This is a genomic window from Paenibacillus sp. SAF-068, from assembly GCF_051967555.1.
Lineage (GTDB): Bacteria > Bacillota > Bacilli > Paenibacillales > Paenibacillaceae > Paenibacillus.
This window is the reverse complement of sequence record NZ_JBQCJX010000003.1, coordinates 57,672-173,014: the sequence shown is the minus strand read 5'-3', so window position 1 is coordinate 173,014 and position 115,343 is coordinate 57,672. Positions and strand designations below refer to the sequence as shown.

The following is a 115,343-nucleotide window of genomic DNA, read 5'->3' as shown; positions in this document are numbered from 1 at the left end:
GGGCCGTAACCGTTAATGGAGAGCATTTTCTCCCAATCCTGTGCATTGATTTCCTCAAATGGCTTCTCTGATGAAATACCTGCATTATTGACCAGAATATCAATTTTCCCAAATCGTTCATTCACCACTTTTGCCATTGCCTGCCAATCTTCATCCGAAGATACATTCAACTTCATTCCGTACACATTCTCTTTTTGGCTTACTCTCTCCAGTGATTCCTCATTAATGTCTGCAGCAATGACGATGGCACCTTCCTGTGCAAAAAGATCTACCATGCCCTCTCCAATTCCCGAGCCACCGCCAGTAATAATAGCTACTTTATTATCTAATTTTCCCATGTGAATAGCTCCTAACGTATTGTCATTCATGCTTAACATGATGCTTAAGCCCCTTTCCTGAAGAAACCAAACTATTTAGACTCATAATATTTAGATCTCTAACTATTACATGTCTAAATATTATCAGAGTAACTTCCTTTATGCAACGCGCATACACGTATATCCTTATTTTGGATTCCCAACCTGAGCTAACACAGTAATAAAAAGCCCGGTGTTGTGCGACATTTCCGGCTTACTCTGCATAACCAGGCAGCAAAAAAACTGCATCCGTCATGACGGATGCAGCCTTTTCAACGTTGTATATAAAGAGAAGCTCCAACTCTTATTACAGTGAACCTTGAAGGTTTGCAGGTTGATGTTCCTCATTCAGCAGACCTTGGATAAAGGTTTCGAAATTGGGCGCAAGCCAAGTGATCTTATAGTTTTCATTTTTATCCACATGAACAACCTCGGGCTCACCTGCATTGCCGGATTCACGATAATCCAGCATTACCACCTCCGATTCGGAAGGGCACTCACATACAACAACACCGATTTCGGGGTACCCTCCCTGCTCGATAATGAACCGACTGCCCGCTTCACCACCTAACGAATGTGCCTTCTCCCGTCCAATACCCAGTATTCCCGCAACCTCAACGCGGACCTTCTTGGCAGTCTCTGCTTGGCTGACAGGAAAATACCGATAGTGGGGAACACCACCATTATGTAATTTCATCATGTTAATGTAGGAAGTTGGCAGCTTGAACACCAACTGCTCCTCCACTGACTCGATCTGTCCATCGGTAGGCGGGGTCAACACATATTGATCCACGGCTTCAGCACTGTCATTCCAAAAACCCATTGGTTCCAAATGGCTATCCCTAAAAGGTGCGGTTGAGATCTCAGGGACAGCTGGATCTGTACTTACCGATTCATCTACGGATTCATCTACGGATTCCTCTAAGCGTTCCTCTGAGGATTCCTCATCCATTTTACTGCGGATCCATTCCAGGAACTCCAGCGTATCTTCATCCTCAGGGTCCAACTGATCTGCTCTTTCGAACGCTTGCAGCGCATGCGCATATTGCTCCAGATAGTAATAAGCCAGTCCAATCCGATAATGCCAAAGTGGGTCGCCTGTGCCCTCTTTGGCAACTGTCAGGAATTGTTCAACCGCTTCTTCATACCGTTCCAGGTTATTCAGCGCTCGGCCCAGATGGTTAACCAGCTCATAATCCCTTTCTTCCACAGGAATCGCTTGAATTGCATCTACAATTTCCTGAAATTCATCTTCTTCATGCCACTCCTGCAATTGAACCAACAGATCGTCTCTCATTTCTTTTTCCTCCCCGTTCATTCACTCATGATTACGTATTGAAAATTATACCACTATCTAGATCACCTTCTCCAGCCAAGCCAGATCCTTGAGCCTGTCACGAATCAATATCTACTCATTCGCAATGCAAAATATAAAAGGTAACCTGGACCCAGTTAAGAAAACCAGGCAGGCTACCTCCTTTATTTCTTCCACGATATCGAATTCTTAACTCAATTCAGCAACTCAACACAATCGTAAACCCAACCTGCACTTAACCAGTTACCCAAATCACTGGAACCGCTGATTGGCGTAATTGTGATCGTATTGGAACCATTGACGAAGTAGGATGCTGGAACATTCCAGCTAAAGGTTGTGTTGTTACCACGATAGGTACCAATGGTGAAGCTACGAGAATTGGGCTGTGAAGACGCGGCTGGATTAGTTAATGCATGTCCATTAACCGTTACACTCGGTCTACCATTATTGTAGGCTGCGGTAATTCCGATGTTGAGCGTATGAGCAGATGCCGCTTGAGATGCGTTTAGGTTAAACGTTATTGTGGTTGGTGAATTCTGACCACGGAACTGGATGGCCGGGAATCGATTGGTCGCGCTACCGGTAGCGTAGGTGACAGGCCCCCAGCTTGGGTTACGACTATCGGACGGGTGACGGATCGGAATGGTCTGTCCATTCAGGAATTCCCGTGGTGTACCATCCCAGTTACCGATTCGCCAGATGCTGGAGGCTTTACTCGGATCATTGTTGATTGTACGTGTATTCAGTGTCGTTGTTTGGCCAGCCGTGACATTAACCGTTTCTGTATATACCGCCAGTTCTCCCTTATAGGCTGTCATGGTGTATGTTCCAGGGATCATGCTGTATTTGGCGGCTGCCCCGCTTGAAGAGGTACCTACCCAATACTGGGCATTGCTATTGGCGAACCCAATTGTGTACGTATAACCCGTATCCATCCCGGAGAGACCATTAAGCACCACATTCCCTCGACTGGATACCCAACCTTGCAGATTCAGACCAGACATCCAGCTGAAGTCGGGTACACTTGGCGTACCACCTGTGGTGAAGATCAAAGCGTACGGCCCATGCAGACCCAGGCGCCAATTTTCCGTCTGTGCATGTCCCGAGTTCATATAGTTATATACTTCCGTCTCTGTTCCACTTTGGAACTGGATGTCGCGGAAGAAGGGTCCACCCGAGCTCTTTTCCCGATTGCCGTAGGCCATAAATACACCGACGCCATTACCCGTAACTCCACGAACGGATAGGTCTTTGGCCTGATCATTACCATAATATTTGGAGGCACTCTGACCATTTGCGAAACCAAATACATCCTGACTCTCAATGGCTCCTGTGTTGCCACGATTATTGGAATTCGCCGGAACACCTGTCAACACACTACCATTACCGCGGAAAATGTACCGCAGCTCCCCAATCGAAGGTTGAGCCGTGATATGCGTTGCCATGTAAATGATGTTCTCACCACCACGCGAAGCATAATAGTGAGTTAGTGTGCTTGTCGATACCGTGATTAACACGGTTGATCCTGAAGGAGAGGTATTCCAAGTTACATTGGCGGAGGAACCCAAACCTGAACCGATATGCGATCCCCTGTTGCTGTTTAGCTCCGTGCCGTTCATTTTGGCCGAGATAATATCCCCATTGGTTTTGTTCACCACATAGACTAATCCTGAACCCGTGTTTACTTCAATTCTGGAGCCGTTATCGGTAACATATATGGTTGCTGCGTGTCCAGTAGATGCAGGGTATACAGCAGCTGTTGCGATCATTACGACAATTAAAAACAAACCAAGCGCCTTTCTCACTATACTTTTGGTCATGAGTAAATCCCTCCTTGGATTTTATTTAATAAAGCGCTTACACTATAATGTATAATAACTGACACTTTCGTCTCATATCGATATGTCTGCTATGCGGGCATGTCCATAATCAACTGAAATGTTATGTCTGCGTGCGTATAGAATAAAATCATCACTTCATGTAAACCTGATCTCTACACCCCCTTTTTAAACCTCTCTTCTAAATACAAGTATTCTTACAATTCCAATAAAATAATACCATTATATTACATATATTTGCAATGAAAACGGCTCGTATATCTGATAGCAATTTCTGAAAACTAAAAACGCAGCTTCAAAAAGCTGCGCCCGCAGATATCAAACTAGAGACAGTATCATCTCTTCCGAATAGGTATCCATATCTCACTTCTATATTGCTCTACAGTAACATCCTTGTGCTCATTCCATAACATTTCCGGACCCTCACTCAGCTCATAGTCCGATGAAGGAAACCACTCCGCGTAGATCCGGCCCCACACCTCCTGAAGCGTATCAGGAAAAGGACCCACGACAGTAAATACGGCCCACGTTGAAGCAGGAACCTCAATCTGTGCCAAGCCCTCGGGCGCTTCTTTTGTCGTAGCTGCACCAATGTAATGATCCAGTTCTCCCTGTTCTGCCATCCGCCCCTCACTGAAATGGGCTGAAGCACTGATTAAGCCCAGAGGCTGGACGTTCGATGCCCCCTTAATCGTATCAATCAATTCCGTTGTAAGACTCTGGTACATCGCAGCGATCTCCGGATTTACCCCGTGAAATACAATCGGCACCCTTTTACGAATACCCACGATTCGAAACGCCTCTTTATCTTCAATACGGTAGTTCATTTCGCTTCCTCCTTGAATGGTCAGTTGAAATGACATCCGTGGGAAGGCTTTAAGGGACGGACCATGGTTTCGCGCTTCGGAGGGCGTAGTGCCATGCATGCTTTGAAAAGCACGGGAGAAAGAATCCGGCGATGTATACCCGTACTTCAACGCAATATCTATGATTTTGCTGTCACTGTGGCTTAACTCCATAGCTGCAAGCGATAAGCGGCGACGTCGAATATATTCCGAAAGTGTTACACCACTAAGAAAAGAGAACATGCGTGTAAAATGATACTCCGAGCAGCAGGCAATCCGGGAAATCTCCTTCATATTCACGATATCCATCAGATGCTCCTCAATATAATTCAAGGCTTCATTTAACCGTCTCAGCGTATCCATATCATCCCTCCCACGTTAATTTAAGCTTAGCAAAGTCATTCTCTTTGCATCCGACATTACCTGCACCATTCTGTAGGCTCTTTGCATCTAAACAGAAAAAAGAGCAGCATCAGCTACTCTTTTCTAACCTTGATATTCACATATAGCCAGTAGTCAAGTCAAACAGGTCAAACCAGATATTCCGCCATAATCTGCTCGATATCATATGGCGTCACGCCTTCATCGACCGCATAGATGGTATCGGCCTGATCCTTCGTGTCCACCAGCTCACCTCTCGCTTTGGCGTGCAGCATGAACAAGTCATACAGATGAGGTTTGCGTAATGTGGTCATTGCTTTGCCCATCAGCACAATGCCCTTCTGATTTCCCTCGACATTATTATGGTAGTCTGGGTATCTGGTCAGTGCCAGATCCGTCCAGATGATTGTACGCTCGACCAAATCGAGAATAACCGGAATGGCAATCTGGGTATCGGCAGTGATATCCATCTTGTTCTCCACCGTAGATGGCTCATAGATTTCGCCTGAACCGGGCTTCTTGCGCATCATCCAGCCTGCAAAACATTCCGGCAAGTTACAGTACGGATGGCTGGTGAAGGAATGCAGTGTCGTCACCACATAACGTCCGCCATAATCCACGATGGAGGGGATATGCAGATCAATAAATTCACTTGCACCATAAGGTGCAGTCACAATATCCCCGCTATGGGCCGCTTTGTATTTGACTGATCGCAGATTGGTGTAGGAGATATGTTCAACATAATTCCAATTCTCGTCATACATGACTGCGGACAGATCAATATCCACACGCCCTGTAGGTGTGCCATCCACCTCGCCCTCCTTCCACCAGCTGAAGAAACGTATCGTATTTCCTTCACCCATCGGGATGCGGCTTCCACGCACAATGGTTCGTAGAGCTTTGCTCGCGGAACGTTGTGAAAAAGGAACCAGATAATGCTGGAGACGTTCATCAATATACGTCTTCCCGAGTGCTGGAAAGTCAGCGAACCGTGTTATCAAGGCCTGCTCGCACAATTGCACGACATTCTGACACGTGGCTTCATCGATCTCTGGCAGCTCATTTGGGATGCCAAAAGCCTTCGCTACATTGCCTTTCGGAAAAAAGACCCGCAAATCCGTTCCTTCATTCCGCTTTGCAAAATGCTGTCTCACCTGTAGTAACACGGGCGTGGATACCTGTGCAGCCACTTCACCAAAGGCCAGCAGGACATACGTTTCATCTTCGGTCATACGCAGCATGTGATCCAGTTTTCTCGCGAATTCACCTGGACGCTGCGACAACAGATCGATCAGACTCCAGACATTCCGATATTGGAAGGCAAGTTCCACACTTCCGTTGAAGGTCGAGTAAGGCTTATTATTACGCAAAATATCAAAGGCTTCCTCGCATCGTGGATACCGAAGCTTATATTCCGAAGGATGCAGAATTTCACCAAGGCGAATCCAGCGATCCTTATATCGAAGCATATCCTCCGTGATGGAGCCACATTGCTCTAATAATCCGAGCAAAAGGCGTCTCTCGCGACGTTTGAATTTTCGGAAGGGAGAAGCCGCAGCGAGACTGACATCACCGTTGGACCAGGCAACAGCCAGACGCAGCACATCACTTGCCGTTTTGAAATACGAACCGATCCGGTCGATGTTCGCCTTTTCATGCTTCAACAGCGAGGAGACCACGAAACCTACATTTTCTTTGAACGGAATCTCGGCGGGTAGAATCGCATCCACTTCTTCCGTGTCTGCATGCCCCAACACGGTATCAATATCTTTCTTGTCCGTTTCCGAGATGGAACCTTTCGCTTCAATGATCTGGCGGATGAGTGTCTGGAACGCTTCTTTGTCTCCCAAACCAATGACTTTCAAGTCCGTCTTCTCCAGCAAAGGCATTCTCTCCACAGATGGTTGATCCGTATAGACCACAGTCAGGTTGGTCAGATAATGAATCATTGCATTAAGGTATAACTCCGCTTCATCCGCTTGCATCACCTGCATCGGGAATCCTGCATACATCGGTGTGTACTGCACATGTGCGCCGACCATAACTCTCAGATCACTCACGAGTTGATGATATACTGCTTCAAATTGTTCCTTTGACAGCTGCCGCATCACCTGCATTAACTCATCCGAGAAGGTGTATCCGAGTGCTTCCATATTTTTGAGGGCAGTCGCCAGATAAGTCTTCGGCAACTGTTGCTTCCCTTCATTAGGTTCAATGATAAGTTTGTTCGCTCTGCGCAAATAGATCGTATTGTTCATGATAAAAGAGTCCAGGAAAGCCACATCCCTATATAACATGAAAGGTTAGGGTTAGAAGGAAGGAATGTGATAGCCTGGACGCCTCCTCTCTGATAATGAAATCTTCAGGAGAGCTGCGACCCTATGATATCTCCAATGATGTAGAAGGAAGGACCGCAATAGCCTGAAGGCCAGCGGTTCGAAGTTCGTCATCCGAACCTCTGGTGAACCCATCATCTCAGATTCCACGATCTGCCAACAGGGCGAAAGTATTACGACATGAATTTGATGAAATATGAAAAAGCCTTTGCCGACCCCCAATGTCAGCAAAGGCTTTTCGTTTTAGATTGTGTTTACTTATCAATCAAGTTGGTTACTTTCAACATTCTTGCAATCAATGCAGTGACCTCAGCACGCGTCATCGTGGTCTTCGGACTCAGAACCTCTGGTCCATTACCTTGGATGATCCCCGCTGCAATCAACTGGGCTACATCTTCTTTCGCCCAATTCGATAGATCCGCTGCATCACTGTAGCGTTCCAGCTCAGAGTTCATCTGATCCGGGCTGATTGCCGCATCCGGTTCAATCAGACGATAGGCACGAGCCACCATGGCAAACCCTTGCTCACGCGTGATTTCCTGATTACCGTAGAAGTTCCCGTTATCGTATCCGCGAACGATACCGAATTCATTCGCAAGGGCTACCGCAGAGCGGAACCATGCCGTATCGCTAACGTCAGGGAATAAATTCTGTGGTGCATCCTGACGCATTAATCCCAGTCCAAGTACAACAATCTCGGCAAATTCAGAGCGAGTTACGCTCCGGTTCGGTGAGAAAGTGTTATCTCCATTACCTTGCAAATCTAGTCTTGCAGCGATATTGTTTACATCCGTTTTGCCCCAATGGGATCTGGCGTCTTCAAAATCCTGCGGGTTCCAGATAACGGAGTAACTTCCGCTGCTACGCAAGTCATTAATAAGTGCATAGTAACGACTATCGATCTTGGTAACAACCGTCGGTACATGGAAGATGCTGCCGTCCGGGTTGATGATTACGCCTGTCGTAATCCGGTTCGGATCGATCCCTTCCGGAAGTGCAATATACTTCGGCGCATAGCCGTTCAGTTGCCCGGAACGAACCGTTTGTCCATCTTTTGAGAACGTGAGATCCAGATCAACCGGTGTGACAAGTAGCTCGTATCCTTGGGAAGCGGCTCTTGTTTCGGCGCTGTCAATCAACGTATCCGATGAACGTGCGATATCGATATGGACATCAATATCACTCAATGCTGCATGACCAAGCTGCCTGGAGACACCGTTTAAGTCCATTTTGCCACCAGGTACCGGATAGATCGCCAGCGGATTGCTAATGTTTAGTTTGGAACCTTGATCTACTAATTGTTTCAGCGTTTCAAGGGTTAATCCGTCCACCTTCATATCCCCGTCATTCGGCGAATGAATGGCGAATTGCTGACCTGTGCCTTGTGACATGGCATCTTTCAGCTTGGCTGGATCAACTTCAACCATCGTTTCTTTGTTGTCTGATGGTTTGGATGTAGCAAACGGTTGGTGACTGCCGTCCCGAGTGGTTTCCAGATTATCCTTCACGGGTGCCGGAGTTGGCACTGGCGCAGGTGTAGGTGCTGGCGTACTTCCACTGTTGCCGCCCGTATTACTACCGCCGTTGTTGCCTCCACCATTGTTACCATTGTCACTGGATGCTCTGTTTACGTTGATTTTGTACTCCGTGACATGGCCAAGTGAATCTGTGACTTTAACAACAATGGTATTTCCGCCAACTTGAAGCGGTAAATTCTCACTGGCACTACCACTTGTAACCTCGTTCCATTCTCCATCTCCAACCGCTATTTCAATCTTCGCAAGTGGATCAAGTGCCGTTGGCGATAACTGGAATTGATATACGCTATTCGGCACAGAGATGGTGTACGTGTCTTTAGCCGGATCAAAGGCTGGGGACAAGCTTCCTGTAGACGGGATCAACGTTTGCAGCGTTGAAGTGTCAGTACCCGAACCAGCCTTCTTGGTAAGACCCTCCTGGGCATCTACCAAATCCTGATACGCTTTTTCCACTTGTTCCGATGTTGCATTTTCGTCATCGAACACGGATTGAGCAACTTCTAACGCCGTTTGCAGCGTTTGCCATGATTCTGGCGTGTACTCCTCTGTGTCCAGTTCGCCTGTTTCGATCTTACCGTTAATCTCATCGATTTTGGCTTTCAACTTCGCTTTGTCAATAATAACAACATAACTTTTTGCATCTGATGCTTCTGAATCTGCATATGCTGGATTGTTCGTCTTCGCTGTGACTGTCACCGTGTAGGCGCCAGCATTCAGCGGTGGTTCCAATTGCGACAGGTTCAGTACCGTTCCAGGCACCTCCACTGTACGCTTCGTACCATTTTCCATTTCGATCGTTACTTCATAGTTATCTGCATGCTCAACAGTTTCCCATTTTAATTCATCATCGGTCAGTGTGACGTCTGGTGTTGTCAAAGACGTTACAGCAGTTGCGATGGTAAAGTACGAGTCCGGACCAAAATTCGAGGTATTAAGCGTTACTTGGCCGTTCTGAATTAAATGTAACGAGTTTGGATTAGCAAATTGAGCATCATCACTGATCACAAGATACTGAGGCAACGCCGAGGTACCTCCGGTGTCGTCTAACTGAAGTGTAATCTGTGATTCAGTCCAGTTTGCTTTCTGTACTTTGTAGATGCGCTCCATCCCAAGCAGTTTTTCTTGATCTTTCGTCATAGGTGTTTTGAACTCAGTACTTGCTCCATTATCACCAAACGTAAAGAAAGAAGAGTCGTTTGAAAAAATATTTTGATTCGCAGAATTGGTATCCTCGATACTGTTGCCCAATGCAATCGTTAACATGGACCCCAATTCCTGCGCCTTGGCTTGTTTCTGCAGCAAGTTGCTCTGATCATCCCGACCAATACTTGTAACACGATGAGTATAGACTGCATTCACATTTGAGTCCCAGATCGTAGCCATGTTTGAATCAACATATGAATTGGCTGTCGTCTGATCCAGCGTATAGCCGTATTTGATCGCCAGATATGTGCTCACTTTTTGGCGTTCCTCGTCCGTCAGCGCATGATCGTATACGATAATTTCTTCAATCGTGCCCTGCCAATGTTCAACACTCGCAGTTGCTGGAATAAGTTTACCGATTACTGCTCCGCCAGAGTTACCCGTATCCCATAGCTTAACATTATCTTTTCCCCAGTCATTTAGTTGCTGTACCTGCTTCATTTTACTGTACAATCTGGCTTGGTTTATACCAGTATCCCCGCCTGTCCAAGTAACAAATTGCTCGTTCGGGAACGTCGTTCCCATAAATCCTTCGGCAGTGTATAATGTCTGGTTCTTATCACTGTTAAATGTGGTCATGCCGCCTCTTGTACCATTTTGAAGCATCCCTATACCCGTATAACCACTCGTTTGGGCTCCCCAGGAAATGATATACTTGATGCCTCCAGTTTTACTGGTTTTGCTAACCGTAATAATTGATCTGGCAGTCTTCCCTTGGGGAAGCTTATTTACATCCAGATTCATAAAAGTTTTCGTTCCGTCATATTCCAATACCGGATTAAAATTAATATTATGATTCTTATCATTCCAATAAGTCGGTTGGTTATCGACCTCATCTTGTGTTGCATTATTTATTTTACTACCTTGATCTTCCCAAGTGCTCACCTTCTGGCCGCTGGTAAGTGCCATGCCCAGATCAGATCGAAGCCATAGTGAAGGAGAACCCACTCCACCTGGACCCGCTGTGCTTCCACCATTCACCAGGGTAAGTCCTGTCCGTGCATTTGTTAGTTCCTGAAGCGCATTGTTGACTTGCTCTTGTGTTACGTTTGGTTCACTTAGCACCTGTTCTGCTGTGATCAGCGCATCATGAAGTGCAGTCCAACTGTGTGATGTATATTTTGATTCTTCCAGGTTTTCACCTGTAATTTCGTCATATTTCTCTTGTAGAACTGACTTGTCCACTACGATAATATCCCTGCGTATTGGTTCAGCAGAGATCCCGTCATTCGTTGCTGTAACCCTCAATGTATATTCTCCAGGCGACAATACAGAGGAAGGTGTGAATTCCCATGTTCCATCTGGTTTGACAGTAGCTTCACCGACAACATTTTTAGCCGGATCAGATTTGTTCACCATTGTAATGGTTACCACGGCCCCAGATGTAACGGAACCTTTCAAGGTAGGTTTGGCACTCACCGTAGAAAGATCCAAAGGAGTATCCAGTTCCAGATTGACTGGCAATCGGTACGTCAGAATAACCTTATTCGCTTGATTATCATATGCAACCGCTGCGGTCGTATTGATATCTGATACGAAATAGGATTGATCCGCTGTTTGTGCAAGGTAACCTCCCCCGCCAATCGCAATATCAACGACTGGATTCGTTACATCATCAGGCATGATATTAGCGTATACACCAACCTTCGCGCCGGTCTGCAAAGGGTTAACCAATGTCAGATATGCACTGCCGGTGGCCGACGTGTTTTTCAAGTAAACGTTACGCTGTTCACCCTTGGTATTCAGGTTATCATATACATAGGCTGTTCCTCCGAAATCGAAGCGGGCATCGGCGGCACTTCCCCGCATATACACAGCAACATTCCCAATCGTTTGTCCATCAGCATCTATTCCATTACCGGACAGAATATTACCCGTAATCTGCCCGCCTGTCATAATAAACCTGGGCTTGCCAGATAACCCAATACCAACAATGACACCATTACCATCCGCAGAAATTTCATTTTCAGTAATGATTCCGTCTTGAATCTCTACAACGCCCCCACTACCTGCACCAAGGAGAGAAGGAGGGTTATTTGCCAGCTTTCCCGTGATCCGGTTGTGGTGGATCCGTGTGCCATCCTGAATGACTACCGTTCCTCCAAGTGCTGCAATAACGCTTGCCGTACTTGAGCCCCCAGTTGTGACATAGTGATTCCGCACCTCAACATTTTTAAGCATCACCTTACCGCCCGTTACTTGCATCCCATAGACCGCTTGGTTGGTGGCAACATGATTACCGTCTATATCCACATTCTCAAATGTAATGTTTCCGTTCGGCACCCGAATCAGATCTCTGTTCTTAAATTCCTCACCCCGAAGAATAGAGTATCTGTTACCTTCCTCAGAGGTGACCGTAACTGTTTTTCCTGAAGCAGCAACAGTCCACACATCATTCAGCGAAAGATTGCTTAATAGAACAATCTTCCCTGAGCCTGTAATTTCGGTTAGGGCTCTATTCATTGTTAAAAAGGGGGCTGCCTCTGTTCCCTCGTTCTCGTCATTGCCGTTCGATGATACGTAGAATATACTGTCCGCTGCCATGGCAATAGGCATTGGTGTGAACGCAGATGTGGTCACAATTACAAGTGACAATATCGACATTAGCATTACTTTAATTATTCTCAACGCTGTACATCCTCCTTTTGTTCACTATCATTTTATAATTCGAATCAATTGCACTTCAAAACGGAACTCATCCTGCTGAAATGTCCCCTTTTTTGCTTAATGAATATGCCCCCCTTATTTGAAAATGTTCATCGCTCCTAAATGATCTGTGCTCCGTTGTGAATCTCACCACATCGCACTTATTCTACACAAAGCCTCTTACCAAACTCTTACCAAACCTTTCGCGAGCAAATACAACCAAAAAAAACAGCCTTGCAAATGAAGCTGCAAGGCTGTTTACATTCAATTACATATTGGATTGTTTCCATTGCTGGTACCACAACTCCACTTCCAAACCAGGACGTATGCCCGCTTCTTGCTCTAACGCAGTAACTAACTGATTATATTGAGCAATCACAGGATCTTTGTTGCCTAATCGATCATAGGTCTTCATTAACGCCAGTCCAACTTGCTCCAATGAAGGCTCGAATTGCTGTACCCGATGATATAATGTGAGTGCTTCCGTGTGCTGTCCCAGTTCAATATAGTACTCTGCAAGCTGCATGGCGTGGTTACGCCAAAGGGCATGCAAGCGCTGACGCTCCAGCTCAGCCCATACGTAATCGTCCTCACCATAATATTTACCTTCATATTGATCTGAAGTCTGCCGATGTTCAGCTAGTGTAGACGAAGATAACAGAGACAATTGGTTAAGACGACTTTCCCATTCTTCCACGTCAATCCGGAATTCTCCCGTTTCCAATAAATAACCAAACTGCTGATAGCGAATAAAAATTTTGTCTTCTCCCATGAAGTCGTTCATCATGCTGCGTAAGCGATGGATGCCACTATGCAGATTGGATATGCCTCTCCGCTCATCCAACTCGGGCCACAATAGCTCAAGTAGCGTATCCCGTTTAATCGGTTTGTTCCGATGGTGGAGCAAATAGGCAAATAACTCTCTGATCTTGGTTGTTCTGAACTTCATAAGTTTGGGCGGCTCGTTCGGGTGCAGTTGGACCTGAAGCATTCCCAGACAGCGGATGACCATGGATGGCCCTTCTGCTGTATTCAGAGTTGCGGGCACCATTCGGCGTTGATACATCTTCATCGTTTTTTCCAACCGGTCACGCGTTACAGGCTTCATAATATAATCCAGCACTTCAAGCCCATAGGCCGTCAATGCATGTTCGTTATAGGCTGTTGTAAAAATAACCTCTGTTCCAGGGGAAACCTCATGGATCCGTTCGGTCGCCTCAATCCCGTTCATCCCCGGCATCTGTACGTCCATGAAGACGATTTCCGGCAGATGAAGTTCGATCTGATCGATGGCTTCTTGTGCCGTCAAAAAAGAGCCGATAACTTCGCAATCCTCTCTCTCTTCCAACAGTTTGTTCAACCTGCTCAGAGCGAGATATTCATCATCTACCAAAATCACTCTCATATGCACAACTCCTCTGGCTCACTGATCATCCTTTAATCTATAATTTTACCATAAATCCTGATGTGGTACCGCTATCATTTGAATATAGAATTTATGTTCCTGTATTGAAAAAAATGTTCATCATTGGCAGAAGGCATGCAGGAATTTGGAGTAAACTGTCGAAAACTAAAGTCTGCCATGAAACCAATAACCTATAAAAAGATACCCCGATATGTATTGTTGTCGATTCTATTCCTGACTGTTTTACTTGGTTTTCGTTGGATATGGTCTGAGTCCTTCACTATACCCAATCATCCTGAACCCGCTAAAGGCGTGCTGGACCTTCGAGGTTGGGACCTCGCCAATGCTTCCCCCATATCCCTGGATGGAGAATGGGAATTTTACCCCCATGCGTTAATCTCTAATCGTGACGCGAAGATGACGGAAAAGCGATCCACCACAAGTATTCAAGTTCCCGGTGACTGGCGGAATGCATTACCCGAATCCTCCTCGTCATATGGGTATGGTACGTATCGTCTTCGCATTCTTTTAGATCCATCTGTGAGAGAAGTCTCTCTCTGGGCTCAGAAAATCCAGACATCATCGATCATCGAGATAAACGGGACCATTGTTGCTGAATTCGGTCAACCTGCCACCCATGCCGAAGCCTATCGACCAGAAAGGACTGCATTTACGACTTCCTATGCGCTTGACGGTTCCACCGAACTTAATCTTCTGGTGCAGACAGCCAATTTTGACGATCCATATAGCGGTGGGATCACGCGCTCTCTCTATTTTGGTTCTCCAGAAGCCATTGGAAGTGAACGAGGATTATCGATTGATTTGCAAAAGATCACTTTTGCCATACTGCTCCTGCACAGTTTATACGCTTTTGTCATGTTTCTGTTTATCCGGAAGGAACGAGCTCTGCTGACATTTTCCCTGTTAACGCTCGCAGCTGCCCTCACAGTCGCTTCCGACCATGACAGTCTGTTGTTGAGCTGGATGCCACTGAACTTCACTTGGATGGTTAAGGCCAAAGCGTTGTCCTATCCATTGTTCGCATTCTTCCTGCTGCAGATGGCCAGAAGTTTCTCCCATAGTGTACAATGGTGCAAACTTTTTCATGCCTATGCCACTGTATTTGGTGTCTACTTTATATTTCTATTGATTGCACCGGTGACTCTTGTCTACCATGTGCTGGAGACAGGACTCTCTAATTTCCTATATCTATTTGCCATCGGCTGGTCGGTGTACCTGTTCTTCCGAATGGCTGCCGAGAAGAGAAGTGACGCCAGCTTTTTGTTATTTGCGGCAACCAGCAGCTTATCCAGCGTACTATGGGGAATTGTAAACTCACATAGCGAAATTACCAATGTGTATTATCCAATTGATGTTATTGCGGCCATATTCGGCTTCTCCGCGTATTGGTTCAGAAAATACTTCCGTAACTCAAGCGAAATTGAGAAGTTGTACGAACAGCTCAAAGAGGAGGATCGCCAGAAGGATCAGTTTCTTGTGAATACGGCTCATGAGCTTCGCACACCGCTGCATGGCATCATCAATATAGCCGAGAGCATCGCAGTCCGTAAACGGCGTACATCAGGTGATCAGCAGCAGGCAGAAGACATGAAACTGTTAGTTACCATCGGCCGACGCATGTCCCAACTCGTTGATGATCTCCTTGACGTGATTCGCCTGAAGGAAAAACGCATCAAGCTTCAGAAGAAACCATTATCTCTTGCATCTGTCATTCCAGGTGTAATCGGTATGTTCCGATTCATGGCAGAGGGTAAGCCCATCCATATGCAGGTGAATATCCCGGATTCATTACCGCTTATTCAGGCCGATGAGAGAAGACTTGTTCAGGTTCTCTACAACCTGTTGCATAATGCGCTCAAATTCACCGATGAAGGTTCGATTACCGTCTCTGTTCAGGAACATGGAGAGCGTGTCTTGATTCACGTATCGGATACAGGTGTTGGCATAAGTGAGGAGATACAACAGCGCATATTCGAGGCGTATGAGCAGGGGACTCCAGAAGCTCGCTTAACTGGGGGAATCGGGCTCGGTCTAAATATCAGCAGACAGCTCATCGAACTCCATGGCGGCCAGCTCACCGTACAATCTGAACCTGGGCAGGGGTCGATCTTCCAGATTTCGCTTCCACGGGAAGATACCGCATCGCTATCGGATCAGACTGAACAGAAATGGGACGTTCACAGCTTCGATGAGATTGCGATTGCGGAGTCACAGCAGCAGACCATAACTCAGGATAAGACTGCCGCCCGTATTCTTGCTGTCGATGATGATCCTGTCAATCTGCGAGTACTGATCTCCATGCTTGCGAATGAACCGTATCAGATTCAACCTGCGGCCTCGGCGCTTGAAGCTCTCCAATTGCTGGAGAAGGAGCCGTGGGACTTATTGATTGCCGATGTCATGATGCCTCATATGTCGGGTTATGAATTAACAGAGAACGTACGCAAGCGTTATTCGGTATCAGAGCTTCCCATCCTGTTGTTGACAGCCCGTAACGAACCAGCGGATGTTTACGCCGGTTTCATGGCTGGTGCTACGGACTATGTCACCAAGCCCGTTGATGCCGTTGAGTTAAGGCATCGCATCGGATCACTAATCGTGCTGAAACAATCCATTGATGAACGGCTGCGCATGGAAGCTGCTTACTTACAGGCACAGATTCAGCCCCATTTTCTTTTTAATACGCTCAATTCCATCATGGTGCTTAGTGAGATGGACACGGAGCGAATGCAGAAACTGGGTGATACGTTTATCGAGTATCTTCAGACCAGCTTTCATTTTGTCAATTCGGAGAAAATGGTTGAGGTCACGCATGAGTTGGACCTCTCCCGCGCCTATCTCTACATTGAGAAAGAACGTTTCATGGATCGGCTGAATGTTATCTGGGATATTCCAGATGATCTTGATCTATCGCTGCCGCCACTCACCATTCAACCGCTCATTGAAAATGCAGTTCGACATGGTGTTCTAAGCAAAGTGGAGGGTGGAACCGTGCATATCCGAATCATCAACCAAACAGCGTCCACCCTGATTGAGATTGAGGACGATGGTGTGGGGATGCAGCCCGAGCAGATTGAACGCGCGCTTGCGTGGCCTAAGAAAGGATCTGGGGGAACCGGAGGTATCGGATTAACCAATACGCACCGCCGGTTGACCCAAATGTACGGACAGGGCTTAAGCATCGTCAGCTCACCGGGCCAAGGTACGAAAGTATCCTTTGTCATCCCTTTGGACCGCAGCACCGGAGTCTGAGTGATAAGATAGTTCTCCAACGCTAACGGGCATTCAGTATAGCCCGTATCTGTATGCTTCGTATAAAGTCTAAGGCGAGCCTGATAGTGAAGGACATATTCATGTCCATGTTCGGGTTCGGGTTCGGGTTCGGGTTCGGGTTCGGGTTCGGGTTCAGGTTCAGCTCCAAGCTCAGTCATATCAAATAAAACCCAAAAAGAGCTAAGCACGGGCTTCATCCCGGCTTAGCTCTTTTTGGGCTTAATCATTATCTAACAAGATTAGATTAATCGTTATACGTGAAGGACATGTTTTTCATCCGATAACCCCAGCGCCTTGGCTGTTGAAGAATGAACCTCTTTGAGAAGATCCAGGTTCTCCACAAGTGATATGCCATAGGATGGAATCATTTCCTTGATCTTCGGCTCCCATGCCTCCATATGCTGCGGGAAACAACGCTGAAGAATCTCAAGCATGACCTGAACCGCGGTGGACGCACCCGGTGATGCACCTAGCAAAGCCGCGATTGTTCCATCTGCAGATGTAACCACTTCCGTACCGAATTGGAGCGTACCCTTGCCACCTTGGACGGTATCCTTGATGACCTGCACACGCTGCCCTGCCAGAACCATATCCCAATCCTCGCTCTTCGCACCTGGAACAAAGTCACGCAATTCTGCCATACGTTGTTCTTTGGATAACATCAGTTGCTGGATCAGGTACTTGGTCAAAGAGATTTCTTTGACACCTGCGGCGAGCATCGTGAGCAGATTATGCATCTTAACCGACGTGATTAAGTCGGCATTGGAACCTGTCTTCAGGAACTTCGGCGAGAATCCGGCAAACGGCCCGAATAATAGTGACTTTTTATTGTCGATGAATCGAGTGTCCAGATGCGGAACGGACATGGGCGGAGCCCCTACCGAAGCCTTGCCATAGACTTTGGCGTGATGCTGTTCCACGACTTTTGGATTTTTGCACACCATAAAGATCCCACTGACCGGGAATCCGCCGATATGCTTACCTTCCGGAATGCCCGTCTTCTGGAGCAAATGCAGACTTCCGCCGCCGGCGCCAATGAAAACGAATTTTGCCTTATGGCGTTCGACCGCACCACTCTTCAGATTTTTCACGGATAATTCCCATTGTCCATCGCTGGTTCGTTTCATATTCTTCACGCTATGTTGGTAGTGGATCGCCACGTGTTGCTCCTTCAAATGTCCAATCAACATACGCGTTAAAGCACCAAAGTTAACGTCCGTACCGGAGTCAATTTTGGTCGCCGCAACAGGCTCATTACTTGTACGATCTTTCATCATCAGCGGCATCCATTTCGCCAGCTCTTTCTTGTCATCCGAGAATTCCATGCCTGCGAACAGCGGATGATTCGATAAGGAGTCATAACGTCTTTTCAAAAACTGGACATTGCTCTCTCCGTGTACATAACTCAAATGGGGAATCGGCATAATGAAGTCCCGCGGATTACGAATCAGACGGCTATTGACGAGATAGGACCAAAATTGCTTTGAGATCTGAAATTGTTCATTCACCTTAATCGCTTTGCTAATATCTACGGTTCCGTCTGGTCGTTCAACGGTATAGTTAAGTTCGCACAATGCAGCATGCCCGGTTCCGGCATTATTCCATTCGTTGGAGCTTTCCTCTCCTGCAGTGGCTAGCTTTTCGAAAACCTTAATATTCCAGTCTGGTGCCAATTCTTTTAGCAAAGTTCCCAAAGTTGCACTCATAATTCCGGCACCAATCAAGATAACATCTGTACTCGTTTGTCCCTGGCTCATGTCTACCGTCCTTATATCCTATATTTGCCAAAAGGATGTAAGCGTTATCGATTTGGCATTTGCAGCAAACCCATCCTTGAACGGGATCGCACCTTCTCTGAATGAATATAACCTGGATCTAGTGTATCAATAATATAGAGCAATTTAAATATGCAATTTCAAGATATTTGCTATTCCATCAGTATACGCTAGTTTACATCGGAACGTTAGCCCGGTTATAGGCCTGAAAGATTTATTTGTTCAAAACAAAGAAAGGAGCCCGGTTTTAGGGGGACTTGGCACATGAAATGTTGTATAGCCTTATGAAGTCGTGAAAATGGATGCGCCAAAAGCCGCTTTCGAATGTCTCGATAAGCGGCTCTTTATTGATTTGAAAAGACTATCACAGCCAACGGCGTTTCAGGAAGTACTCAGAAGATCGATATCAGTTCTTTCGTATACGGATGGCGTTCTTCAGCGAACAACGCATCCGCTCCAAAACGGTCAACGATCGAGCCTTCCCGCATGACGATGATGCGCTGGCTCATGCGATGTACCGCGGCCAGATCATGCGAGATGAACAGGTATGACAGACCAAGCGATATCCGCAGATCGGTGAGCAACTGCAGAACGGCACCTTGCGAGATTACGTCCAGGCTGGCCGTCGGTTCATCCAGAACGACAACGTCCGGTTCAATCCCGATGGCACGCGCAATCGTTACACGCTGACGCTGTCCACCACTTAGTTCATGGGGGTAACGTCCCGCTATATCGCTTGGAAGCTCGACCGCTTCAAGCAGCTTTTGGACGTAAGCGTCCTTCGAAGTATAGGTAAAATGGGACAGTTCGGCGTTCCGTCCAAGTTGTTCGTACGGATCGATTAGCGAGTCGGCAATCTTGAGCTTCGGATTCAGTGCAGCCATCGGGTTCTGGAATACAATCTGCATCTTCCGCCGATGAGGTCGCAACCGTCGGCCGCTCAGCCGCACGATATCCTGTCCCCCCAGTATAATTGAGCCTGTATCTGCATCTTCAATCCGCAGCAGACAGCGGGCGAGCGTACTCTTGCCGCAGCCGCTCTCGCCAACCAGACCAAGGCACTCGCCGCGGTTCAGGGTGAATGAAATATCATTCACAGCTGGACGGTCTGCACCTGCATACGTTCGGCTGAGATGTTCCACCTGAAGCACTGGTTGATTTAGGATGCTGGGCGAGGAAGTAGTCTTTGCAACGGCGTTCTCTATACCCGTATCTGTATCTGTATCCGCATGATCCGTATCTGTAGCATTTCTGACTGCCTGACCTGCAACGGCAGTATCTATGACTACATTGTCTATCTCTGTATGGTTTGCGCCTTTAACAAGGTCATGAACTCTCACATTGGTTTCGTCAGACTGGGCGAGTCCATGGCTTTCTTTATTTGCAGTCGTCTTCATTCCGTTCCCACCTCCTTCAATCCAGACTTCAGCGAGCGACTCAGAACGGGAGCTGCCTCGATCAGTTGGCGTGTGTACTCATGCTGGGGATGGTCAAGAATGCGATGCTTGCCACCCGATTCGACGATCTGCCCTTCCTTCATAACAGCCAAACGGCTGGCATAGCGGCGTACATGGCGCCAGTCGTGCGTGATAAACAGAATTGCACAGCCCGTCTCTGCTTGCTTGCGTGCCAGCAACTCCAACACGCGATGCCCGGATACACTATCGAGCGCCGTCGTGGCTTCATCTGCGATTAGCAGACGAGGGGAGAGCATCAGCGATGTGGCAATAGAAGCCCGCTGAAGCTGTCCACCGCTCAACTGGAACGGATATCGGCGCAGCAATTCAGCGCCAAGGCCAACCGATTCCAATGCTTCTTCCGCCCGCTTCTTGCGGGTGGCAGAAGACTTCTCCCCATGAACCTTCTGGTATTCATCAAAGTGTCCGCCAATGCTGCGAAATGGCGTAAACGCTCCTTGGTAGTCTTGAAAAATATACGAGATGCGGCTTCCCCGCAGGGCGCGCATCTCCTTTGGCTTCCGTTCGAGCAGGTCGCTGCCTTCGAACATGACTCGACCCGATGCATGCAGGTTGGGCGGCAGCAGACGACCAATCGCTTGCGAGAGCAAGCTTTTGCCACTACCGCTCTGTCCAACCAAAGCCATGAATTCACCTTCGCGAACAGCCAGAGAGACTTGATCTACAATCGTACGATCCCGACTGGAGATGCTAAGTTCCTCAATGGAGAGAATCATGGCTGCACCTCCTTCTTCACGTCAAACCGGTCTCGCAGATAGTCGCCCAGCATGTTGGCAAGCAGCACTACCGAGACAATGGCGAGACCCGGGTAGATCATCAGCTCTGGCCGAGACTGGAAGTAAGGCCGTGAGTCATTCAGCATCGCACCCCATTCAGGTGTTGGCGGCTGTGCGCCAAGGCCGATGTAGGACAATGATGAGATGAGCAGGATGATTTTGCCCAGATCAAGACTGGCCAGCACGAGCACATGCCCTGCGATATGTGGAAGCAGATGTTTTCTCATGATACGACCGTCCGAAAGTCCGTTGGTCCGGGCGATGCGAATGTAATCCTTTTGGGACTCCGATAAAACCGTACTCCGAACGAGACGCGCATAGCTGACCCACTTAACGATTACAATCGCCAATACCAGATTACCGATTCCCGCACCAAGCAGGCCACTGAGCACAATCGCCACGATGGTATCAGGAAAAGCTAGAAAAGCATCAGCGATCCGCATGAACAGCTTGTCGACCCAGCCGCGTTTGTATCCTGCGATCAAGCCAAACGGAATGCCAATCAGCAATGCAGCACCGAGTGCCAGCAAGCTATACCCCAGTGTTTGGCCGCCGCCAAGCAACAGACGTGTCAGTACATCGCGGCCCAGGTGGTCGGTACCGAACGGATGGAGAGCACTTGCGCCCTGCAATCGTCCGCGCAGATCGGTTAAGGTATGATCATGCTTTAAGTATAAAAAGGCATATAAGGAGGCCGCGATGACCAGCAGTACAAACAGCAGACCAATGATCGCCTGCCAGCTATGTTTTTTAGATTTTGTAGTTGGAATGGGCAGGGGCATGGTTTTCATCGGTGGGCCTCCTTTTCCTTGAGTTTCATTTCAGGATTCAAATAACGATAAGATAGATCAACCGCCGTATTCACGAGGAATACCACGATAGCCATGATCAGGATGTAACCCTGAATCAGAGGATAATCACGCTGGCGGATGGCATCAACGACAAGCTTGCCGATACCCGGATAAGCGAACAACACTTCAATCACGACAACTCCGCCAATCAGGCTGCCGAGACTTACGCCAAATACCGTAATGACAGGCGGAAGACTATGCCGAAACGCGTGTAGCATGAAGATCCGGCCTTCGGATAACCCTCTTGCCCGGGCGGATCGAACGAACTCCTGGCTAAGAGAATCCAACAAGCTGGAACGCAAAAGACGCACATAAACGCTGGAGATGGCAAGTCCCAGCGTCAGAGATGGCAGAATAAGTGAGGTGAATCCATCCCGGCCCATGGTCGGCAGATTGCCAAAGCGTACGCCGAACATGTCGATCAGGATCAGACCCAGCCAGAAGCTTGGCACCGCCGCACCCACAATGGAGAGCATGCGGCTGCCGCGGTCAATCCAACTTCCACGATGAAGCGCTGATAGCGAGCCGAGCGGGATCGCAATGACGAGCATGACCAACAGCGCGCCAATCGTCAGTTCAGCCGTGGCTGGCAGTGCACGCATAAGGGTCTGCATGACGGGCTGGCCAGTCGAATACGATACGCCGAAGTCGAGCCGAACGAAATCGAGCAACCAGTTGCCGAACTGGACAGGAAGCGAATCGTTGAAGCCCATTTCCTCGCGTACAGCTTCGACCTGCTCCTGACTAACGGACAGTTCGTCCACATTCAGGATCGTCAGTACGGGATCACCGGGAGCCAGACGAATGAACAGGAAACTCACAAACATAATGAACAACAGAAAGATAAATACCTCAAGGAACTTTCGAAGCAAAATGCGAAACATTACATCACATCCAGCTTATTGGTAATCATGTAATATTCACTGCGAGTGGTAATCCAGTTCTTGATCTTCTTGCCGTTATAGGCAACGATCGTACCCGGATGCAGCACGAATGAATTCAGCACGTTGTCATGCACGTAGTTGGCTGCCTTCTCGGCAAGCTCTGCGCGCTTCTCCGGTGCAACCGTGAGATTCAGTTCGTCGATAATCTTGGTCAATTCCGGATCTTCCGATCCACTGAAGTTAAGAGCACCCTTCGGATGGTACGTTGCATTCAGGTAGTAACCGGCATCCCCACGAGGAGCGGTCAGATTGCTGTACGTTGCAATATCCCAATCACGATTGGACGCCATATAATCTTCCGGTGTGTCGATCTGGCGAATCTGCACGTCGATCCCGATCTTCTTCGCATCCGATTGGAACACTTGGGCAATCAATGGCAGATCGGCACGAGCCGAATACGTCAGCAGCGTCAACTGCAACGGTTTGCCGTCCTTGGTCATCACGCCGTTTTGCAGGGTGTACCCTGCTTCGCCAAGATATTTTACAGCCACATCAGCTCCGGATTCTGTTGTAGTATCCGTATAGGTTGGTGCGAATGGCAGCGATGGCAGGAACGGGCCGATGGCTCCTTCACCGTAACCAAGCAGGATCGTGTCCACGATACCCTGACGGTCAATCAGCGCATCCAGCGCACGACGAACATTGAGGTCCTTCATACTCTCCCGCTGCATGTTCATCGTTAGTTGATGCACGCGGAACGTCGATGTCGACTCAACCTTCATGCCGTCCAGCGCTTTGAGCGATTCGAGACTCTCGACCTCTGGACGGTATACGATATCTACCTGCCCAGATTTGAGCGCTAGTGTGCGGGCATTGGCATCTTCATTGAATGAGAACGTGATGGAATCCAGAGGCGATGCTCCGTCCCAATATTCATCATAGCGATTCAGTTCCAACTTGCTGCCTGGGGTAAAAGAAGTCAGCTTGAACGGGCCTGTACCAATCGGCTTGTTCACAATGTCCGGCTCACTCACGTCGATAATCGCCGTGTTGGGGTTCACCAGTTCCGAAGCGAACTCCGGGAACGGCTGCGTTGTGGTGATCTCCAGCTTATCGCCCTCGGCTTCAATCGTATCGATCTTCAGTGCGTTCTGAATCGCTACATTCTCTTCCAGTGCCCGCTCGAGAGATGCCTTAACGGATTCACCCGTCATTGGTTTGCCGTTCTGGAAGGTCACGTCATCTCGCAGGTCAATCGTCCAATGCTGCCCGTCTTCGCTCTCCCAGCTCTCGGCGAGCCATGGAGCAACCGTCAGATTCTCCTCATCGAGACGCACCAAAGTCTCTGTAATGCCCGCGCGCAGCGGCACATAGCTGGAATCCACATGTGGATCTAGCGAACTCGTGGAGAAGTTATATAGGAAGTGAACATTTTTATTATCGGTGGATGGTTGCGCAGCGGGACTGGACTCAGATGATCCGCAGGCGCTCAACAGTCCAGCGCTCAAGGCCAAGGAGACCAGCGCTAGCAGTGGCGTCTTTTTATTCAAGGTAATGCCCCTCTCTCTTAATCGTAATCATTATGATTTAAACAATGAGTATTATCATATCGTAATGATTACGTTTTGACAAGAGTTATGTTGGTGGTGAAACGAGAAAAAATCCGACTCTCGGATGAGAGCGGATTCTTCATGTTTTTTGTTACATATGAGGGCTTGATTAGTTGGCATTTCCTTTACGATCCGGGATTGTTTACATGTAGAACCATGCACTCGAAGAGTTACAATCCAGTTTCGTAGTCTTCCAGCAAATGTGACCAGTAAGCTTCGACATTATTCATTGCTATCGGATCAATCTTCTCAAAATAACTACGAAGTGCTCTAGCATACTCATCTGAGGTATATGTACCTTCCAGTCTCATTTTAGTTGCCAGTTCATTTCTAATTAGATGAAACAAAAAGAAGGTTCCCAAATTCTTATTGAGTATATATACGTTGGATTTATCCAATGATGATGTTGTGAAAAACATATCGCTCCCTTGTTTTAGATAGAGACCATACGAGTCACGCATACCATAACTTGCAAAGTGACCAATCTGAATATATTCCTCTCCTTCAATAACTTTCACTTGGAAAGCTTCAGATTCATAAAAGGAAAAATCATCATACTGTTCTGGGACTCCTATGTCGATTAAAAAATGAGCATTCTCTTCAGTTACTCCCCAAGCTTTTAGTTTAGTATAGTCATAATTAAACATTTCCGTGTCATAGTAGTCCTTTATTTCTACGATATCAAAATTCATGCTCTCACTCCTCTAACCTTTTTAATGCTTGAGCTAGAGCTATACGACTTATCTAAGAAATCACTGGTGCGACCAGGCCTCCAGTCCCTCATCACTTATATCAATTGGTGCCTGTTTAGACATGTATTCGGCATTTGCTAGAGGAAAAGCATAACCACCTGTAATAATCTCACCATGCTTTCTTCTAATGGTTCCTCCCCTTTCGATTAAAAGGATCAAAGGTTCATACAAATCGTGAAACTCCAGCGCAATTTCATTCCCGGAATCAAATAATAACAACCATTCCAAATATGCTTCACACATTCCTTTTAGGAAACCGTTTTTCAATTCCTTTAACTGTGGACATTTTTCAGTTATATCCAGATCAACGTCATATCCGAACGCACGAGAAGCGTTGAAGAAGGGATACGATGTTTTCAAATGGTATGTAGTGGTCAAGATTGCTGCTCTTCTAATATACTCCTGTAATAATGCCATGTTTGAGGGCTCATCTGTTCCACCGGAAGTACTCCAATTGATGCTGTTTATCCTTTCTATACCTTTATATAATTGATTCATTAATACCTCCCCCTATAGAGACAACTACTCAATACTAATAAATTCCCACATCAAGCTATCACCCTCAGAACATATACAGAATTGTACTTTCACTAATAAATGCGCTAGGCAATATATCTAGTAAATTTTCAATTCTACCCGTCATATAATCTAACTCACTCCCGTTTAAATGTTCCTTTGCCCACTCACTTAATCGTTTTAACTCAACCACAGCAGCTTCTAATTGGTGAAAATATATTTTAGATCCATCCCGAATCAGGATTATTCCTAATTCATGTATTGCTGCCTCCCAGTACTCATCATAAAATTCCTGAGTAGCGATATTCTCACTGAGTGTCAGCTCACTATTCCGGTCTTCCATATCACCGTTATATCTGTATAGACCTACGGACATTATTCCCCTCCCGATCGATTATGAACCTACTAGAGCTACGTACGAGGTAACGACTAAATAACGCAGTCCTCTAGCAACTGCGTTATCGCATGAAAAATGGCTTCTTAAATCAACCCTGCCATATCCTTCTCAATAAAGTTTCCATCCAGTAAATCATAAGGCCAGTCATAGATATCAGGGTTCTCTCTACAATGCGAGTTAATGACAAGTTGACCATCAAACCGCAGAAAGATCACACCAGTTTCACTATCTGTCAATGCAATATCCTCATCTAATTTGTCCTTTAGAGTATTAATCGCTTGGAATATGATTTGTAATCCCTCTTCGGGTGAGCGTGAGAAAACGGAAATATTGATACAATAATTAATATTTATATTCAACTCTTCTCTCGTAAAACTCACTAACTCATCATCGTCTTGTACGATAACTGAGAAGTTAGGATTGGCAATCTTGTAATAATCGTCCCTCGATTTCATATAAGTCTCCTGAGAAAAATCTTTTAGAGAACTCAATAATAAATCTGCTAATTGCTTCGTGTCTTTTTTATAAAATAGGTGCAATGCTAAATCCATACTATTCCCTCCGGGAACCATATAAAAAATGTAGACGGAATCTAGGTTACAATTTTCAAATCATTTTCGGATCTTTATAGCACCAATCAGAGTCATAAGGCTTTGAATATATCTTTTGTATGTCTTCCCAAGTGTAGACCCAATCGTAATCAGACACCCAGAAATAGTCGGATCTATTAAGATTCAGATATTCATAAACGAAACGAAGAATGACCTCTTCTGCTCCAAACACTTCTTCTATTGTACCTACTCGAATGAGTTCGTGATCCGAATCCAAATCAAGATCTTCATAGTCACTGAATATTACACTCTTATTTTCCTTTGCCTTCACATACATAATGAATTGATGATTATTCTCATCGCTGTTGTAGGAATGAGCCAGTATGTTCAACGTTGTAGAAGAGAATTTTCCATTTTCAAGATTCTTATGATTATCAAAAATAATCCGGTTATCGGAGTTAAATGCTGCGATCATAGTGTCAGACAAAAACTTTTCTGGCGTATACTTCTCACGCGCTATCAGGAAAAACGCATTGGTTCCCATTAGTTATCCTCTTCTTTATTAGTTTAAGGACTGTAGAACCGCTATGAACGGAGGATGACCCGTTTCTTGGTTTTGTAACAAACTTGGTTTACGAAATCTTAAACTCGTCTGCAGTTCAATTACAGGTGCTTCAGCCCTGACTTCTTTAAGCAAAACTTTTATCCAAAGGGGCACAAGGGTACTCTACAACCCAACATCTTTATAACAGAATCAATATCGAACTCGCGTCCATCTAAATTATTCGAATTCAACATCCCCCGGTAAAGATATTCGTCTGTAGAATTTAAAGATTTACCCAACTCCTCCATCGGAGTGATTATGAATTTACTGTTCTCACCCAGTACTTCGTTATAATAGAAAGATAATTCATCTACAGTTCTTAATAAGTACTCCTTAAAAGAATCTAGATCCATATATTTAATCAACATGCCTACTCCGTTAATTTAAAATTCATTCTCCCACGGCAGCTTCTAACCATTTTGCTGCATCTTGACCCAGAAGGACCGTTGGGTTGTCAGGAGTACCGACATTAATGCTATGGAAATTCGCAAAGTTGCATTAGAAAATTCAGTATAAGATAGGTCCGACTTATAAAAATCACAATTTACTAATTCTGCATCGTTATAAGTTGACGAACTTAAACCTGAGGCATGGAAATCCATGTTGTTCAGACTAAGATTATCAAAATTACAGCTAGTCACATACGATTGTTCCAAACACACACACCAGTTAACTCATAATGTTGAAAATCAACTTCCTGTAATCTTAGCTTCTCACCTTCTTGACCACTAGTCTCAACCCATTTTTTGTGAAGCTCAAATTTAAGGTCTAAATTTATTTCATTATTTTAAAGGCCAACCTTTTTCAAAAAAAGTTCTAATAATTCAGCGTACTCTTCCTGATCTTCTTCATCAGCCCATTCGAATTGAGAAAGATCTCTCTTGATAGTCTGGAGTAATCTTTTTAGTTGTGATAAGTCTCTGAAATTATTCGTTTCAATAGAATAAAGAAGCTTCAACAGATGTCCATCATACATCTCCCCAGCAAGAGGATCTTCTGATAAAATTTCTATAGCCTTTTCTATACCAAGATCTATAAGCACATGTTGGCCCAACATTCTACTAACATCTTCTAAGTCAAGCTCACTCACTTTCTTATTAATAAGTCTATCGTACCAATGATCCAAAGGTGAATCAGAGTTATCAGTCTGAATATTTTGATCTATTGAATATATTTCTTTAATTAATTTACTCATTTATTTTATTCCTCCAAATGGTTCAAATAAATCCTCGATTTTTTTTAAATTAGTATTGGCCTTGTCCAATGCCCCCTCCAATGTACTTTTCAGTGAAGGCGATAGATTAGGGTTCTTTAGAGAACCTTCCAATCCGCGTTTTATTTTACTTAATCCTTTGTATGAGTCCTGCATCTCTTGTAAATGATTCCAATACCCACCTGTTTTTTTGTTCGGCACTGGGTTTCCTTGTAAATCACGTAAAGTACCCGAAAAATCCATCTCAGTAAGATGCTTATCAACTATATTATCTAATGTTGTAAGGTTCCTTTGTTGCGCTCTAGAAAGGCCCCCGACGATAGGCGAGTTTGGTGTTCCCTCTGTTGCTCTCTCCGCTGGCTTATTAACTAATTTCGCTTCCGATTCAGCTTTCTCAATATGCTTCTTAATTTTCGCCACAGCTGGATTAGAAGCAGGCAACCGAAACGGCCCTTTACCACCCGGCATACTCCCACGAACCATTTGAATCCCCATGAAAATCTGACTGAACTTCAGAGACGCCACCATCATCTGAGCATATTTATCCGATACAGGCTCTCCCGTCGTAGGATGAATCCCCATCTCAAACGCTTTGATCTGTAATGCAAAAATATCTTCCCCAGGCGGTTCAACGTTCACAGCTTGCATGCGATTAAAGTCCAGATGTCCCTGGTCCCTCTCATAAGCCTGAAGGGCAGCCTGATCCGTAACACCTTTCTCGTTCACAGGCATCATTTTACCAAGCATCGCATTATAGGCCATCCGATAGCCCTTGTCACCCGAACCTGAATCACCTGATGATTTGGTCATCATAGCTGCGGCGCCGACTGCTCCAATCGCACCACCCAGACTTCCCTTCTGAGCATCTGCATCTTGGAAACGCGTGGCGATATCCTTCAATTCCTTGGATGTATTCACCATACTCTCCAGCGCTTTATCCAGTATAGGTCGTGACTGCTCGAACTCATAGTAAAATCGCTCCTGCGTCGCGCCCATCCACATCGCCTGAACGAACATGATCTGTCTCATCAGATCACTTCGTATACTCTCCAACTGCTGTCTGGCCTGATCCACCTGATTCGATACGTGATGTAGTTGTTCAGGGGTAACTTTGATTGTACTCATAACGTTTCTCCGCTCATTCAAAATAGGATTATCCTATGTTAGCAGAAGTGTGATATGTAAACTATCCGGCTAACATCCTGATTTCACCATGGTAAAAACACAAGCTTTGCTCCTCATCGGTGCTATGGTCCTATATGCATATACCCACTTCAAGGCATATCCTACCAGTTTCAGTAAACACCTCTTCTACTTCATTTCCTCAAGCATCATTCGATACCGCCCAATTTGCTCCTCTGTCGCCTCTTCCCGCAATGATTCCAACAATGCCGTGCACTTTATAAAATACCGATCCATCCCTAGCTTATCCGCTAACCAGATTGCCTGCAAAATGAACTCCACTGCCTCCTCTGGTCTTCCCATCCACTGTTCATACAAAGCCCGCTGATAACAGCAATGGTACACATCATCGTTGTTTGAAGAACCATTCTCTCTAACTACACCCTGTATCTGACCCTCGAATACCTGTAAAACCCGATCAATCTGCCATCTATGCCGCACTGCTGCTTCCGTAATCACTTTCAGACCCACCAACCTTTTCTCCGGATGCTCAAGCAAAAAGTTCACAAACTCCTCCAGCAGTTCCACCTGCCCGGCTTCAATCTCAAGCGCATACCGATTCACCTGTGCCTTATGCCTGAACTCCTGCACCACCTGCATGCCTACCTCATCCAGATCCTCCATCCATCCCAGTTCTGCATATTGATCGATACATGCCCTAGCCTGATCTACCTGTCCCATCTTCTGGTGAGCCATCCCCCGCATGAGGTGACTGAACCCGTAATAGTAGACCAAGGGCCGCTCGATATGTATATGGGGTGCAGGCACTCCCTTTGACTGATACTTCCGCCGCTCTTCATAGATGGACTGCACACATTGATATAACATGTCTGCCCTCTCCATCACCTTGTTCCAATTTTCAAAAGCCACAGCCATGTCCAGCATTTCAACAATGATGTCCGGTTTGAGTGATTTTAGGATAGATTTTCGCAAAAGGAGATCCTCCTTAATTATCCATTTTCTGATAATTGTATAGATAAACCAAAAGAAGATCAATATAAATTGTACTTATAAGTACTTTTATTTAACGGTACAGTTTGCACATATTAGTCTGTATGGATTCCATAACCTCTTCTAACCTTAAGTGGAGGTGATCAAATGAGTTTACCAGAGGACGTAGGAAATCGAATACGTGAATTAAGGAAGGCCAAAGGCTGGACTCAGGAACAACTGGCCGAAGCAGCAGGTCTTCATTACAGCTATATTGGTGGAGTTGAACGGGGAGATCGTAACATTTCTTTGGAGACTCTTGAGAAAATAATAAATGGATTGCAGGTCACTGCTGAAGAAATCTTTAAATTCAAAGAAGACTCTGAGTACAAAAGAGCCTTGGACGAGCATATAACTTTAGTTAGCGGCAAAAGTACAGATACTATCGTATCATTGACCAAAATTAGCAAAGAAGTTTTAAATGCTATCGAAAAATCACATAAAGATTCCGATTAATCATATCTGCGGCATCATCAACCGCTAACACCAAAAAGAGTGGAGTAACGCCTCCACTCTTTTTTAATTTCCTTTTCAAACAACTCCCCGCTCAAACTCCGCAAACTCCACTCTGTTACGCCCATTCTGCTTCGCCTGATACAACGCCTTATCCACCGCAGCGAATAGCTGGGTCAAATACCCCTCCGGATTGTCCGGCACATGCTCCACTTCAAAATCCTCAAAGGAAAGAATTCCAATACTAATCGTAATCGACACCTGCGTAATCTCGTGATCCACCATAATGCGGTTGGACTCCACAGCGGTCCTCACGCGCTCTGCGATTTGGTTGGCCAAGTCATGCTCCGTATGCGGAAGGTAGATCATGAACTCCTCCCCGCCATAGCGCGTTAGAATATCCGTACTGCGAATCGATTGTTTAACAGCCTCTGCCGTGCGGACGAGCACTTCATCGCCGATGACATGTCCGTAGCGATCATTAATCGCTTTGAAGTAGTCGATATCGAGCAACAGGAGTGAGAATGGTGTTTTGTATTGAATATTGGTTATGACCTCGTGATTCAGATGCTGGGTCAGATAACGTCGGTTGTAACAGTTGGTCAAACTGTCCGTCAGCGCGAGTTCCTCCAGTTTGCGATTGGCCTCGGATAACTCCTGACGGATCAGGTCCAGCGCCTGATTGCGCTCCTGTAGCGTTACGTTCTGCCGATTCATCTCTTTCACATAGAAGCGCTCCTGCGAGACATCCTGGAACGTGAGGATATGACCGATCGGCACAAGAGCCGAATCGACAATCGGAGAAGATTGCAGGATATAGTGCCGGATGTTGTTATCCCGCTCCACGATCACTTCAATCTGAGAGAGGGTATTTTCCTTTTTCTTATAATGATTCACGAACTCCCGACAGCTGCCCACAACATGAACCGACTCCAGAAATAGCTCCATATCAAAAGAATCCCCCACATGCAGATCCATAAAGGATCGCGAGGCTTTGTTCGCTTCAACAATGACTTCATTCTCATCAAGTACCAGGATGCCATATGGAATCGTATTGATTACATCCTCATGTGCAATGGAGACCAGGTCGAACACGTTGTATCTTTTGATCACATAGACGAAGAACAGGTCTGACAGAAAGATCCCCAGCGAAGTCATGCCAGGAATGATGGGCAACCAGCGGGCTAGAACCACATTCAGGATCGCATCAATGGTTGCAAACACAGCCAAGACCAAGATGCCCCATAGGGTGATCCGCACCTGTTTTTTGATCATGGCAGACGTCTGCGATGAATACACCGCCCGGAACAGAACGACGAGAGACGTCAAGAAATAGCTCACCAGAATAACCATCACAACCCAGAACCAAGGACCGTAAGCCCGCTCGATATACCCGCCCTCCAGCGGGATGACGAACTCATTCCATGGATTAGCGACCACACCTATAGCCCCGATCACCGCAGGGACAAATAGCAAAAACGTTCCTTTTGCACTTAAGCGCTCTGAATAGCCGGTAATAAAGATCGTCAGTAGAAGCCACCCGCTCCCAAGCAGGGAGACCGCAACAAAAGATAACGTAACATAGAACAACTGCAGACCAGAATCATCCGTGAGCGTACTGGCAAATTGACAGAAAGGCCAGAGCATCATCAACCCGTGAAACAAAAAGTACACCTTATGTAAATTCGTAATTCTAACCGTAGCAAACACATATACACCTACACCGAACAATAGGACAAATAAAAAGAGATCATACCATACTAATGGGTTCACGAATCTTCTCCTTCTTAGATGCTACAATGACAACGTGGTTGTTCATGATTCTATGGGATACTTCTATTAAACTTCAATAAACATCTATACTATACTGCTACGTCAATTCTATTGGTTAATTTAACCATATCTTATCACACCACCCTAAGGGTGAGTAGCCCATACACTGGAAGTCTGACCAACCTCTGATCGAAATGCTGATCTATTTCTGATGATATATGAATGCTTTTGAAGGATTGGAGTGCAACTAGGAGAGGACATCAACTGCTCAGGAGATATTCAGATATCAGCATTTGACGGATATTGAGCCATCCGGCTACCGGACGGCCCTTGTATCATTCGGTTACTGCATCCAGAGGGAGATTGTCCGTGAACAGATCAGGGTTATCCTTCAACATCTCCGTAATTACTTCCGCCGTCTTAGCCGCATCACACACTCTTACGACTGCATCACCAAGTTTTCCTTTACGCATCGCGCCTTCACGAACCAGTACCTCGTCTACTTTCCAGAAATGCTCCGACCATGGCAACCCACAATGTCTGCGGGATGGTACTGAAATCTGGCTTCCATCCGGTAAAACCGTATACAGCATCTCATGCTCGTCCGTCATTCTGCCAGGGATATCCACCCACTCTTCGACGCCATGGATAAATGTATTCCGCTTCAAATCAACGCCTACCAACACGATCGTCGCTTTCCGATCGAGCAATTTCCCCCATGCTGAACCTCTCGCACATGGTGTATCGAAGAGATGATCATCCTTCGTAAATGCCTCTGCGTCCCTTCCCAGTGCCGCTACCGAGTGCGTAGGGTGCCACGAACGAACCACGCCCGGACGTTTACGGAAAAGCTCAGGCAGAATGCCTACGCAGCATACAGAATTTTCCACGTGGAACATTGGGTTATCCGCATTAATGGTAGACCACGTATGGGTGGGAAGCACCAACAATCCGTCTTTCATATAATCGCTAAAGGCATCCAACACGGTGTCTGCCCCACCTTCAACCTCACCTATACTTTTCATTGAAGAGTGAATAAGCACCGTACTTTGCCCATCCAATCCGAGCTGCTCCAGTTGCTGCATCAAGCTTTCTTTTGTGTACATATCCTTCCCTTACCTCCTTCATTTCTTATCTCTTTTCAATGGAAAAGCAATTCCTTGCTCAGCTTCACATCATGCTTCTCAGCATAACAAACAAAGGGCCGAGGGTTAACCCCCGGCCACAGAGAAAGATTTGTATAAGTTCATGCAGTAGCTGCCACTCCACTTTTTACTTAATAATAACGTACTCCAGATTCACCAGCTTCGCATATGTCACGATCTGATCTGTTGTCAGGTTCAAGGATACCACCGTATGGTGACCGCCACCATTTTCGATCCATGCTTTTACCCCGTCCTGGAAGTTTGGCTTCACACTCCACAGAACACGTGCTACCGGCAGGTTAGGTGCTGGAACGGTTGGCTCAAACGCGGATACTTCGTTGATCAGCAGTTTGTAATGTGTACCGAAGTCTGCCATGGATACCACGACACCCTCGCCTGCTTTGCCGTCGAACACAAGACGTGCAGGATCTTCGCGATCGCCAATACCCAGTGGGGACACGATGATTCTCGGTTTGGTGCTGGCAAGTGTCGGATCCACTTCAAGCATGTGAGATTGAAGGATTGCTTCCTGTCCAGCAGCCATCTCGTAGGTGTAATCTTCCATGAAGCCCGTGTTCTCGTTATGAGCCATGATTTTCAGCAAACGATCCAGTGCAGCTGTTTTCCAGTCACCTTCACCGGCAAATCCGTACCCTTGAGCCATCAGCCGTTGTACTGCCAGACCTGGAAGCTGCTTCATGCCATGCAGATCTTCGAAGTTTGTCGTAAAGGCGCTGTAACCACCTTCGTCCAGGAAACGTTTGATCGCAATTTCATAGCTCGCTTGCACACGTACGCTGGCTTCCCAAACTTCCTTGCTGTTTGTGCCATAGTCGAATTCATAGAGGTCTTTATACTGAGCAATCAGATCATCGATTTCCTGCTCTGTTACAGCGTTCACGTATTGCACGAGGTCGCCAATGCCGAAGTAATCAACCGTCCATCCGAATTGGATCTGCGCTTCCACTTTATCGCCTTCGGTCACGCCAACGTTGCGCATGTTATCACCGAAGCGAGCGACTTTGAGGTTGAAGCCTTCGTTAAAGGCAACCGCTACGTCCATCCAGTCTGCAACCTGTTGTTGCACTTCCGGGCGCTCCCAGTAGCCAACAACGATTTTGTTTTGTTTTTTCAAACGAGCATTGATGAAGCCATATTCGCGGTCACCATGTGCCGCTTGGTTCAGGTTCATGAAGTCCATATCAATGGTTGCCCACGGAATGCTTTCGTTGAATTGGGTTGCCAAGTGCAGCAAAGGTTTTTGCAGCAATTTCGTACCACGAATCCACATTTTCGCCGGGGAGAAGGTATGCATCCATGTGATGACACCCGCTACTTCGTCGCGGTAGTTGACTTCCTTCATTGTGCTCGTGATTTTATCTGCGCTGACCGCCAGGTCCTGCAATACGAGCGGGTATGGCAGCACGCCACTTGCATTAAGGGCATCCGTAATTTTCTGTGCGTTGGCTTTTACTTCACCCAGTGCTTCTTCACCGTACAAGTGCTGTGAACCGACGACAAACCAGAATTCTTTTGCTGCTGTTGCTGACATATAATCATCCTCATTTCATTATTTTATAGTTGAACAATATGGGTTTACACTAGAACACTGCGAAGCCAGAATAATCTTCCGATCACTGTTATCCCCAGATTTTTTGATTCCCTTTTCTAAAGGGAAAATCCGGGGATAAAGGTGAACGCTCCGCTTCTCCAGCTTTCTTCTGTCTTCTCCGTTATTGTGTAAAAAGTATAGTTGAACAAGTCATTCGCACAACTAAACCTCTTGGAAGCCAGAGCATGCTTCCAGTCACTTATAACCGACTACTTCTGTCCGTAATACGCGTCTTTTCCGTGTTTGCGCAGATAGTGTTTATCCAGGATGCCTTGTGGCAGTTCCTTCGCGAAGTTATTCAATTGGCGCGCGTACAGATTCATTTTGCACACTTCCTCCAGCACGACACTGTTCACCACCGCGGACTTGGCATCTTTCCCCCACGTAAATGGTGCGTGACCATGGAGCAACACTGCCGGAACCGCCATAACGTCAATTCCACGCTGTTCAAACGTTTCAATAATGACGCGTCCTGTCTCCGCTTCGTATCCGCGATCCACCTCGTCCTGGTTCAGGAAACGTGCACAAGGCACCGCTCCATAGAACGTGTCCGCATGTGTCGTTCCCATCACGGGTACGTCCAGTCCGGCTTGCGCCCAGATCGTCGCCCATGTGGAGTGCGTGTGCACGATGCCGCCAATCTCCGAGTAATGCTTATATAGTACGGCATGTGTTGCGGTGTCCGAGGAAGGTCTCATCTCACCCTCCACCACGTTACCATCCAGATCAACCACAACCATATCGCTTGCTTTCATCACATCGTAGCTAACGCCACTTGGTTTAATGACGAACAGACCACTTTCCCGATCAATTGCACTGACGTTACCCCATGTGAATTTCACAAGTCCGTGTTTGGGCAGTTCCAGATTCGCCTGGAATACCTCTTCTTTCAGTTGTTCTAACATGTTATTCCCTCCCGTTCTCTACCAGATGATCTACAGCTGATTGCTCAATCGTGAGACCACTCCGGTAGCGTTCGATAAATGCTTCAAACCCTTTCACATCCGATGCATCCGGCGCCACTTCGACTCCCTCCACATCGTTAAAGACCTTCTGCTCCAGGAACACATCCAGGCTCTCCTCTTGGTCCTTGTTGATCATGTACGAAGCCAGAAGTGCCATGCCCCATGCGCCGCCTTCACCAGCGGTAGACATCACCGACACCGGTACGTTCATCGCAGCAGCCACAATTCGTTGTCCGACGACAGGAGTCTTGAACAGACCACCGTGTGCCAAAATACTATCAATGGCTACATTCTCTTCCTCCGTCAAAATGTCCATGCCAAGCTTAAGTGCACCAAAGGCACTAAACAGATGTGTCCGCATGAAGTTCGCCAGACTGAAGTTGCTTTCCGGGGAGCGGACAAACAATGGACGGCCTTTCTCAAGTCCCGTAATGTTCTCACCGGAGTAGTATCCGTAGCTGAGCAAGCCACCCCCATCAGGGTCTGCCTCCAAAGCCTTGTTAAACAACACGCTGAACAACTTGCCGTTATCCACTTCATATCCCATCGCTTGAGAGAATTCACGGAACAGTCCCACCCAAGCGTTGATATCACTGGAACAGTTGTTGGCATGCACCATCCCTACTGGACTACCATCCGGTGTGGTGACCATATCGATCTCGGGATACACTTTGGATAATTCTTTCTCCAGTACGATCATGGCAAATACCGAGGTGCCGACCGAAATGTTCCCCGTGCGTTTCTTCACGCTATTTGTTGCCACCATACCCGTTCCGGCATCGCCCTCTGGCGGACAGAGCGGAATGCCTGCTTGCAGATCTTGCGAAGGGTCGAGCAACTTGGCTCCCTCTTCCGTCAATGCTCCTGCGTTCTCACCAGCGAGATATACCTTCGGAAGCAGGTCCTCGACCTTCCACGGATAACCTTTGCCTGCGATCCGTTCATCGAACTGTTGGATCATGGATGGGTGGTAATTATGTGTAGCCTCGTCAATTGGGAAAATGCCTGAAGCATCGCCGATGCCAATCGCCTTATTGCCCGTCAGCAACCAATGGATGTATCCAGCCAGAGTTGTCAGGTGATCGATCCGTGGCACATGCGCTTCTTCATTTAAGATGGCTTGGTACAAGTGAGCAATGCTCCAGCGTTCCGGAATATTGAATTGCAGAAGTTCCGTCAGCTCCCTAGCAGCTGCTCCCGTCGTCGCGTTACGCCAGGTGCGGAAAGGCACCAGCAGTTCGCCTGCGCTATCCAATGCCACATATCCGTGCATCATGGCCGAGAATCCGATCGAACCAACTGTTCTCAGCGTGATTCCGTACTTCTGTTCCACATCTTGCTTCATCTCCCGATAAGCCGTCTGCAGACCTGTGATAATATCCTCCTGGTTGTACGTCCAATATCCGTCTTTCAGAAGGTTCTCCCATTCATAACTGCCTGACGCAATGGTCTCAAAATGCTCGTCAATCAACACCGCCTTAATCCGTGTTGACCCAAACTCAATTCCAAGTGAAGTAGCGCCCTTGGTAATGGCTTCTTTCAAGTCCGATTGACTCATAATCACATGTATCCCCTCTCCGGTTGCGATTCCACATCCCTTAGGATGCATATATAAGATGAAGCTTTTACTTAGGGCAGTGGCTAAACTACATTTTGTATAAATGCTTCCTGTTGTGTTTTCAAAGAATGCGCTTTCCTTTTCTGACAGCCTTAGTATATTTTTTGTACGTACATTTGTCAATAATGTATAATAGTTATACTTACAAATGACACATATTGTACTCTGTTTGACCTTTCAAAGGTCTTACACAGCTATAAAATGGCTATGCTGTAAGGTACACCTCCATGCGAAAAAGCCGAATATGTACGGTTCATTTCGAAAAATGTTCGGTTTTATTTGCTTCCCATCTGAATCATGCTAGAATATGTACGTACAACTATTGAAAGAACAACGTGATATAGATGAGTAATGATGAAAGAAGTGGACTACGTGAAGCCAAAATACCAGGTCATCATTGATGATATTAAAAGTCATATCCTTTCGGGGACATATAGCATAGGCGAACAGATCCCAACCGAGTTGGCATTACAGGAGAGCTACACCGTAAGTCGCCAGACGGTACGGAAGGCCATTTTGGAGTTATCAAACGAAGGATTTTTACGAAGCGAAAAGGGTTCAGGGACCTACGTTAGCAATCAGTATCGATTGCGATCTGGCAGTAATACGTCCAAGAAAACGATTGGCGTGATCACGACATACATCTCGGATTACATCTTCCCGTCCATCATCCGCGGTATAGAGAGTCGTCTGAATGAGGACAACTACTCGTTACTGCTGGCCAGCACCAATAATGATGTGGCACAGGAGAAAAAAGCACTCGAAATGATGCTCTCCTACGGCGTGGATGGCTTGATCGTCGAACCGACCAAAAGTAATCTGTACAATCCCAATATTGCATACTACCTGTCATTCAAGGAGCAGGATGTACCGTTTACGATGATTAATGCATTCTATGAAGAGTTGGAGGTTCCGTTCTTCTGCCTGGATGACGTGCAATCCAGTTATCTTGCCACACGGGAATTGATCTCCAAGGGTCATACACAGATCGGCATTATTGCGAAAATGGATGATTTGCAAGGTAAATATAGGATGAAGGGGTATATCAAGGCACTTGGTGAAGCGAAGTTACGGTTCCATCCTGATCAAGTGCTTTCCTTTGATACCGCATCGAAACCGGAGTTATCTTCTAATGTAGCAACGTATCTGGATGAAAACAGGGATTCGCTCACCGCAATCGTCTGTTACAACGACGAGGTGGGACTGGAGGTCGTGCATGCTTGCAGGCAGCTGGGGATTTCCATCCCGGATGAGTTATCCATCATTGGTCAGGACAATTCGTATATCGCCAAGAACGCCAACATTCGGCTTACCACACTAACCCATCCCCAAGAGCAAATGGGCCGCGATGCTGCCGACTGGGTAATCAAGAATCTGCAAGGCAAAAAAGATCTGCCGACGAACACCTACTATCAGCCGGTGCTGGTTGAGGGAGAGACGGTGAAGGAGATCGACGTGGAGTAATATTGCTGTGTGCAGCACGGGCGTTAAGTTGTTACCAAGCGCTTCTATCCACACTTAAAGAAGGCCGTCAGAATAATCTGCGGCCTTCTTTGTTCTTGTCCATTATCATGAAGAATTATCTTTTTCCGATATTATAAGCTGCTTCAGTGGAGACCGACAGAACTTACTTTGCCTGATCCGCTTCTTCGCTTACCAAACTTACAACGATGCCTTTCTTCTCCAAGTTTTTCACAACCTGCTCTGCACGTTCATTCAACGGATTGTCCGCCAGATATACCTCTGTCAGATGCGGAATGGTTTCGAGCACTGCAATATCCTTAATGAGGTTATCTTCTACATAAAGATACTCCAGGGTCGGATGATTTTTTAGAGGTTTCAGATCCTGAATTTTATTATCATTCATAATGACCCATTCCAACTTTAATTTGCGAAGAGGACTTAGGTCGGTCACCTGATTACCGCTGGCGAGCAAACTGGTCAGCTTGGGCATATTTTTTAGTGGAGCCAGGCTTTTGATTTTGTTATCGTCCATAACCAGATTTTGCAGATTAGTCAGACCTGAAAGTGGCGAGATATCTGTAATTTGGTTGCCTTCAACCGCTAAGAACGTCAATTTCTTTAACTTGTTGAGTGGCTTAATATTTTTAATATTTTGACCAGGCAAGAATAGATCCGTCATATTAACCGCGTGTTCAAGACCCTGCAAGTTGGAAATCTTATTTTTCGTTTCCATAGCATATATGGATTTTAGTTTTTTCAAATCGCCAGCCTTTATTTCCTTCTTAGCCGATAGCTTCAACTCTGCTCGAATCACTTTGGCCAAGACCGGGTCCTTAATAAGCGACGACGCAGCCAGCACACTCGTTGTTGGTAATAGAACAAAAACCATACATAAAACGATCAACCTTTTGATGAATTGATTATGCATATAGAATCTCCCTACATTTTATTTATTACTAGAAATATACCATGATCTGGAATGAAATACATGAATAACATCTCTAGCTCTATTTAATAGAACCCCCACGGCTCTCATCCTCTAACTATTCTGTTAAGAACGGATCATGGACTACTTTCCCAACGAATGTAACCCGAATATAATATGGACGTTTACAATTTTTTTATTGACACTGTCTTTAATAAAAAGATATATTTATTGATGTTGATAATCATTATCAAATGTATAAAACGTTTTATATACATATTTTTATACATATCAATGGATGTAACCAACCCATCGGGAAGTCAAGAAGCACCCAATACATTTTAGGATTCAGGAAGGGGAAACACATGAATACCAAGAGAAAGTTTCCGTTAACCGCATTACTGATCTCACTGGTCTTTATCCTGGCACTAGTTGGTTGTGGTAATAAGACTGAAGAACCAGCAGCAACTCCTGCTGCAAGTGACTCGGCAGCTACCGAAACACCAGCAGCTACAGGTGAGAATGCCGGATATCCGATTACAATTACGCATGCCTTGGGCGAAACCGTTATTGAGAAAAAGCCTGAGCGTGTAGCTACAGTACAATGGGCTAACCAAGATGTCGTTCTGGCGCTTGGACAAGTTCCTGTAGGGTTCTCGGCAGCCAACTTTGGTGTTCAGGATGACAGCGGACTGCTGCCTTGGACTGCGAAGAAACTCGATGAACTCGGTGTAACTGACCCGAACGTTTTCCAAGATACCGACGGACTTGATTTTGAAGCCATTTCCGATTCCAATCCGGATGTCATTCTTGCAGCATACTCCGGGATCACGCAGGAAGACTATGACCTTCTTAGTGAAATTGCTCCAGTGGTAGCCTATCCAACGGCTCCATGGGCAACAACATGGCGTGAGCAGGTTACTTTCAATGCGAAGGGTATGGGTATGGAAGCAGAAGGCGAACAGCTGATCAAAGATACAGAGGCTATGGTAAACGAGAAGCTAGCCGCATATCCTCAGATCAAAGACAAAAAAGTGGTGTGGGTCAACTTCTCCGCTGAAGACATGTCCAAACTTCATATCTATACACCTGTAGATTCCCGTGTGGCTTTCCTGGGTGAGCTCGGATTGGTTGTCCCGGAGAGTATCACTAGCCAAATTGAAGATCCTAACAGCTATTCCCTGAGTCTGAGTGCAGAGAATGCTGAAGCCCTGAATGATGCAGATATCCTTGTTGGATATGGTAGTGCCGAGTTGTTGAAAGCCATTCAGGCTGATCCATTGCTGGGCAAGATCCCTGCGGTTAAACGTAGTTCCGTCGCATTCATTGAAGCAGACACACCATTGGTTGCTGCTGGAACACCAAACCCACTGTCCATTTCCTACACGATCGATGACTACCTGAAATTAATTGGTGGAGCAATCGACAAAATCAATGAATAGTACATCGGTTCCGAATGAAAACCGAATACGGGCACAAGTCCCCAAGAACTTCATCTTGGTGTTAGTCATTTGTTTCATTCTGCTCGTTGCAACTCTGATTGCCTCACTGGTCTTTGGTTCTAGACCCGTGAGGTTTCATGAGTTAATCGACGGATTATTTCACCCGGAAGTAGATTCATACGGGGCTAACATCGTGCGCAAACGCATCTCCCGAACCGTCTTCAGTTTGTTATGCGGGGTAGCACTCGGTGTATCAGGAGCACTTATGCAAGCCGTTACCCGGAACCCACTTGCCGACCCAAGCATATTGGGCGTCAACACAGGTGCATCGCTGTTTGTGGTGATCGGTATTGCCTTCCTGAACATCAACAGCGCCAATCAATATATCTGGCTGGCACTGGCCGGAGCTGCAATAACGGCTGTGTTCGTATTCGGAATCGGCTCAATGGGGCGTGGCGGAGCCACGCCCATTAAGCTTGTGTTGGCCGGAGCGGCCATCAGCGCCGCGCTCTCGTCCCTCGTCACCGCCATTATGATTCCTCGCTCTTATGTCATGGACCAGTTCAGGTTCTGGCAAGTGGGCAGCGTAGGATCGGCAACCTGGAGTGGAATCAGTACATTCATTCCGTTTCTGCTCATCGGCATACTCATTGCATTTCTCACGGCCCCGGCACTGAATGCGCTTGCTCTGGGTGACGATGTTGCAACAGGACTTGGTGTTCGAACAGGAACACTTCGATTCATTGCGGCTCTTGCAGGGGTCTTGTTATGCGGAGCGGCGACTGCACTGGCTGGACCTATTGGGTTCATTGGATTGTTATCCACCCACGTTATACGCCTGATCATAGGCCCTGATTTACGATTTGTCATACCCATGTCAGCCATAGCTGGAGCGATCATTCTAACGATATCCGATGTCGGCGGCAGACTCATCAGCAACCCTGGAGAGCTTGAAGTCGGCGTCGTTACCGCATTCATCGGTGCTCCCATATTAATCATCCTTGCGATGCGATCGAAAGTGCGTTCATTATGAGAGATCAATCGATTGAATTTATTATGGCGGGCAGACGCCACCGACGTCGCCGCTGGATACTTGTCACCAGTCTCCTTGCCATACTTGCATGTGCTCTATGCTGCGCCATGCTTTTGCTCGGCAACACCATCTATCCGGTTAAAGATGTCATCAGCTCTCTATCGGGAGAGAAGATCAAAGGAGTTTCTTTTGCCGTTAATACGATACGTCTACCGAGAATGCTCACAGGTCTCTTTGCCGGATTCGCCTTCGGTATTGCAGGTTACACCTTCCAGACCATGTTGCGGAATCCATTGGCGAACCCTAATGTCATCGGGATCACGTCAGGTTCAAGCGCTGCGGCTGTGTTCTGTATCGTTGTGCTTCATGCAAGCGGAGCCATTGTTTCTTTGGCTTCAGTGATTGCAGGTCTGGCTACGGTGTTGTTCATCTATGTGCTCTCCAGAGGAAAAGTGTTCTCCATCGGAAGGTTAATTCTTATCGGGATTGGTATTCAAGCCATGCTTGATGCGGTCATCTCCTATCTCTTACTGGTTAGTTCGGAAAAGGATATTCCTGCTGCCATCCGCTGGCTCACAGGCAGTCTGAATGGTTCTCAAATGAGTGCACTGCCGCCTCTGGTGATTACCGTGCTCATCTGCTCACCTATCATCATGATGCTCGGCAAACACCTCTCCATACTGGAACTTGGAGAGCAATCGGCATTTTCATTAGGTGTAGATACGGACAAGACCAGAATTGCGCTTATTGTGAGCTCCGTCTGCATGATCGCCATTGCTACCGCAACTACAGGTCCGATCGCCTTTGTCTCCTTCCTTGCGGGACCTATCGCGAAGAGGCTTGTAGGTGTTGGGTCCTCGAACATTATCCCGGCAGGTCTGGTTGGTGTTAATCTGGTTCTAGCCTCAGATCTCATCGGACAGTTTGCTTTTGAGTACAGATTCCCCGTAGGCGTCATTACCGGATTACTCGGAGCACCGTATCTGATCTTCCTGTTAATCCGAATGAATCGTAAGGGGGAGTTATAATGAAACCGACACATGTATTTGAAGCAAAACAACTCGTTGCGGGATATGAAAATAAAACCATTATCCATGGAGTGGACATCGTTATACCAAGCAACCAAATCAGTGTCATTATTGGCTCTAACGGTTGCGGTAAGTCTACCCTTTTGAAAACAATGGCCAGACTCATTAAGCCTACATCCGGCAGTGTTACGCTGGACGGCAAAGTTATTAGCAAGATCCCGCCCAAGCAATTGGCTCGCGTGATCGGATTGCTCCCGCAGTCTCCCATTGTTCCAGAAGGTATCTCGGTAGCCGATCTGGTTGGTCGTGGAAGGTTTCCACACCAATCCTTATTCAGTGGATGGACCAAAAAGGATTATGAGGCTGTGGCTGAAGCCATGACCATCATGAACATCACCGAATTTGCCAATCACAATATTGACGAGCTTTCAGGGGGGCAACGGCAACGTGTGTGGATTGCCATGGCGCTTGCGCAACAGACGGATATCCTCTTTCTCGATGAGCCGACGACCTTCCTGGATATCACGTATCAAGTCGAGATCCTGGACTTGCTTACCGAACTGAATCGCAAACACGGAACGACCATTGTAATGGTACTGCACGATATCAACTTATCGGCGCGGTATGCAGATCATATCTTTGCGCTTCACACCGGGAAGCTTGTGGCTGAGGGTAAGCCCGCAGAGGTCATAACAGCCCCACAGGTCCAAGACATTTTTGGATTGGAATGTACCGTGATTGAAGACCCCGTTTCGGGGTCACCGATGGTGGTGCCCAAGGGGCGATATCACACGCGATAGACGAATAGCGGCAGCGGAGACAAAGATGCCTTTGTCCCCACTGCCGCTATCTTATTATTAAGCCTAGTCCATTTTAGCTAAAAAGCGAATAGTTACCGAGGTACCCCGACCCTTTGCGCTCTGGTATTCAATCGTTCCCTCATACTTTTCCACGATATTGTAACAGATCATTAAACCCAGTCCCGTTCCATTGGTCTTCAATGAATAGAACGGAGTCCCCAGCGACTTCACTTCTTCGTCTGTCATGCCGCTTCCCTGATCCGTTATTCGCATCTCCACCCACTGCTTCAATCGCTTGGCGGATACGTTGACGGTTGTCCCTGTATCCGAGGCTTCCAGTGCATTTTTGATAAGATTGATCAGTAACTGCTTGAACTCAATGGTATTAATGCGAATCATGCAGTCCTCTTCCGCCTGTACCTCTATATGTTTATTCGATAACATTGCATAGGAGCTGAGCAGACCCGTCACACCTTCAAGAACTTCCTTAACATCGACCTTCTCTGGCCTTAGTTCTCTATTGGGTTTGGCAAGAGTCAGGAATTGGGAGGTTACCTGCTCGACGGTATTCAGCTCATCAATCATTAAAGCAAACTTATTCCTCACCGGTTGCTCAAAAGTTGTATCTTCTCGATATAACTGCAAGAAACCTCTTACAACCGTAACCGGATTTCGAATTTCATGTGCGACAGCAGCAGTTAAATTGGCGATCATTTTCAAACGCTCCGATTGCTGTAGTTGCTCCAAATACAGTTGTTGCTTCCTCATCCGGGAAATGGTCAGGTGGAAAATAAGAAAGAGAATGACCTGGCTCGCCATAATATTAATAAAATTGCCTACCACATCCGTATGTAAATACGCGTACTCGTTTCCTTGGTTATACAGAAGATTGTAACCAAACGTTAAGAGAAGCAAAATCCCGTTAAGAATCAATGAGCAATAGAATAATTTCAGATCATAGAACAGGATGGCGAGGGCTGGAAGAAGACAGATGAGAATATAGTTGGTCCATGACTGGGGATATAAAAAAGCAAGTGTGTAGAAGTAAGCGAATCCAATCAGAATAATGCTTAATCGAAAGGGAAACGTCTCTACCTTTGGATACATCAATAAACATACGGATAGCACGGTAACACATAGACAATGGATCACATACCCCGCCGTAATCCCCTTCAATTCGGTCGTGGACAGGACTAATCCAGATAACATCAGAGCAATGATGGTTAGCATGGAAATGTAATACGTTTTCCTATTAATCGGGTTGTGCAGTTCCTTCATGAGTTCACCACTTTGAGATGGATTTAGACGTGTGAATGCGGCCCCATCATAATTTCATGGAAGCCTCTCTTCAATGCGGCTTTCCGCTATCTACAAGTATCATTGTATCTTATTTGACGAGCACTAAAAAGCCATACGGATGATGTCCGTACAGCTTTTAGTTGTTGTTTTGCACATTCCCCGAATATGGAGCTTATCCCGTCCGACGATCCGAAAATAGAACATCATCATCCTAACTCAAGTCAACGTAAGCATGATCTGATCTCCGGAACGGGTAATTTTGTAGATCCCCTCTTGCATATCGATGCCATAATGTTTCTTGAGCAACCACTTGGCGTTGAGATCCGTCTCGACGACCACCAGATAATCGTAGCCGCTCAGAAGATTGTCCATATTGTCCTCATAGAACAACACAATCCCGTCCACATGTGGAGCATACAAGAAATACTTCCCTACATATTGCATGTAATAGTTCGTGACCTGCTGGTCCCTGTCTGAGGCGTAGAAGAGATATCTGTTGTTATCCTCCTGCCCACCTGGATACCACCGATCACCGGTAACCGCATGAATCTTGTAAGGGAGGGTTGTATCATAACTTTTGGCGATAGACACGATACCATTGTATTCAGACAAAAGAATGGTGGCCGCAACCGCCATACATCCGATAATGCCTTTTTGATAATGACCTTTCGTCTTGACCGTCTTAAAGGATTGATAATCAGGCACTTCACCGATCCGATAATGGAAGGAACGCTCTAGGTCGATCGCAGCGCACAACACCAACCCACCAGCGAACAATACAACGATACTCGATGCATAACGCTCAAATCCCGCCAGGACAATGGCCTCATCGAGAGGCATGGAGAAGAGATACAACGCCAGTATGCCTGCATAGTACAGTAACAATACAACGTCCAAAGCAATTAATGCTTTCCATAGGTTCCACTTCTTCTTGAGCACAACAACGGCAAATACCGAAGCTCCAATCGCGACAAGCTGGAAAAGTACAATGCCGAGCACAGGCCTGGACGTGATATCCATGCTTGATTTCAGGAAGAGCATCAGAATCTCCCATTTCTGTTCTCCCGTCTTGCCTGCTTTGATCACCGCAGCTGTTCCCTCGAATTTGTTATCAACCCCTTGGAATACCGTCCCCATTCGCCAGCTCCAGCCGAGATACGGAAGGAATGAACCACTAATGGTACCCAGCACAGCCAGTCCAACTTTCCAGTTCGAGCGTTGCCCATTTTTCAGCCATGTATACACCAGGAAGATCAGGCCGATCGCAGTGAAAATAATCCCTGTGCTTTTGATGATCGTCAGCAACCCCGCAAGCGGAAGAACAACAATACATGCCTTCATGATCTCATTCCGATATTGGTAAATAACTGCCAGGATCGCGAGCGCGTAAATCGGAAGCAAGAAATCCACGAGCAGATTGGTAATCCGAATCGTAAGGTTGAAAAAAGAAAGCGTAGATAACCCGAGTCCGAGAAACGCGTACAGGAGAAAACGTTTCTTCTCTGAAACGATGCCAAACATGGCATAAAAACAGGAAAAGATCAGCAGTCCCTGTGCCAAAAGCATTACGGACTGGGAATGCCCCATGAAGCGACAGACATAATAAATAAATGACGAAGTCCCCAGCGGATAATTTTTAAAATCAATCAGGCTGGAGTCTGGTGTCGGAAAGGCATTCGTACTCAGCATCTGCTTCAACACAATGGCCCAGTGCGAGAAGTTATCGTAGTGTGTCAATTCATTTTGGAACAGAATCAGCAAAAAGATGAACGTCCCGCCCAGAAAAGAAAACTGAAATAACGAGAACAATACATTCGGTTTGGTTTTGGTCCCTTGTCGGATAGCTCGAACCAGCGTACCTCTAACAAACACCAAGCCTAGGATCAACACAATAATACTTCCTATAAAGAGCTGGCCTGCCAAGCCAGCGAAATATACGATGCAGGCAATCGAGGAAAACACAAATACAGGGATAAACTCCCACCGTAGTGCAAGTGTCTTCCGAACAAACTGCATGTAACCAACAAAGGAGATTATCAATAAAACTCCCATCACAAAATGAAGCACAATGAGCATCTTTATCTCCCCTAACCTTCTCTGGTGGAACGATCGGAATGTGGCTGAATCAGATCCGTCAGCAATTGGTCGATCAGGCCCTTCTCCACAATATCATCGATATTCTCTACCGAAAGAAGTACTTCATGCTCACGGGCTGTCGTTTTCCCCGTATGTTGCAAAATGACTTCAATATTACTCTTCGTATAAAAAGTAACGACCGCTCCCGCCGCAATATCACCATGAAATCCCGTCGCGGAGAAGAAGCGATAATTGAAGCTGCGCAGCGTACAGCCCGCATCATTGGTGAAATGAACTGGAAGCTGAAGGGAAAGCCGCGGCATTTTTCGCTGATCCGATTTGGGTTGAACAATCCGTTTTTTTACATTACGTAACATATCGTCATAAGCCGTATCCCACAGGTTCATCTGCTCTGGCAACGAGTGTTTACGGTCATAGATGATCTGCATATATTGACGGTTATCATGCTCATCGACTGGCTGAACCGTTGCGGAGTAACGCCAGCCCTCTCCATCCTGTTTCACGTACACGATGACTGCATCGAGGTTCGCTTCATATCGCTCGGTTTTGACAATCAGTGAGATGACCTTCTGCTCAGCCAAATAAATGGGATACGGGACATAGAAGGCAATCCCTTGTTCGGATACATCCACCGTCTTGGCCTGATATCGCAGATTGTTGGCTTGGTCGTGAATCGTAACATCTTCCTGCGCCCGAATCCGTTCTGTCTCCCGATACGCACGACGGCCAATCATGAAGAACAGGGCGTAAAATAGCGCGATCATGTTATGAATCAGCCAGAAAATAATGATACTGCTGAAGAACAGCGCAATGCCGTACTTGCCGTTGACATACCGAATCACGGCTGCAATGGAAAGCAACAGCAAGAAGATATGCGGAAGTGCATATAACAGAGCTGACATCCATTGTCGGCCGTTCGCCCTGCTTTTGTTGGTAACCTTGAATTTCTTCTCGCGGATACCCAGCGTTTCCAGGAGAACAGGCCAGATTAGATAAGGCATAAATATCGTATCGATAACCTGACTCCATCGCTGATTCCGAATATTGCTGGACAGATATCGCATGGATACACTGTAGAAGAAATAGGATGGAAGCCAGAATATCAAGATTTGCCAGAAGGTGGTGTTTACAATCTGGAAGTCGAATAACGCAAACAAAATTGGCGCCAAAATGAAAATCAACCGGTTAAAGAAAGACCACCAGTATAAGAAACTGCTTAAGTAGGTCACTCTCGTCCAGAAAGGAAGCTTCCCGGATACGGGTGCCCGCGTATTCTGCAGGCTCTGAATAATACCCCTCGCCCAGCGAATCCGTTGCTTGATCATGCTCTTGACTGTGGTAGTCGTCTGCCCGGCAGCTTGAACCTCTTGCGTAGCATAGGTAATATAACCTTCCTGCTGCAAGCGGATGCTTGTCTCAAAGTCCTCGGTGATCGTATTGAGCGGAAAACCTCCGATGTCTTCCATACCCTGCCGGGAAATGATCGTATTACTGCCTGTATAGGCTACCGCATTGGAGGCATTACGCAGGATGTTCACTTCTCTGGAGAAGAAATCCTGTTCATTCGGGATACCTTGCTCTGCATACAGATTAAACTGGAATAGATCCGGATTGTAGAAGCTCTGCGGTGTCTGTACCAGCCCGAGCTTAAACGTAGGGTCCATCTCATCCTCGCGGCGAAGACGCCATTCCTCATTCTCCTTAATAAACGTGGAGAGCATAAAATAGGGGACGGTTTTCATCAAAAAGGTGTGCTGTGGAATCATATCGGCATCAAACGTTGCAATAAGCGGAGAAGAGCTTTTGCTCAGGGCGTTGTTTAGATTACCGGACTTGGCATCCTTGTTACCGGGGAACCCCAGATATCCCACACCAAACTGTCTGGCAAGCTCCTCCACCTCAGGTCTTGCTCCATCGTCACAGAGGTAGATATGAACCTTCTGCTTGTCCGGGTAATCCATGAACGTACAGGCATTAACGGTTTTATATAACAGATCAACGGGTTCATTATGGGTAGCGATAAATACATCCACATCCGGATAATATTCCGGCGGGACAATTGGAAAGTCGAGCTGTGTACGTTCTTTTTGCATCTTCTGAAAGAATAATTCAAAGGTTGTCAGTACGGTGACCGTTTCAGCCACAATCAGCAGCATACCGAAGATGACGTTCAGCATGCCTTCACCCCATGGCAATGTAAAGAACGTACGCCATACCAAATAAATCGACATCAGGATCATCGTGATGATAAAAAAGATATTCTGCCTTTTTTCGTTTTGCACTACAACTGCTTCCTCCTTGCTGCAAATACCCATCTTCGCTGCAATTGGAAACTGAGCAGGAACAGCAAGGCATCACAGACGAATTTCGCCAGTTTCTCATCTACGAAGAGAACGGTATGGAATAGATATACGCCGGTACTGGAAAGCAAGATCACCACTCCGCATAACGTTAGATAGCGCCATAGACTGCCCTGGCTATCTTCCTTGCGGAATACAAAGTATCTGTTCAGTACATAGTTGACCACAATGGAAATAATTCTCGCAATCACGGTTGCGAGCAGAATTCTTAGATAGTGCTGATCACCCAACAGAGGCCGCAACGCATCGATCAAAAACCAGGCAATGCCCAAATCGACAACGGAACTGGCCACCGATGATGAAATGAACCGCAGGAAATTGGAGAACAACACCCCCATGACCCGAGCACTATCCTGAATCGCTTTAAAATGAGTGCCCGCATTGCCATTCTCATAAATGACTTGGATTGGCATGGTATGAATGGGTATACCAGCTTGAATGCACGAGATGAGCATCTGAAGCTCATATTCAAATCGAATACCGCGTACATCCTGCATAAACGCAAGCAGTCCTGGGCCAAATGCGCGAAGTCCTGTCTGGGTATCGGATAGCTTCTTGCCATAGAGCATGGCAAAAATAAAGGAGGTCATCCGATTGCCGAACAAAGATTTTGGCGGTATGTCCCCCTCACTAAAGTTCCTTACACCAAGCACCAGCGAGTCTGGATGAATCCTGGCCTCTTGGGCTATACGATATACATCTTCCGCTGCATGCTGCCCGTCCGAATCGGCAGTAACCACAAAAGAATCCGCTCCATATTGTTGTGCAATATAACGGAAGCCTGTCTTGAGTGCAGCACCTTTTCCCTGATTCTCCGCATGTCTCAGCAGCGCGCATCCGTTCTCTCCAAGCTCCTCGAAGATGGGCTGATACGCCTCACCCGATCCGTCGTCTACAATGACAATATTGATAAACCCATAGTCTCTCAATTGACGGACATAGGATAGAAGTCTCTCATCTGGTTCCAGCGATGGGATAAGGATGATTGTTCCGTCCTTTTGTTCATTTGTAATCATCCTAATTAAGCCTCAATTCGACATATTTTCTCAAAAATCTGCTTTGAATATTGTGAGTATACCATCGTAAGGTTGGACAGTAAACGAACAAGTTTGCAATCTACTGGTAAAAAAGTTTTATACCTTTATGTGTGGGAACATAGTCGAAAAATACTGGTAGAGGGTTGTTCCTGTCTAGGCCTACAGGATATTTGCATACAAATAAGAAGCAGATGCACTCAGACATTCAGCTTCTTATTTATAAGTATTAATATAAGAGTAAGATTTAATTCCTGCCTGGTTTTGTAATTATGGTTTACTTTGTACTCTCCTATACTCAAATAAAAAAATATGAAATATCTCGCTTTAAAGAGTAAAATTGCTTAATTATTGAAGGTCGCCATTTATCAACCAATCGGGTAAACTCCATTTTGCACTAGCTATGTTCAACCTATCTTTGTAACTAAAATTATCAGGGTCCAGTATTATGTTATATTTTGATAACCAACCAATAATCAGGTGCCCCTCGTAATCATTCTCTTTTTTCGCTGATTCATACCACCAACTAGCAGCACTGGAGCACTTAAATAAACTTTTAATTAGCATATCAGCGTATATCCAATTCGCATCTTCTAAATCATTTTCGGCAACTATAGTTAGAGCTAGGTTTATAACCGCTGTATCACCATTTATTTCTAACGCATTTTGCAAAAGTAAATATATATTATTATTTGGTATGATTCCTCTTATTTCATTTCTTCTAAGCATATATGCTAATGATGTACCAGAGTGCTCATTACCTCTATTAAAAGCTATCACAAATAGTTCAGTTGCAAGTTCGTAGTCTTCAAGCTTATATGCTAGCATACCAAATGCATGGTATTCATCTGAATTTATAGTGCCTAAGACTTGTTTAATAAATTTGTTACCTTTAGTTATATTTTTTCCAACTTTGATTCCTTTCTTAAGTCTAATCCCATATTCAAGCATTGCTTCTTTAACTCCACTTTCTGCAAGCTTTTTTATTCTGTTAACTCCATCAGAAACATGCTTTTGTACTCCATCTCCATTTATTAATCGTGAGGCATATACATGACCTGCTTCTTGATTACCTTTTTGAATCAATTGTCGAATTAACTTGTCTCCCTTTCTTCCACCTCCCTTTAAATAAAATCCATCGAGCAAAAATTGAGAGTATTCTAATATCCCTTGATCTTCTTCTTCTTTTACTAGCTCTTCAAATAACAGAGTTGCCTCCTCCCTGTCCATTTCAATCTTATCTCCAAGAGATAACGACCTGGCAAGGAAAATTTTTGCATTAGTATCACCGTCATGTTCAAGCTGCCGCATCATTCGTAATCCTTCTTCGTACTTGTTCGTAACCATCTCAACAGATAAATAAATCTTTGCCAAATGATATTGACCTAAAAGATATCCCCTGTCAGCTGTTTCCTTTAATAAAGATATCCCCCTTTGAACGTCCTTTTCTATAGATTGACCTTTTATCAATTTCAAACCGTATTCTACCATGCATTTATTATCTTTATCCTCAATTGAACGTTCATAAAGTTCAATTGCGTATTCTAGATTATGGCTTACCTTGTGACCTTCAAGATAATAATTGGCTAAAATTTGCATTGCTTCCGAATCATTTTCCTTAACTGCCTTTTCTAAAAAACTTATGCCCTCAGTTTTATTTGACACTTTGAGTACATTTTCATTTATTAATCTCGCTAAAAGTCTACGTGCATCTTCGTTGTTCCTCTCTTCTGCTTCTCTAAGCAACTTTTCACCTTTTCTAAGATCTTTAGGGACATCTTCAGGGCCTATCAAGATAGTCTGTGCTAAATTAAACATAGCCTTCAAACTACCTTTATCAGACAAATCGTTTAATTGCTTTAACCCCTGTGTGATATTCTTATCTAAACCGTTACCAGTAATCAGTCTCTTAGATTGTTCTATAATAGCTTCTTTATAATTTCCCTCAACCAGCTCATCTAATACTCTTTTTCCTTCATTTAAGTTTTTATTTAGATAAACTCCGTCTAACATCATATTAGCAAGTTTGACACCTGCCTTTTTATCACCTTTTTGGAAAGCACTTTTAAGAAGGGTTTCACCTTTCTTTTTATCTTGAGATACTAAATTACCGGAGATATACATGGTACCTAATATCCTCATGGCGTTTACTTCTTCGTTAGAAACTTCCTCTAATAATTTAAGCCCGTAATTAATATCCAAATTCAACTTATTAAGGATAATTCCATGACCTAGTATCGTTTTAGCTAACTTATTTCCAAGAAAAACTGATTTCTCTAACCATTTTCTGGCCTGTTCTTTGTTGATAGGCAACCCTATTCCATTCAAATATCTGTAACCCAACTCTCGCATTGCTTCTGAATCATTTAGTGCTATAGCATCATTTAAGTAACCTAGCCCTTTTTTTATGTTTTTATCAACATGCTCTCCGTCAAGATATATTTCTCCTAAAAGTATTTTTGCTTTTATACTGCCTGATTTTTCCGCCTTTTCAAGGAGGCGAACAGCTCTAACCACATCAGTTTCGTTGACATTATTTTCAGAGTCAAGTAATAATTTAGCTAGGAAATACTCTGAATATGTATCTCCTAACTTTGTCAATTCCTCAAATATATTCATAGCCCTGTCGATATCCTTAATTAAACCAAAGCCATTTGCATATCTATATGCTAGTTTTTTCTTGGCATAATCATCGCCATTGTTGGCGTTCTCATTTATTAAATTTAGGCCCATTTGAATATTCTTAGCATAATGATCTCCATCAATAAGCATTTCACCATATATTGTTTTTGCATTCTTGTAGTTTTGCTGGACTAATTTAGCCAATACCTCTTTACCTTCATCTATGTTTTGTACGGTATACTCACCACTAAATAAATGTATAGCATAATCAAGTTGACATTCTTCAACACCTTCGTTAACAAGTTCCTTCAGTAAAACCAACCCATTCTTAACGTCTCTTATGGATATTGGTCCTTCTAATAATATTTTTGAATAATAAGCTTTCGCGTCTGTATTCCCATTCTCTATTAACTCTTTTAATAAATTGATTCCTTCAGTTAAATCCTTTTCTGTTTTTCCAGCATTAACCTGGTATCTTGCCAAAATTAATTTTGCCTGAACACTACCATTCGAGATTGCTTTATTCAAGAGATTCCTTCCTCTATCCGCATCTCTCTCAATCCAATGCCCATAAATATATCTTGTACCCATAACTCTAATTGCTGCCACATAATTTCCCTCTACAAGTTCGTTTAAGAGACTGTCTGCCCTTTCAATATCTTGAACAAATTTGTTACCCATCAATAACCTTATAGCAAGTTGCACTTTTCCTAGTTTATTCCCTAGTCGAGATGCTTCTTCAAGTAATTCTCTGGATTCATTAATTTTTTCTATATTATTATTTTCTTCAACCAGCAATATTCCTAGCATTGCCATTGCAGTAACATCCTTAAAATCTGAGGCTCTTCTTAGCATTTCTTCTGCCTTTTTCACATTTCTAGGGACCTTATTGCCTTCAATGTATGAAAGTCCCAAAAAGACCATTGATTCAATATTGTCCGATTCAACCGCTTTGCTTAAAAACTTCATTGATAAATTTATATTTTTATAAGACTCATTAAATATATACTTCCCTAATAAGAATAACTTGTGTGAATTTTGCTTACTCAATAAATTATTCATAAAACAATTAGTTAAATTATCAAATGTTTCAACTTTAATTACTTGCTTATCTTCCATTTTCCTTAGAAACTCACCAATGAAGCGCACTTCCAGTTTTTGTTCATTTGATATCCACTCAAAAATGTATTTAATAAATTGCTCTACATCTCTAAAGGAAAAATAGGAGGTTAGGAGATAATCAGATAACCCTTGTTTCACAAATCTTATTCTACCAAATCTCATATTACTTAGATGGCTTTCAATTTTTCTCAATTCATGTCTTATCATCGGCATTCTAGCAGAAATCCCTCTGAAATCTAAAAAACTTTGAACATTATCTAGAGATAACGGCTCAATATCTTCGAAAACAGAAAATAGTAACAAAGACTCTTCAAGTATACTACTACCTAAGCTTGCCTCTTCAATAAAAATATATTCATGATCTATTAGAGTTAAAACATTGTTAAGATTTTCAATACTCTCTTCTGTAATTGGATCACCAGAACCAGTTATCTTATTTAACTCAATAATTTTACCTTTTGTTCTCTGATAAACCCTGTCATTCAGAGCTTTTTCTTTAGGAATCGAATCCTTTAAATTTGTAAATAGTGGTATTACATTTCTACCAAACGACTCTATTTCTATAATGTTTGGTCGACTCTCATTAATAAACCCACTCACACATTCATTATTGCTGCCTGTAACCAACATTATTGAACAGATGTCTATGATATCTTCCAATAAAAACTTTAACTGATTCTCTAAGTGTGTAACTAACTCAAGAGAATCTATAATTATGCATACTTTAACGTTTTCTTTTAATGAACGTTTTATTGCTTCTTTAAAATACGGTTGTAGAATTACGTATTCTGGAAATTCAGCCATCCCATTTTCCTTATTATATTTCTTAACTTCTTCAACCAATATTTCCATATCAATATTATTAACTATTGTCAAGTTACATTGTTCTATAATGCTATAAATAAATTCCACTATATTATTAGAATATTTAAATGAAAACACCAAAAATGATATGTTTTCCTTGCTTTTCATTGTTTCCATAACCGAAGAAACTATAGCTGATTTACCGACACCTTTAATTCCTTTAACAATTGTGAATTTTTTGTCATCTATGCTACTAATGATTGAATTAACTTCATCCTCTCTACCTTTGAGGTGTTCTTTATAACTTGAGTATTCTTCGTAAGTCAGCTTCAAAATTTGAATTATTTCTTCTGATTGGATTAAATTAATATCGCTACTAGCTCCTATTTGTTTAAACAGATCGATATTAACCAATACTGGTAATGTAAAAAGAAGTATTATCTCCATTACCAATCCTTGTTTTCCTTTCAATTCAAGTCGCATTCCACGATTATGTTCAATACAAGAAATAGTTTCTTTTGATTCCGATAAAAGCACTTCCACAATATCATCATCCGAGTGTTTATCTAAATCAGAAAATATAAATTCAAATATATCATCACTAGTAGTTAATTGTTGGTGCCCTTTAAGATTATGTATCTCGAGTAGCCAAATTTTTATGTTATCAAAACATATCTGTAAATTCTCTATTAATTCCATATTATTTTCAATAGAGGAAAAAACTTTATCTATATTTTCGATAAAGTCCTCAATACTAGAAACAGTTGAATTTTTCAGCATTTTATCCATTATCAACAAACATAATTGAGCATTTTCCTTGTAATCCGAGTACTTATCACTCTTCTCTAAAATTTCTCCTATATATTTTTTGAAATAAGTGCTTTTCGAAAACTTTAATGCCTTACTGTTACTAATTTCAAGGTTTATAGGAATATAAGGATACTTCTCACTACTAACCTCACTTAAATAGTTATTTTGATTTAACTTTGGATTCATTAAATCATGCTCTGAATCGCTATAATCACTTTCGCCTCTTTTATTTTGTTTTTCTTTTTTTTTTATAGTATAAGATTTAACACCCTCATTTGGCGCTAGCTCAACATTAGATAAATACATTTCATGATCTAAAGAATATTTTCTATTGGTTACAGTAATTACACCATTATTATCAGAATAATCTACTATTGCATAACCATTTAAATAACGTTGATCGTTATTCCAGATGTTATCAGATGTGTTCGACGGTGCAATTGACATGAACATATCTCCAAAAGTACTACTATGACTATAATTACTACCCTTATGAACATGTCCGCAAAATACCATGTCATACTCTCGTTCAATTGAAGGCTTGACTGCATCCATATCAAAGGGATTAAGAAAATCAAATTGATGATGCATCAATGCTATTTTTATATCGCAATTTTCTATAAAATCACGAGACTCAGTGATTTGACGTTTACCTAATAAAATATTTCCATGATCTTTTTTACTATCGTAGCATCTCCATGCGGTATTAAATGCACTAATACCTATTTTAGTATTGTTCACGTCAAAAATATAACTTGAATGAAAATTTGTTATTTTACAGTTAGTGTTCTCGTGAAAATCTTTCTCAAATTGCTTGAACGGCAAAATTCTTTTAATCCCTTTAGTACCGTTTTTATCTATAAATAATGATACTTCTGCTTCCGCACTTAAAGTTGTATGAAGACCACTTTCATCGATTTTATCATCAGCATATCTATCAATGTCATGATTACCAGGAATAAAAACAAATCTACTTTTCTCCATATTGAGACACTCAATCAATGGCACGATTACATTTTCCTCAAACTCAGAAAAAGCCTGACTTACACTTTCAAAACTTCTACCTCCTTGATCGATCAAATCGCCAGTAAATAAAATAAAATCAATCTTTTTACTTGAATCAAAAGCGCTTAAATCATTTGAAAGAGCCTTAACAATCTGATTTAAATCTTTTAACCCCTCTTTTTTTATGTGAAAATCTGACAAGTGAACAAATCGCATATTATCCCTCCTCTATCACCTTACATTTTTTAGTATACCAAATAAAGATTATAAATCTCTACCACTATCTATCAATCAATCTACACCCTTTCATTTTAATTTTCTTATCTTTGAGTAAATTAATTTCTCATGTTTTATTCGCAAAATAATAGGGCACAAGCTCAGTAAGAATTATAATAAGTACAGGCACATACGGTATAATCAAGGATAAATTTGTGGTAAACGGTATGTACTAGATAGCCTTAGAATTATGGTAATGATTCTTTTAAGAGACCTGATATCCATCAGTTATAATCAAAAACCCTATAGGACGAATGAGGTTTATAAAATTAGACGAATGACAGCTTATATGGATGACTTATATCACTTAGAATGAGTATAGACCCTTAAAAAGGCTGTGATTCGATGTTATTTCAACGAGACAAATGGTTGCAGTATCGCACGCTCCAGAGTGTGCCCTTACTCGCCGAGCGGTTACCCGAAACACAGCTTCTTGAGAAGGAATCGTTAACAAACATGCTGCTACACTACCCAGGCTTAGTCCTGAAACCTTGCAATGGAAGCTATGGAAGGGATATCGTATTCATTGAACGTCAGCGTTCCAACACCTATCGAATTCAGAATGAGAATCATACCATTACCCTGCTGAATACAGATCAGCTGCTTGATTGGCTCGACAAAAGCTATAAAGATCGCACCTATGTTGTCCAGCAACGCCTGCACTTGGCTCGAATTCGCAATAAACCGTTTGATCTTCGAATCATGGTTCAACGCAAAAAGGAAGCGCCATCGAAGTGGAAAGTGACTGGCGCCTATGCCAAGGTTGCATCACGAGGATATTTGGTCACGAACGTGGCCAGCCGTACCTTGCCTGCGCTTAAGGCACTGCAACTCGCACGTGTCGGAGGCCGGACTTTGCTTGTTCAGGCAGAACGAACTGCACTCCTCGCTGCCAAACAACTGGCAGAACACAACCCCGATCTTAGACAAGTCGGCTTTGACATTGGAATCGACCAGAAAGCTCGAATTTGGATTATTGAAGGTAATTATCGACCCGACTTGCGCCCTTTCCGGCACTTGAAAGATTCCTCCATGTATCGCCGCATATTATGGTATCAGAAGCATTGATTCGCCATTCGCCATGTCATGATAAGGAAACGACTCGCCCTTAGTAGATTGGGCGAGTCGTTGCTTTGTGTTGAATGGGGACTACTACTCAGATTACGTTCGTATCCTGCATTCTTACTTCCGACAGCCCCGTCTCGGTGTACTTACTACACGAGTAACCTGGAAACGGTTTGGTCCTGCCTGTATGATGGCAAATTGGCTGTAGGACGTGCCCGAGGACGTATACGGTTCAGCTTCGATGTTGCCATTCGGTGTTCTAACCGTTGCTGTAATTCTTGTCACCAAGCACGCTCCACGTGAAGAAGCCTGCCAAGTCTCATCACGCTGTACCGCATAGTTGTCATCGCTGCAAAAGAGAGATGCATACTCTACTCTTCCGGTAGCAGTAAATGATGTGGAATTGTATATTCGAACCGGGGGATAACTCCGAACTCCTCTATTTCCCATTCTCAAAACCTCCTTTATTTTGATAGTTTATTAAATGCAATCGATTGGAATTTGGTCAGGGATAGACGTGGACAAGGCTGAAAAAGTGTATTTGTCCGACGGTTTAGGAGGGAAGTGGCAGCTTGATGTCTTATTTTAAACACGAAAAAGAACCCCCCTTTACTGTACGAAGGTGGGTCGAGAATGATAGATCTACACTCCCTATCATTGTAATGAGCTAATTAAGTCGATATGAAATATCGTATATGGTCGTAGTTCCCGAATACGGATGTTTCTACTCTGCCGCCTCTGCCAACCATGCTTGCATAGCGGGAGATTCTGCTTGATTCAGACGTAGGGCAATCTCTATGGCCAGTATCTCTATTTCTTGTATTGGTTCCATGATTAGAGTTCTCCCTTCCTATTTGCCATGAATCAGAAGTCCATATTTATTGAAAATCCAGGATTGGCTCAAGTCGTGCATTGCATCCTGGCTTATACGCACAGAGGGCTTCTGTTCCTTCATTGCATCGGCATCATGAGCTGAGAAGCGAAGAGGTTTTGTCATTTTTTTGATAGAGTCCCTAATCTCATTGAAAAGCGCATAGGTTAACGGTTGATGATCCCGGATATCCTCATATATATAGTATTTTCCTTTTTCATCTTCCAAATTAACCTGAACGCCTTTCGGTAACGAAAGCATGATGCACGGCAGTTCATCCTCTGCCCATTGTGCGTGATATGGGAAAGAAACACCTTCATTTCTCACAAAAAATCCTGAACTTTCCTGATCGAACGCAACCGAAATGGAATATATAAAGAAGGGACGAACATCGTTTCTCTGTTCTCCTGTCACATAATACTGATAGAACGTCTGATACGCCTCATACACCTGACTATGATCATGCTCTGTCCGGGCAGCATTGGTATGATGGAATTGCACCTGTCTCTGCTCGAAAAGCTGTAATAGAGCTTTCAACTCTTCAGGAGTTATGAAGAACTTCAGTTTATAGAATCCGCTGTTCTTTAATTTGTCCATTTTTTTGGCCCACCGCCCTGTATATGTATCTTATTTCCATTATAGTGATCACCTGTGCTGAGTCTACCTACTTTACACCTGAATTTTGCGAATGAAAGCACAAATTAACCGTACAGATTATTATCCGTACGGTTAATTTTTACTTATTCTGGTAGTTCATACTCGGTATCGTTAAGGTTTAACTACAGAGAGAAGAGACTCATTTCCCTCAGAGATCACCGTAACATCTGTTGCAAACGTTGCATCACTTACATGTAGCGTTTCTCCAAGTTCCATCGCACTAATGTCAAATTCAATCGACGTTGGCAAGTGTCTCGGCAAGGCCTCTTTGTGCCAATCGGGGTGCCGTTGAACTTGACAGGAATTTTAGTACGCATGATCTCATTCGTTTGCACCTGTTGAAAATCCACATGAAGCAAATCCCGTGTAACCGGATCACGTTGAAGGTCTTCCAACAATACGGTCAATGCGCCTTTGTCTTCAAACTGCAATTCAACAAAACCAGATGCTCCTTGCTTCAACCATTTATGAAATTCTATTGTTGGAATATGAATCATCTGATTGTCCGTATTTCTGCCAAAGACAACGCCTGGCAAACGCCCGGATTTACGTAAATCCCTAAGTCGGGAAGAATTTAATGGAATGCGGTTCTCCGCTTGAAAACGAGTAGTCATGCTATGTTCGCTCCTCTTTATTAAATGATATTTTCACAATTTTCATACTCATCCAACCATCCCCTGTTGGGGCTAAAGAGAGAAACATAGCATCACCACCTCCAAAACCGATCCAAATGAATTTAAAATACATTTAATGTAAGCTCCCATAATATACATGAAGGCACTCTACTCCGAAGAGTAGAATGCCTATGGGATGCCTCCACCCTATCATAGAAACATCAATTTGTCGATTCAATCTCATCATATGATCAAACGTGTCTGCTTCCTTATTCAAAAAAACACATCCTGCATTGGGATATAGCATTCTCCCAATCGGATGTGTTTTCCTATTTTAAATATAAGGTTCAAATAAGTTCTACATTATGAAGCTTTGGCTGCAACGGCCTTTTCAATTAAAGCTTTGGCATCGTTAGTCGTGAGACCTTGTTTAGGTTGAAGTGATTTTTTATCGGTTCCACCCAGAATACCTTTATCAATCAATTTTGCCATAGGCTTAATTGCGTAAGCAGACACGGATTTACCATCTTCGAAAGCAGCAATAATCGTTGCCGCATTCGCTTCAGATGCCGGGCTGTTCACCAATTTTGCCAAAATCGTCGCTGCTTCTTCCAAAGTAATATCACGTTCCGGGTAGAAGTTCCCCCCGTAACCTTGAATGAATCCAGCTTGCGTTGCTTCAGCAATCGCATCAGCATATGCAGCATTGGCAGCAACATCCTTGAATGCAGGTGCCGTCGTTACTTTGTTTAGTTTCAACATGTCTACCAGCGCACTTACAAATTCAGCACGGGAAATAACCTCTGAGGATACAGGTGTTTCTGTTGGCTCGGTAGATGCAGCCAGGTTTGTGATACGCGCTTCATTTTTAGCTTCGATGCTGCCACCTTTATACGTTTCTACGATGTACTGATAGAATACATCCAGATCGATTGGGCCTGCCAAGGATGATTTAGCATCCAGCAGCACTTTATAGTTATCTCCGCCTGCAGCCATAAAGTTATTAACGACAGCTGTATATGTTTTTGCAGGATCAATCAATGTTCCATCTTCAAGGCTAAGACCCGTTACGCGTTCTGCGACCGGCTTATTAAAATCTGCAGTATATTTCAAACCAGAGATTTGAAGTGTCTTGGTATTAGGTGTACCGTCAGCATTGGTACCCCATTGCTGCTGCAACAAGGTTTTAACCTGTTCGCCAGTCAGCTCCAGTTTCACTAATGTATTGCCAAACGGTTGGATTTTCGCAAGATCAGCAAAGGTTACATCGCCTTTTGGCAGATCCGCACGAATACCACCTGGATTCATAAATGCAAAGTCAGCAGCGCTTGCTTTATCACCAAAGTCTGCATGACGCATCGCATCAGCAATCAGGTTTCCTAGAGGCGCTTCATTATTATAAGCATCTGTACGAGTGACGGAACCATCTGTTGTACCTACTGGCTTCGTTAGCTCAGGATGCTTGTCCAATGATTTTTTGATAATAGCCAATGTCTCAGGGTCCTCTTTTACACCCTCTTGGAAAGTCGTTGTAACCGTAGCTGATTTTTCAGTTACATCTCCGGTAGCCGGGTCAATCATCAGTTTGATATCTTCAAAAGCCGTACCATAGGAATACGCTTGAACAATCAACTTTCCATTCACTTCACCGTTAGCCAAAGCATGATTGTCGCCTGCAACGATAACGTCAACAGGGGAATCTGCCGGTAGAGCTTTCGCCAAATCAGCTGCTTCTCCAGTAGTCACGCCTTCTTTGGTCGTTGCCGGATCATGTGCCAACACAATGATCGTTTCTACACCTTTATCTTGCAACTCTTTCGCATATTTATTAACGGCTTCAACTTCTTCTTCTACGCTTAAGAAGCGCACACCAGCGGTACCCGATGGGGATACTTTAGCAGGTGTAGATTTCGTCACTAAGCCGATGAATCCAATTTTGACGCCGCCTACTTCTTTAATCACATAAGGCTGGATCAACGTTTTGCCAGTAGCGGTATCAATGACGTTAGCATTGACGTAATCAAATTTTGCACCGGCATGGGTTACTTTACCTTCTTTTGGATCAAGGCCACCAAAGATCTGTGCTTTTAGGGCAGCAATACCTTGATCGAATTCATGGTTACCCAAGGACCCTACATCAAACCCCATCATGTTCATCCATTCCATCGTAGGCTCGTCACGATCCATAGATGAGACCGGAGCTGATGCACCAACAGAGTCCCCATTATGGAAGAGTAGGGAGTGTTCATATTTGGCTTGAGCTTCTTTAAGATAGGTTGCTAGAATTGGAGCCGATCCTGCTTTCTTATCACCCACGATGGATGTCGTATCTAACTGACCGTGGAAATCATTGATTCCAATCAAGTGTACTTCTACATCGTTGCCTGCGGCAGAGACAGAACCTGCTGCGCCCAATAGTTGGGTGAGTAATAGTGCAGCAGTAGCTACACGCAGTGTGCTTTTACCCAAAACTTTTTTCCAAGACATGAATGAAAAAACCCCTCTCCAATTATCGATCCTGAGATATTTTACCATAGTTCAATTCATAAAGATCATAAAATATATAAATTGTATGTAAAAATTTTGGAGGATTGATAGAGGAGACGAAAGATTAGGACGCATTGGATATGATTGATAGATTCAGAATTTTTTATAGATAAATATGGATTTTATATTTCTGAATTGCTATAATGGAAAAAAAAGTATTGAACTTTACCGATACTGCGATTCCTCTATCAAAGCACAAGCAACACTCGCTTCCATCTCTTACAAGCACACATCCCATTACATAATAGAATCAAAAATTTTCATGCTTTCTGTAAAGGAGGTGACCGTTAGAAGTATTTTAGATCTTATTTCCCGTCTTTCCTACCCATATAAAAAACATAGGAGCGTGTCCAATGAACAAACGATTTTTCCCAAAAACAATTCGAATTCTTATGGCTTACTTGTTGATTCTTGCATTTGCCGTACCCGCGACAGCTTCTGCCGGCTATCTTGGAGATAAACTCACAATCGGCCAAAGCATGGCGAAGGGGGACTATCTCACCTCACAAGATGGCAGGTTCTCAGCCATTTGGCAGAATGACGGGAACTTCGTTATCTATCAGAACGGTTCTTCTCTTTGGAGCAGCGGGACCAGTAACAGTGGGGCTCTTTCGTTTACATTCGAACCGCAATCCGGGAAACCTATTATGTATAAATATGGAACGAAGTATCAGGATGTTTACCAATATGGTTATCGTTATGGTTTCAACCCGGCTACAGGTAAATTCGAATATTATACGGGTTGGGGATGGGATAAAGTTTTGATGATTGATACTTCTGTACAGGTAGCTGCTTGGTCTCCCAACACCACCTCATGGATTCCAGGCCATCATGGGGGCAGCTTACCAGCTAACACAACGGGTGACACCCTGGTCATGCAAAGTGATGGGAATTTAGTTCTCTATAACACAACGCTGACCAATAGCAATTATCCGAACAGTTGGATTCCTGTCTGGGCTTCGAATACGGGCGGGCGCTAAAAGGGAAAAAGACTCGAACGAAAAGAAACGTAATTCAATTGAAGAGCCGCGTGATATGCGGTTCTTTTTTGTGTCTATCGTTATGGATCCACTCCCCAATTGGTATGCACGTAACCGGATAGTAAAAAAACTGAGGAATCTAATTAGATCCCTCAGCTGAGTTTAAGATAGCATACACATAATACTAGGTTTGAGTGTGTTCACAATGGAAAATTACCACAGATCTTGCGGGATGTACTCGATCATCGTTTCGGAGCCATCTTCATTGATTTTATACGTATGGGTTCTCGTTGCTTCCTCGACATGTCCATATGACCATTTGTCCAAACGGTTGTCCGGATATGAAGGTTCTGCTCCAGTCAGAGGACCTCTATAAAGCATCCCATTAATCATCTTAACGGCTTCCTCTCGGGTAATCTGACTTCCAGGTTGGAAGGATGCATCTTTATACCCTGATACGATACCGAAACGGAAAACTTCATCAATAGACTGCTCTGCCCAGTTCCCCTCAATATCTGTAAACGGGCTCATTCTCAAGATATGGTCCATCTTCAGCTCTTTGGCAACGCCGAGATAACGCGCAATGGCTGTTGCCAACTCTGCTCTTGTAATGGGCTGATCCGGTCTGAATGTATGATCCGCATATCCTTTGAATATTCCTTTATTTGCGACAGCTTCGATATAATCGGCACCCCAGTAATTCGTAGCGACATCGCTGTACAGTTTGATGTGTCGAACCTCATCTTGCAAATGAAGCGTTCGGGCAAAAATAGCTGCAATCTCTGCACGCGTGATGAGCTTTTCAGGTTTCACATTACCGTCTGGGTAACCCATAATATATCGATCATGCTTGTGCTCATAACGGTTAGAGTACAACATCACTTTAATCAAGGACATATCGTCTTGCGTATTCACAAGCGTAAGCTTATGTTCAGAGCCGACCACAGCTGTTACAGAAGCATAGTTCTCTCCTTCGGTCATTTCGTTAACCTTTAGTTTAAACGTCAATTGGCCACGCGTGTCTCCCGCTACCTTACCAACATTCCACTTGATTTCTTGGCCGCTAACTATTCCGCCGTTTGCATCAACTAAACTCAATCCCGCCGGGATCGTAGCTTTAACATACAAGCCATCAGCCTCAGTCAGCGTTTTATTGGCGTAAATCACCGTAAAGGTTAGCGTATCGCCTTCTCTGCCCTTCATTTTATCCACAAGAATGGCTGTGGCAAAGTCGATCGGCTTAGTCGTTATGGTTGTCGTAGGCTCAGTCGTTGTGACTGGCAATCCAACAGGATCAGTCGTTACAACTGGAGAGCCCCCTCCGTTGGATGACGGCAGTGGCGTCATGCTAAAGTCGTACAGCACAATCTCCGTACCTACATGAATTAGCGGCTGGTTCGTATCAACAACTCTACTGTCGAAATCCTTATATCCTGCCTTGGTCGCGGTTAAATAGTAATCCGTATGCGGAAATACCATGAACGCATACTGCCCTGTCGCATCACTCGTCTGCGGGTTCGCATTATCCGCTGGTGGGAAATTGTTCACAGGTGGCAAGTTGACCACCGTTCCGTTGCTGTAATGAAGCGTAACGATTGCACCGGATATTGGATGACCCGTCACGGAATCGGTAATTGTACCGTAGGGATCAATGAGCACCTCACTAATGCTGATTTGTCCGTCTGAACTGATTTCAATATCAGCATGGCCGACTACAACAGGTTGTGTTCCACCGCCCGGAAGCGGAATGTTATAAATGACATCGGCAGTGTAGCTGCCCTTAAGTACACTGTCGATATTGAATATTCCATTGGAGTCAACTTGGCCTGTATGAGCCCCATTGCCGTCATTGATCAAAACCGTATAGCCTCCACCCACAGTACCGTTGAGTGCCAGGGAGCCACCCTGCGATGTTTCCACCAAGACAACACCCGAGACTGTTTTGTTCCCCTCAAAGGATCGGCCATCCACACTGGCGTTTACTGGAACACTCTGATTAAACGTGACGGATGTTTTCTGTCCGCCAATATCTACTTGCTTCGTAATGGATACATCGTACGTCACATTACCCTGCGGTATAGCCAGGGTGTATGCTCCATCGCCCGCTGTAACTGCAACCGCATGAAAATCGGCAATGCCGTCACCGTCAAAATCTTTGCTCACCTTAATTAAAGCGCCTGCTACCGGGTGACCCGCTTGGTCTGTGACAATACCCGTGATCACACCAGGGGTGATGGTAATATAGATGATATCACTTACATGGAGACCTCTAGGTTTATCATCGACCGTTGCCGTCAGCGGTATGGATGCAGACCCCGTACCACCAAGAACCCCCGCGGTGAAGGTTGTGGTTGCGATGCCATCTGCATCCGTTAAAACACTTACCGTATTGGAGTTTCCAGCAAAATGACCGTACGTTGTATTTGGCACATCAAATACGACTTGAACCCCTGCCTGAGGATGACCCTCTTTATCAGTCACCATCGCCTTAAAGATCGATGTTGACGTGCCGTTACCAAGTATGGACGATGGGTTGGCCGTCAACGTCATTTCATACTCGACAAGCTCGAAGTCCTGAGTAACCACTCCGTTCGCATTGCCGTTGGTCGTAGATACTGAAACTTCTCTATGAGCAAGGCCGTACTCATCGCTAATCACTTCTAGCATATATTTATTGATCACGACATCTTCAAAAGTGTACTTGCCATCTGAACCCGTTGTGACCCGTCCCTTCTCTTTACCTGCAAGGTCACGTAGAATTATTGTTGCGCCTGATATCGGATTACCGGTTTTTTTATCCGTGACCGTTCCAACAATGCTCGGGTTGGTCATTGTGATTGTCACCGTGGCTATGTTGGACTGACCTGTTCCGTCAGAAGCTTGATAGGTGAACGTCACACTGCCGAACGCTTCTTCTTTTGCCTCGAACGTGAATGAACCATCCGAGCTGGCGGTCAGCGTACCCTTGCTTGCATCGCTAACTGAACTGATATTCACTGCAATAAGGGTATCATTTCCAGCGTTAGTATCATTGGATAGGAATCCGTGTTCTGCCGGGACAGTCAGCGTACTTCCTCTGACAACCTGGTAGCTGTCATTAGCGGCAGCTGGAACCGCTTTGAATTTTGCATAATAGTCTCCAGCTGTATGAACAGTAAAGGAATAGGCCGCAGCTGTGCTTACAGGACTGCCTGCACCTTCCTCATTGTCATACCAACCTGTGAATGAATAGCCCACAGCCGGATTAGCCGTAATCGTTGCTGTTTCACCAAACCCATAAGCATCATCACCCGAAGTCGTGCCGCCCACACTCCCAATGACATGCGTAGTAATTGGCATCGTAATTGTGATCGTCACCGTCGCTACACTCGAATGAACGGTTCCGTCAAACGCTTGGTACGTAAACGTCACTTTACCGGAAGCATTCTCCTCCACATTGAACGTGAACGATCCATCTGGGTCCACATTCAGCGTGCCCATACTTGGATCGCTGATTGAGCTGATATTTGTCACGGTAAGAGGATGATCCTCATCATCCGTATCATTCGAGAGCAAACCTGTCTCGACTGGAACGATGAGTGTATCCCCACTCTTTATGCGATAATTATCATTTTCCGCCACAGGCTCATGTGTAGCAACGGGTAGCATAATCGTGATTGTCACCGTAGCTTCATTCGAAAGGGCAATTCCATTATCAGCTTGGTAGGTGAACGTCACACTACCAGACGCTTCGCTATCCGCCACAAACGTAAATGAGCCATCCGAATTTACATTAAGGTCACCCTTGCTCGGATCACTGATTGAGCTGATATTCACTGCCGTAAGCGGACGATTCTTCGCATCTGTATCATTCAACAAGATTCCTTCTGCCACCGGAATGGTGAGCGTATCTCCTCGCAAGACACTATAGGTGTCATTCTCAGCGAAAGGCAATATTTCAAATTTAGCATAATAGTCCACATCCGTCTGAACGGTAAACGTATAGGTTGCATCTGTACTTAATGGAGTACCTGTCCCCTCTTGATTGTCATACCATCCCACGAATGCATAGCCTAGAACCGGGCTGGCTGTAAGTGTCGCTGAATCACCAATATCATAGGTGTCATCCCCTGCAGCCGAGCCGCCAACAGCTCCGATGACATGGGTGGTGATTACTGCTGTTGTTACATCCGTTACAGTGGTAGTCACTGTATTCGAGCCCAGGTTGATCCCCGTTATTACAGCGTTATCACTGACTAGTGTCTGCTGCGTACTTGGTGCCGTTATAGTGAACGTCAGCACTTTGCTGCTGTTGGCTGGAACATCAATTCCCGTTTGTGTTTGACCGTCACTGGTGACACTAAGTCCGGTTTTTGACGTATTGGTATAGCTATAAATGGTAACTGTATAGTCCATCGAACCGTTGGTCAGAACTGTCACCGGACCTGTCTTGCTGATTCCCATCATCAGATCAAGTTTACCGTTGTTTCCAAGTCTCATCGTCGCCTTGCCCTGGTTCAGCGACTCCTCGGTTACGTACGATGCACCGATTCCATCTGTTTTGGAGATCGTTTGCTTACTCGTTAAAGCAAGATAGTAAGGGCTGTCCGTAGGCGGGAAGAAATAAGCCGCTGTTTTGGCCCCATCCATATCATTACCCGAGTTGAGATAGCGGGATAGATCCCCGACTTGATTCGGCGATACCTGAAAAGTCGGTTTTACTTTATAACTGAGCTTAAAAGTACCTTCTGCTGGCGCACTATAATCCCCCGATTGTGGGTTTGTCCGGTTCTTGAAGCGATAAATATGCGGTTGCATGTCTTCTGCGTCGATATACCAAGTGAGATTGGTAACGCCTGCGACTGTCTTAATGACGGCTTTACTTCCGTATCCAGCGAATTGATACGCTGTACCGCCATTGATCGTCGTAGTTGCATCCACTGTTGCAACGGTGTCACCGATTTTCAACGTGGACAGATCCACATTAAAGTCTTCGCTAATTTCGTCTGCAACGACAATTGCACTTGCTATATCGGCTGTCTCTGAGCCAAGATCCGTAGTCTCCGGTATATTGAGAAGCGGAAGTATGGTCGTAGTAGCTTCTACATCATTGGCCAAGCCAGCAAAAGCTGAACTGACAATGTCGTAGGTTGGAGCGAATGTATAATAATTACTGTATACAAAAGAATCTGCGTAGTTAAAACCATTTGGTCCCTGTGCAGCATAGGTTTTCAGCTTGTCATACGTATTCTTTGCCGTACCATAGTTATAACTGCTGTCATCCTTATGATCGTTGACTCTTTTCGGGTCAAGCCCTGCCCATGCATAGACTGGCTGGCTACCACTATATGGTCCGTTAATTGCCGTTGTGGAACCCAGTCCCACTGTATACACTTTGGCCTTAGTGGATTCTCCTCCATTGTATGCCGTGTACTGATTATCCAAAAGACCCTTCATATATGCGCCGGTGAGTATAGTCAGCGCAGCGATTTCCGGATCACCTGTATTGGCAAGGCTGGTACCGGCAGTAGCAGGTACGTATTTGGTGCCATCAGTTCCACTCTGAGTATAGTTAGCAATCGTTGTAGCTTCGGTTAATGCATTGTTATAATCCGATTCGAATGATTTTCCTTTTGGGGAAGAATACCATGCCTTCTTGGCATGAATCGCCGCCCCGTCCGATAGAAGGAACAAATACGGCTGACGCTTAGGTCCCGTACCCTTGGTTCCCACATTTTTCATCGTCTTCGAAACGCCATACATGATGCCATCCTGTGTTGGTGTTCCTGCCCCCAACGAAACTGCCGATTGTGTACCAACGGGACTGCCATCCTTGGTCAGATTACTGTTCACCGTGATGGTTTGGTTTGTTGCATATTTCAAAAAATCTTCCGTTCCATGTCCTGTACCAAAGTCGTAGTGCCCAAGTTCCATAAACGTGCCGAGGTGGTTGGAGCTAGCCGATCCTCCAAACCAATAAACGGCAACCCGGTTATTGGGATTGGCATCCATGACTGTGCGGATTGCATCATTGGCTGCCTTGGCCATCGCTTCGACACGATAGTACACACCGGGTCCACCTGCTGTTTCCGCTATTTCTCTCCCATTCAGATTGCCCATAGACGAACTCATGTCCAATATGAAGGTTACATCTGCCGCAGGACCATCAGTACTGCCGCTCCCTCCGACACCTGGATTGGTGGAATTTGCCGTCATATATTCTTGTGCTAGCGCTGACAATTTTACATTGAAACTGCCATCACCCTCTGCTGTGACGCTCTTGTCAGTCCAGATACGTCCGTCTGATGCAGCTGTACCAAAACCGCTAGGCGGCGTATCCGTCACCGGGTCGGCAGTTAACTTGACCCGGTATTGACCGTAATTCGTCTCCGCTGTCGTTGGAGCGATTGCAGCATTGGCCACTGAGCCGTCCAAAGGGGCCAAACCACTAACCCCAAACATTAGACACACCGTAAGCACAATTGAAATGATTTTTTTAATACCGTTGCCCATACTTATTTCCTCCGTACAAAAATGAAATGTAAAATGTAATCCTCTACTACAGCAAAATTCTTGTGTTGCTTCGTCTGCAACTCACACTGTTCAAAAACGATCTATCACAACGTTTATTACCTTCTTCCCGTCTCCAGATTTATTGCGAATTTTAGTATAATCATTTACTCTAAACAAAAACTGAACAAGAACGTGATGACAGTTGCCTTTGCCTGGTTGAATCACAAAGAATGCATAAATTTATTGGGATTTGAAGAATGAAGCCTTGTTATTGAGGAGGTTTATTCTTAAATAAAAAAACGCCACAACTCTGCTTCATGCAGGTGCTGTGGCGTTTTTTATACTACTTGGTACGTTCACCGAATCATTCTAGAGACGAAACTCTGTCTTTTTTCAGGGATAACTAATTTTTAATTCGTTTGTTAACTTCAATCGCAATGAACTCTGGCAAATAATGAGGTGTACAGCCCTTAGATACCATTTCATCTTTATAAAGACCCGTATTCTCACCAAGTTTAATACAACGTGCACGATACTTTTGATCATAAACACCTATCCAGCCTGCAATGAAATTCATAGCCCATTGAACTTCCGGTTCTTCCTGCCTAATATTAGCTTCAATTGCAGATAGCAAGTCTTCGGTATTATCAGGCGGTGTTTGTCCGGTCCATCTCAATCGCGCTTGATAATACCAGAAAACTCGCCTTTGAAGAGCAGAAGGGCTATTCTCCCATGACTCCATCAATGCAATTGTCTTCTTGTCTTTGCTGAGCTGATTAGCCATTAACCAATCCATTAAGTTATTTCGCTCATCAAAAGGGTAAGTCTGCATATCCTTGTCCAACTTATTCAGCACCTCTTCTGAAAGAAGTTTTTTATCCATAATTAAGATTGCTAATAGTCTGGGCAAAAACTCTTCGGTTGACCAAAGTTCCATCGCTAGTTCGTGATCTTTTTTAATGTCCTTCGCGATTTCACGTAATTCGCCTAGCTTAGTTTTACTATTGATCTGTGATAGGATATTTTCTGCTCTTGAAGAGCGTTTCATTTCTGTACTTTTGTTTTTATTCATTGGATTCCACGGCTCCTTTATTAAAGCACTGTTTCATAATAGACTACTAGAAGGAGACTTGCCGTTCTATACTAAAGAAACACTACATAACTGAATGCAGGCAGATCTTACGATAAACGTAATCAGAAAGGAAACCCCATGAATAGTTCTCTCAGGCAACTCATGAAATCACCCGCATTTCCCGGGGGAATCATAACGATTCTGATATTTTCTCTGGATTACTTTCAATTTGAACTTGTTGAGAAATTTCTGCTTTTTGCGGCTTTCGTCATTGTGCCTCTTGTGATTTTACTTTTGAACCATGACGAAAAGAATACACATCAACGAATGATTTATGCTGCTATGAAATGGCTTCAATTTCCCGCAGCGCTTCTTACCCTAACCTCAGTAATGAGTAGTAGGATGTGGGGGTTAGAAAGTGCGACAATCCCAGGCATTCTGTCCCTTGGGTGGCTACTGTTCACACTGCTGCTTGGCATCTATGGCTTGACCACGATTATGATTGCTAAAGGAAAAGCAGCGGAAATAGCGATTGGCGCGGGGCTCGTTTATTTTTTGATCGGGGGCATTTGGTTTACCTTATATCAATATCAAGTAAACCTCTTCCAGGCTAATCCTGCAACGCACGCATTAAGCTCGGTTCACTTTCATTTTTCATCTGCAATTGTCCCCATTTTTATTGGTGCACTGGGACGCATCATGACGAAGAAAAGCTGGTATCCCTGGGTCGTTGCGATCGATATCATCGGACCCATTCTGATTGCTATTGGTATGATTTTCTCCAAGCCAATTGAATATGTCGGTGTCACTTTGTTCGCCTGTAATATTGTGGTTTACACCGCTTATCTCCTTACTTACTTAAAGAAAAATGCTTTGGATATTAAGGCAGCCTTCTTCTTAGGCCTTTCTTGTCTAGCCTTTTATACGGTTGTTGTCATTTCCATCTTCTATCCGTTACTGAAAAATATGTATTCCTTAACCATACTTGATTTCATTCCCATTTACGGAGCTCTGCATGCGTTTGGTTTTGTCTTATGTGGACTGATTGGTTGGGTGTATATGGTAGGCTTCATTAAGGAGTCGGCTTCATAAGAGTAGTTTAGTCTGGTTCGTGCTATAATAGTGATCACATAAATAACATTCATCATTCTGCCGAGATGGCGATGATTAAGGAGATTGAATTTTGACGAACAACCATGATATTGGAGCAGTTAACGAACTACCGGAGAACCTTGAAGAGCTCAAACGAGCGGCTAATCGGACGTCAAGCTGGAGAGACAGACTGAATGCGGTGAACGAATTGGGGAACTGGAATACAGAACCTACCATTAAGTTGCTGCAGCATGTTTTGAAAAATGATCAAGTGTTCCAGGTGCGTGAAGCCGCATATCTCAAGCTGAAACAGTTGGATGAAGATGTACAAATGCCTGCCAAAAACAAAGGTGAGCTGTTTAAAGGGACTAACAAAATTTTGCTGCGGATCAAAAAAAGCCTTCCTGAAGGTCATACATTTGAGGAATTTAAGGAAAAACTGCAAAAGACACGTCTGGATCTCTATGATACCTACGAGGGCGACAAAGATGCTGAGTTTGACTCCTGGCTCCATGGAATTTGGGAGACACTAGGTAGAAGATAACCGTCGTTCACCGTGTAAGAGCTGAATACAAAGCCACTCCAAAAATGGAGTGGCTTCTTTATTTCCTATGATCTGACAAAAAACGCCCCGTCTACTGATTCTTAAAAATCAGTAAACAAAGCGCAAAGTTAGAATTTTTTTGAACAACTTCTATACGATTTATTCTGGGATATAAGGAAGATCCAATGTCTTCGGAACGTTGATGACATGTTTTTCGGTATACGTGCGTATACCTTCCGCGCCGTATTCACGGCCAATACCCGATTGCTTGAAGCCACCGAAAGGGAACCGAACGTCGAGCCCCTGCACAGCAGCGGTATTGATCATCGTCGTTCCAGCTTCGAGTTGACGTGCGACGGAGATGGCATCCTCTTCTTTGCCCCACACAGAACTCGTCAATCCATATATGCTCTCATTGTGTAGATGAATTACCTGCTCTTCATCGTCAAATGGCAGAATCGGAACCGTAGGGCCAAACTGTTCCTCCACCACAATCGGATCATGAACATCGCAATTCAAAACAAGCGTAGGTTGTAAGAAGTAACCTTGGTCAAACAGCTTCTGATCCAGAATTTGACCGAGAGGGATGACCTTAGCCCCTCGCTTTTGCGCATCTTCAACCAAACCAAGCACGTAATCTTTTTGCTTCAGGTTATTAACCGGGCCTACCGTCGTATTTGAATCAAAGGGATCACCAATTCGAATCCAGCGATTTGCCGCTTCTATATATTTTTCCACAAACTCATCATAAATAGAACGGTGTACATACACACGTTTGGCGATCATACAGATCTGGCCTGCTGTCAAGAAATTAGAAATGACAATCCGTCGCATGGCTCGCTCATCATGAACATCAAAGCTTTCCAAGAAGATCGCCGCATCATTGCCACCAAGCTCAAGCGTCATATCCTTAATCGTTTCCGAAGCTGCTTTGATAATATGCTTAGCTGTTGCGGTCCCACCTGTAAAGGCGATCTTCGTAACATGGGGATTCGTGGTCAGTTCAACGCCCACATCCGCATCACCATGAACAACATTGATTACACCAGCCGGGAACTCACTCGCAATAATCTCTGCCACCTTCGCTGCCGCCAGCGGTGCATACGGACTCGGTTTAAGCACAATGGTGTTTCCCGCAAGTAAGGCAGGAGCGATCTTAATCGTAGATAAAGCAATGGGATAGTTCCATGGACTAATCGCCGCTACCACACCAATGGGATCATAGGAAAGAATCGTTTTATCATTCTCATGCGTTTTGATCTCTTCCTGTAGAGCCGATGTAACTTCATTACAAGCAAACTCCATCCACATTAACGAAACATAAATTTCACCGTGTGCATCATACAAGGGCTTGCCATGCTCTCTGGACAGCAAATGTACAATTTCATTCTCAGCTGCTCTAATCTTCTCGATCGCCTTGCGCATCATCATAATGCGTTCATCAATGGAAGTCTGCTTCCAGGTTTTAAATGCCACTGCCGCCGCTTCAATCGCATCAATTGCTTGTTCTCTCGTTGTGACAGGGAAATAGCCTACGATCTCGGATGGGTTGGTCGGGTTCTCTTTAGCTAACTGCGAAAGGGATTTTACATGTTGACCATTAATGAATGCTTCAACGATAACTGTCTCTTGGTCTGCTTGAATTGTCATTTTACATCCCCTCCGTTATTTAGTTGGATTCATTCCAAACTTCTTCTGCAATTTCCTTCACATAACGAAGTTTACGCCATTGTTGTTCTTCCGTTAAAATATTGCCTTCTTCCGTAGAAGAAAAGCCGCATTGTGGGCTCAAACAAAGTTGCTCTAGAGGAACATAAGTTGCCGCCTCTGCAATCCGGGCTTTAATCTGTTCCTTATCCTCTAACTCGCCTGTTTTCGATGTGAGTAAACCAAGCACGATTTTCAAATCTGTTCGATTCACATATTGTAATGGCTCAAAACCACCTGAGCGCTCATCATCAAATTCCAGGAATAATCCATCTACGTTTAAGCCTCCAAAAATAACTTCAGAAGCGTACTCGTAACCACCCGTTGAGAAATAGTTCGATTTATAGTTACCGCGACAAATATGCATCGTCACAACTAAATCTGTCGGTTTATGAGCCAAAGTTTCGTTAATCATTCGCTGCATCGTTTTCAACTCTTCCGCCGGTTCCAGACCTTTGGCACGCAGCTTATCGTGGCCAGCTTCTGAGAATAGGTCTGCCCAAGCGGTATCATCTAATCGCAGGTATCGACATCCCGCATCATAGAAAGCCTGAATGGCTTTTTGATACGCCGCAATTGTATCCTGAAGGAATTGCTCCCGGTCCGTATAGATATTGGCGCCATTTTCCAACCGATATAGAAGCATGTTGGGACTTGGAATAGTCTGTTTCGCCACTGCGTCACCTGCATGCTTTTTCACAAATTTGAAGTCTTCAACAAAGGGATGACTCGAAAAATCTACTTTACCAACAACACGAATTCCACCCTTTCGAGTCTGCATGTTATGGAACTGAGGCCCATCAATTTCCTCATACAGCTCTACACCATCCAAGCCGCCCAGAAAATCAAAATGCCACCAGCTTCTGCGGAATTCACCATCCGTAACGGCAGATACACCATTCTCCTTCTGCTTTTCAATAATTCGAATAATCTCTTGATCTTCCACAGCTCTTAATTCTTCATATGTGATGTTGCCTGATTTATATTGTTCACGTGCCTGAGTTAAATCTGCAGGACGTAGAAAGCTACCTACATGATCATTACGAAAAGGTATCATAGTTATTTCTCCTTCTAACTTTTTGGTTCACTGAGTATAGCATGATTGGAAAGATAGCATGTTATATGAAAAATGCATGGCTGGTTATAGCTTTTAATAATAGCTAAAGTGTCAAAAAGCAAAAAAAACACAACCTCATAGGGAAGTGGTTGTAGTTTACCTTATATTCAATGTCAATTCAGGCTAACATGCACCTTCCTATCTCTCCCAATATATTTATTTTCTAGTATAATAACGGGATACAACAAAGATTTTATAATAGAAGGAGAGTTGTTATGGAATATCATGTATCCAACCATGGGAATGATCAAGGAAAAGGAACAGCAGATCAACCCCTTCGTACCATATCGCGCGCTGCGGCTCATGCCATGGCTGGTGATACCGTTATTGTTCATGCAGGAGTATACAGGGAATGGGTTAACCCGGCTAATGGAGGAACAGCGGAGCATCGAATCGTATATCGATCCGCAGGAGACGGGGAAGTCGTGATTACAGGAGCTGAGCGGATTACCAACTGGAAGTCTGAAGGAGACCAGGTTTGGAGCACAGAAGTGCTCAATTCCATCTTTTCCGTCCGTAATCCCTTTGAGGTCGAGCTCAGTGGAGACTGGTTATTTGACGGACCTTTCCCAGTTCATCTCGGGGATGTCTATCTGGATGGCAAATCATTGTATGAGTGCAATAATGTTGAAAGCGTTCACAACCCTAAAATTTGGCCCGAAGCCAAATATCCTGAGGATTCACTGTTGAATTGGTATGCCGAGGTTGGTTCTACCACAACCAAAATCTGGGCTAACTTTGGTGGAAAAGATCCTCGTACGGAAAATGTAGAAATAAATGTACGTCCTTATTGCTTCTGGCCTGAGAAACCGGGACTGAACTATATCACCGTGAGTGGGTTCACACTTCGTCAAGCTTCTCCTCAATGGGCCCCGCCTACGGATTACCAGGAAGGTTTGATTGGACCTCACTGGAGCAAAGGCTGGATTATTGAAAACAATATCATCAGTGAATCCAAGTGCGTTGGTATTAGCCTGGGTACCGAAATCGGTACAGGTCACAGCAAGTCTTTGGAGAAGCATAGTAAAGGCGGTACTCAACGGGAGCAGGAGGTTATTTTACGAGCATTACGCTCCGGCTGGCATAAAGATCGCGTCGGTAGTCACATCGTTCGAGGTAATGTAATTCATGATTGTGAACAGGCAGGTATTGTGGGTCATATGGGAGCAGCCTTCAGCCGCATTTACCAGAACCGTATTTATAATATTCATCACAAACGGCTTAGACACGGTGCCGAAGTTGCGGGAATTAAACTGCATGCTTCCCTGGATACTCAAATTAGCGAGAATATCATGTATAGCTGTTACCGAGCGCTTTGGCTGGACTGGCAGGCACAGGGGACTCGCATCAGCCGTAACGTATTTTTTGATAATCTCTCGGAAGACCTCTTCGTTGAGGTGTGCCATGGTCCGTATATGGTCGATCATAATCTATTCCTCTCGCCCATGAATTTCAGAAATATGGCCCAGGGCGGCGCATTTGTCCATAATTTATTTGCAGGCCGATTCGTAGTTCGTTCCGAGATTACGCGGATTACGCCGTACCACTTCCCTCACGAGACAGCCATGGCGGGGTACTCCAATATCACGGGAGGCGATGACAGGTACTACAACAATATTTTCTTGGGTGATAACGATGAGAATAAAGAACCCGTCCCTATTACCTTCTTTGAGCATCTTCCCCTTAAACCAAGGGATGCCGTTGGAGCGGATGGGAAGACGGTCATGGATGGTGTTCCGGACAATTCCATATGTTATCTGCATGCTGTGGGATTGGGTGGTTATGATCAACATCCTGATGTAAAAGATAAAAAATGGTGGGAATACACCAAAGAGGAGCTTCTTGAACTTGGCGATGCGGCGAAGGATTTCTTTATAGGCAATGCCGTTCTTCCGGTGGCTATGGGTGGAAATGTGTATCTCAACCATGCGGTTCCAAGTACTCATGAATCCGATGCGAAGATCTATGCTCAGAAGGGCATAAACGTGGAGATTGATCCTGCGCTAGGTAAGGTGCACATTCACATCCATGAGCCCGAATTGCTTCGAGGGACTTCTGCCCTGTTAATTACCACGGACCTGCTTGGAAAGACGTATCACGCCAACATGAAGTTTGAGGAGCCGGACAGCACTCCCTATCATTTTGACTCCGACTTTTTCGAAACAAAGAGGCCCGATGCAGATGTCACACCTGGTCCGTTTGAGTTAAGTGGAAAGGGTACGATTGATTTTGAAATATAGTTTATGATTGAGGGTCCAGTCATTTTAGGTGATTGGGTCTTTTTTATATGTAAAGCCTCTACTCCGCTAATCGGGATAGAGGCTTTAATTGGTAAACGATGCTCTGTTTTCTTTCGGATATCTCTATTTTTATCAAAAGCACTCCGCTGTTACTTATGGTACGGTTCACCGTATCATTTGTAGAGCGAAAACTAAGGACATTCTTAAGAATGTCCTTAGTTTATAATTCAATTATTATATTATTTTAATTAATCCTTCTGTGCTTCACATTCATTGCATAATCCACCTCTGAATTCTCCACTCTCTTTGTATTGTCCGCATCCTGGACAAAACTCAAATCTTCCTTTTCTTATACTCATAATCCATACCGACACCTTTCATTTTAATTTCCTACTTATAGAATACTCTATATAGATATGTTATATGATTAGTTAACATACTTTTGAGCAATATAAAGTATTTTGTTAAGAGCCTCTTCATTATTGATAATGATACGACCCTTGTTATCAATATTGTTTTCTGCCCACTCTGTAAATTCTGGATATTTGAATAGTTTACTTTTATACAAAGTTCCATACACATTAAATTCAAAAGAAACAATCAGCTTTGTGTAATATGCAATCCTGAATAAAAATCTATCTGCAGCTTGAACACCATCATCCTTTAAATAAAATTGTATATTTGAATTATATGTGAAATGGTGTTTCTCTGGATTGTATATCGTAGTTACCCAATTCTCGAAAAACTCCTTAGCAAATTCATCCTCAGAATTAATTTTATTGTTAAATCTGGTCAGACCTGCACGTTCGATGCGTGTAAAAGCCTCAATTTGAGAAATGTCAAATTCAATTTTTCTCGATGATTCTTCTGCTCCATCTACACCCGATTCAATGATTCCAATACTACCTATAATAGTAAAATATAGGTTTCTCATATCACTAGGGCTTTTAAAGAAATTTGCGAGCCCTTTTTTCGTATTAACTACACTTTCAGGAATTACTGACAATATACTTTTAACCAAATTTATGAAATCCTTACCTTCTATGAGATAGTCTATACCAATATCATTTTTGTTTATGTTTCTGACCGTCAGTAAATCAAAAATAACTTTGCTGATAAGTTCATGTCCATGTAATAAGATTGCTTTATCAGTATCTCCCTCTTCGTCCATTACAGTATTAATAGCCTCATTAATAATTCTTTGGATCAAAACACAATTCCAAACATAATAACCCGTGGTGCTTTCATTAAATAATCTCTTATATCTTGCATGATTTAAATCTGAGTATACAGTTCCGATTTCTCTACTAACTAAAATTGTGGCTTCAATATCTTGAGCAAATGAAAGAGCTCTTGTCGCTTCCCGCAGACTAAAGCTATTTTCACTGGAAACTTCTTCATCTTCAGATCTCATTAGGTGGTATGTTATCCCTGATATACCAAGTACATTTTCAATTCGTTTTTGTATAGGATCAAGTACCACAAAGTCTCTATTTTCAATTCTGTTTTGTCTATTATTTTTTGATGTTACATCTGATGCAAAGTTCTCATCTTGATAATTATTTCCCTCATCGTCCACAGTCTGCATTGATACTATTCTGAATGGAACATAAACATTTTGTAGATTAGTCTTATTAGATTCTGAAGATTGTCCGTACTTTCCAATAACACCTACTGTCTGAGCCCCATTTACAATGCTTATCCCTCTGCAATCAAATATACCTAGGTCTCTTGAATTACCGAAAATAGGCTTCTTAATCACTTCTTCGCACACTAAAGTAACTCCATTGTTATAAAACCAGAATAATTCGGGTTCTGTTTCTAAGGTTTCTCTCATTTCATTATTTATATCTGTCGTCCCTAAAACTCTCCTTAAATTGTATTCGTATAAATCATTACCATAGCTCTCCCACCACTCTGCTAGCTGATCTCCTGAAATTTGCCCATAGAAAGCTTCTTTCCCTCCATGATAATGACCCCATTGCTTCAATTGAACCTCAACTTCTATGTTTCTTTTAGAAGTAGCATTACTTAAGGATGAATGTACTCTCTTCTGATTGATTATTTCTAATTCTGCTACTTCTCTTATAGTATTTAATTCTTCTAATAATTCATTAAACTCTTGTCTAGCATGAGCAGAAAGATTTGTGGCTGTATAAATAAGTACAATTTTTAGCTTTAACCTGCTTTTTCTCAATGCCTCTACAACTTCATCTTTTAGAAGATTGACCTTTTCGTTGAACTTATCGAATTTCATATTAATTAGGTCTCTTACGCCACTAACGAATTTTTTAATCTCTCCAAGATCAGGTTCTGAATCACCTTTTTCATTAAATTTAGACTGTGTCAAGCATAATTCTTCTAAATCTCTGTTGTAAAATATCACATCAATCCCGTTATCATTCGGTCCATCAACAATGTATTTTACGATCTCGCCTACTTCAACAGTCGGGTATAGTATATTAACACTATATGCCGCTAGAGCACGTGAAAGAAAATTCTTTTCGAGCTCCTCTGTCTTTCCAGACTTTGTATCACCTAAATCAATAATACCATCATAATTTTCAAATAATCGTTCTCTGATCTGCCTAACTTCAAGAAGTCCCATATAACAAATCCTCCATAACGAAATAAATTACAACAACGCTCTTCCATCGGTACCCTTGATAATTCTATATGCAGAATCATCCGTCAACCCGTGATGCTCAATTTCAATCACATAGAGATATCCTTCTTCAATATTATAGTTAGCCTTTTGCCATACATCGAAATAGGGAGCAAGTTCGCGAAAATTACCAACTCGATCTGTCAGGTACTCATACATCTCTCTTGAGGGTAGAACTAATACTCCCCCCAACAACTGATTTCTCAACATACCTGTGACCATTTTATTAATCGCTCGATGTGAAGAACTAATATTTCCTGTCTCCCATTCCATTGCAAAAAACTGGTTTCCCAAAGGATATACTGCATCAATTGGTCCCGGACGATTGCTTGTAACACCCACATCTACACGATGTTCTAATAGCCATTTATGTTCTTTCAGTTCAAACATAAAAGTTTCCTTTATAGGCTTTACTCCATTTCCCTTACGCTCATTATATAGCCTGAATTCTCCACTGCCTGCAGGATGTTGCATTCGAGCAATTGAATTCTTCACTTGATTCATTAGTCCTCTTACAGCAGCAGCATTTGAGCCTATATTTTCAATTAAAGGAACTATTTGTTTAATTATCATTGTTACTCCCCCAAGTGAGATCCGTATGTATTAATTTTACATCTGGATCTCATGATATCACCCTGTTAAATTCCTGTCAATGACACTGTTATAGATAATTGATACAATAAAATAATGGAGGGTTATACATGAATAAATTCTATTATGCAATTAACGTCAAAGACGATTTTGAACTAAAAGATTTTGCTAAGATCTCGGGGGTCAAACTTAGCAAATTAAAATACTATTCTAAAGAAATGATTTATCCTTATACAGGGGATTTAGAAAAAATTCTAGATGCTACTAATCAGTCGGAAATTCAATTCAAATTACGTCTAGGTTTTATTGATAATCAAATAAAAGAGTTTTTAGCTGACCATTCATCAGAAATCTCACAGTACTTTAAACCAGGAAAGCGTAATAAAGAAAAAGAGTTTCAACCAGTATTTCAGACTGAACAAGGAAAGCTTTTTCAAGCTGATTGTATCTCATTAATGAGAACACTTTCTAAGGAATCCGTTGATCTTATTTTTGCAGATCCACCATTCAACCTGAATAAAAATTATGAATCGGGGGTCAATGACAAACTCTCTAAAGAAGAGTATCTAAAGTGGACTGAGGATTGGGTACTAGAGTGTGTATCTTTACTTAAAGAGGGAGGCTCTCTATTTATTTGGAATTTACCAGTGTGGAATACCTACATTGCTGAAATTTTGAATAAACACCTTACACTACGACACTGGATAGCAGCTGATGTTAAATACAGTCTTCCTATTCAAAATAAATTATACCCATCTCACTATGGCCTCCTTTATTATACTAAAGGTGAGAAACCTAGTGTTTTTAATACTGAAAGAAGGCCTTTAGAAGTTTGCCGACATTGTGGTGGTGACATCCATGACTATGGCGGGTACAAAGACAAACTAAATCCAAACGGCATTAATTTAACTGATGTTTGGTACGACATATCTCCAGTAAGACACAGTAAATACAAGACAAGAACTAGTAATGAGCTACCCTTAAAGCTGTTAGAACGAGTCATATCTTTATCAACTAATGAAGGTGATACAGTTTTTGATCCATTTGGAGGTAGCGGAACAACCTATATTGTTAGCGAGATTTTAAAGCGAAAATGGGTTGGCTGTGAGATTGGACCTATTCAAACCATAAAGGATCGTTTTGATGACATTGAATTTCACATAAAGGTTTTGGAGGATATCCGGAAGTCAAAAAACATTTTATTTAGTGAAGCAACTAAAAAGATTAGAATAAAGAACAAGCACTGGCTTCCTGAAACTCTTGTCATAAAGAGCAAGGTTAAGAAACAGAGCATTTTAGAGCAGATACAACTATTCCCCGAAGATTAATTTAAGAAATAGCATCCCCAAGGGGATGCTATTTCTTAATATTTGGAAATGAAGCTACCTTGTTCTTCAATAGCTTGGCTTACTAAATTGTAAACATCTTTTATAAATTGAACCTCTTCTTGATTTTTAGCTGATATGTTGCCAACTACTGAAACCCTCTCATTAAAAAATCTACTTATTTTCTCTGATCTCTTTCTTCCACTTCCTGTACCCTTGAGGTCAAACATTCCACTCCATTCAGATCTATGGTTAATCCATAGGAGGGATCTTGTAAACTCATGAAGGGTAGAAAAAATTTCTTGTCGGAATAGGTTAATAACATCTTCCTTCTCTTCGTCACTTTTAGCTTCAATTACCCATTCAACAGGATTTCTTAAAAATCCACTTACAGAATGGGACAAAAGTTGTATTAAGTCCGATATTGGCATAAGAGTGTCATAATAGTCTTGACCAGTAAAAGCCAAGCGCTTATTAAGAGCTTTTATACGAGTCCAATGCTCAGTGGTGATTCCTGGTTTATATCTAATTCCTAATCTAGAATCCCACCTTTCATGAAATTCTTTTGCTGCATTTTGGATAGCCACAATAAGACTTATACTTTCATAACGAGCTTTCGCGTGGGGGAGCGGGGGTTGATCCGAAGAATAAATCACTTCATCTATCATCCCTGATAATTGTCTTTTTGAAATTTTATTTAAATCTTTGGGCAAGTCCCAAAAGAAAAAGGATCTTTCATTTAATATACGCTCAACGTGCCCTGCTGACACAAATCCACTATCTTCCTGTACTTTTGAAATAATTGGGCCAATAGAGGCTTTTACATGATTTACTTTGTCTATCCCTCTAGGCATGTTATCACCATTAACACCATCTAGGTGTGTAAATGCAACAATTAACTTTTTCATATATCCACTATTTAAAATAGTTTTGAGAACCGATTGTGGAGCTGCCAACATAGGCTGTTTTCCATTATCAACCAATATAATTGAATCAACGGTATCAAATAAACCTGTTATTCTAGTAGGCAAATTAACTGCTGTATCTGCTACATGACCTAGACCTTCCCCGTCTATAATTACTAAACGTGGAACTTCATCCAAATCTTTAGGTTTAAATGGTCCTTTAACCCTTATTGCATCTACAAGAGGTGTAAGCAGAGTACCCCATTGATCTACATGATTACTAGAAAAACGCCGTATTTCTCGGAGAAATTCACTTTTCTTGTCAAGTTCTATAGTCCAACTGATCCCCCATCCGTGAGGATCGGTTTGTAAATTTCCAATGGTTAACTGATGGAATCTAGATTGTACATCATCAAGAATATCATCAATTACATCATGGAAAGCTGAACTAATATCTAAGTACTCCAACACCAGCTCATTCAGCGCATCCCTATCTTCACCTTCTAACATCTTTTCATCAATGGAAAGTTGTGCAGTTACAGTTTCCTTGGCTAGTTTACTTAACTCAGAAATCTCTAGCAAATAGCCATTTAATGCATCCAACAGAGTTTCTTTTAGAGAATTTTCTATAGCTTCATCACTAAAATTATCCTCTTGCTCTTCTTCATCCCATTCATCATATTCATTTGAAGAAGCCATTTGCCTTAATGAAGAGGGATGACCAAGAACATAGTTTAATCTAAACTTTTGCTCTCGATGAATTAAGAGACTATCAACAAATTGATCATCTCGCTCCATAAAGAGTCTAGATTGAACGGCTGCCTGCACACATTCCTCGATATAGAAGCGAGCTTCAAGTCGCGGTATAAATGTAACAACAGCACTATACGCCATTTCTTCAGCACATATTACTTCTATGTCACAAATGGTAGTTCTACCTGAAGCAGTAGATGGAAATCTATCCTCCTTAGAATGGGTGCCCATGATTTGCCTCAATAGCGTTGTTTTACCTGCTCCTGTGGTACCCACCAACAGTGTTCTTGAATAACCATCTTCAACACTTGGAAAGGGTAAAAAACCTTCTCTAATCTTCTTAAGATCACTAGGAACTTCTTCCAGTTTATTATAAAAAGCAGAAACAACTCTAGAATCGAACAATAACTCGGCTCTATCTCTTGCTAAACTTGTCCAATATGTTTCATCTCTTAAGATTGTATTTAATTGCTCGACTAATTTAGTGGCTTCTACCTCATCTGATGTTCCTAATCCTTTCCTGATTCTTAATCCTATTTTTCCACGCACATCTCTCCGCATGGGATGTCTAAAAATAACAGCCCATGCTTCTCTTCCTTGACTTCTACTTAAGCTCGCCTTATAGTCCGCCATCTCTGCCCTCTCCAATTCCCTTATTATCAAATGCTAGCGCTGCTACTTGATCAAATTTACACAAGTAGTAAGTTGAAGTTAAAACAACCAAATTCAGACGAAACGTACAATCATCCGGATTAGATAACCCCGGGTGAGATCCTTCAGCATGAAGTCTTTTAAAAATCCCTTCAGAAAAATTTCTCCCGTTGTTCCCAACCTCATTCAAATTACGGGATAAAATCGGTGGAATTGTTTCTTTAAGCTTCTCCCTTTTTTCTTTTGAAGGTAAATTATCTACAGATCCACCAAAAACGAAAACCGCCATCGCATCAAATACTGATTCAAAAAATGTCCTAATTTGTGCGTTAGCCGCTGCCCAAAAACCCATATAATGACACCATAGTGCTTGTTTTAAGTGTCCTTCCGGTATGGAAAAGCTATACTTTTTAAGAAATGAAAAAAGCTGAGCGTGTTCCGGTAAATATTTCACAGGATCAAAACACTGAAAATCTCTCCATTTGTGGGGCAGCATCGCACACCTCTTTTCCCTATATTCGTTGTTCTCTGTTGTTCCACAATACAACATATTCCATTTAGAGTCAATTGTTATTTGGAACAACGATGAACAACAAACTTCAAAGTATTATAATCGGTCATTCATACAAGGTATCAACAATTTTCCGCTTATAGATTTTAAATTTGAATTATGTAAGGGAGGTTTGCATAATAAATAATAACTAGAAGCTTCTTTTCTCAGTTCTCGTGGAAAAACAATTCCAAACCCACGAAGAGGACCGGCCCGTACACCAAGTGCGGGTCGCTCTTACGTTTCATAAAGGAGACTTACTCAATCCTTATTTTGGAAGTACAGACTTATTTGCAACCATGGGTGAGGACAACATCCAATTTACTTTGGAAAAAGATTGGATAGATGAACCTCCAACTATTGAAGGAAGTCCCAATGTGTTCGCGCTGGGCTGGGTATCGGGAACTGGCTGAAGCTTTAGATGTTTCACCCGAAGCACTTGTAGCATCGGAAATTAACAACAACCATCCACAATACTCTTTTTAATTGGTTCAAATATTACTTTTACCCTTCCCAATAATTTGTAATAAACCAAGTTTTATTTTTATATCATACCTATGAATACAATCTATGGAGGTATACAAATGAACTTTACACAAAGAAAACTCTTAGTACTATTGGAGTCAACCTTCAACCCTGAAGGCGATATTCACTTCCTCACCATTGCAGAGAAAGAAATTCAAATTCACGAAAAAGAGCGACCCGTGCATCAAGTGCGGGTCGCTCTTACATTTCAGGAAGTAGACACAGTGAATCCCTATTATGATGGTACAGATTTGTTTGTAACCATAGAAGAGGACAATATCCAATTCGCACTAGAAAAGGATTGGGCAGATGAACCCCCAGCCATTGAAGGAAGCCCCATTGAGTTCGCACTAGGCTGGGTTTCGGAACTGACTGAACCATTCTACGTTTCACACGAAGCACTTAGAGCAGCCGAAGCTAACAACCATCCACGCTATAGTAATAACCCACAAAGTAACTGCCATCAGGAGGAATCAGAAAAATGATCGACCTGACATCTGATAAGCAGCTCGCTACCTTAATCCAAACCAACTCATTTCCTAAAGCCTGCCTTACATTCATCTACAATTACATGCAACAACTTCGCGATCCACATGAAGGAGAAGCCTTCCCTCCACCGGGTCAATGGTACTTCATCATGGAAACAGCTGATCAACTTACTCCCATTCAACACGATGAAACTACCTTCTCCTGTTCTGCGGGTACGTATTACCCTGAATACATTGAACAATACACTTTTTATGAGGAATACACTTTGTATAAAATCTACGTCATGCTGGACAATGAATGTAGCATGACATTTTTTACGTTAAAAGGTATTCATTCTACTGAGACCGAGCAATGGCTCCTTGTCAACTCCAACTAAACCTAATCTATAACTGAAAGGAGCATCATCTAATGTCCTTGCAACTGACTGATGCCAAGAAAAAATCACTGGCTGTGCTTATAAAAACACATCATGAACAACACCTTGCCCGCTTTCCCTTTGCCAAGTTTCCAATTGAGCCATTAGAGGACTGGAAACAACTGTTCTCTGATCCTGTCACCATCGAAGCCCACACCCTACGTTCTACCCTCTCATGGTCTTGCGGCAAATGGCAACAACAAAGCATTCCATACCCGTACAAAAAGCTCCATCTAACTGTCATTAGCAATTGGAAGAACTTCATAGAACAGTATAAACCAGAAGCGTCATCTGTTATCTCATACTGGAAAGACTTACTCGGAAAAGACGAATATGCGTTCAATACAATCGCCTTTATTACTCATCTTCTATGTCCTGATCAGGTCGAACTCACAGATTCCCGTCGAGTCAAAGGCATGAACGACCTGCTCAGAGAAGCTGAAATACAGGATGAGTGCGTAGTACTTGAAAATGTGTCCGCAACTATAGAGCAATACAGTGACTTTTACCATCAACTCCTACCCAAGACACAATCTACACTTGGCGATCAGGCTTCTGTGAAGCTAGGTCGCTTTTTGTTTGCCTACGGACATCGCGAGATCCTCAGCAAAATAGCCGAAAGCTCCCTAAATCTACCCGAGCCGATCATAACCACACTAGACTGGGAAACCGCCAGCAGTCAACGATTCAACCTGAACTTGATAACTGAAAGAGCGAATGCAGATCGACTGTTCGCTTGTCTATTGCTTGCATTGGATAAGCAACCTGAAATGCCTGAAGAGATGACTATTCAGGAAATCATTGATTTGATTCCTTTAGGCAGCGGAGGCATCTGCAATTTAGGTAGTTACAACTATGCCTTCATTGCCATGCTTGGTAAACAGAAAGACAGAGACTACTTTCTATTTGAAGATCCCTCCATGGCTAAGTCCTTTACGCATCAAGCAAACCAGTCCACTAGAAATATGAGTTTTCATAGAATTCATGCCACTCTTGGGATAAAAGTAAATCCAAAATTCATTGTAATTCCCACCGATTAAAATAAAAACAGGCAAAGAATACTTACTTCTTTGCCTGTTACTCTACTTTCTACTGTAATGCTTATCAATAGTGTTGAAAAGATCTTCGAGAATTCGTTGTGCTAATTGCACATCCTCTAACGAGCGACTTTCGAGTTTCGACCTTAAGATTTCAATAAGCTGTTTTTGCTTGATCATGCTTTCTGTCTCCGTTATCTCGCCAAATGAAAAGAGATCCTCTACCGAGACTTCCAGTGCACTCGCAACTTTGGCAAGCATTTTTAAGGAAATATTACGATTGCCACGTTCAATTTCTCCGATGTATGTGTCTTGTGATTTAGCTTTTTCTGCAAGCTCTACTTGAGACAATCCCATTTGTGTTCGTAACGTCTTTATTCTGGCTCCTACTAACGTCAACAATATATCGCCTTCCATCGCATCCACTCTCCTACACCTTTAAGATTAGAGAGGATACATGAGAATTAGGAGTATACAGTAACAAGGTATTTTGTTTAAAACCTCACAATTGTATGTTAATATTAAAACAATCTTTAAACGAGATTTTACTAATATTTCTGTGTAAGTTCCGCCTTACTACTTTCTCCTTCAAAAGATTTTAACCAGCCCACAAAAATACCTATTTATAAAAAGGAGCTCCTTATGACAACAGAAAATAACCCTCATTCCTTCAAGCTAACTTGGAAAGGCGGGTTCAGCTATCTAACCTATTTTCTAAGAGAATCTACCGTGACACTTCGTGAACAAGAAGTTCAATTACAAACAATCAGCAAAATCTTAGGTATCTTTTCTTTAGGTATAAAACAGGATCATCTCACCTATTCAGATATTCAAAAAGTTTCAGTGGGAAATAGTATTAGCTGGTTCCAATTGTTATTTGCAATACTGTTTGCAGCAATTAGCGCAATACTGTTCTCGACAGGGTCAGGTGTTCACTGGCTCGCCTTGATCGCTTCAGTCGTTTTCTTCTGGCTTTCCTTTCGAAGCAAGCATCTAACACTCACGAATCGAACAGGTGCAACAATGCGATTGATCAGCAACTCCAAAGTGTCAATAGAAACCCTACTCAAACAACTGCTCCAACAACTCGATAACACAAGACCAGGACAAATCCAAGTTGTTCGTGAGCGCAAAACCAGAGTAGCTATCATTGCCTCCGGTGCCGCGATCATCATTGTAGGCTCAGCTATACTTTCAATGACGATGAGTGAAAATCAGCAATACATATCTGTTGTACAGAATGCTTCGTTTGGAGAGTCGAAATACAAATTAAAGAATATTGTGGAGCATCCCAACTATTTCAGCAATGTTTCGTGGCAGAATGTTTCATTTCAAGGTGCATCTGATCTGGATCACTACGTTATGTATGAGGGTACGTTTTCGGATTCAGGTGTAAATGTACTGGCAAGAACCGTATTTCAGGTATTTGGTAATGCTAGTTTTGATGTCATTGAGTTCAGTATAGATGGTGAGCAATTTCAGCCTGCTACTACGGAGTGGACTCTATTCACAGCCCATATTGTGGACAAATTAGAGGGAGCGACCTCTGAAACCACCGTAATTGAAGCTACGCCAACAGAAGACACGACCTCTCAAGCTGTGAGCAATCCCATCGCACAGGATGAACAGCCGACTGTAGCCACAACAGATTCGACATCGACAGTACCCTCTTCCGAGCAAACAGCAACAACAGAGGTAACCGTGGCGACAGATAGCGCTACTCTAAGTAACTTTAGCCGATGGAGTCCTCCTGATGCTGATCTTATTCTGCCTTTAGTATTGGACGGCGAGCCAATAAGCCTGTTCATTGGAATGGATTCACCGAATGGCGTAAAGGCCCTTGCCATTAGTGATTCTCTTCATCAAGGATGGCAACTTCCATTCGATGCTCCACAAAGCACGTCCAGTCCATTTGATGATTTTGGTGATTTGAGAGAAGGCTTCAGTTTTTACGTAAAAGAGCATGATTTTGATAGCGATTCCGTGCCGGAGGTTGTAATTGTGGCCAGTGATAGACTACTTGAAACATACGTTTGGGTATACAGCTATAACTACATTTTTAGCGAAACAGATACATCCCCTCTAGAACTGGTATGGTACGGGGAAGGGCAATCCGATGTTGTTCTAAAAGGGAACACAATTTCACTACCTTATGGGTCACAAGGGCTTTTTGACGAATATATATTTAGCACTGGAACATTTATCAAAAATTAACCGCTGATGGTGTTACACATCATGAAGGAGGACTTCCGTCAATGGGCAAAATATATGAGAATTTTTCAAAAATAGCAATTGTTCTTACACTTATACTCTATGTCTGGACAAGCTTTTCAAGTCTAGATGAGAAATATGAATCAAAAGTATTACTATCCACATTTTCCGTTCTAGGCGAACAGCAAAATTCGTCCGCACTCACCAATATGAGTCAAATGAATAACGACCAAATTAAAAAATCCAGCAAGGCGTTCTTCATCACGTACATGGACACATTTAATTCAGGTGCATTAGGTAAGGAAATGAGACAAACTGATGCGAAATCGAAAAGAACGATTGCATTAGCTTACGGTGAAACAGACCTTCGTTATCATTTGAAATTTATTAAGGGAGCATGGGTACCTGCAACGCTCGATCTGTCCACCAATGTGCTATACAACTTTTCCTACATTGTGAATACACCAAGTAAACTAATCCACAATCTAAAGATGAACTTTAATGAAATGCTACAGTTGACCAATTTCGAACGCGTGACCTTTATTATTTGGGATGTCTTTCATGCAATAAGTGGGGCTTGGTTAGCTTCGTTTATGATCTTTTTGGGAAGCATTATCGGACTGCTATTTCACCCCATACAGAGCTTACTTAACTTCTTCCCATCTCTATGGCTCATCATTACAACAATTTGGGAAGGTATTTCAAATTTCAAAAATCTCGGATAAAAAGCGTACAGAATGGTTACACACATGTAGCCATTCTTTTTTTTCATCAGTGTATGAGTTATTAGAAACAGTAGTAAAAATAAGTGTATATTATATTTTTGTATGAAGCTGTGACGCTCAGCTTACAACACGTAGGATCATAGAAGTAAAGAATCCTAATATAAAAGAAAATATTATAAATGGATTGACAAGGAATCTTCCTTATGGCAAAATGTGATCTATAAAACATACACGTTGGCCGGGGCGATGAAGGAATACAACGTATTCGAAAAGCCACGACAAAAGCGAATATTATCGTAATGAAGTAACACTTCGGTGTTATCATACGATTTCTATAAACGCGCCAGTAAAATTACCTTTTTTAGGGTATTTTTGCTGGCGCGTTTTTTGTTTCGTGCCTTGTGTCTCTAACAGAATTATTTAAATAAAAGGAGAATGCACAATGACACAAAAAAATGAAACAAACGACAAAGTATCTATCCTAACAGAGATGAATTTTCGCCCTTCTGCAAGCAGACACTCGGGTAGAAAAGTTATTCCAAACAGTGTTTTGACAGTAGTGAAACATAAAAGTAGTACACGCCTCACCTTTAGCCCTGAGGTCATACAGGAAATCGGCGCTACGGAAAATGTTCAAGTTGCTCTCAATCCCGAAGGGATCGCTATTGGTTTGGGGTTCACTGGTGACGAGAACTACTTTCCTTTAAAAAAATCCGGAAAAAAATTCAATATTTATTCCAGTCAACTGGTTAACGAAATAATTGATGATTTTTCTCTTGATTTCTCCAATGCATCTTCCATCTCTTTTCAGAGAGTTAGATATTTAAAAAATGGATCACATAAGGTTGCTTTTTTCAAGTTAGTCCAAAATAAATTAAAGCCATCTCATGACATGACTAACCTTGCATCCAACCTCGCCAGTAATATTCCCACAACGAACGATAATAACAAGAAGAGCGACTTTGAAACCGACCCAAATTTAATCAGCTTAGTCAACACATACGGCGATTTAACCGATGAAGACGAATTGATCGGCAATTATCTTGACCCGCGTAATATGGAAGTCCTGACTGATATGGAGTTTGAATTGAATGATGCAGACGAATTGATCGACACAGACCATGACCAGGACAATGATGGAGATATGATCAACCGAGTACCAAAATCTAGTCCTTTTAAACACAAACGCAGACGCAAAGTCGTCAATGAATAAATCACAAGAACAACCTTTAATAAGAACATAACGGGGGCTACGCCCCCTTTTAATAACAATATGGAAGGTGAATCCAGCATGACAATACTTAATAGGAATAACACACTCTCGGCAAGTATTTTAAATACATTGACTGTTCATACAGCAGCGTTAACTTTAGCCCAAGGTAACATGGGTTTTAAGTTTCTCCCATTGTGCCCGGCAGATCATAAGGGCGCTTTTGAAAAACACAAGCAGAACTGCACTAGACCAGGAAAGGCTCCCCTGATCGCCAATTGGCCTTCCAAGGCCTCCGGAGACCCTGCTGTTCTTAAAAAGTGGTTCGAAAAATCACCAAAATTGAACTTAGGCATGATCCTTGGCGGAGAAGTGGGAGTAATCGGATTCGACATTGACGGTGAATACGGACAAACCAAAATGGAGCAGTTATTTGATGAAAACATTCCTCCCACTTGGCAATTTTCAACTCCAGGAGGAGGGTCGAGATATCTGTTTCGTGTACCGAAACACGTGGCTTTGCGAAAACAAGCTGACGTCAATCCCGAAGTGGTGCACGAAGAATTGGCTCTGTTGGCTGATGGACAAATGACGGTCATTCCACCTTCCCAGCATCAAAATGGTGGGCAATACCTTTGGATTGAAGATAGAGGTCCCGGTGACATTCCACTGGCTGACTTGCCCAAGGATGTACTGAATCGACTGATCAAAGGAAAACTCAAAAAGCAGTCAACTTCACCAAAAGTATCTTCGCTACTCCCATCAAAGCCTGCTTCTGTTTCCAAGATAGCAAAGCCTGTGCATTCATCGATTAGTGAAGACAAGTTACAACGCCTTTCAAGCAAATGCAAGGTGATAAAAGAGGCGCTGTCAGAACAACAACTACATGGATGCAGTGAAACTCAGTGGCTTCACATTGTGTCCATGCTGGTTAGGGCAGGATTCAGCAAAACTGCTTTGGCCTTTTCACAACTCAGTCAAAAGCACGATCATCACAGTGAAGATCGCATTCGGAAATTGCACGCAGAACGTTCCCATGCTTCCTACGGCCCTACTCGATGCGCCACATTGGGATGTGGCTTAGATCAAATTGCGAAATGCCATCCTAGTGTTAGTTTGGATGAGGATACCCAAGAGCCTAAAAACTCTCCTGTGACACTATTAATTTCAGCAAATTCTAAGAAAACTGTCTTAAAAAAATTATCTTCAGAAGATTACATTCATTTAATGGGAGGCAATCATTCCATACACCATAATTCTCTATGTGTGGCCAAATATAAAACTGACGGGGAGACAGAGCATGTCCCCATCGCTAACTTTATCGCTAGAATTGTAAAATCCATTATTAAAGATAATGGTACCGAAAAAAATATAGTTTATGAGATTGATGGGTTACTCATTGGCTCACAAAGAAGGCTACCTTCCATTCAGGTGCCTGCTCAGGATTTCGAAAGTATGAAGTGGTTAACCATGTGGGGACCTGAACCGACCCTCTTTCCAGGTTATAGAATCCGCGACTTGGTTCGCTTCGCCATTCAATCCACTTCCTCAGCGGCAATAAGAGAACGAATTTACACCCATTTGGGCTGGATTAACCTTGATGATAAGTGGACGTACTTACATGCTGGCGGCGCATTAGGCATTCCCAATGTCAAGGTTGAACTGGAAGCACGGCTTCAAAACTATAATCTTTCCAACTTCAACACTGGTAGCACAGAAGCAATGAAAGCAAGCCTGAACCTGCTAAATGTTGCTCCACATCGAGTAACACTTGTCCTGTGGGCGTTGACTTACTTGTCACCGCTCTGTGAAGGACTTCGCTTGCTGGGGATCGAACCTAAATTTTTGGTATGGCTTCACGGCTACACAGGTAGTCGTAAAACAACCTTAGCCAAGTTGTTTCTCTGTCACTTTGGTAACCTGCTGGAGCACCCGCCAGCAAGCTTTAAGGATACAGCTAACTCGGTTGAAAAACGTGGTTTTGACACAAAGGATTCGCTTCTTCTCATTGATGACTATCATCCTACCACTTCGCCTAGAGAGAAGAACAGCATGGAATCACTAGCGCAACAGATACTCAGAGGCTACGGGGATCGCGTAGGTCGGGGGCGTATGAAACAGGATACGTCTCTCAGACCAGACTACCCGCCACGGGGCAATGCACTCGTCACCGCAGAAGATTTAATTGGTGGCGGCTCAAGCGTAGCCCGTTTGTTCCCTGCTGAACTGCTTAAAACAGATGTCAATCTGGACCGTTTAACACAGGCTCAGGACGATTTTGAAAAATTGAGTGTTGCAATGAAAGGTTACTTGGAATGGGTCGGACAGTCCATGAGTAAACCCAACCACAATGAACTGAGACAGTTGTTTAATGAAAGGAGAAAAGCAGCATCCCAATTAGGCGTTCACGGCAGAATGGTTGAAGCAGCGGTTTGGTTGTACTTGGGACTGAACTCGGGTCTAGAATACGCTGAAAGTGTTGGAGCAGTAACAACCGAGATGGGAGATAAACTTCGGAGTGAAGGCTGGAAAGTATTTCTTGAGATTGCTAACGAACAAGGACATCAAGTTACGGAGATAAAGCCATCATCACGTTTCTTGAATATTGTCTCTCAATTGTTGGCCAACCAAAGCATTCATTGCGATAGTGTGCATCCAGACCCTCTTTCGAAGACCTTTCCGAACAACAGTACTCTTGTTGGCTGGCAGGATGAGAATCACTTCTTCTTCTTACCTGAACTAATCTATAACGAAGTCAGCCAATTCTTGTCCAAACGTGGGGAACAATTCCCTATCACCTCTTCTACTCTTTGGAAGGAATTAGCCGATGCTAACTTAACGGAAACGGAAATTTCAAAAGAGAAGGGTAAAGAACGACGCCATTTTCTCATGAAAAAAACTGTCAAAAAACAGCGCCAGAGATTGCTCTGGGTGAAAAAAGCAGCTCTATATGATGAGGTGGAGCCCAGCACTAAAAACAAGACTCGTGAAGAGACTCTGGTAACTACCCATGATGCTGAGGAACTTGATCCTATGGAGGGATTTTAAAACTCTGCCCCAGAAGCGGGGGCTATGTCCCTGAAATTCGAAAACTTGGGGCCAATGAAAGCTCATGCAGGGTAAGTGATTTCGGTCATTTGCCCCCATTGCCCCCGAAAAAAAAATAAGGTAGATAGAAAAAAAAGAATCCCCCCCCTGACAAAAAAGTGTTTCTTTCTCCCTAAAATTCAGGGGGCACCGGGGGCAAGACATAGAAGGCCATGTGCCAGATGGGGTTCTAACCACTGAGGTCCGGGGCGTGACCAGCCCTTCTGGGAAAACCGATTCTGTTCATTTTTAAAATATTTAATATAACCATGATAACGAATAATTAACTACATTTTATCGTGGAGGTTCATATATGGCGGGTAACCAAGCACCTAATAATCAAAGACCAAAGAGGGCGAATACCCCAGCCAAACGCATCCAGGTTGTCGGTTTACGGATGGTAAGAGAGTCATCATCCATCCTTTACCCTGGTAGAACAATTCGCAAGCCACAGGACGCCGCTGACTTGTTCCGTCAGTTCATTGGTGATTGTGATAGAGAGATTTTCTCGATTCTTTGTCTAAACGCCAAGAATGAGCCGACCGCAATCCATACTGTCTCTACCGGAACACTCAACGCTTCCCTGGTTCACCCCAGGGAGACGTTCAAGTTGGCCATCCTCGCTAACTCTGCCGCCATCGTTGCCTGTCACAATCACCCTTCGGGAGATCCCAACCCGAGTCCACAGGACATTGAACTGACGGAGCGGTTACGAGATAGCGGCTGCTTGCTTGGTATTGAACTGTTGGATCACATTATTTTGGGGAATGGAAGCTTCATTAGCATGAAGGAGAAGGCATTGATGTAACGAAGCTACAACCTTACCTACAATCATTCACTACAGGAGGAACCTATACAATGGACCATTCCACGGAAAACAACGATCTCGATTTATTCATCGATATTCTTGCAGATATGATCTGTTGCTACCTTCAAGCTGAAGAAGCTGCGACTGAAACAGATAAGCTTGTCCCTGAGTCACAACCAAATGCTGCATAGAGGTGATACACATGATGGAAAAACAGGTTGTCGCACTTTATATTCGCGTATCAACGGAAGAACAAGTCCAAGGTTTTAGTTTAGAAGCACAAAAATCAGTGCTCTATGATTACTGCCGAGAAAGACAGCTAGATATTCACAAACTCTATATTGATGCAGGGCGTTCCGGAAAGTCTATTTCTGGTAGACCGTCACTGAATGAAATGCTGAAAGATGCTCGTTCAGAGCACTTTCAGCAGGTTCTTTGCCTCCGTTTAAGTCGGCTATCAAGAAGTTTAAACGATTTATTATTCATCACTGAACTCTTTGACAAACATGGCATTACACTTCATAGCCTTACGGAAAATCTTCAAACGGATACTCCCATGGGGAAGTTTGCGATCCAGATGCTCGGCTCCATCGCTGAACATGAGCGTAGCCAAATTAAGCAAAACGTCCGTCTTGGAATGAACCGTCGTAACAAACTCGGTAAATGGAATAGTGGAAATTTAGTATTGGGATATCGCTGGATTTCCCATCCTGTGAACCGACATCTCTCCCATGTAGAGATTATTCCTGTTGAAGCAGAGCTGGTTCAAACTATTTTCACATGGTATGCCAGTGGTCTTGGTCTAAAAGCAATCGTGAATCGCCTAAACAAAAACGGATATCGAACTAAAAAACAAAAACTATTTCATATTGCGTCGGTGCGAGGCATCTTAACGAATGTTAACTATATCGGCAAGATAACCTACACAGACAAGTCTGCCTTGGAACACAAAAAAATAGTAGACGGAGAGCATGAACCAATTATTTCAATAGATCTGTGGGAGCAGGTACAGCAACAATTGGCTCACCGGTCCCATCAGCCTAATAAGCGCACTTCCCATATCTTTACGCTAACTGGATTGCTTAAATGTCCAACCTGTGGACACAGCATGGTTACGGCCCATGTATCCCGCAGACGGAAAAAAAAGGCCTCATACGTAGATCATTATTATGTATGTGGTAGATATAACTCTGGGGGTTACGCAGCTTGTCAGCCTCATCACGTTCCTGCTGAACAAGCTGAGGACTGGGTAAACAAACATATGCAACAGTTCCTTTGCCAGCCTACCGTAGCAGAACAGTTGGCGTTAAAGGTTAATCAAAGACGAGACAAAAAACTGGAGCCTTTCCGAAAAAGACTTAAAGAGATTGAGACACAGAAAGTATTATTGAAGAAACGAACTCTCCGATGTTACGAGCTTTTTGAAGATGGACATATCGACAGTCGGGAACTGAAGCTAAAACTCGGTAAACTTCAAAGCCAAACAGCTATGTTTGAGCAGGAAAAGAAAGAACTGGAGAAAAGAATCGTTGATGATCCAGAGCAACCTATCCCCCTTGGCAGTATCCGCCGTGTGCTTCAAGACTTTCAGCCTGTATTCCAAAGGGCAACGTCACAGCAACAAAAAGCACTATTACGAAGCATGATCTCAAAAATCACCCTCTCTGCTGATCGTAATATTAAACAAGCAGTGATTCAAGGTTCTGTGGCGCTGCTTAATCTGGAGATTCCAACACTACAACATGAAGGAGAGCGTTAGAAATGAATCAAAGACTACCGAAGAAAGTTGCTATTTACGCGCGTGTCAGTACAGAAGAACAAGCCGAACACGGCTATTCCATTGATGCCCAGCTTGATACCCTGAGGAAATACTGTGAGCTGTATGGCGGAGATATTGTCGATGAGTACGTAGATCGCGGGGTCAGTGGAAAAAGCATCAAAGGACGCTACGAGATTCAACGGCTTTTGAAAGATGCAGAAGAAAGTAAGTTCAATGAAGTCATTGTATGGAAGTTCAATCGGATGGCTCGAAAGAGTATCGACCTACTCCATATTGTAGATTTGCTGGAGAAAAATAATATTTCATTCCGATCTTTCACCGAAAACTTTGAAACCAGTACCCCCATGGGACGATTTGCCCTCCAAATGATGGGGGCAGTAGGTGAACTGGAGCGAAATACCATCGTAGACAATGTGAAGATGGGGCATAAGCAACGAGCCAAGATGGGGCACCATAACGGTAAAGTTCCATTAGGATACAAAGTAATTGCAGGCACCGGCAGTTCACGGGAAAGTAAATCCATAGTCGTAATAGCTGAAGAGGAAGCAGTCATTGTACGTCACATTTTTGAACAATATGCCTCTGGACATGGATTAAAGACCATTGCCAATGAATTGAACCACAGAGGGCATAAAACCCAAACTGGCAAGCCTTTCTCCACTACAGCGATCCGAGACCTGTTAGATAATCCGATGTTTGTAGGTAAAATCCGCTACAATCGTTATGAAAATTGGGCAGAACGAAGACGTAAGGGCAAAAATAAAGAGCCTATTCTAGTAGAAGGCCATCATCCCCCGATTATTAGTCAAGAATTATGGGACAAGGTTCAGCTACTCCGGGAAAAGAAGGCCACGTTGCCCAAAAAGCGGTTTGAAGGAGAGTATCTGCTAACTGGACTGATTCGTTGTCCTGAGTGCGGTGCCACCATGACCGCGAGTCGCACGATCAATCGGTCGAAGGATGGCGAGAAGATCACTCGGATGTACTATTCCTGTGGTCGATTCAGAAGCCAGGGAAGCGCCGTGTGCCACGCCAACAGCGTTCGTAAGGTAGAAGCAGAACAAGCGGTAACTGAACGCATCAGACAAGCCGTGGTGAATCCAGAGATTCTGCAAAGAGTTGTTCACAATGTCAATGAAATACGATCCGGACGGATCAAACCGCTACGTGATGAGTTATCAGCAGTACAGACACGTATCACCAGTTTGGAGGAAAAGAAACGAAAGTACCTCGACTTGTATGAGATAGACGATATTGATCGCGATATGTTTTCTGAGCGCCTGATTGTATTAAACAAAGATCTGGATATTGAGCTAACCCGCAAGTCAAAGCTGGAACTAGAACTTCGAGACGATCAGGCTGATCCCGTATCCTACGAACTAGTGCGTACCCTTGTGACAAACTTCGATGCACTGCTACGTAATTCTCCGTTTCAACAACGTAAAACTCTTGTTCACCTCGTCGTAAAGAAGATCATACTAGACGACAAAAAGCGTGTAAGTAATATTGATCTCTCCTTCAATGATGAGACTCAGAAACATTTTTTAAGTGTAACCCCTTCCGCTAATAATATGGCAGAAGGGGTTTTCCCTACAAAAGGAAAACACCCTAACCTTAAAAACTCCCTACTGATTTCACTATAAGTAAAAGAACTATGGTTCCAATACTTCTTTAAAGATTTTCCCCCACAATTCCATGGTAGAATCATCAATTTGATTAGCAACTCGCTCTTTAAGTAACTGTGTTTTTACCCGTTGAGCTAATTCAACCTTCCATCCTTTTTGTAAGTCAATACTGTTTTTTGATGCATAGTTTTCAATCTGCTGAACAATTGGAATTCCCGATTGAACGATGTCCAAAAAATCTTCATCTAAGTCTGCAGGTCTTGGTAACATTCGAGTTACTATATCCGATATAAGAGCAACAGGAAACAAATCCTCAATCTCTGCACCTTCTATACCAACATAATCGCTCACAACCATAACATTATGAGGACTTGATTCAAATGCTGAGTCCCTTAACTTCCTAGCTCCACTTAGTCCAGGCCCATCCCCATCCAACAATACAAAGGGGAGTGCTTGATCTTTTCCTGAAATAATTGATACAACTGCCCCGATACCTTTAACCCCTCCAGAAGGAATAAAGATAATTTCTCGATTCGGAAGGATCAGACCCTTTCCGATAAGGAAATTTTTAATCGCGCTCAAATAATATTGATCGGAAGCTCCTTCAACTATTACACTAATACACCCTTGTAGTAGCGTGTCTGATACCGATAACCCAAGCGCAGCATGAACTGGATAAATAGATTGGGTTTGTTTAACTTGGCCTTCAGATGCTCTCAGATTTGCAGATACAGCAGTAGAACCAGTAGTATCTACGTAAACCGCTTTGACTCTATCCAGATGGTTTGGATCAACCATAAATGGTGAATGGGTGGTATAAAGAATCTGATTTGTTTTTGAAAGATTCTCAAAGAATGCTGACAGATCTCTTTGCGCAATTGGATGCAATGAGTTACCTGGTTCATCTAAAAGCAATATTGCTCCTTTATGCGAAGACTGACTCTCTACCAAAAAAACAAGATAGAAACTCAAAAACCACTGAAGACCTGTACTTCTACCTTCTAACTCAATATCTTCTGGTCTCTTATCGTCTGAAACCCAAATACGAAAATGATTGCCGTCAGCCTGAAACCTAAAGCGATAATCACCTTGCTTCCACCATTCTCGGAATCTCGATGTCAACTCCGTTGAGGCTGATTGAAGTAAGACATCTCGTTCTTTCTTCTTCTCGGCCACAGCCTCGATTTGCTCTTGAGTTGGAGATGATCCTGGTGCAAGATCTTGACCAAGCTCCAATATTTCTTGAGGCTTCAGTTTCACAAAATTAAACAGAACCTTTAAAGTTCTTGCTTTTGCAGCTTCTTTTACGCCAAGATCGTTTCTATTCATATTCTGTATTACATGTGGTAGATATATTTCTGAATCAAGATTTCCATAATTAGAGTAATAAACAAAAAAAGGTAGGTTCTCTATAATCAAATTATTGACTTCCTCATTATCTTCTGGTTCGGGTACATCCACGGCTTCAATCATTTCCTCAAGTTCGTCTACTAACTGTCCAAACCTTGGTGAAACAGATGATCTCCTAGCAGCTTTCGATAAGTCAATTTCGTTAAGTATATTCTTCAATTGCGTCAGAATAGATAAATCAGTTGTCTGTTCTTCAATTCCCTCAACAACTGACAATGCCGTCTCCAACACATGTAAGATATTTTCCTTAAGGGTTTCGTCAGCTTTAAGTGTAGTTGGGATATCTTTAATGTCTTGAACAGTCTGCGTCATTTTATCACGGACTAACTGAGCCTCGGGTTTCAAAGGTCCGTTTGCTTCTGGGAACTCTACGTTGAACTCACCATCATAATTCTTCGTTACAATAACATGGTTTACTTGGTCTCTAGGTAATTTTGTCATTGTAGAGATAGTATCGCTTAAATTTTCTGAGAGTTGAAATCTTGCCGCAATAAATACTGGCTTCCACTTCTTAGCACGAATAATATGATACTGGTCACGAGGGTAGTCCTGTATTGCATTAATTTCGCCATCTTTTGCAGGATTTAACTTCCACAGCGGCACCAACAGATTTGTTTTTCCGGATTCATTTGTCCCTATGAAAGCTGTGACATCACTGGCATTAATCCAACCGCTATCTTCTACAGAACGAAATTGTGTTACTCTAAAACTTATAAGCTTCAACAGTAACCCCCCTTTTCCAACAGATCTATATATTTTTTTTAAAATATCAGGGATAACACTCTTTACATTTTACACTCATTTATTTAAATCTAGCAATATTCTGTAATCTTTCTTTGTGGAGGATTTTAATCCAAAATTTCGCCCTACTTATGGTACGGTTCACCCCGATTGATCTTCACCGCACGATAAATCTGCTCCACCAACACCAGCCGCATAAGCTGATGCGGCAGGGTCATGCGCCCGAAGCTCAAGCGCTGCTTCGCGCGGCGCAACACCTCATCGGAGAGCCCATGGCTTCCTCCGATGACAAACACGACATGGCTCGTCCCATACGTGCCGAGCTTGTCGATCTCCAATGCCAGCTCCTCGGAACTCCAGAGCTGGCCATCCAATGCGAGCGCGACAACATGCGCCTCGCTCTTCACATGCGCGAGGATACGTTCGCCCTCGCGCTCTTTTACCGCCCGAACCTCAGCTTCGCTCAGGGTATCGGGCGCCTTTTCGTCTGCGACCTCGATCATCTGAAACTTGATGTACGGGGCGAGCCGCTTGGCATATTCCTGAATGCCCAGCGTCAAATATTTTTCCTTCAATTTGCCTACGCCAATAATCTGAATAAACATGAAAAATCATTCCTCCTAAATTGTCTTGCTTGCCCAATCTTTATAATTAAGGTTCATTCCAACGGTATTATACCTATCCTACACATTTCTCCAAATTTTAACGAACCAAACACACCTTATTCAGCCCCATTTCGGCTATTTTAAAATCTAACGAATCTGAAACACGCTATCTCAGTCAAAACAAGCGTTTCCCAACACTTTCAAGGTCATTTCAGCAATATAACGTGTCTACGATTCGTTAGATTTCAACCAGGCGGTATTTGCCACGAATAAGGTGCGTCAGGTTCGTTAGCGGCGCTACTCCACCGTCAGCCCCCACAACCCTCGCCCAACTCCAAGCTGCCTACCAACACCCCCACCAATTCCCGCACAAGCACAAAAAGAGCGCTCGTCACGCTCTCCTTGGCTTCTTGCTGTGATGTTCATACCGGATGGAAAGTCAGCCCGAAGCGCCACCTTAAGTCACGCCTCCAGCCGTCTAAGTCCTACAGTACGCTAAACGACGAGGAATTCCGCGTGCTGTTCGCACTCGGCGCACTTCGCAGGCGGGTCCCAATCGGCAAATTCCGTCTCCTTCAGATCAACGATATCTGGAGCGTCCTCATACTCATCGACAAACATGTCGATGGCAATGTCCACGTGTTCTTTGCATACAACGTACATCCGTTAAGCATCCTTTCTGTAACCAGCTATGTTCCCGATTCACAACCGCGTATCCCATTACAGGATAGCCACTTCTCTGTTCTATCACACCTGCCACCGAAAAGAAACCCCCAGCCCTAATTTATCGTGCCCAACCTCCTGCAAACCTCTCCATTCGCCGTAAAAGAACACAAAAAGCATTCTTCTCGATACCTCCAAGGTACCTCGAAAAGAATGCTCTTGTCACTCAACATAGCGAATGAATCCTGCGCCTAAATTGAGAAAACAGAGTTACGTATTTCCCTATTCTGTTCCATTCCATTCTAGGAATAGCCTCTATCCCTGCTTGTCTTACTTCAATCCCGATTGCGCCTTCGTCAACAGCTTGCCACTTTGAAAAGCAATAACCGCATTGGCACCATTGCCAGCAGTACCTTTATAGTTGTAGACCACCATATTCTCCGCTTCACTCAGTGCTTCACCTTCACCACCAAGGATCTCGATAACCTCTTCCACAGACATGCCAACCTCAAGCTTCTCATACTGGGCAAACGTAATCAGCACCCCATCGCCTTTCCCGGCCGATCCGTTGTTTCCCGATGTTACAGGCGTTTGACCACCAGCCTGACCTACCGCAAGCACATTTGTACTTAGCTCATTCAACTTGGTCTCAAGTGCTGCGATCTTTTGCTCCTGCTCAACGCTCTTGGCTCCCTGCTCCAACAGTTTCTTCTCAAGCCCGGCAATCTTCTCTTGCAGAGCGCTTGTATCCACCGGAGATCCTGTCGTGGCTACCTCAGATCCACAGGCAGATAACATCAACAGGGACAGCATCAAGCTTGTTCCCCCAAGCATCTTTTTCCTCAATCGTTTCATTAGAAAAACCCCTTCCATTTTGAAATAAAGTGAGATCGACAAAGAGATGTTATTTGCATCAGCGACCGTTCGAACATATAGACAACAGTTTACCACAGCCCAAGTCTGATGTATCTGCTACTTTGGCTCCGGGTCTAACTGATCATGGGAACACATAAATGGTTGATCTACTCATTTGCTGTCGAATGCATACGTCCAATCCATAACAACTAAAAAAGAGTGGTCAGTTGATCTGATCACTCTTCTAGCTTTCCCTATTTCATTCCGCGCAACAGTATAAGCTCCGCCTGAAATTCCCTTACTCCGGTTTATCCGTCAGCTTCACCGATACTTTCTCCGCTTTGCCATCCCGGTAGAAGGTCACTTCAATCGTATCCCCTATCTTCTTCTGATCGTACAGATATTTCCGCAGATCCAGCGTGGAGGTAATTTTTTGCCCGTCAAATTCCGTAATGACATCATTCAGCTTCATGCCCGCATCAGATGCCGGACCGGATGCCTCCAGCACAACCACACCGCTGTCCACATGAGATGGCAGCTTCAGATCCTTGCGTTGCTCGTCATCCAGGGGTGCATATGGGTTGCTCAGATCCACCGTGTATACGCCCAGGTATGGACGAGATACTTTGCCGTTCACCAGCAGAGAATCTACGGTTTTCATCACTTCGTTCATCGGAATGGCGAAGCCGAGACCTTCAACACCCGTATCCGAGATCTTCATCGTGTTGATGCCGACCACTTTGCCGTTTAGATCAACCAAAGCACCGCCGCTGTTGCCTTCGTTAATCGCCGCATCCGTCTGATCACGTTTTGCTCCCAGTCGTACACGCCGTCCTGATTAATCGACACAGGCAGAATACGATCGGTGTAACTGACAATACCGGATGTCAGCGTACCGCCCAGACCGAGCGGGTTTCCGATTGCCAGCACCGTTTGACCGCGCTGAAGTTTGCTGGAATCACCAATCTCCGCCGCTGCACCCAGCCCTTTATCTTCTGCGGATAATACCGCTATGTCACTCACACGGTCCTTACCGACCAGCTTCGCCTTATGTGTCTCCCCGTCTACAGTCACAATCTCCAGATCACTCGCGCCCTCCACGACGTGGTGGTTGGTCATGATGTAGGCCTTGCCATCTTCCTTCTTGAAAATGACCCCTGAGCCAAGTGCCGAGTCTTCCATCGACAGACTGCTACCTGTTTTATGGTTCACAATGCTCACCACAGAAGGTCGAACGTGGGCTGCTGCCTGGATAATTCGATCGTATGGATCCGCTGTCTGCGCTGCCTGTGCACCGCCGCCGCTACCATTACCTGTAGCATTCGCCAGTGGTAACGAAGCGGGCTGTGTGATGAAGCTAAACAGCATGACGGTCACGATGGAGCTGATCACCGAGCTAATTACAGCTACCTTCACTGTGGAACTGATTCCCGTACGCGATCTGCGCGGATTGCTCCAGCGGTCACGTCCACGTCCCCTGCCTCCAGGGCGGATAATCAGAAGTTTGCCTTTCTGTTCAGGTTCGGCGCGTCTTGATACTTTGGTTGAATAAAAATCGTCTCCAAACAATCCCATCGTGATCCTCTCCCCTTCGTTGTCACGCATCAAGACCCTGACTGCCGCCTAAGTTGTCGCATGGATTAACGATGGTGTTCTCACATACACCACTCCGCCAACAGATGAACCTTCCGATCGCTGTTACTCACAAATTTTTTTGATTCCTTTTTTCTCGGTAAAATTTGTTCATAGCGTATGCTTCCGAAGTAGCTTTCTTTCAGAAAGCTTTCAGGCGAACACTACGCTTCTCCAGCCTCGTTCTGTGTCTTCCGTTAGGTGTGTAACGTAAAAAACCTCTCGTTTTCCCATGCCTTTTTGCATTTTATAAAATGGTCTTGCATATCGCCGCATCCCGGCTTCCAATCGAATAGAGATACAGCGTCTATGTACAACAGAACGGACACGCCATTCTGTCAGTGACTCTATCAATCATGCTCTCGCATTCTATGACATGCCATTTCACACGCAAAACAGCCAAAATCACAATACTCCTCATATACTAAACACGCCAAATCCCAAAAAGTTGCATATTTACGAAAATTAACGCACATTTCTGCTATGACGGGCTTAACAATAAAGGTCCATAGTATCTATCACCACAAAATCCGGTTCGCTAAGCGCCGTTTTGGCCATTTTGAAGAACTTTTTCACCCCTGCATGGTCACAGGTTCAGCATACACGCCTTATCAGAGAAATGTTAGCGGCAAAAAGAGGAATGTTTTCCACCCAGCCTGACTACAATAATAGTAAAAGACAATTCGAAGCTTCATAGAGGAGGAAGTAACATGGATCGCACACGTACACTTACAGCCATGGATGAAGTTCATATGGCGGCCAAGCTGGCCGATCTCAAGGAAGAACACTATCGTAATACCCTTGCACTCAGTACCATCATCGAACTGCTTATTGATAAAGGCATTCTGACCCGTGAGGAAGTTGAGCGCAAAGCCGCCGAACTCGACAGCTTTATGGCTCACCCACCCTATCCCATGGCGTAGGACGGTCGTAATACGTATCACAGAGTTTGAACTCATGATCCCGATAGAAGCATCCACGGCTCTCCATCGCGTCGCGCACCGACATTTTCGCCAAGTCCATCATATTATGATCCCGGCTAAGATGTGCCAGATACGTGCGCTTGATGCGTCCGTTCATCAGTTCACTAAGCGCTGCCCCCGCTGCTTCGTTCGACAAATGCCCAATGTCGCTCAAAATCCGGCGCTTGGTGTTCCACGGATAACGCCCCATACGCAGCAATTCGACATCATGATTCGCCTCCAGCACCAGCACGTCAGAATCAGAGATTGCATCGCGAACCTTGTCGCTCATGTACCCCAGATCCGTTGCAACAGACAGCTTCTCACTGCCATCATCGAACGTATACCCTACTGGCTCAGCCGCATCATGCGAGATCCCGAAGGATTCCACGCGCAGTGACCCAAAATCATGCTTTTCACCCGTCTCAAACACCCTCCGGTTTTCTTCTGGAATCGCCCCAACCGACTTCTCCAGTGCCGCCCACGTGTTCAGATTCGCATAGATTGGTAAATTATATTTCCGAGACATCGCGCCTAGTCCTTTAATGTGATCGGAATGTTCATGTGTAACCAGAATCCCGTCCAGTTCTGCCCCAGAAATCTCCCTTTCCTGGAACAGTGCATCCAATCGCTTCGCACTAAGACCCGCGTCTATCATGAGAGAGGTGCCCCCATGTTGTATGACCGTGGCATTGCCTGTCGAACCGCTGGATAACACGGTAAAATATATCCCCATAACGCATTACTCCCCTGGTTTGTCTGTCTTGGGACTGAATACATCCCCACTGATGCCCTGCACGTACAACACTTCGCCACTTTCCAGCACGAACCGCCATGCCGGCATCGCTACCTGTATATCTGAATTGAATAACTGTCCGTAATAGCCCAGCTGAACATCTTTCACAATCGCATCATTTGGCAAAAAGTTCTCGATCAGCGTTCCCAGCGCCTTCGACGCCGGAAGCACCTGCTGATCGCTCTCCTCTGCGGTCGTAATCCGCACCGGAGTCTGACGATAACCCGTTATTTTCTGGTCGCTGTAGAATAGCTCCAGACTCACATTGAAGAGCGGCCATTTGCCATCCACCAGTGGGTGAAGTACAAAAGCCCCATCCTCGGCCATCAGCTGATCCAGCCGGTATGTGCCGATCTGTGGAATCTCTCGCTGTAAAGCATCTTCCAGCTCACTCTGCGAGAAGATCAATTTGCTATCTACAGGCTGTTCCAGCTCCATATCTACACCAGCCTTGTCCTCTTCAATGAATTCATAGGACAACTTCGGCAACTTTGGCGTTTCATTCGGAATCGGAGCCAGCACCTGAATACCCTTCTCTTCCATTGCCTGCTGTGTATTATCTGCCAGTGAGGTGAAGTCCAGATTGGCTCCGGCCGTCTCTCGCGCATCCATCCAGATCTGGTATCCCAGCACCAGATTGAGCAGCAGAAAGGCATAGATCAACACATTTTTTGCCCGTCCCCAATCCAATACATTCACCTCCGTCCACTTGATAAAAGCAGCTAATATCACACTGGCCCACTCCGCGGTCAGAACAACCTTCCGATCGCTGTTATCCCCAGATTTCCTGATTCCCTTTTCCTAAGGGAGAAATCCGGCGATAAAGGCGAACACCTCGCTCGGATAGCGAATGACTCCATTACCCTACAACCCATCAAGAAACGGTGGTTTCCTCCCCGTTTCCAAAGCGAATAACCCATACCGGAATCAGCTTCAGTCCGTCCTCAATCGTAGAAGGACGATAGGCCGGATATACATCCACGACCTGACGATTCTCACCGGCTACCTTCTTAATCAGAGCCTGGAGCTTCTCCCCGCCAGGCAATTTGACCGATCTCTTCGTCTCTGCCCCTTCGTTCAGGTACTCCAGTGAACGTTCATAACTGGATACCGTCTCCTGCTGCATCTCCATGCTGATCGTGCCGAAGCGGAACTGCATGGAATCCATAATCGGATAGCTGCCGTAATACTGCTGGAATTCAAGCCGTGTCTTGCTGTCCGCGGTCCCCAGCATCATGCGTGACCGACCTTTCCAGCCACCATGCTGATTCACAAAATCAACCGCTGACAACGCATCCTTCGCAGGATCAATCTGTCCCGCTGGCGGTGCTGCCGGATCGGTATAACTGATCCAGCGCTGTTCCTGTTTTACCTGCAGACTGCGTTTACTGTCCGTATAGATCTCCGAACCATCTTTTTCCCGGATGTTCCGGGTCATGCTTGGATCGAAGAACAGACTGCGCTGCATCTGCTCAACAGTGAATTGCCCTGTCGGCACATCTGCCTCAATCGTCTCCAGAGCTTCCGCGGGGATATAATATCCGCCATCCATCAAGGTATACGGTGTCCAGTTCGTGCCAAAGTCAACATGCTGCTGCACGTCTTGTACGGTCAGGTCTGCCTGCGTTGCTTCGTATACCACGTCTCCCTTGGCGCTGAAGAACAGCGCATGGGCCTTCGTTTCATTTTTGGCTGTATAGATCGAGATGCGGTTAATCGTCTCCCCTTGGAATAAGGAATCCGTGCCGAGCCTCATCACCCGCTGCAACAATGCTACGGGAATACCTTCTTTGAACGATAACTCAAATCCGGGGTTCTCCTTGCGAATCTGATCCCAGTTCACCGATTGCACGCTGCGGCGCTGAAAATCATCGAACGTCCGCCCCTGTAACCTTGAATAGATCAACTGATAGAACGTATTGCCAGGGTAAAAGACGGTATGTTTATCCTCCCCCAGATGAATAATCATCTGATCGGGAAAGATCAATTCTTCAATATTGCGTTCCTGACCCATATTTTCCGTCTTCACATAGTTCGTCTCTGACGTCACGATGGAATCCCCGCCTCCGGGCAAACGGTAGATCAGAAAATAACTCTGAACCAGACTGGCTACAACAAGGGCAGCAAGCACCATGGATTTAATCCGTTCCTTCACGGTGCTCACCCCCTTCCTCACGCATCGGCAGCGTGAACGTTACTGTCGTGCCCACGTCTACCTCAGATTCAAGAGAGATGCTGCCATCATGTGCCTTCACAATTTCCCGGGCAATGGACAGTCCTAGCCCTGTGCCTCCCATACTGCGGGAACGAGCCTTGTCCACCCGATAAAATCGCTCAAAAATGCGATCCAGATCACGCTGTGGAATCCCCATACCGGTATCCGATACCGAGATGGCAAGTACGTGTTCATCACTGCGTCTAGCCGCAATCGTAATGGTGCCGCCTTCCAACGTATATTTCAGCGCATTGGACACGACATTATCCAGCACCTGATCAATCTGGTCACGATCCAGTGGAACAGCCGGAATATCATTCTCCACAGACAGCACAGGCTGAATATCCTTCTGATGCATCTGGAACGAGAATCGATCGGTCACTTCCTCCAGCATTTCAAGAATGTCGGTTGGCTGTTTCCGCAGCAAAGCCTCTTTGGAATCAAGCCTCGACAGGTGCAGCAGATCCGTAACCAGCCTGATCATTCGCTCCGTCTCGTTCTGAATAACACCAACGAAACGACCGGCAAGCTGCGGGTCTTCCAATGCACCGTCGTCCAGCGCTTCCGCGTAACTCTTGATCGTAGTCAGTGGTGTACGCAGTTCATGGGATACATTGGCCACGAATTCACGCCGGGATGCCTCAAGCTCTTCCTGCTCGGTAACATCCTGAAGTACGGCAATGGTCCCCGTGATCCCCCGTTCACGCCGATGAACCGGCGTGAATGTCATCCGAATGACCACAGGTTCTTCTTGTCCTGCGGGCGCAATCTGCAGCAACGTCGAACCTGTGAACCCACTCGCGAGAGCTTCCGCATCCTCCGGATCAATGCCGAGTAATATGGCAAAGTGTCTTCCTTCAATATCTGCAGGATGCATGCCCAGAATACTGCTGGCACGACGGTTTACGAGAATGACTTTACCGTACTCATCCGTTGCCACCACACCATCACTCATATTGGTCAGAATGGAGGTCAGTTTCTCCTTTTCCTCTTCATTCTGCGAGAGTGCATCGCGAAGTCGGCTGGTCATATAATTAAAAGCCCGACTGAGCTGACCAATCTCATCCGTGCCGAATACAGGTGTCTGTTGATCAAAGTTACCTTCTGCGACCGCTGTCGCTCTCCGAGTGACCTCTTTAATCGGCTGCGTAATCGTATGAGACAGGATCACGCCAAGTACTGCCGTTAACACTAGGGCAATCAGGATACCGGAGATGAAGATTTTATTGATTCCCTCCATCGTGGAATACAGCTCATTCATGGATGCCGCGATGTAGACCGCGCCAACGATCTTGCCGCCAGACAGCACCGGCTTGGCGACGACTTTCTTGCGAACATTATCCTCGTCCACGATATATTCCTCATTGTCCCGAATGCCCTGCAACGCACGGCTGACGACGGTTTGGGTGTTTTTGCGCCCCACATAATCCGAATGAGAACTGAGCGAGGTGGTGAGTACCTTGCCGCTGGCATCCAGCACCTGAATCTCGGCACCGTTAATGTTGAACAGGTTGTTCACCAGCACACGCAGATTTTCCGTTTTGTCCTCGCCTGCCTCTGCTTCGCCACCCGCCATCGTCTCCCCCACGAGAACAGACAGCATCTCCGCACGGGCCTGCAAGTCTTCCGTAAAGTTGCTCGTGAGCGAGTTCTTCATCGCGCTCACAAAATAAACGCCAATCAATTGCATCGCAATCAGAATCAGCAATACATAGATAATAATCAATTTCGCCTGAATCGTTCGAAAGAACGAGAATCGCGCGAATCGGCCCATTATATCCCCACGCTTTTGGCACTGCGCACGAGATAACCGAGCCCGCGGCGTGTCAGAATCGTTTCCGGTTTGCTCGGATTCTCCTCAATCTTCTCACGCAGACGACGGATCGTAACATCCACGGTACGTACATCGCCGAAATATTCATATCCCCATACCGCTTGCAGCAGATGTTCCCGCGTCATAACCTTGCCGGAGTGCTTCGCCATATAATAGAGAAGTTCGTACTCACGGTGGGTCAGATCAAGCGGTTCCCCGCCTTTGTAAGCCGTATACATGTCCATATCAAACGCCAGATCAAATAGCCGCATGACCTGCTTTTCCTCATCTTCCGGCGCTTCTGCCGTAATCGCAAGCTTTTGTCGTCTGCGCATCTGTGCCTTCACCCGTGCAAGCAACTCACGCGTACTGAAAGGCTTCGTCACGTAATCATCTGCACCCAGTTCCAGCCCGAGCACCTTGTCGATCTCGCCATCCTTGGCGGTAAGCATAATGATCGGCATCTCCAGATGAGCGCGCACCTCACGACATACATCCATACCATCCTTGCCTGGGAGCATCAGATCCAGCAGCATCAGATCCGGCTTCTCGGATAATGCCAGTTCAACCGCACGAATGCCATCAAATGCACAGATGACCTCGTACCCCTCTTTTTCCAAATTAAACTTCAAAATGTCCGCGATGGGCTGTTCATCGTCCACCACCAAAATCTTCCCCTGCATCGGCTGAATTCACCCCTATATCCTGCATAATCCGCAATAGCGTCTATCTCTCTTCTATGTTCAGCTTGTACCAAAGCCTCGTTGATTAATTCTTCTAGCTTGTTGTCTATACTCTCTAGTTTAACATACCTGAAGCACCGTCACATCCCGATCGGTGGCTTGTAAGGTCTTTCATTTGAAAATTTTTTACAGCAGTAAAAAAACAAGGCCGGCATCATAGCCAACCTTGCTTTCCTTAAGCTCTATTAGTTCAGATACGTTAACGGATTTTCTACCGTTCCATTCTTGATAATCTCAAAATGCAGATGTGTTCCGGTCGAACGACCCGTGTTGCCCATAACGCCGATACTCTCACCTTTTTCAACCACTTGACCAACCTTAACGCCAATGCTGTTCAAATGTCCATAGAGTGTTTCGTATCCGTTACGGTGGTTAATAATGATGACATTGCCATAACCGCTTTTCTGTCCTGCAAAAGTAATTACACCCTCATCAGACGCTTTCACATCGCGGTTACCTACCAGATCGACACCTTTGTGCTGGCGACCCCAACGTTGTCCAAAGCTGCTGCTCATCGTTGCATTGGATACCGGCCAAGCAAATTCACCTGTTCCCTCACCAACGACCTTTGTTCCGCTAAGGACTACTTCAGTTACAGCTGCTTTAATCACTTCCTGACCAAGCCACTCTTCCTGAATCACTTCACCATTTTCTTTGGTTATACGGTATTGCATGCTTTTCAATCCGCTTTGTCCTGGGCGCACGACTTTTGTGGTACCTGCTTTCAACTCAGCACTTTTGCGCACTTCCACTTGCGGTTTGATCTCAATCTGCTCAACAACCTGCTCAACCGATTTAACGGTTATCGCCGGTTTCGGAACGGTCAGGGTCAGTTCGTCTCCGATTTGAAGCGACGTTTCCTTGATGCCCGGATTATGTTGGCGAATCTCGCTTTGTGTAATTTCATACTTGGCAGCAATCGAAGAGATTGTATCTCCTTCACGAACCATATAAGTTACAGGCGCGTCTTTACCAACGGTTAATGCTTTAACCGCCTCGGACACATCCCATATTTTGTTTGGATCAGCCTTCACCACATCCGTCGCTACATCTTCCTTGATGCCTACCGACTTCAGGGTTGTACTTGGTCCCTCGTCTTTCTTCGAGGAATTAGCCGATACCGACTTCGTCTTCAGCGAACTTCGCACAGTCGATGCCGATATGTATTTGCTTTGCACTTGTTCCAGGATTGCATCAGCTGTTGCCTGATCCTTCACAATACCAATGACTTCACCGTCTACCTTGAGCTCCACACCTTTGGCGTAGGCTGTCAGCATGTCACCCAGTTTGTCCAGTGTCTCGTCACTGTTCACTTCAGGTTTGTACGCTCTTACCGTTTCGGTTGTGATGCCATCCGTGTTCAGCACCATCTCTGCATCCGGATATTTATGTTGATATTCCTCGGTTTTTTCTGTAAATAGTTGTTGTAATTGCGCTTCATCTGCAATGGTACCGATCTCGCTACCTTTAACCATTACTTTATAATACGGCACCGTGTTTGCAGTCACATATTGTTTGCCTGCGAACCCGAGCGATGCTGCGATGAATACACCACAGGCTGCTGTAATGATCCATTTGCGCGAGGCCAGAACGCGCTTCTTATTCACACTGAAGGTGGACATGCTCATGTTGTTTTTGTCTTCGGCCGTCCGGTGTTCCCCGGATTGTTCGTGTACCCGGTCTTTGCCCGGTTGGCGTATGCCTCTGAAACCTTTCATGATTCTCTCCTTTTCAGCACTTCTCAGTTCGCATTTCTGTCAAGACATCACCCATCGTGTCTGTCCCATGCTCGTTGATACATGTATTGGGTGTCCGCAAAATCAGGACTTTAGCTGCGCACATAAAAGTGTCAAAATTTTAACCTTTTATCACACCCGTATACTTTAACACAGGTTTTACACTCATTTCAACTCTACACGTCACACCGCAAAGCCACGCCACGCTTGGTTTCCCTGAATTATCCATAAGGTCTTACGAGTGATCCATCACCCATTATGCCTCAATAACCTCGATATAATGTACGTTTGTTTGCTGTTTAAGACTAGGTTCTAAGACCCAGTAAAATATGCTTTGTTTTTCATAAAAATACAAATAAAACCCCTCACCAGATCCACTCTGATAAGGGGTTACGTAAA

Annotated in this window: 83 protein-coding genes and 1 pseudogene (1 of these 84 only partly in view); 25 read left to right on the top strand and 59 right to left on the bottom strand. The window is 44.2% G+C overall.

Going from position 1 to position 115,343, the window contains the following annotated elements:
- The 7 genes from ACTHPG_RS18510 to ACTHPG_RS18480 form a co-directional block, all read right to left on the bottom strand.
- On the bottom strand, positions 1-338 hold the beginning of the coding sequence (locus ACTHPG_RS18510; RefSeq protein WP_440390945.1) for an SDR family NAD(P)-dependent oxidoreductase. The gene continues 397 nt to the left of window position 1, outside the view; only the first 338 of its 735 coding nucleotides appear in the window; its start codon is at positions 336-338; the stop codon falls past the left edge of the window.
- Between the two features lie 325 nt (positions 339-663).
- Positions 664-1,653 (bottom strand): SMI1/KNR4 family protein, encoded by a 990-nt coding sequence (locus ACTHPG_RS18505; RefSeq protein ID WP_440390944.1) that lies wholly within the window; start codon positions 1,651-1,653, stop codon positions 664-666.
- Positions 1,654-1,865: 212 nt separating this feature from the next.
- A complete protein-coding gene (locus ACTHPG_RS18500) occupies positions 1,866-3,491 on the bottom strand; it encodes a rhamnogalacturonan lyase B N-terminal domain-containing protein (RefSeq protein ID WP_440390943.1) in 1,626 nt (541 codons plus the stop codon).
- Between the two features lie 353 nt (positions 3,492-3,844).
- Positions 3,845-4,717: an AraC family transcriptional regulator gene (locus tag ACTHPG_RS18495; protein WP_440390942.1), complete on the bottom strand. Its 873-nt coding sequence runs from the start codon at positions 4,715-4,717 to the stop codon at positions 3,845-3,847.
- A 167-nt stretch (positions 4,718-4,884) separates the two neighbouring features.
- The gene (locus ACTHPG_RS18490; protein WP_440390941.1) at positions 4,885-6,993 is read right to left on the bottom strand and encodes a TerD family protein; all 2,109 of its coding nucleotides are present in this window, start codon (positions 6,991-6,993) and stop codon (positions 4,885-4,887) included.
- Positions 6,994-7,325: 332 nt separating this feature from the next.
- Entirely contained in the window at positions 7,326-12,440 is a 5,115-nt protein-coding gene (locus ACTHPG_RS18485) for an S-layer homology domain-containing protein (RefSeq protein ID WP_440390940.1), read from the bottom strand.
- Positions 12,441-12,726: 286 nt separating this feature from the next.
- Entirely contained in the window at positions 12,727-13,863 is a 1,137-nt protein-coding gene (locus ACTHPG_RS18480; RefSeq protein WP_440390939.1) for a response regulator, read from the bottom strand.
- Positions 13,864-14,040: 177 nt separating this feature from the next.
- On the opposite strand from ACTHPG_RS18480, the gene ACTHPG_RS18475 reads away from it, so the two are divergent.
- Entirely contained in the window at positions 14,041-17,136 is a 3,096-nt protein-coding gene (locus ACTHPG_RS18475) for a hybrid sensor histidine kinase/response regulator (RefSeq protein ID WP_440390938.1), read from the top strand.
- Between the two features lie 272 nt (positions 17,137-17,408).
- On the opposite strand, the gene ACTHPG_RS18470 is transcribed toward ACTHPG_RS18475, so the two are convergent.
- The 15 genes from ACTHPG_RS18470 to ACTHPG_RS18400 form a co-directional block, all read right to left on the bottom strand.
- Entirely contained in the window at positions 17,409-18,914 is a 1,506-nt protein-coding gene (locus ACTHPG_RS18470; RefSeq protein ID WP_440390937.1) for a malate:quinone oxidoreductase, read from the bottom strand.
- 410 nt (positions 18,915-19,324) lie between these two features.
- Positions 19,325-20,329, bottom strand: coding sequence for an ABC transporter ATP-binding protein (locus ACTHPG_RS18465; RefSeq protein ID WP_440390936.1), 1,005 nt, complete (start codon positions 20,327-20,329; stop codon positions 19,325-19,327).
- Positions 20,326-21,126: an ABC transporter ATP-binding protein gene (locus ACTHPG_RS18460; protein WP_440390935.1), complete on the bottom strand. Its 801-nt coding sequence runs from the start codon at positions 21,124-21,126 to the stop codon at positions 20,326-20,328. The genes ACTHPG_RS18465 and ACTHPG_RS18460 overlap by 4 nt, the downstream gene beginning before the upstream one ends.
- A complete protein-coding gene (gene nikC, locus ACTHPG_RS18455) occupies positions 21,123-21,977 on the bottom strand; it encodes a nickel transporter permease (protein ID WP_440390934.1) in 855 nt (284 codons plus the stop codon). Before nikC ends, ACTHPG_RS18460 begins: the two co-directional genes overlap by 4 nt.
- On the bottom strand, positions 21,974-22,921 hold the full coding sequence (gene nikB / locus ACTHPG_RS18450; RefSeq protein ID WP_062836581.1) for a nickel ABC transporter permease: 948 nt from the start codon (positions 22,919-22,921) through the stop codon (positions 21,974-21,976). The genes nikC and nikB overlap by 4 nt, the downstream gene beginning before the upstream one ends.
- On the bottom strand, positions 22,921-24,471 hold the full coding sequence (gene nikA / locus ACTHPG_RS18445) for a nickel ABC transporter substrate-binding protein (protein ID WP_440390933.1): 1,551 nt from the start codon (positions 24,469-24,471) through the stop codon (positions 22,921-22,923). Before nikA ends, nikB begins: the two co-directional genes overlap by 1 nt.
- Positions 24,472-24,701: 230 nt before the next feature.
- Positions 24,702-25,223, bottom strand: a complete 522-nt coding sequence (locus tag ACTHPG_RS18440; RefSeq protein ID WP_440390932.1) for an SUKH-4 family immunity protein — start codon at positions 25,221-25,223, stop codon at positions 24,702-24,704.
- Between the two features lie 60 nt (positions 25,224-25,283).
- Positions 25,284-25,781: a hypothetical protein gene (locus ACTHPG_RS18435; protein ID WP_440390931.1), complete on the bottom strand. Its 498-nt coding sequence runs from the start codon at positions 25,779-25,781 to the stop codon at positions 25,284-25,286.
- A gap of 64 nt (positions 25,782-25,845) precedes the next feature.
- Positions 25,846-26,175 (bottom strand): hypothetical protein, encoded by a 330-nt coding sequence (locus ACTHPG_RS18430; protein WP_440390930.1) that lies wholly within the window; start codon positions 26,173-26,175, stop codon positions 25,846-25,848.
- Between the two features lie 104 nt (positions 26,176-26,279).
- Positions 26,280-26,747: a hypothetical protein gene (locus ACTHPG_RS18425; RefSeq protein ID WP_440390929.1), complete on the bottom strand. Its 468-nt coding sequence runs from the start codon at positions 26,745-26,747 to the stop codon at positions 26,280-26,282.
- Between the two features lie 55 nt (positions 26,748-26,802).
- A complete protein-coding gene (locus ACTHPG_RS18420) occupies positions 26,803-27,291 on the bottom strand; it encodes a hypothetical protein (RefSeq protein ID WP_440390928.1) in 489 nt (162 codons plus the stop codon).
- 470 nt (positions 27,292-27,761) lie between these two features.
- Complete coding sequence (locus tag ACTHPG_RS18415) at positions 27,762-27,953, bottom strand: pentapeptide repeat-containing protein (protein WP_440391402.1); 192 nt, start codon at positions 27,951-27,953, stop codon at positions 27,762-27,764.
- A gap of 185 nt (positions 27,954-28,138) precedes the next feature.
- A complete protein-coding gene (locus ACTHPG_RS18410) occupies positions 28,139-28,546 on the bottom strand; it encodes a contact-dependent growth inhibition system immunity protein (RefSeq protein ID WP_440390927.1) in 408 nt (135 codons plus the stop codon).
- Positions 28,547-29,689 carry a WXG100 family type VII secretion target gene (locus tag ACTHPG_RS18405; protein WP_440390926.1) on the bottom strand — a complete coding sequence of 381 codons (1,143 nt, stop codon included), beginning with the start codon at positions 29,687-29,689 and terminating at the stop codon, positions 28,547-28,549.
- Positions 29,690-29,875: 186 nt separating this feature from the next.
- Positions 29,876-30,679 (bottom strand): DNA-binding protein, encoded by an 804-nt coding sequence (locus ACTHPG_RS18400; RefSeq protein WP_440390925.1) that lies wholly within the window; start codon positions 30,677-30,679, stop codon positions 29,876-29,878.
- A gap of 165 nt (positions 30,680-30,844) precedes the next feature.
- Here ACTHPG_RS18400 and ACTHPG_RS18395 point away from each other — a divergent pair, with 165 nt between their 5' ends.
- Positions 30,845-31,192, top strand: a complete 348-nt coding sequence (locus ACTHPG_RS18395) for a helix-turn-helix domain-containing protein (RefSeq protein WP_440390924.1) — start codon at positions 30,845-30,847, stop codon at positions 31,190-31,192.
- Positions 31,193-31,267: 75 nt separating this feature from the next.
- Here the strand turns inward: ACTHPG_RS18395 and ACTHPG_RS18390 are convergent, their stop codons facing one another.
- From ACTHPG_RS18390 to ACTHPG_RS18370, 5 genes are all read right to left on the bottom strand, one after another.
- On the bottom strand, positions 31,268-32,962 hold the full coding sequence (locus ACTHPG_RS18390) for a diguanylate cyclase (protein WP_440390923.1): 1,695 nt from the start codon (positions 32,960-32,962) through the stop codon (positions 31,268-31,270).
- Between the two features lie 335 nt (positions 32,963-33,297).
- Positions 33,298-34,068 carry an AAC(3) family N-acetyltransferase gene (locus tag ACTHPG_RS18385; RefSeq protein WP_440390922.1) on the bottom strand — a complete coding sequence of 257 codons (771 nt, stop codon included), beginning with the start codon at positions 34,066-34,068 and terminating at the stop codon, positions 33,298-33,300.
- Between the two features lie 166 nt (positions 34,069-34,234).
- On the bottom strand, positions 34,235-35,659 hold the full coding sequence (gene araA, locus ACTHPG_RS18380; RefSeq protein WP_440390921.1) for an L-arabinose isomerase: 1,425 nt from the start codon (positions 35,657-35,659) through the stop codon (positions 34,235-34,237).
- A gap of 269 nt (positions 35,660-35,928) precedes the next feature.
- Positions 35,929-36,624, bottom strand: a complete 696-nt coding sequence (locus tag ACTHPG_RS18375) for an L-ribulose-5-phosphate 4-epimerase (RefSeq protein WP_047840995.1) — start codon at positions 36,622-36,624, stop codon at positions 35,929-35,931.
- A 1-nt stretch (position 36,625) separates the two neighbouring features.
- Positions 36,626-38,242 (bottom strand): xylulokinase, encoded by a 1,617-nt coding sequence (locus ACTHPG_RS18370; RefSeq protein WP_440390920.1) that lies wholly within the window; start codon positions 38,240-38,242, stop codon positions 36,626-36,628.
- 432 nt (positions 38,243-38,674) lie between these two features.
- Between ACTHPG_RS18370 and ACTHPG_RS18365 the strand changes: the two genes are divergently transcribed.
- Positions 38,675-39,766, top strand: a complete 1,092-nt coding sequence (locus tag ACTHPG_RS18365; RefSeq protein ID WP_440390919.1) for a GntR family transcriptional regulator — start codon at positions 38,675-38,677, stop codon at positions 39,764-39,766.
- Positions 39,767-39,929: 163 nt separating this feature from the next.
- On the opposite strand, the gene ACTHPG_RS18360 is transcribed toward ACTHPG_RS18365, so the two are convergent.
- On the bottom strand, positions 39,930-40,694 hold the full coding sequence (locus tag ACTHPG_RS18360; protein WP_440390918.1) for a leucine-rich repeat domain-containing protein: 765 nt from the start codon (positions 40,692-40,694) through the stop codon (positions 39,930-39,932).
- A 362-nt stretch (positions 40,695-41,056) separates the two neighbouring features.
- Between ACTHPG_RS18360 and ACTHPG_RS18355 the strand changes: the two genes are divergently transcribed.
- Genes ACTHPG_RS18355 through ACTHPG_RS18340 form a run of 4 tightly spaced genes read left to right on the top strand, consistent with a single transcriptional unit; the run spans position 41,057 to position 44,994 of the window.
- Positions 41,057-42,133 (top strand): iron-siderophore ABC transporter substrate-binding protein, encoded by a 1,077-nt coding sequence (locus tag ACTHPG_RS18355; protein WP_440390917.1) that lies wholly within the window; start codon positions 41,057-41,059, stop codon positions 42,131-42,133.
- Positions 42,126-43,166: a FecCD family ABC transporter permease gene (locus ACTHPG_RS18350; RefSeq protein WP_440390916.1), complete on the top strand. Its 1,041-nt coding sequence runs from the start codon at positions 42,126-42,128 to the stop codon at positions 43,164-43,166. The genes ACTHPG_RS18355 and ACTHPG_RS18350 overlap by 8 nt, the downstream gene beginning before the upstream one ends.
- Positions 43,163-44,194, top strand: a complete 1,032-nt coding sequence (locus ACTHPG_RS18345) for a FecCD family ABC transporter permease (protein ID WP_440390915.1) — start codon at positions 43,163-43,165, stop codon at positions 44,192-44,194. Before ACTHPG_RS18350 ends, ACTHPG_RS18345 begins: the two co-directional genes overlap by 4 nt.
- Positions 44,194-44,994, top strand: coding sequence for an ABC transporter ATP-binding protein (locus ACTHPG_RS18340; protein ID WP_440390914.1), 801 nt, complete (start codon positions 44,194-44,196; stop codon positions 44,992-44,994). The genes ACTHPG_RS18345 and ACTHPG_RS18340 overlap by 1 nt, the downstream gene beginning before the upstream one ends.
- A gap of 63 nt (positions 44,995-45,057) precedes the next feature.
- Here the strand turns inward: ACTHPG_RS18340 and ACTHPG_RS18335 are convergent, their stop codons facing one another.
- The 5 genes from ACTHPG_RS18335 to ACTHPG_RS18315 all read right to left on the bottom strand — a co-directional run bounded on the left by ACTHPG_RS18335 (position 45,058) and on the right by ACTHPG_RS18315 (position 58,363).
- Positions 45,058-46,272 (bottom strand): sensor histidine kinase, encoded by a 1,215-nt coding sequence (locus tag ACTHPG_RS18335; protein ID WP_278297540.1) that lies wholly within the window; start codon positions 46,270-46,272, stop codon positions 45,058-45,060.
- 237 nt (positions 46,273-46,509) lie between these two features.
- On the bottom strand, positions 46,510-48,369 hold the full coding sequence (locus ACTHPG_RS18330) for a hypothetical protein (RefSeq protein WP_440390913.1): 1,860 nt from the start codon (positions 48,367-48,369) through the stop codon (positions 46,510-46,512).
- Between the two features lie 11 nt (positions 48,370-48,380).
- Entirely contained in the window at positions 48,381-50,672 is a 2,292-nt protein-coding gene (locus ACTHPG_RS18325; RefSeq protein ID WP_440390912.1) for a glycosyltransferase family 2 protein, read from the bottom strand.
- A complete protein-coding gene (locus tag ACTHPG_RS18320) occupies positions 50,672-51,766 on the bottom strand; it encodes a GtrA family protein (RefSeq protein ID WP_440390911.1) in 1,095 nt (364 codons plus the stop codon). Before ACTHPG_RS18320 ends, ACTHPG_RS18325 begins: the two co-directional genes overlap by 1 nt.
- A gap of 366 nt (positions 51,767-52,132) precedes the next feature.
- Complete coding sequence (locus tag ACTHPG_RS18315) at positions 52,133-58,363, bottom strand: metallophosphoesterase (protein WP_440390910.1); 6,231 nt, start codon at positions 58,361-58,363, stop codon at positions 52,133-52,135.
- A 405-nt stretch (positions 58,364-58,768) separates the two neighbouring features.
- Between ACTHPG_RS18315 and ACTHPG_RS18310 the strand changes: the two genes are divergently transcribed.
- Positions 58,769-59,491 carry a YheC/YheD family protein gene (locus ACTHPG_RS18310; protein ID WP_440390909.1) on the top strand — a complete coding sequence of 241 codons (723 nt, stop codon included), beginning with the start codon at positions 58,769-58,771 and terminating at the stop codon, positions 59,489-59,491.
- Between the two features lie 114 nt (positions 59,492-59,605).
- On the opposite strand, the gene ACTHPG_RS18305 is transcribed toward ACTHPG_RS18310, so the two are convergent.
- From ACTHPG_RS18305 to ACTHPG_RS18285, 5 genes are all read right to left on the bottom strand, one after another.
- Positions 59,606-59,938, bottom strand: a complete 333-nt coding sequence (locus ACTHPG_RS18305) for a hypothetical protein (RefSeq protein WP_440390908.1) — start codon at positions 59,936-59,938, stop codon at positions 59,606-59,608.
- A 400-nt stretch (positions 59,939-60,338) separates the two neighbouring features.
- The gene (locus ACTHPG_RS18300) at positions 60,339-60,956 is read right to left on the bottom strand and encodes a hypothetical protein (protein WP_440390907.1); all 618 of its coding nucleotides are present in this window, start codon (positions 60,954-60,956) and stop codon (positions 60,339-60,341) included.
- Positions 60,957-61,127: 171 nt separating this feature from the next.
- The gene (locus ACTHPG_RS18295) at positions 61,128-61,232 is read right to left on the bottom strand and encodes a hypothetical protein (RefSeq protein ID WP_440390906.1); all 105 of its coding nucleotides are present in this window, start codon (positions 61,230-61,232) and stop codon (positions 61,128-61,130) included.
- Positions 61,205-61,630, bottom strand: coding sequence for a 50S ribosomal protein L25 (locus ACTHPG_RS18290; RefSeq protein ID WP_440390905.1), 426 nt, complete (start codon positions 61,628-61,630; stop codon positions 61,205-61,207). The genes ACTHPG_RS18295 and ACTHPG_RS18290 overlap by 28 nt, the downstream gene beginning before the upstream one ends.
- Positions 61,631-61,993: 363 nt before the next feature.
- Positions 61,994-64,117, bottom strand: coding sequence for a bifunctional metallophosphatase/5'-nucleotidase (locus ACTHPG_RS18285; RefSeq protein ID WP_440390904.1), 2,124 nt, complete (start codon positions 64,115-64,117; stop codon positions 61,994-61,996).
- Positions 64,118-64,530: 413 nt separating this feature from the next.
- Between ACTHPG_RS18285 and ACTHPG_RS18280 the strand changes: the two genes are divergently transcribed.
- Entirely contained in the window at positions 64,531-65,157 is a 627-nt protein-coding gene (locus tag ACTHPG_RS18280; RefSeq protein ID WP_440390903.1) for a hypothetical protein, read from the top strand.
- A 213-nt stretch (positions 65,158-65,370) separates the two neighbouring features.
- On the opposite strand, the gene ACTHPG_RS18275 is transcribed toward ACTHPG_RS18280, so the two are convergent.
- Together ACTHPG_RS18275 and ACTHPG_RS18270 are read right to left on the bottom strand one after the other, a co-directional pair.
- Positions 65,371-71,649, bottom strand: a complete 6,279-nt coding sequence (locus ACTHPG_RS18275) for an Ig-like domain-containing protein (RefSeq protein WP_440390902.1) — start codon at positions 71,647-71,649, stop codon at positions 65,371-65,373.
- A gap of 403 nt (positions 71,650-72,052) precedes the next feature.
- Complete coding sequence (locus tag ACTHPG_RS18270) at positions 72,053-72,721, bottom strand: DNA alkylation repair protein (protein ID WP_440390901.1); 669 nt, start codon at positions 72,719-72,721, stop codon at positions 72,053-72,055.
- A gap of 138 nt (positions 72,722-72,859) precedes the next feature.
- Here ACTHPG_RS18270 and ACTHPG_RS18265 point away from each other — a divergent pair, with 138 nt between their 5' ends.
- Together ACTHPG_RS18265 and ACTHPG_RS18260 are read left to right on the top strand one after the other, a co-directional pair.
- Complete coding sequence (locus tag ACTHPG_RS18265) at positions 72,860-73,813, top strand: YndJ family transporter (protein WP_440390900.1); 954 nt, start codon at positions 72,860-72,862, stop codon at positions 73,811-73,813.
- 91 nt (positions 73,814-73,904) lie between these two features.
- A complete protein-coding gene (locus tag ACTHPG_RS18260) occupies positions 73,905-74,357 on the top strand; it encodes a HEAT repeat domain-containing protein (protein WP_440390899.1) in 453 nt (150 codons plus the stop codon).
- 159 nt (positions 74,358-74,516) lie between these two features.
- Here ACTHPG_RS18260 and ACTHPG_RS18255 read toward each other — a convergent pair whose 3' ends face one another.
- Both ACTHPG_RS18255 and ACTHPG_RS18250 read right to left on the bottom strand, forming a co-directional pair.
- A complete protein-coding gene (locus tag ACTHPG_RS18255; RefSeq protein WP_440390898.1) occupies positions 74,517-76,007 on the bottom strand; it encodes an aldehyde dehydrogenase family protein in 1,491 nt (496 codons plus the stop codon).
- Positions 76,008-76,026: 19 nt separating this feature from the next.
- On the bottom strand, positions 76,027-77,121 hold the full coding sequence (locus ACTHPG_RS18250) for a 5-methyltetrahydropteroyltriglutamate--homocysteine S-methyltransferase (protein WP_440390897.1): 1,095 nt from the start codon (positions 77,119-77,121) through the stop codon (positions 76,027-76,029).
- 275 nt (positions 77,122-77,396) lie between these two features.
- On the opposite strand from ACTHPG_RS18250, the gene ACTHPG_RS18245 reads away from it, so the two are divergent.
- Complete coding sequence (locus tag ACTHPG_RS18245; RefSeq protein ID WP_440390896.1) at positions 77,397-79,421, top strand: right-handed parallel beta-helix repeat-containing protein; 2,025 nt, start codon at positions 77,397-77,399, stop codon at positions 79,419-79,421.
- A gap of 427 nt (positions 79,422-79,848) precedes the next feature.
- Here the strand turns inward: ACTHPG_RS18245 and ACTHPG_RS18240 are convergent, their stop codons facing one another.
- Positions 79,849-82,029, bottom strand: a complete 2,181-nt coding sequence (locus tag ACTHPG_RS18240; protein ID WP_440390895.1) for an AIPR family protein — start codon at positions 82,027-82,029, stop codon at positions 79,849-79,851.
- A gap of 27 nt (positions 82,030-82,056) precedes the next feature.
- A complete protein-coding gene (locus ACTHPG_RS18235) occupies positions 82,057-82,659 on the bottom strand; it encodes a hypothetical protein (RefSeq protein WP_440390894.1) in 603 nt (200 codons plus the stop codon).
- 128 nt (positions 82,660-82,787) lie between these two features.
- On the opposite strand from ACTHPG_RS18235, the gene ACTHPG_RS18230 reads away from it, so the two are divergent.
- Positions 82,788-84,005, top strand: a complete 1,218-nt coding sequence (locus ACTHPG_RS18230; protein WP_440390893.1) for a DNA-methyltransferase — start codon at positions 82,788-82,790, stop codon at positions 84,003-84,005.
- A gap of 35 nt (positions 84,006-84,040) precedes the next feature.
- Here ACTHPG_RS18230 and ACTHPG_RS18225 read toward each other — a convergent pair whose 3' ends face one another.
- Together ACTHPG_RS18225 and ACTHPG_RS18220 are read right to left on the bottom strand one after the other, a co-directional pair.
- Positions 84,041-86,293 (bottom strand): hypothetical protein, encoded by a 2,253-nt coding sequence (locus ACTHPG_RS18225; protein ID WP_440390892.1) that lies wholly within the window; start codon positions 86,291-86,293, stop codon positions 84,041-84,043.
- On the bottom strand, positions 86,280-86,807 hold the full coding sequence (locus tag ACTHPG_RS18220) for a hypothetical protein (protein ID WP_440390891.1): 528 nt from the start codon (positions 86,805-86,807) through the stop codon (positions 86,280-86,282). The genes ACTHPG_RS18225 and ACTHPG_RS18220 overlap by 14 nt, the downstream gene beginning before the upstream one ends.
- Before the next feature lie 638 nt (positions 86,808-87,445).
- Between ACTHPG_RS18220 and ACTHPG_RS18215 the strand changes: the two genes are divergently transcribed.
- Genes ACTHPG_RS18215 through ACTHPG_RS18205 form a run of 3 tightly spaced genes read left to right on the top strand, consistent with a single transcriptional unit; the run spans position 87,446 to position 89,330 of the window.
- The gene (locus ACTHPG_RS18215) at positions 87,446-87,871 is read left to right on the top strand and encodes a hypothetical protein (protein ID WP_440390890.1); all 426 of its coding nucleotides are present in this window, start codon (positions 87,446-87,448) and stop codon (positions 87,869-87,871) included.
- Positions 87,868-88,251, top strand: a complete 384-nt coding sequence (locus ACTHPG_RS18210) for a hypothetical protein (RefSeq protein WP_440390889.1) — start codon at positions 87,868-87,870, stop codon at positions 88,249-88,251. Before ACTHPG_RS18215 ends, ACTHPG_RS18210 begins: the two co-directional genes overlap by 4 nt.
- A gap of 32 nt (positions 88,252-88,283) precedes the next feature.
- Positions 88,284-89,330, top strand: a complete 1,047-nt coding sequence (locus ACTHPG_RS18205) for a hypothetical protein (protein ID WP_440390888.1) — start codon at positions 88,284-88,286, stop codon at positions 89,328-89,330.
- Positions 89,331-89,372: 42 nt separating this feature from the next.
- On the opposite strand, the gene ACTHPG_RS18200 is transcribed toward ACTHPG_RS18205, so the two are convergent.
- Positions 89,373-89,744, bottom strand: a complete 372-nt coding sequence (locus ACTHPG_RS18200) for a helix-turn-helix domain-containing protein (protein WP_440390887.1) — start codon at positions 89,742-89,744, stop codon at positions 89,373-89,375.
- A 225-nt stretch (positions 89,745-89,969) separates the two neighbouring features.
- Here ACTHPG_RS18200 and ACTHPG_RS18195 point away from each other — a divergent pair, with 225 nt between their 5' ends.
- The 8 genes from ACTHPG_RS18195 (at position 89,970) to ACTHPG_RS18160 (ending at position 100,791) form a co-directional block, all read left to right on the top strand.
- Entirely contained in the window at positions 89,970-91,541 is a 1,572-nt protein-coding gene (locus ACTHPG_RS18195; RefSeq protein ID WP_440390886.1) for a hypothetical protein, read from the top strand.
- Between the two features lie 41 nt (positions 91,542-91,582).
- Entirely contained in the window at positions 91,583-92,263 is a 681-nt protein-coding gene (locus tag ACTHPG_RS18190; RefSeq protein ID WP_440390885.1) for a hypothetical protein, read from the top strand.
- A 442-nt stretch (positions 92,264-92,705) separates the two neighbouring features.
- Positions 92,706-93,476, top strand: a complete 771-nt coding sequence (locus ACTHPG_RS18185) for a hypothetical protein (RefSeq protein ID WP_440390884.1) — start codon at positions 92,706-92,708, stop codon at positions 93,474-93,476.
- A 78-nt stretch (positions 93,477-93,554) separates the two neighbouring features.
- The gene (locus tag ACTHPG_RS18180; RefSeq protein WP_440390883.1) at positions 93,555-96,521 is read left to right on the top strand and encodes a bifunctional DNA primase/polymerase; all 2,967 of its coding nucleotides are present in this window, start codon (positions 93,555-93,557) and stop codon (positions 96,519-96,521) included.
- A 352-nt stretch (positions 96,522-96,873) separates the two neighbouring features.
- The gene (locus tag ACTHPG_RS18175) at positions 96,874-97,368 is read left to right on the top strand and encodes a JAB domain-containing protein (protein ID WP_440390882.1); all 495 of its coding nucleotides are present in this window, start codon (positions 96,874-96,876) and stop codon (positions 97,366-97,368) included.
- Between the two features lie 50 nt (positions 97,369-97,418).
- Positions 97,419-97,559, top strand: a complete 141-nt coding sequence (locus ACTHPG_RS18170) for a hypothetical protein (protein ID WP_440390881.1) — start codon at positions 97,419-97,421, stop codon at positions 97,557-97,559.
- Between the two features lie 11 nt (positions 97,560-97,570).
- Positions 97,571-99,127 (top strand): recombinase family protein, encoded by a 1,557-nt coding sequence (locus ACTHPG_RS18165; RefSeq protein ID WP_440390880.1) that lies wholly within the window; start codon positions 97,571-97,573, stop codon positions 99,125-99,127.
- Positions 99,128-99,129: 2 nt separating this feature from the next.
- Positions 99,130-100,791, top strand: coding sequence for a recombinase family protein (locus ACTHPG_RS18160; protein WP_440390879.1), 1,662 nt, complete (start codon positions 99,130-99,132; stop codon positions 100,789-100,791).
- A 9-nt stretch (positions 100,792-100,800) separates the two neighbouring features.
- On the opposite strand, the gene ACTHPG_RS18155 is transcribed toward ACTHPG_RS18160, so the two are convergent.
- From ACTHPG_RS18155 to ACTHPG_RS18130, 6 genes and pseudogenes are all read right to left on the bottom strand, one after another.
- Positions 100,801-102,906: an AAA family ATPase gene (locus ACTHPG_RS18155; protein WP_440390878.1), complete on the bottom strand. Its 2,106-nt coding sequence runs from the start codon at positions 102,904-102,906 to the stop codon at positions 100,801-100,803.
- Positions 102,907-103,049: 143 nt separating this feature from the next.
- On the bottom strand, positions 103,050-103,529 hold the full coding sequence (gene rlmH / locus ACTHPG_RS18150) for a 23S rRNA (pseudouridine(1915)-N(3))-methyltransferase RlmH (protein ID WP_017691463.1): 480 nt from the start codon (positions 103,527-103,529) through the stop codon (positions 103,050-103,052).
- 297 nt (positions 103,530-103,826) lie between these two features.
- A complete protein-coding gene (locus ACTHPG_RS18145) occupies positions 103,827-103,985 on the bottom strand; it encodes a hypothetical protein (RefSeq protein ID WP_440390877.1) in 159 nt (52 codons plus the stop codon).
- Between the two features lie 39 nt (positions 103,986-104,024).
- Entirely contained in the window at positions 104,025-104,192 is a 168-nt protein-coding gene (locus tag ACTHPG_RS18140; protein WP_017691462.1) for a CxxH/CxxC protein, read from the bottom strand.
- Positions 104,193-104,522: 330 nt separating this feature from the next.
- Positions 104,523-105,047 carry a hypothetical protein gene (locus tag ACTHPG_RS18135; RefSeq protein ID WP_440390876.1) on the bottom strand — a complete coding sequence of 175 codons (525 nt, stop codon included), beginning with the start codon at positions 105,045-105,047 and terminating at the stop codon, positions 104,523-104,525.
- Between the two features lie 298 nt (positions 105,048-105,345).
- Positions 105,346-106,622 (bottom strand): annotated as a pseudogene (locus ACTHPG_RS18130) (S1C family serine protease).
- Between the two features lie 767 nt (positions 106,623-107,389).
- On the opposite strand from ACTHPG_RS18130, the gene ACTHPG_RS18125 reads away from it, so the two are divergent.
- Positions 107,390-107,602 (top strand): hypothetical protein, encoded by a 213-nt coding sequence (locus ACTHPG_RS18125; protein WP_036611899.1) that lies wholly within the window; start codon positions 107,390-107,392, stop codon positions 107,600-107,602.
- Here the strand turns inward: ACTHPG_RS18125 and ACTHPG_RS18120 are convergent.
- From ACTHPG_RS18120 to ACTHPG_RS18095, 6 genes are all read right to left on the bottom strand, one after another.
- Entirely contained in the window at positions 107,571-108,377 is an 807-nt protein-coding gene (locus ACTHPG_RS18120; RefSeq protein ID WP_105600617.1) for an MBL fold metallo-hydrolase, read from the bottom strand. The genes ACTHPG_RS18125 and ACTHPG_RS18120 overlap by 32 nt on opposite strands.
- A 6-nt stretch (positions 108,378-108,383) precedes the next feature.
- Positions 108,384-109,127, bottom strand: a complete 744-nt coding sequence (gene yycI, locus ACTHPG_RS18115) for a two-component system regulatory protein YycI (protein WP_440391401.1) — start codon at positions 109,125-109,127, stop codon at positions 108,384-108,386.
- A gap of 184 nt (positions 109,128-109,311) precedes the next feature.
- The gene (locus tag ACTHPG_RS18110; RefSeq protein WP_440390875.1) at positions 109,312-110,592 is read right to left on the bottom strand and encodes a YycH family regulatory protein; all 1,281 of its coding nucleotides are present in this window, start codon (positions 110,590-110,592) and stop codon (positions 109,312-109,314) included.
- A complete protein-coding gene (walK, locus tag ACTHPG_RS18105; RefSeq protein ID WP_440390874.1) occupies positions 110,576-112,426 on the bottom strand; it encodes a cell wall metabolism sensor histidine kinase WalK in 1,851 nt (616 codons plus the stop codon). Before walK ends, ACTHPG_RS18110 begins: the two co-directional genes overlap by 17 nt.
- Complete coding sequence (gene yycF, locus ACTHPG_RS18100; protein ID WP_074092884.1) at positions 112,426-113,148, bottom strand: response regulator YycF; 723 nt, start codon at positions 113,146-113,148, stop codon at positions 112,426-112,428. The genes walK and yycF overlap by 1 nt, the downstream gene beginning before the upstream one ends.
- Positions 113,149-113,393: 245 nt before the next feature.
- Complete coding sequence (locus ACTHPG_RS18095) at positions 113,394-114,926, bottom strand: peptidoglycan DD-metalloendopeptidase family protein (RefSeq protein WP_440390873.1); 1,533 nt, start codon at positions 114,924-114,926, stop codon at positions 113,394-113,396.
- Between the last annotated feature and the right edge of the window lie 417 nt (positions 114,927-115,343).

Excerpts from the sequence above, each read along its gene's own strand:
- ACTHPG_RS18505 (WP_440390944.1), bottom strand. The coding sequence starts at position 1,653 with ATGAGAGACGATCTGTTGGTTCAATTGCAGGAGTGGCATGAAGAAGAT.
- ACTHPG_RS18500 (WP_440390943.1), bottom strand. The coding sequence starts at position 3,491 with ATGACCAAAAGTATAGTGAGAAAGGCGCTTGGTTTGTTTTTAATTGTC.
- ACTHPG_RS18495 (WP_440390942.1), bottom strand. The coding sequence starts at position 4,717 with ATGGATACGCTGAGACGGTTAAATGAAGCCTTGAATTATATTGAGGAG.
- ACTHPG_RS18490 (WP_440390941.1), bottom strand. The coding sequence starts at position 6,993 with ATGAACAATACGATCTATTTGCGCAGAGCGAACAAACTTATCATTGAA.
- ACTHPG_RS18480 (WP_440390939.1), bottom strand. The coding sequence starts at position 13,863 with ATGAGAGTGATTTTGGTAGATGATGAATATCTCGCTCTGAGCAGGTTG.
- ACTHPG_RS18475 (WP_440390938.1), top strand. The coding sequence starts at position 14,041 with ATGAAACCAATAACCTATAAAAAGATACCCCGATATGTATTGTTGTCG.
- ACTHPG_RS18470 (WP_440390937.1), bottom strand. The coding sequence starts at position 18,914 with ATGAGCCAGGGACAAACGAGTACAGATGTTATCTTGATTGGTGCCGGA.
- ACTHPG_RS18465 (WP_440390936.1), bottom strand. The coding sequence starts at position 20,329 with ATGAAGACGACTGCAAATAAAGAAAGCCATGGACTCGCCCAGTCTGAC.
- ACTHPG_RS18460 (WP_440390935.1), bottom strand. The coding sequence starts at position 21,126 with ATGATTCTCTCCATTGAGGAACTTAGCATCTCCAGTCGGGATCGTACG.
- nikC (WP_440390934.1), bottom strand. The coding sequence starts at position 21,977 with ATGAAAACCATGCCCCTGCCCATTCCAACTACAAAATCTAAAAAACAT.
- nikB (WP_062836581.1), bottom strand. The coding sequence starts at position 22,921 with ATGTTTCGCATTTTGCTTCGAAAGTTCCTTGAGGTATTTATCTTTCTG.
- ACTHPG_RS18440 (WP_440390932.1), bottom strand. The coding sequence starts at position 25,223 with ATGAATTTTGATATCGTAGAAATAAAGGACTACTATGACACGGAAATG.
- ACTHPG_RS18435 (WP_440390931.1), bottom strand. The coding sequence starts at position 25,781 with ATGAATCAATTATATAAAGGTATAGAAAGGATAAACAGCATCAATTGG.
- ACTHPG_RS18430 (WP_440390930.1), bottom strand. The coding sequence starts at position 26,175 with ATGTCCGTAGGTCTATACAGATATAACGGTGATATGGAAGACCGGAAT.
- ACTHPG_RS18425 (WP_440390929.1), bottom strand. The coding sequence starts at position 26,747 with ATGGATTTAGCATTGCACCTATTTTATAAAAAAGACACGAAGCAATTA.
- ACTHPG_RS18420 (WP_440390928.1), bottom strand. The coding sequence starts at position 27,291 with ATGGGAACCAATGCGTTTTTCCTGATAGCGCGTGAGAAGTATACGCCA.
- ACTHPG_RS18415 (WP_440391402.1), bottom strand. The coding sequence starts at position 27,953 with ATGGATTTCCATGCCTCAGGTTTAAGTTCGTCAACTTATAACGATGCA.
- ACTHPG_RS18410 (WP_440390927.1), bottom strand. The coding sequence starts at position 28,546 with ATGAGTAAATTAATTAAAGAAATATATTCAATAGATCAAAATATTCAG.
- ACTHPG_RS18405 (WP_440390926.1), bottom strand. The coding sequence starts at position 29,689 with ATGAGTACAATCAAAGTTACCCCTGAACAACTACATCACGTATCGAAT.
- ACTHPG_RS18395 (WP_440390924.1), top strand. The coding sequence starts at position 30,845 with ATGAGTTTACCAGAGGACGTAGGAAATCGAATACGTGAATTAAGGAAG.
- ACTHPG_RS18385 (WP_440390922.1), bottom strand. The coding sequence starts at position 34,068 with ATGTACACAAAAGAAAGCTTGATGCAGCAACTGGAGCAGCTCGGATTG.
- araA (WP_440390921.1), bottom strand. The coding sequence starts at position 35,659 with ATGTCAGCAACAGCAGCAAAAGAATTCTGGTTTGTCGTCGGTTCACAG.
- ACTHPG_RS18375 (WP_047840995.1), bottom strand. The coding sequence starts at position 36,624 with ATGTTAGAACAACTGAAAGAAGAGGTATTCCAGGCGAATCTGGAACTG.
- ACTHPG_RS18370 (WP_440390920.1), bottom strand. The coding sequence starts at position 38,242 with ATGAGTCAATCGGACTTGAAAGAAGCCATTACCAAGGGCGCTACTTCA.
- ACTHPG_RS18360 (WP_440390918.1), bottom strand. The coding sequence starts at position 40,694 with ATGCATAATCAATTCATCAAAAGGTTGATCGTTTTATGTATGGTTTTT.
- ACTHPG_RS18355 (WP_440390917.1), top strand. The coding sequence starts at position 41,057 with ATGAATACCAAGAGAAAGTTTCCGTTAACCGCATTACTGATCTCACTG.
- ACTHPG_RS18350 (WP_440390916.1), top strand. The coding sequence starts at position 42,126 with ATGAATAGTACATCGGTTCCGAATGAAAACCGAATACGGGCACAAGTC.
- ACTHPG_RS18345 (WP_440390915.1), top strand. The coding sequence starts at position 43,163 with ATGAGAGATCAATCGATTGAATTTATTATGGCGGGCAGACGCCACCGA.
- ACTHPG_RS18340 (WP_440390914.1), top strand. The coding sequence starts at position 44,194 with ATGAAACCGACACATGTATTTGAAGCAAAACAACTCGTTGCGGGATAT.
- ACTHPG_RS18335 (WP_278297540.1), bottom strand. The coding sequence starts at position 46,272 with ATGAAGGAACTGCACAACCCGATTAATAGGAAAACGTATTACATTTCC.
- ACTHPG_RS18330 (WP_440390913.1), bottom strand. The coding sequence starts at position 48,369 with ATGCTCATTGTGCTTCATTTTGTGATGGGAGTTTTATTGATAATCTCC.
- ACTHPG_RS18320 (WP_440390911.1), bottom strand. The coding sequence starts at position 51,766 with ATGATTACAAATGAACAAAAGGACGGAACAATCATCCTTATCCCATCG.
- ACTHPG_RS18315 (WP_440390910.1), bottom strand. The coding sequence starts at position 58,363 with ATGCGATTTGTTCACTTGTCAGATTTTCACATAAAAAAAGAGGGGTTA.
- ACTHPG_RS18310 (WP_440390909.1), top strand. The coding sequence starts at position 58,769 with ATGTTATTTCAACGAGACAAATGGTTGCAGTATCGCACGCTCCAGAGT.
- ACTHPG_RS18305 (WP_440390908.1), bottom strand. The coding sequence starts at position 59,938 with ATGGGAAATAGAGGAGTTCGGAGTTATCCCCCGGTTCGAATATACAAT.
- ACTHPG_RS18300 (WP_440390907.1), bottom strand. The coding sequence starts at position 60,956 with ATGGACAAATTAAAGAACAGCGGATTCTATAAACTGAAGTTCTTCATA.
- ACTHPG_RS18295 (WP_440390906.1), bottom strand. The coding sequence starts at position 61,232 with ATGGAACTTGGAGAAACGCTACATGTAAGTGATGCAACGTTTGCAACA.
- ACTHPG_RS18290 (WP_440390905.1), bottom strand. The coding sequence starts at position 61,630 with ATGACTACTCGTTTTCAAGCGGAGAACCGCATTCCATTAAATTCTTCC.
- ACTHPG_RS18285 (WP_440390904.1), bottom strand. The coding sequence starts at position 64,117 with ATGTCTTGGAAAAAAGTTTTGGGTAAAAGCACACTGCGTGTAGCTACT.
- ACTHPG_RS18280 (WP_440390903.1), top strand. The coding sequence starts at position 64,531 with ATGAACAAACGATTTTTCCCAAAAACAATTCGAATTCTTATGGCTTAC.
- ACTHPG_RS18275 (WP_440390902.1), bottom strand. The coding sequence starts at position 71,649 with ATGGGCAACGGTATTAAAAAAATCATTTCAATTGTGCTTACGGTGTGT.
- ACTHPG_RS18270 (WP_440390901.1), bottom strand. The coding sequence starts at position 72,721 with ATGAATAAAAACAAAAGTACAGAAATGAAACGCTCTTCAAGAGCAGAA.
- ACTHPG_RS18265 (WP_440390900.1), top strand. The coding sequence starts at position 72,860 with ATGAATAGTTCTCTCAGGCAACTCATGAAATCACCCGCATTTCCCGGG.
- ACTHPG_RS18255 (WP_440390898.1), bottom strand. The coding sequence starts at position 76,007 with ATGACAATTCAAGCAGACCAAGAGACAGTTATCGTTGAAGCATTCATT.
- ACTHPG_RS18250 (WP_440390897.1), bottom strand. The coding sequence starts at position 77,121 with ATGATACCTTTTCGTAATGATCATGTAGGTAGCTTTCTACGTCCTGCA.
- ACTHPG_RS18245 (WP_440390896.1), top strand. The coding sequence starts at position 77,397 with ATGGAATATCATGTATCCAACCATGGGAATGATCAAGGAAAAGGAACA.
- ACTHPG_RS18240 (WP_440390895.1), bottom strand. The coding sequence starts at position 82,029 with ATGGGACTTCTTGAAGTTAGGCAGATCAGAGAACGATTATTTGAAAAT.
- ACTHPG_RS18235 (WP_440390894.1), bottom strand. The coding sequence starts at position 82,659 with ATGATAATTAAACAAATAGTTCCTTTAATTGAAAATATAGGCTCAAAT.
- ACTHPG_RS18230 (WP_440390893.1), top strand. The coding sequence starts at position 82,788 with ATGAATAAATTCTATTATGCAATTAACGTCAAAGACGATTTTGAACTA.
- ACTHPG_RS18225 (WP_440390892.1), bottom strand. The coding sequence starts at position 86,293 with ATGGCGGACTATAAGGCGAGCTTAAGTAGAAGTCAAGGAAGAGAAGCA.
- ACTHPG_RS18220 (WP_440390891.1), bottom strand. The coding sequence starts at position 86,807 with ATGCTGCCCCACAAATGGAGAGATTTTCAGTGTTTTGATCCTGTGAAA.
- ACTHPG_RS18215 (WP_440390890.1), top strand. The coding sequence starts at position 87,446 with ATGAACTTTACACAAAGAAAACTCTTAGTACTATTGGAGTCAACCTTC.
- ACTHPG_RS18210 (WP_440390889.1), top strand. The coding sequence starts at position 87,868 with ATGATCGACCTGACATCTGATAAGCAGCTCGCTACCTTAATCCAAACC.
- ACTHPG_RS18205 (WP_440390888.1), top strand. The coding sequence starts at position 88,284 with ATGTCCTTGCAACTGACTGATGCCAAGAAAAAATCACTGGCTGTGCTT.
- ACTHPG_RS18200 (WP_440390887.1), bottom strand. The coding sequence starts at position 89,744 with ATGGAAGGCGATATATTGTTGACGTTAGTAGGAGCCAGAATAAAGACG.
- ACTHPG_RS18195 (WP_440390886.1), top strand. The coding sequence starts at position 89,970 with ATGACAACAGAAAATAACCCTCATTCCTTCAAGCTAACTTGGAAAGGC.
- ACTHPG_RS18190 (WP_440390885.1), top strand. The coding sequence starts at position 91,583 with ATGGGCAAAATATATGAGAATTTTTCAAAAATAGCAATTGTTCTTACA.
- ACTHPG_RS18185 (WP_440390884.1), top strand. The coding sequence starts at position 92,706 with ATGACACAAAAAAATGAAACAAACGACAAAGTATCTATCCTAACAGAG.
- ACTHPG_RS18180 (WP_440390883.1), top strand. The coding sequence starts at position 93,555 with ATGACAATACTTAATAGGAATAACACACTCTCGGCAAGTATTTTAAAT.
- ACTHPG_RS18175 (WP_440390882.1), top strand. The coding sequence starts at position 96,874 with ATGGCGGGTAACCAAGCACCTAATAATCAAAGACCAAAGAGGGCGAAT.
- ACTHPG_RS18170 (WP_440390881.1), top strand. The coding sequence starts at position 97,419 with ATGGACCATTCCACGGAAAACAACGATCTCGATTTATTCATCGATATT.
- ACTHPG_RS18165 (WP_440390880.1), top strand. The coding sequence starts at position 97,571 with ATGATGGAAAAACAGGTTGTCGCACTTTATATTCGCGTATCAACGGAA.
- ACTHPG_RS18160 (WP_440390879.1), top strand. The coding sequence starts at position 99,130 with ATGAATCAAAGACTACCGAAGAAAGTTGCTATTTACGCGCGTGTCAGT.
- rlmH (WP_017691463.1), bottom strand. The coding sequence starts at position 103,529 with ATGTTTATTCAGATTATTGGCGTAGGCAAATTGAAGGAAAAATATTTG.
- ACTHPG_RS18140 (WP_017691462.1), bottom strand. The coding sequence starts at position 104,192 with ATGTACGTTGTATGCAAAGAACACGTGGACATTGCCATCGACATGTTT.
- ACTHPG_RS18135 (WP_440390876.1), bottom strand. The coding sequence starts at position 105,047 with ATGAAACGATTGAGGAAAAAGATGCTTGGGGGAACAAGCTTGATGCTG.
- ACTHPG_RS18125 (WP_036611899.1), top strand. The coding sequence starts at position 107,390 with ATGGATCGCACACGTACACTTACAGCCATGGATGAAGTTCATATGGCG.
- ACTHPG_RS18120 (WP_105600617.1), bottom strand. The coding sequence starts at position 108,377 with ATGGGGATATATTTTACCGTGTTATCCAGCGGTTCGACAGGCAATGCC.
- walK (WP_440390874.1), bottom strand. The coding sequence starts at position 112,426 with ATGGGCCGATTCGCGCGATTCTCGTTCTTTCGAACGATTCAGGCGAAA.
- yycF (WP_074092884.1), bottom strand. The coding sequence starts at position 113,148 with ATGCAGGGGAAGATTTTGGTGGTGGACGATGAACAGCCCATCGCGGAC.
- ACTHPG_RS18095 (WP_440390873.1), bottom strand. The coding sequence starts at position 114,926 with ATGAAAGGTTTCAGAGGCATACGCCAACCGGGCAAAGACCGGGTACAC.